At 60.1% G+C, this 115343-nt stretch carries 96 protein-coding genes (1 of these 96 cut by a window edge); 55 read left to right on the forward strand and 41 right to left on the reverse strand.

Annotated features, from left to right (window positions below):
• Positions 1-127: 127 nt before the first annotated feature.
• The 6 genes from DKK66_RS17110 (at position 128) to DKK66_RS17135 (ending at position 9496) form a co-directional block, all read left to right on the forward strand.
• The gene (locus DKK66_RS17110; RefSeq protein ID WP_045846969.1) at positions 128-1291 is read left to right on the forward strand and encodes an efflux RND transporter periplasmic adaptor subunit; all 1164 of its coding nucleotides are present in this window, start codon (positions 128-130) and stop codon (positions 1289-1291) included.
• A gap of 15 nt (positions 1292-1306) precedes the next feature.
• On the forward strand, positions 1307-4450 hold the full coding sequence (locus tag DKK66_RS17115) for an efflux RND transporter permease subunit (protein ID WP_131360019.1): 3144 nt from the start codon (positions 1307-1309) through the stop codon (positions 4448-4450).
• The gene (locus tag DKK66_RS17120; protein ID WP_131360021.1) at positions 4450-5898 is read left to right on the forward strand and encodes an efflux transporter outer membrane subunit; all 1449 of its coding nucleotides are present in this window, start codon (positions 4450-4452) and stop codon (positions 5896-5898) included. The genes DKK66_RS17115 and DKK66_RS17120 overlap by 1 nt, the downstream gene beginning before the upstream one ends.
• Before the next feature lie 103 nt (positions 5899-6001).
• Positions 6002-6658 carry a TetR family transcriptional regulator gene (locus tag DKK66_RS17125; RefSeq protein WP_131360023.1) on the forward strand — a complete coding sequence of 219 codons (657 nt, stop codon included), beginning with the start codon at positions 6002-6004 and terminating at the stop codon, positions 6656-6658.
• Positions 6659-6776: 118 nt separating this feature from the next.
• Entirely contained in the window at positions 6777-8177 is a 1401-nt protein-coding gene (locus tag DKK66_RS17130; protein WP_131360025.1) for an EAL and HDOD domain-containing protein, read from the forward strand.
• 266 nt (positions 8178-8443) lie between these two features.
• Positions 8444-9496, forward strand: coding sequence for an NADP(H)-dependent aldo-keto reductase (locus tag DKK66_RS17135; RefSeq protein WP_131360027.1), 1053 nt, complete (start codon positions 8444-8446; stop codon positions 9494-9496).
• 69 nt (positions 9497-9565) lie between these two features.
• On the opposite strand, the gene DKK66_RS17140 is transcribed toward DKK66_RS17135, so the two are convergent.
• Both DKK66_RS17140 and rmuC read right to left on the reverse strand, forming a co-directional pair.
• Entirely contained in the window at positions 9566-9820 is a 255-nt protein-coding gene (locus DKK66_RS17140; protein ID WP_045846938.1) for a hypothetical protein, read from the reverse strand.
• Positions 9821-9933: 113 nt separating this feature from the next.
• Positions 9934-11415: a DNA recombination protein RmuC gene (gene rmuC / locus DKK66_RS17145; protein ID WP_131360029.1), complete on the reverse strand. Its 1482-nt coding sequence runs from the start codon at positions 11413-11415 to the stop codon at positions 9934-9936.
• Between the two features lie 223 nt (positions 11416-11638).
• Between rmuC and gdhA the strand changes: the two genes are divergently transcribed.
• The gene (gdhA, locus tag DKK66_RS17150; RefSeq protein ID WP_131360031.1) at positions 11639-12976 is read left to right on the forward strand and encodes an NADP-specific glutamate dehydrogenase; all 1338 of its coding nucleotides are present in this window, start codon (positions 11639-11641) and stop codon (positions 12974-12976) included.
• A gap of 76 nt (positions 12977-13052) precedes the next feature.
• On the forward strand, positions 13053-13760 hold the full coding sequence (locus DKK66_RS17155; protein WP_131360033.1) for a hypothetical protein: 708 nt from the start codon (positions 13053-13055) through the stop codon (positions 13758-13760).
• A gap of 19 nt (positions 13761-13779) precedes the next feature.
• On the opposite strand, the gene recJ is transcribed toward DKK66_RS17155, so the two are convergent.
• Both recJ and DKK66_RS17165 read right to left on the reverse strand, forming a co-directional pair.
• The gene (gene recJ, locus DKK66_RS17160) at positions 13780-15471 is read right to left on the reverse strand and encodes a single-stranded-DNA-specific exonuclease RecJ (protein WP_131360035.1); all 1692 of its coding nucleotides are present in this window, start codon (positions 15469-15471) and stop codon (positions 13780-13782) included.
• Between the two features lie 7 nt (positions 15472-15478).
• Entirely contained in the window at positions 15479-16492 is a 1014-nt protein-coding gene (locus tag DKK66_RS17165; protein WP_131360037.1) for a hypothetical protein, read from the reverse strand.
• 227 nt (positions 16493-16719) lie between these two features.
• Here DKK66_RS17165 and DKK66_RS17170 point away from each other — a divergent pair, with 227 nt between their 5' ends.
• The 5 genes from DKK66_RS17170 (at position 16720) to DKK66_RS17190 (ending at position 24282) form a co-directional block, all read left to right on the forward strand.
• Positions 16720-17838, forward strand: a complete 1119-nt coding sequence (locus tag DKK66_RS17170; protein ID WP_242673513.1) for an anhydro-N-acetylmuramic acid kinase — start codon at positions 16720-16722, stop codon at positions 17836-17838.
• A gap of 96 nt (positions 17839-17934) precedes the next feature.
• Positions 17935-20235, forward strand: coding sequence for a DNA translocase FtsK (locus DKK66_RS17175; protein ID WP_062786845.1), 2301 nt, complete (start codon positions 17935-17937; stop codon positions 20233-20235).
• Positions 20236-20305: 70 nt separating this feature from the next.
• Positions 20306-21394: a ferrochelatase gene (hemH, locus tag DKK66_RS17180; protein WP_131360039.1), complete on the forward strand. Its 1089-nt coding sequence runs from the start codon at positions 20306-20308 to the stop codon at positions 21392-21394.
• Positions 21395-21587: 193 nt separating this feature from the next.
• Positions 21588-22802 (forward strand): branched-chain amino acid ABC transporter substrate-binding protein, encoded by a 1215-nt coding sequence (locus DKK66_RS17185; RefSeq protein ID WP_131360041.1) that lies wholly within the window; start codon positions 21588-21590, stop codon positions 22800-22802.
• Between the two features lie 277 nt (positions 22803-23079).
• On the forward strand, positions 23080-24282 hold the full coding sequence (locus DKK66_RS17190) for a branched-chain amino acid ABC transporter substrate-binding protein (RefSeq protein ID WP_131360043.1): 1203 nt from the start codon (positions 23080-23082) through the stop codon (positions 24280-24282).
• 65 nt (positions 24283-24347) lie between these two features.
• Here DKK66_RS17190 and DKK66_RS17195 read toward each other — a convergent pair whose 3' ends face one another.
• Genes DKK66_RS17195 through DKK66_RS17205 form a run of 3 tightly spaced genes read right to left on the reverse strand, consistent with a single transcriptional unit; the run spans position 24348 to position 26286 of the window.
• Positions 24348-25160 carry a crotonase/enoyl-CoA hydratase family protein gene (locus DKK66_RS17195; protein WP_131360045.1) on the reverse strand — a complete coding sequence of 271 codons (813 nt, stop codon included), beginning with the start codon at positions 25158-25160 and terminating at the stop codon, positions 24348-24350.
• A gap of 11 nt (positions 25161-25171) precedes the next feature.
• Positions 25172-25651 carry a DUF4442 domain-containing protein gene (locus DKK66_RS17200; protein WP_242673514.1) on the reverse strand — a complete coding sequence of 160 codons (480 nt, stop codon included), beginning with the start codon at positions 25649-25651 and terminating at the stop codon, positions 25172-25174.
• 44 nt (positions 25652-25695) lie between these two features.
• Entirely contained in the window at positions 25696-26286 is a 591-nt protein-coding gene (locus DKK66_RS17205) for a TetR/AcrR family transcriptional regulator (RefSeq protein ID WP_045846926.1), read from the reverse strand.
• Positions 26287-26404: 118 nt separating this feature from the next.
• Between DKK66_RS17205 and dapF the strand changes: the two genes are divergently transcribed.
• From dapF to DKK66_RS17220, 3 genes are read left to right on the forward strand one after another with little or no spacing between them, the layout of a single operon-like run.
• The gene (gene dapF, locus DKK66_RS17210) at positions 26405-27235 is read left to right on the forward strand and encodes a diaminopimelate epimerase (protein ID WP_045846925.1); all 831 of its coding nucleotides are present in this window, start codon (positions 26405-26407) and stop codon (positions 27233-27235) included.
• A gap of 37 nt (positions 27236-27272) precedes the next feature.
• On the forward strand, positions 27273-27920 hold the full coding sequence (locus DKK66_RS17215; protein ID WP_045846924.1) for a DUF484 family protein: 648 nt from the start codon (positions 27273-27275) through the stop codon (positions 27918-27920).
• Positions 27917-28486 (forward strand): hypothetical protein, encoded by a 570-nt coding sequence (locus DKK66_RS17220; RefSeq protein ID WP_131360048.1) that lies wholly within the window; start codon positions 27917-27919, stop codon positions 28484-28486. The genes DKK66_RS17215 and DKK66_RS17220 overlap by 4 nt, the downstream gene beginning before the upstream one ends.
• Before the next feature lie 69 nt (positions 28487-28555).
• Here DKK66_RS17220 and aroF read toward each other — a convergent pair whose 3' ends face one another.
• From aroF to wecB, 17 genes are all read right to left on the reverse strand, one after another.
• On the reverse strand, positions 28556-29575 hold the full coding sequence (aroF, locus tag DKK66_RS17225) for a 3-deoxy-7-phosphoheptulonate synthase (RefSeq protein WP_131360050.1): 1020 nt from the start codon (positions 29573-29575) through the stop codon (positions 28556-28558).
• A 78-nt stretch (positions 29576-29653) separates the two neighbouring features.
• The gene (locus tag DKK66_RS17230) at positions 29654-30232 is read right to left on the reverse strand and encodes a hypothetical protein (RefSeq protein WP_131360052.1); all 579 of its coding nucleotides are present in this window, start codon (positions 30230-30232) and stop codon (positions 29654-29656) included.
• 36 nt (positions 30233-30268) lie between these two features.
• Positions 30269-30850 (reverse strand): TIGR00730 family Rossman fold protein, encoded by a 582-nt coding sequence (locus tag DKK66_RS17235; protein ID WP_165494215.1) that lies wholly within the window; start codon positions 30848-30850, stop codon positions 30269-30271.
• Between the two features lie 68 nt (positions 30851-30918).
• Positions 30919-31992 (reverse strand): prephenate dehydratase, encoded by a 1074-nt coding sequence (gene pheA, locus DKK66_RS17240; protein ID WP_045846919.1) that lies wholly within the window; start codon positions 31990-31992, stop codon positions 30919-30921.
• Between the two features lie 4 nt (positions 31993-31996).
• Complete coding sequence (locus DKK66_RS17245; protein ID WP_131360056.1) at positions 31997-32584, reverse strand: O-methyltransferase; 588 nt, start codon at positions 32582-32584, stop codon at positions 31997-31999.
• Positions 32585-32710: 126 nt separating this feature from the next.
• A complete protein-coding gene (locus DKK66_RS17250) occupies positions 32711-33934 on the reverse strand; it encodes an MFS transporter (protein WP_045846917.1) in 1224 nt (407 codons plus the stop codon).
• Between the two features lie 128 nt (positions 33935-34062).
• Positions 34063-35148 carry a 3-phosphoserine/phosphohydroxythreonine transaminase gene (serC, locus tag DKK66_RS17255; RefSeq protein ID WP_045846916.1) on the reverse strand — a complete coding sequence of 362 codons (1086 nt, stop codon included), beginning with the start codon at positions 35146-35148 and terminating at the stop codon, positions 34063-34065.
• 62 nt (positions 35149-35210) lie between these two features.
• Positions 35211-35651, reverse strand: coding sequence for a PaaI family thioesterase (locus DKK66_RS17260; RefSeq protein WP_045846915.1), 441 nt, complete (start codon positions 35649-35651; stop codon positions 35211-35213).
• Positions 35648-36115, reverse strand: a complete 468-nt coding sequence (locus tag DKK66_RS17265) for a PaaI family thioesterase (RefSeq protein ID WP_131360058.1) — start codon at positions 36113-36115, stop codon at positions 35648-35650. Before DKK66_RS17265 ends, DKK66_RS17260 begins: the two co-directional genes overlap by 4 nt.
• A complete protein-coding gene (gyrA, locus tag DKK66_RS17270) occupies positions 36112-38793 on the reverse strand; it encodes a DNA gyrase subunit A (protein ID WP_131360060.1) in 2682 nt (893 codons plus the stop codon). The genes DKK66_RS17265 and gyrA overlap by 4 nt, the downstream gene beginning before the upstream one ends.
• 275 nt (positions 38794-39068) lie before the next feature.
• Positions 39069-39881 carry a hypothetical protein gene (locus DKK66_RS17275; RefSeq protein ID WP_131360062.1) on the reverse strand — a complete coding sequence of 271 codons (813 nt, stop codon included), beginning with the start codon at positions 39879-39881 and terminating at the stop codon, positions 39069-39071.
• Positions 39878-40792: a YaiO family outer membrane beta-barrel protein gene (locus tag DKK66_RS17280; protein ID WP_131360064.1), complete on the reverse strand. Its 915-nt coding sequence runs from the start codon at positions 40790-40792 to the stop codon at positions 39878-39880. Before DKK66_RS17280 ends, DKK66_RS17275 begins: the two co-directional genes overlap by 4 nt.
• A gap of 5 nt (positions 40793-40797) precedes the next feature.
• Positions 40798-42660, reverse strand: coding sequence for a hypothetical protein (locus DKK66_RS17285; protein WP_131360066.1), 1863 nt, complete (start codon positions 42658-42660; stop codon positions 40798-40800).
• A 6-nt stretch (positions 42661-42666) separates the two neighbouring features.
• Positions 42667-43575: a hypothetical protein gene (locus DKK66_RS17290; RefSeq protein WP_131360068.1), complete on the reverse strand. Its 909-nt coding sequence runs from the start codon at positions 43573-43575 to the stop codon at positions 42667-42669.
• A 49-nt stretch (positions 43576-43624) separates the two neighbouring features.
• Entirely contained in the window at positions 43625-44656 is a 1032-nt protein-coding gene (locus tag DKK66_RS17295) for a hypothetical protein (RefSeq protein ID WP_062786889.1), read from the reverse strand.
• Complete coding sequence (locus DKK66_RS17300) at positions 44653-46281, reverse strand: glycosyltransferase family 2 protein (RefSeq protein WP_207389802.1); 1629 nt, start codon at positions 46279-46281, stop codon at positions 44653-44655. Before DKK66_RS17300 ends, DKK66_RS17295 begins: the two co-directional genes overlap by 4 nt.
• Positions 46265-47437, reverse strand: a complete 1173-nt coding sequence (gene wecB / locus DKK66_RS17305; protein ID WP_131360070.1) for a non-hydrolyzing UDP-N-acetylglucosamine 2-epimerase — start codon at positions 47435-47437, stop codon at positions 46265-46267. Before wecB ends, DKK66_RS17300 begins: the two co-directional genes overlap by 17 nt.
• A 710-nt stretch (positions 47438-48147) precedes the next feature.
• Here wecB and DKK66_RS17310 point away from each other — a divergent pair.
• On the forward strand, positions 48148-49776 hold the full coding sequence (locus DKK66_RS17310; protein WP_131360072.1) for a methyl-accepting chemotaxis protein: 1629 nt from the start codon (positions 48148-48150) through the stop codon (positions 49774-49776).
• A gap of 57 nt (positions 49777-49833) precedes the next feature.
• Here DKK66_RS17310 and alaC read toward each other — a convergent pair whose 3' ends face one another.
• Positions 49834-51027 (reverse strand): alanine transaminase, encoded by a 1194-nt coding sequence (gene alaC, locus DKK66_RS17315; protein WP_062786898.1) that lies wholly within the window; start codon positions 51025-51027, stop codon positions 49834-49836.
• Between the two features lie 185 nt (positions 51028-51212).
• Between alaC and DKK66_RS17320 the strand changes: the two genes are divergently transcribed.
• Positions 51213-51683 carry an Lrp/AsnC family transcriptional regulator gene (locus DKK66_RS17320; protein WP_131360074.1) on the forward strand — a complete coding sequence of 157 codons (471 nt, stop codon included), beginning with the start codon at positions 51213-51215 and terminating at the stop codon, positions 51681-51683.
• A gap of 8 nt (positions 51684-51691) precedes the next feature.
• Here the strand turns inward: DKK66_RS17320 and DKK66_RS17325 are convergent, their stop codons facing one another.
• Entirely contained in the window at positions 51692-52453 is a 762-nt protein-coding gene (locus tag DKK66_RS17325) for a dimethylarginine dimethylaminohydrolase family protein (RefSeq protein WP_131360076.1), read from the reverse strand.
• Between the two features lie 132 nt (positions 52454-52585).
• Positions 52586-53548 carry a sugar-binding transcriptional regulator gene (locus DKK66_RS17330; protein ID WP_131360078.1) on the reverse strand — a complete coding sequence of 321 codons (963 nt, stop codon included), beginning with the start codon at positions 53546-53548 and terminating at the stop codon, positions 52586-52588.
• Between the two features lie 354 nt (positions 53549-53902).
• Between DKK66_RS17330 and DKK66_RS17335 the strand changes: the two genes are divergently transcribed.
• From DKK66_RS17335 to DKK66_RS17405, 15 genes are all read left to right on the forward strand, one after another.
• Positions 53903-54676 carry an L-iditol 2-dehydrogenase gene (locus DKK66_RS17335; RefSeq protein WP_131360080.1) on the forward strand — a complete coding sequence of 258 codons (774 nt, stop codon included), beginning with the start codon at positions 53903-53905 and terminating at the stop codon, positions 54674-54676.
• Between the two features lie 101 nt (positions 54677-54777).
• On the forward strand, positions 54778-56109 hold the full coding sequence (locus DKK66_RS17340) for a sugar ABC transporter substrate-binding protein (protein WP_131360082.1): 1332 nt from the start codon (positions 54778-54780) through the stop codon (positions 56107-56109).
• Positions 56110-56196: 87 nt separating this feature from the next.
• Complete coding sequence (locus DKK66_RS17345; protein ID WP_131360084.1) at positions 56197-57150, forward strand: carbohydrate ABC transporter permease; 954 nt, start codon at positions 56197-56199, stop codon at positions 57148-57150.
• Entirely contained in the window at positions 57147-57968 is an 822-nt protein-coding gene (locus DKK66_RS17350; RefSeq protein WP_045844785.1) for a carbohydrate ABC transporter permease, read from the forward strand. Before DKK66_RS17345 ends, DKK66_RS17350 begins: the two co-directional genes overlap by 4 nt.
• Positions 57965-58648, forward strand: coding sequence for an HAD family phosphatase (locus DKK66_RS17355; protein ID WP_131360086.1), 684 nt, complete (start codon positions 57965-57967; stop codon positions 58646-58648). The genes DKK66_RS17350 and DKK66_RS17355 overlap by 4 nt, the downstream gene beginning before the upstream one ends.
• A 37-nt stretch (positions 58649-58685) precedes the next feature.
• Entirely contained in the window at positions 58686-59795 is a 1110-nt protein-coding gene (locus DKK66_RS17360; RefSeq protein WP_131360088.1) for an ABC transporter ATP-binding protein, read from the forward strand.
• 96 nt (positions 59796-59891) lie between these two features.
• Positions 59892-61283: a D-arabinitol 4-dehydrogenase gene (gene dalD, locus DKK66_RS17365; RefSeq protein ID WP_131360090.1), complete on the forward strand. Its 1392-nt coding sequence runs from the start codon at positions 59892-59894 to the stop codon at positions 61281-61283.
• Positions 61284-61308: 25 nt separating this feature from the next.
• Positions 61309-62775, forward strand: a complete 1467-nt coding sequence (gene xylB / locus DKK66_RS17370) for a xylulokinase (protein WP_131360092.1) — start codon at positions 61309-61311, stop codon at positions 62773-62775.
• Positions 62776-62777: 2 nt separating this feature from the next.
• On the forward strand, positions 62778-63749 hold the full coding sequence (tal, locus tag DKK66_RS17375) for a transaldolase (RefSeq protein WP_131360094.1): 972 nt from the start codon (positions 62778-62780) through the stop codon (positions 63747-63749).
• A 15-nt stretch (positions 63750-63764) separates the two neighbouring features.
• Positions 63765-64712: a carbohydrate kinase gene (locus tag DKK66_RS17380; RefSeq protein ID WP_131360096.1), complete on the forward strand. Its 948-nt coding sequence runs from the start codon at positions 63765-63767 to the stop codon at positions 64710-64712.
• 179 nt (positions 64713-64891) lie between these two features.
• Positions 64892-65641, forward strand: a complete 750-nt coding sequence (gene modA / locus DKK66_RS17385; protein WP_131360098.1) for a molybdate ABC transporter substrate-binding protein — start codon at positions 64892-64894, stop codon at positions 65639-65641.
• 2 nt (positions 65642-65643) lie between these two features.
• Positions 65644-66330: a molybdate ABC transporter permease subunit gene (gene modB, locus DKK66_RS17390; protein ID WP_197077083.1), complete on the forward strand. Its 687-nt coding sequence runs from the start codon at positions 65644-65646 to the stop codon at positions 66328-66330.
• Between the two features lies 1 nt (position 66331).
• On the forward strand, positions 66332-67039 hold the full coding sequence (locus tag DKK66_RS17395; protein ID WP_131360100.1) for an ATP-binding cassette domain-containing protein: 708 nt from the start codon (positions 66332-66334) through the stop codon (positions 67037-67039).
• Entirely contained in the window at positions 67032-67592 is a 561-nt protein-coding gene (locus DKK66_RS17400) for a nitrogen fixation protein NifQ (RefSeq protein ID WP_131360102.1), read from the forward strand. The genes DKK66_RS17395 and DKK66_RS17400 overlap by 8 nt, the downstream gene beginning before the upstream one ends.
• Positions 67589-68395, forward strand: a complete 807-nt coding sequence (locus DKK66_RS17405; RefSeq protein WP_131360104.1) for a TOBE domain-containing protein — start codon at positions 67589-67591, stop codon at positions 68393-68395. Before DKK66_RS17400 ends, DKK66_RS17405 begins: the two co-directional genes overlap by 4 nt.
• A 67-nt stretch (positions 68396-68462) precedes the next feature.
• On the opposite strand, the gene hflX is transcribed toward DKK66_RS17405, so the two are convergent.
• The gene (hflX, locus tag DKK66_RS17410) at positions 68463-69845 is read right to left on the reverse strand and encodes a GTPase HflX (RefSeq protein WP_131360106.1); all 1383 of its coding nucleotides are present in this window, start codon (positions 69843-69845) and stop codon (positions 68463-68465) included.
• 174 nt (positions 69846-70019) lie between these two features.
• Between hflX and DKK66_RS17415 the strand changes: the two genes are divergently transcribed.
• The 3 genes from DKK66_RS17415 (at position 70020) to DKK66_RS17425 (ending at position 76444) form a co-directional block, all read left to right on the forward strand.
• Positions 70020-71261: a DEAD/DEAH box helicase gene (locus DKK66_RS17415; protein WP_207389803.1), complete on the forward strand. Its 1242-nt coding sequence runs from the start codon at positions 70020-70022 to the stop codon at positions 71259-71261.
• Positions 71262-71458: 197 nt separating this feature from the next.
• A complete protein-coding gene (locus DKK66_RS17420; RefSeq protein ID WP_131360108.1) occupies positions 71459-75367 on the forward strand; it encodes a response regulator in 3909 nt (1302 codons plus the stop codon).
• Between the two features lie 30 nt (positions 75368-75397).
• A complete protein-coding gene (locus DKK66_RS17425; RefSeq protein WP_131360110.1) occupies positions 75398-76444 on the forward strand; it encodes a two-component system response regulator in 1047 nt (348 codons plus the stop codon).
• Positions 76445-76525: 81 nt separating this feature from the next.
• On the opposite strand, the gene DKK66_RS17430 is transcribed toward DKK66_RS17425, so the two are convergent.
• Positions 76526-78397: a methyl-accepting chemotaxis protein gene (locus tag DKK66_RS17430; protein ID WP_131360112.1), complete on the reverse strand. Its 1872-nt coding sequence runs from the start codon at positions 78395-78397 to the stop codon at positions 76526-76528.
• A gap of 376 nt (positions 78398-78773) precedes the next feature.
• On the reverse strand, positions 78774-79049 hold the full coding sequence (locus tag DKK66_RS17435) for an HU family DNA-binding protein (protein WP_045844798.1): 276 nt from the start codon (positions 79047-79049) through the stop codon (positions 78774-78776).
• Between the two features lie 209 nt (positions 79050-79258).
• On the opposite strand from DKK66_RS17435, the gene DKK66_RS17440 reads away from it, so the two are divergent.
• Positions 79259-79567: a LexA family transcriptional regulator gene (locus DKK66_RS17440; RefSeq protein ID WP_131360114.1), complete on the forward strand. Its 309-nt coding sequence runs from the start codon at positions 79259-79261 to the stop codon at positions 79565-79567.
• A gap of 135 nt (positions 79568-79702) precedes the next feature.
• Positions 79703-81322 carry a methyl-accepting chemotaxis protein gene (locus DKK66_RS17445; RefSeq protein WP_165494217.1) on the forward strand — a complete coding sequence of 540 codons (1620 nt, stop codon included), beginning with the start codon at positions 79703-79705 and terminating at the stop codon, positions 81320-81322.
• A 32-nt stretch (positions 81323-81354) separates the two neighbouring features.
• On the opposite strand, the gene cadR is transcribed toward DKK66_RS17445, so the two are convergent.
• Positions 81355-81783, reverse strand: coding sequence for a Cd(II)/Pb(II)-responsive transcriptional regulator (gene cadR / locus DKK66_RS17450; protein ID WP_062787683.1), 429 nt, complete (start codon positions 81781-81783; stop codon positions 81355-81357).
• Between the two features lie 77 nt (positions 81784-81860).
• On the opposite strand from cadR, the gene DKK66_RS17455 reads away from it, so the two are divergent.
• The 5 genes from DKK66_RS17455 (at position 81861) to DKK66_RS17475 (ending at position 89167) form a co-directional block, all read left to right on the forward strand.
• The gene (locus tag DKK66_RS17455) at positions 81861-84125 is read left to right on the forward strand and encodes a heavy metal translocating P-type ATPase (protein WP_131360118.1); all 2265 of its coding nucleotides are present in this window, start codon (positions 81861-81863) and stop codon (positions 84123-84125) included.
• 111 nt (positions 84126-84236) lie between these two features.
• Positions 84237-84794: an antibiotic biosynthesis monooxygenase gene (locus tag DKK66_RS17460; RefSeq protein ID WP_131360120.1), complete on the forward strand. Its 558-nt coding sequence runs from the start codon at positions 84237-84239 to the stop codon at positions 84792-84794.
• A 163-nt stretch (positions 84795-84957) separates the two neighbouring features.
• Positions 84958-86112: an FIST signal transduction protein gene (locus tag DKK66_RS17465; RefSeq protein ID WP_131360122.1), complete on the forward strand. Its 1155-nt coding sequence runs from the start codon at positions 84958-84960 to the stop codon at positions 86110-86112.
• Positions 86109-87596 carry an HD domain-containing phosphohydrolase gene (locus DKK66_RS17470; RefSeq protein ID WP_131360124.1) on the forward strand — a complete coding sequence of 496 codons (1488 nt, stop codon included), beginning with the start codon at positions 86109-86111 and terminating at the stop codon, positions 87594-87596. The genes DKK66_RS17465 and DKK66_RS17470 overlap by 4 nt, the downstream gene beginning before the upstream one ends.
• A gap of 2 nt (positions 87597-87598) precedes the next feature.
• A complete protein-coding gene (locus tag DKK66_RS17475; protein WP_045844804.1) occupies positions 87599-89167 on the forward strand; it encodes an HD domain-containing phosphohydrolase in 1569 nt (522 codons plus the stop codon).
• Between the two features lie 74 nt (positions 89168-89241).
• Here the strand turns inward: DKK66_RS17475 and DKK66_RS17480 are convergent, their stop codons facing one another.
• From DKK66_RS17480 to DKK66_RS17490, 3 genes are all read right to left on the reverse strand, one after another.
• Positions 89242-90339, reverse strand: a complete 1098-nt coding sequence (locus tag DKK66_RS17480) for a linear amide C-N hydrolase (RefSeq protein ID WP_131360126.1) — start codon at positions 90337-90339, stop codon at positions 89242-89244.
• A 211-nt stretch (positions 90340-90550) separates the two neighbouring features.
• Complete coding sequence (locus DKK66_RS17485) at positions 90551-91168, reverse strand: PolC-type DNA polymerase III (RefSeq protein ID WP_045844806.1); 618 nt, start codon at positions 91166-91168, stop codon at positions 90551-90553.
• A complete protein-coding gene (locus tag DKK66_RS17490) occupies positions 91165-91368 on the reverse strand; it encodes a hypothetical protein (RefSeq protein ID WP_045844807.1) in 204 nt (67 codons plus the stop codon). The genes DKK66_RS17485 and DKK66_RS17490 overlap by 4 nt, the downstream gene beginning before the upstream one ends.
• A 118-nt stretch (positions 91369-91486) precedes the next feature.
• Between DKK66_RS17490 and DKK66_RS17495 the strand changes: the two genes are divergently transcribed.
• Positions 91487-92065 (forward strand): flavin reductase family protein, encoded by a 579-nt coding sequence (locus DKK66_RS17495; RefSeq protein WP_131360128.1) that lies wholly within the window; start codon positions 91487-91489, stop codon positions 92063-92065.
• Positions 92066-92095: 30 nt separating this feature from the next.
• Here the strand turns inward: DKK66_RS17495 and DKK66_RS17500 are convergent, their stop codons facing one another.
• The gene (locus tag DKK66_RS17500) at positions 92096-93457 is read right to left on the reverse strand and encodes an aspartate aminotransferase family protein (protein WP_131360130.1); all 1362 of its coding nucleotides are present in this window, start codon (positions 93455-93457) and stop codon (positions 92096-92098) included.
• Positions 93458-93505: 48 nt separating this feature from the next.
• The gene (locus DKK66_RS17505) at positions 93506-94843 is read right to left on the reverse strand and encodes a glutamine synthetase family protein (RefSeq protein WP_045844810.1); all 1338 of its coding nucleotides are present in this window, start codon (positions 94841-94843) and stop codon (positions 93506-93508) included.
• A 226-nt stretch (positions 94844-95069) separates the two neighbouring features.
• On the opposite strand from DKK66_RS17505, the gene DKK66_RS17510 reads away from it, so the two are divergent.
• A complete protein-coding gene (locus DKK66_RS17510) occupies positions 95070-95717 on the forward strand; it encodes a GntR family transcriptional regulator (RefSeq protein WP_045844885.1) in 648 nt (215 codons plus the stop codon).
• A gap of 69 nt (positions 95718-95786) precedes the next feature.
• Here DKK66_RS17510 and DKK66_RS17515 read toward each other — a convergent pair whose 3' ends face one another.
• Positions 95787-96389, reverse strand: a complete 603-nt coding sequence (locus DKK66_RS17515; protein ID WP_045844811.1) for a TetR/AcrR family transcriptional regulator — start codon at positions 96387-96389, stop codon at positions 95787-95789.
• Between the two features lie 120 nt (positions 96390-96509).
• Here DKK66_RS17515 and DKK66_RS17520 point away from each other — a divergent pair, with 120 nt between their 5' ends.
• The 3 genes from DKK66_RS17520 to DKK66_RS17530 are packed head-to-tail and all read left to right on the forward strand — an operon-like array spanning position 96510 to position 100657.
• A complete protein-coding gene (locus tag DKK66_RS17520; protein ID WP_207389804.1) occupies positions 96510-97928 on the forward strand; it encodes an efflux transporter outer membrane subunit in 1419 nt (472 codons plus the stop codon).
• Between the two features lie 35 nt (positions 97929-97963).
• The gene (locus DKK66_RS17525; protein WP_045844813.1) at positions 97964-99112 is read left to right on the forward strand and encodes an HlyD family efflux transporter periplasmic adaptor subunit; all 1149 of its coding nucleotides are present in this window, start codon (positions 97964-97966) and stop codon (positions 99110-99112) included.
• A 6-nt stretch (positions 99113-99118) separates the two neighbouring features.
• Positions 99119-100657: a DHA2 family efflux MFS transporter permease subunit gene (locus tag DKK66_RS17530; RefSeq protein ID WP_131360134.1), complete on the forward strand. Its 1539-nt coding sequence runs from the start codon at positions 99119-99121 to the stop codon at positions 100655-100657.
• A gap of 100 nt (positions 100658-100757) precedes the next feature.
• Here DKK66_RS17530 and DKK66_RS17535 read toward each other — a convergent pair whose 3' ends face one another.
• Genes DKK66_RS17535 through DKK66_RS17545 form a run of 3 tightly spaced genes read right to left on the reverse strand, consistent with a single transcriptional unit; the run spans position 100758 to position 105334 of the window.
• Positions 100758-102131 carry an efflux transporter outer membrane subunit gene (locus tag DKK66_RS17535; RefSeq protein WP_131360136.1) on the reverse strand — a complete coding sequence of 458 codons (1374 nt, stop codon included), beginning with the start codon at positions 102129-102131 and terminating at the stop codon, positions 100758-100760.
• 26 nt (positions 102132-102157) lie between these two features.
• Positions 102158-104107, reverse strand: a complete 1950-nt coding sequence (locus tag DKK66_RS17540; protein ID WP_131360138.1) for a MacB family efflux pump subunit — start codon at positions 104105-104107, stop codon at positions 102158-102160.
• Between the two features lie 3 nt (positions 104108-104110).
• On the reverse strand, positions 104111-105334 hold the full coding sequence (locus DKK66_RS17545) for an efflux RND transporter periplasmic adaptor subunit (protein ID WP_131360140.1): 1224 nt from the start codon (positions 105332-105334) through the stop codon (positions 104111-104113).
• 277 nt (positions 105335-105611) lie between these two features.
• Between DKK66_RS17545 and DKK66_RS17550 the strand changes: the two genes are divergently transcribed.
• The 7 genes from DKK66_RS17550 to DKK66_RS17580 all read left to right on the forward strand — a co-directional run bounded on the left by DKK66_RS17550 (position 105612) and on the right by DKK66_RS17580 (position 114262).
• Entirely contained in the window at positions 105612-107981 is a 2370-nt protein-coding gene (locus tag DKK66_RS17550; RefSeq protein WP_207389805.1) for a PAS domain S-box protein, read from the forward strand.
• Entirely contained in the window at positions 107978-108607 is a 630-nt protein-coding gene (locus DKK66_RS17555) for a response regulator transcription factor (protein WP_045844818.1), read from the forward strand. The genes DKK66_RS17550 and DKK66_RS17555 overlap by 4 nt, the downstream gene beginning before the upstream one ends.
• Positions 108608-108715: 108 nt before the next feature.
• On the forward strand, positions 108716-109765 hold the full coding sequence (locus DKK66_RS17560; RefSeq protein ID WP_131360142.1) for an RNA methyltransferase: 1050 nt from the start codon (positions 108716-108718) through the stop codon (positions 109763-109765).
• Positions 109766-109862: 97 nt separating this feature from the next.
• Positions 109863-110945, forward strand: a complete 1083-nt coding sequence (locus DKK66_RS17565; RefSeq protein WP_207389806.1) for an HD domain-containing phosphohydrolase — start codon at positions 109863-109865, stop codon at positions 110943-110945.
• 262 nt (positions 110946-111207) lie between these two features.
• Entirely contained in the window at positions 111208-112734 is a 1527-nt protein-coding gene (locus DKK66_RS17570; RefSeq protein WP_131360144.1) for a catalase, read from the forward strand.
• Between the two features lie 55 nt (positions 112735-112789).
• Positions 112790-113545, forward strand: coding sequence for an AraC family transcriptional regulator (locus tag DKK66_RS17575; protein WP_131360147.1), 756 nt, complete (start codon positions 112790-112792; stop codon positions 113543-113545).
• Positions 113546-113611: 66 nt separating this feature from the next.
• The gene (locus DKK66_RS17580) at positions 113612-114262 is read left to right on the forward strand and encodes a LysE family translocator (RefSeq protein WP_131360149.1); all 651 of its coding nucleotides are present in this window, start codon (positions 113612-113614) and stop codon (positions 114260-114262) included.
• 6 nt (positions 114263-114268) lie between these two features.
• On the opposite strand, the gene DKK66_RS17585 is transcribed toward DKK66_RS17580, so the two are convergent.
• On the reverse strand, positions 114269-115343 hold the 3' end of the coding sequence (locus DKK66_RS17585) for an AAA family ATPase (RefSeq protein WP_131360151.1). 2336 nt of this gene lie beyond the right edge of the window; only the last 1075 of its 3411 coding nucleotides appear in the window; the start codon falls outside the window, past its right edge — the gene reads right to left on this strand; its stop codon occupies positions 114269-114271.

Below are 115343 nucleotides of genomic sequence, written 5' to 3' on the forward strand. Positions count from 1 at the left end.
ATTTTTTCTCCGCAAAAATTAATGCATACAAACGCGTATGTATTTAAAATGCCTGCACTGCATCATGAACTGGGCAGCCATGCACTGGCTCAGCGCAGCTTTCATAAAATCAAGAACTGGAATGTCTATGCACATCAAGCAAGCCACACCCGCACTCAAGGCTGTTGCCGCTTTGCTCCTGACAGCAGCCCTGAGCAGCTGCGGTCAGTCGCAAAATGCCGCCATGCCTGCAGCCGGCCCGGCCAGCGTCGGCGTAATTACGCTGCAGCCGCAGGATACCGTGATCACCCGCGAACTGCCGGCACGCATTTCAGCGTTTACCGTTGCCGAAATCCGCCCCCAGGTTGGCGGCATCATCCAGAAGCGCCTGTTTGCTGAAGGCAGCAACGTCAAGGCAGGCCAGGTTTTGTACCAGATCAACCCCGATACCTATCAGGCCGCATACCAGACCGCACAGGCCAGCCTGGCCAAGGCCGAGGCGACTCTGACATCGGCCGAGCTCAAGGCCAAGCGCTATGCGCAGCTGGTGGAAATCAAGGCAATCAGCAGCCAGGACAATGACGATGCACATGCCGCCTTGCTGCAGGCGCGTGCCGATGTGGCTACTGCCAAGGCCTCGCTGGAAACTGCGCGCATCAACCTGGCTTATACCCGCATTACCGCTCCGGTCAGCGGTCGTATCGGCAAATCCAGCGTGACCGCCGGTGCACTGGTAACTGCCAATCAGACCACGGCGCTGGCTACCGTGCAGCAACTGTCCACCGCCTATGTCGACATGACCCAGTCCAGTACCGAGTTGCTGCGCCTGCGTCGTGATTTTGCCAAGGGCGCTTTGCAGAACCAGGCCGGCAAGGCCAAGGTGAAGCTGATCCTGGAAGACGGCAGCGAATATGCGCACAGCGGTGAACTGGAGTTCTCTGACATCACCGTGGATTCCGGCACCGGCATGGTGACCTTGCGCGCCACCTTTGATAACCCGAATGGCGAACTGCTGCCGGGCATGTTTGTACGTGCCCGCCTGGAGCAGGGCGTGCGTCATAACGCCTTGCTGGTTCCGCAACCAGCTGTCAGCCGCAACCAGAAAGGCGAGGCCGTGGTCATGGTGGTGGGTCAGGATAACAAGGCGCATGCCCGCATCATCAAGACCAGTCAGACCATCGGCGACAAATGGCTGGTGGATGGCGGCTTGCAAGGTGGTGAGCGCATCGTGGTGGAAGGCTTGATGAAGGTGCAGGATGGCGCCGCTGTCAAAGCCGAGCCGCTGAAAACCAATGCCTCTGCCGCCAAGTAAATCAGGGAAAGATTCATGTCCAAATTTTTTATCGACCGGCCAATCTTTGCCTGGGTGATTGCCATCGTGATCATGCTGGCGGGTTTGTTGTCGATCCGCAGCCTGCCGATATCGCAATATCCGGCCATTGCACCGCCGCAGATCGCCATCAATGCCACCTATCCGGGTGCATCGGCCAAAACCGTTGAAGACAGTGTCACTCAGGTGATCGAGCAAAAAATGCAGGGTATCGACCACCTGCGTTACATGAACTCCACCAGTGATGACACCGGTGCTGTCACCATCACCATGACCTTTGATGCTGGTACCAATCCGGATACCGCGCAGGTACAGGTGCAGAACAAGTTGCAATCGGCCATGGCCACCTTGCCCACCGTGGTGCAGCAGCAGGGCATTACTGTCACCAAATCGGCACGTAACTTCCTGATGGTGGTGGGTTTTGTGTCCGAAGACGGCAGCATGACCGGCACCGACCTGGGCGATTACGTTGCCAGTAACCTGCAGGACTCACTCAGCCGGGTAAATGGTGTGGGTGAAGTATCGCTGTTCGGTTCGCAATACGCGATGCGTATCTGGCTGGACCCGAACAAGCTCAACAGCTACCAGTTGACCACGGCCGATGTCACCAGTGCCATTACCGCACAGAATGCCCAGGTTTCTGCTGGTCAACTGGGTGGTCTGCCTGCCAAGCCGGGTCAGCAACTCAATGCAACCATCGTCGCGCAAACCCGTTTGTCCAGCGCCGAGCAGTTTGGCAAGATCCTGCTGAAGGTAAATGCCGATGGCTCGCGCGTGCTGCTGAAAAACGTGGCCCGTATCGAACTGGGTGCCGAAACCTATCGCACCAAGGCCTTGTTCAACGGCAAACCGGCAACCGGTGTGGCCATCAAACTGGCCAGTGGTGCCAATGCGCTGGATACCGCCCAGGCAGTGCGCAACAAGGTTGCCGAACTGTCGGCCTATTTTCCCAAGGGCGTGAAGGCGGTTTACCCATACGACACCACCCCCTTCGTGAAGATTTCCATCGAAGAAGTGGTCAAGACGCTGGTGGAAGCCATTGGCCTGGTGTTTGTGGTGATGTATGTATTCCTGCAAAACTTCCGCGCCACGCTGATTCCGACCATCGCCGTACCAGTAGTGCTGCTGGGTACCTTTGGCGTGATGGCGGCCACCGGCTTTTCCATCAACACGCTGACCATGTTCGGCCTGGTGCTGGCCATCGGCCTGCTGGTGGACGATGCCATCGTGGTGGTGGAAAACGTGGAACGGGTGATGAGCGAGGAGGGCTTGCCGCCGCGTGAAGCCACGCGCAAATCCATGGGCCAGATTACCGGCGCACTGATCGGCATTGCGCTGGTGCTGGCTGCGGTATTCGTGCCGATGGCCTTCTTTGGCGGCTCTACTGGTGTCATCTACCGTCAGTTCTCCATTACCGTGGTGTCGTCGATGGCGCTGTCGGTCCTGGTGGCACTGGTGCTGACCCCGGCCTTGTGCGCCACCTTGCTCAAGCCGGTTGAAAAAGGCCATGGCGTCGGCCATGAATACACCGGCGTGTTTGGCTGGTTCAACCGCACCTTCGACCGCAACAACGAGCGCTACCAGAGCATCGTGTCGCGCATGCTGAACAAGACTTTCCGCTACATGGTGATCTACACCGGCATCATCATTGCCATGACGGTGCTGTTCATGCGGCTGCCCACCTCCTTCCTGCCGGAAGAAGACCAGGGCATCCTGTTTACCCAGGTGCAATTGCCGCCGGGAGCCACCCGGGAACGTACCGATGCGGCATTGCTGCAAGTGCAAAAGCATTTCCTGAACGATCCGGCTGTCAGCTCGCTGTTTACCGTATCGGGCTTCAGTTTTGCCGGTAGCGGCCAGAACATGGGCCTGGGTTTTGTCCAGCTCAAACCGTGGGATGAGCGCAATCGCCCCGACCTGAGCGTCAAGGCTGTGGCTGGTCGCGCCATGGGTGCATTCAGCCAGATTCGCGACGCGATGATCTTCGCCTTTGCGCCTCCGGCCGTGATGGAACTGGGTAATGCCTCCGGCTTCGACCTGCAATTGCAAGACCGTGCCGGTCTTGGGCATGACAAGCTGATGGCGGCGCGTAACCAGTTGCTGGGCATGGCAGCGAAAAATCCCAAGCTGATGGCCGTGCGCCCCAACGGCCTGAGTGACAACCCGCAATACCTGCTGGATGTGGACCACGAAAAAGCCAATGCGCTGGGTGTTTCCGTCTCCGACATCAATACCACCCTGAGTACCGCCATTGGTTCCAGCTACGTCAACGACTTCATTGATCGTGGCCGCATCAAGAAGGTATATCTGCAAGGTGATGCGCCATACCGTATGTCGCCGGAAGACCTGACCAACTGGTATGTACGTAACAGCAGCGGTGCCATGGTGCCTTTCTCGGCCTTTGCCAGTTCGCACTGGGGCTTCGGTTCGCCGCGGCTGGAGCGCTATAACGGCCAGTCGTCGGTGGAAATCCAGGGCTCCCCGGCTGCTGGAGTGAGTACCGGTACCGCCATGGCGGAAATGGAAAACATGATCAAGCAGCTGCCTGCCGGCATCGGTTTTGAATGGACCGGCCTGTCGTACGAAGAGCGCCTGTCCGGCTCGCAGGCACCTGCGCTGTACGCCATTTCGCTGCTGATCGTGTTCCTGTGCCTGGCTGCCCTGTATGAAAGCTGGTCGATTCCGTTCTCGGTGATGATGGTGGTGCCGCTGGGTGTGATTGGTGCCTTGCTGGCAGCCAGCTTGCGCGGCCTTACCAATGACGTGTATTTCCAGGTGGGTTTGCTTACCACCATTGGTCTGGCGGCGAAAAACGCCATCCTGATCGTGGAGTTTGCCAAAGAGCAGCAAGAACACGGCAAGGAGTTGATTGCCGCCACCATGGAAGCAGTCCGCATGCGTCTGCGCCCCATCCTGATGACCTCGCTGGCCTTCATTCTGGGTATCTTGCCGTTGGTGATCAGCCATGGCGCGGGTTCCGGCAGTCAGAACGCCATTGGTACCGGCGTGATGGGCGGCATGATCTCCGCCACCGTACTGGCGATTTTCCTGGTTCCGGTATTTTTCGTGGTCGTCCGCCGTCGCTTCCCGCCCAAGAAACTGGCGGATGACATGCACGGCATCAGCAAGGAGGGCCTGTAATGTCCCGCTTCATCAAGGTTTTCAGCCTGGGCATGCTTGCCAGTGCGCTGGCAGGCTGCTCGCTGATTCCGGTGTATCAGCAGCCGGCCAATGTATTGCCCGCCCAGTGGCCCACCGGTCCGGCGTATCAGGGTGTTCCGGCCGACAAGGCCGGCAGTGCCGATGCCGCACAACTGGCATGGCAGCAATTTTTTACCGACCCTGTCATGCAGCGGCTGATACGCCTGGCGCTGGAAAACAACCGCGACCTGCGCGTGGCTGCCCTGAATATCGAAACGGCGCGCGCAAGTTACCAGATCCAGAAGGCAAACCTGTTCCCGGCCATCAGTGCCAGTGGCAGTGGTACCAATCAGCGGATTTCCGCCAATAGCAGCAGCACCGGCAGCGCGTATATCAGCCACAGCTACAGTGCCGGAATCGGTTTCAGTTCTTACGAACTGGATGTGTTTGGCCGCTTGTCCAGCCTGAAGCAGCAAGCGCTGGAAAATTTCTTCTCGCTGGAAGAAACCCGGCGCAGTACGCAGATTTCGCTGGTTGCCGAAGTGGCCAATGCCTACCTGACCCTGCTGGCGGACCGCCAGCATCTGAAAGTGGCAGAAAACACACTGCAGTCACAGCTTGCTTCGCTTGAGCTGACACGCCGCAAGCTGGAGCTGGGTGCCGCTACCGATCTGGACCTCAGCAGTGCGGAAACCACGGTGCAATCCGCCCAGTCGGCCCAGGCCAGTTACCAGAGCCAGGTAGCGCAGGACGAAAACGCGCTGACGTTGCTACTTGGCACGGCGCTGCCGGAAGATCTGCGCAGCAGCAATGCCCAGCTGCAGCCGGGTCAGTTGGCAGATCTGCCCGCCGGGCTGCCATCATCGCTATTGCAGCGTCGCCCGGATATTCTGGCGGCCGAGCACGACCTGAAAGCCGCGGATGCCAATATCGGTGCGGCACGGGCCAAGTTCTTCCCCAGTATCAGCCTGACGGCAAGTGCCGGAGCCAGCTCCAGCAATTTGTCCGATCTGTTCAAGGCCGGTAGCGGGGCCTGGTCGTTCAGCCCGTCCATCAACCTGCCCATTTTCAATGCCGGCAGCCTGAGCGCCAATCTTGAATCGGCAAAAGTGGCACGGGAAATCGCGGTCGCCAAGTACGACAAGGCTGTGCAGACTGCATTCCGTGAAGTGTCCGACGCGCTGGCAATCCGTGGCACGGTGGGCACTCAGCTGAAGGCACAGCAGGCACTGGTGCAGTCCAGTCAGCGCAGCATGCAGTTGTCCGAGGCGCGCTTCAAGGCGGGTATCGACAGCTATCTGACCTTGCTGGTGGCACAGCGCACGCTCTACACCGCGCAGCAGGACCTGATTAGCACGCAACTGTCGCAAGCTTCCAATCTGGTGACGCTGTACAAGGTGCTGGGTGGCGGCTGGCAGCCAGTGGAGCAGGGCAGCAAAGGCGGGTAGAATTCCGGCCTTTCTGCTGGCAGGGGAGTGCCTGGTGGTGCTCCCCGACAATACAGAATGACCGGGCAATGTACCCGGTCATCTTTTCCGGATTGATGACGCAATGGCACGCAAGACTAAAGAAGAAGCTGACAAGACAAGGCATCTGTTGCTGGATGCAGCAGAACATCTGTTCTGGGAACAGGGCGTCAGCAAAACCACGCTGGCCAGCATTGCCGAGCACGCAGGCCTGACGCGTGGTGCCATTTACTGGCATTTCGACAACAAGGCCGACTTGTTCAACGCCATGTGTGATCGCGCATTTCCGCCATTTGCCGAGATGATGGATGTCTTGTTGCAGGCCGGACATTGCCCGGAGCTCAACCCTGCACAGCGCTTGTGGCTGCACAGCTGCGGGGTGCTGCGGCTGGTAACCACCACGCCACGCATTGCACGGGTCATCGGCATCATCAACCTGCGCTGTGAATACGTGGGTGAAATGCAAAATTCGCATTTGATGGACCGCAACTGGCTGATGGAAAAAATAGGCAATCTGCATACCATCCTCAGCCAGGCTGCCGAGGCCGGATTGGTGCGCCCGGGAATAGACTTGCGCTGCGCTGCGGGCTGCCTGCACTCCACCATCTGTGGCCTGATCGACAGCTGGTTGCTCAATCAGGTGGTTGACCTGGTGCAGGATACCGACAAACTGCTGACTCCGTTTTTTGCCGGAGTGTTTCAGAATGAGTGCTGGCTGCGCAAGTCTCCTGCGCACAACTGATTGTTCACAACAGACTGTCCATGCATGCCAATTCTGACTACACTGTCATGCGCGGCCATGGCCTGTAGTTCAGGCTGGCTGGCCCGCATGGCTAACTGTTGATGTCAGCGAGTAAACAATGTTTAAAAAGATATTCGGCGGCCTGCTCAATCGGGGAGAGCAGGTCACACCGGAAGCCCCCTCTGTAGCCCAGCCGCCGGCCCCGGCGGAAGAAGCTACCAGCCACAGTGCACCGCTCAATCTGCCACAGACCCTGGGCTTTGTTTCCCATCAGCCTATCCAGGACAAGTCCCAGCGCATTGTTGCCTATGAGTTTTCCGTCAAGGACGGGCTGAGTGGCAGCCGCACTCCCGCAGGCCGGCGCACGTTTGACCGGGTGTTGTTCAGCACACTGAAGAACATGAACATCTTCCGCCTGCTGACTTTTCGCCGCGCCTTCATTCATGTCTCGCTCGCCTCACTAGATGATTTGCCGTCGCTGGAACTGCCATCCGACAGCACCATTTACATGCTCGACTTACTGGAAGGCGAGCAGCTCACCGAAGACCTGATTACCCAGCTTGATGGCTTGCGTGGAGCAGGGCTGCGCTTTGCCGTTGAACCGGCACGTTACGGCAGCAGCCCCACCGCATTGGCGCTGTACCAGCGACTGGATTACCTGGTGCTGGATTTTGCCGCGCCCAATACCCGTGCCTTGTTTCCCTTGCTGGAACAACTGCCGCAGCGCTACCCGCAACTGCGCTGGCTGGCACGCAACATCAACACCGCCGAAGAGCTGGCCTTGTGCCGCCATGCCAAGAATAATGACCGCTTTGCCCTGTTTCATGGCTCCTATCTGTCAGTTGCGCAGCAGAAGGTAAGCCAGAAAGAGGGCGCAAATCAGGGCAGGGTGCTGGAAATCATGCGCCTGCTGCGTGCCAATGCACCCACCGCAGAAGTGGAAGCCCAGTTCAAGCTGGATTCGGTATTGCTGTTCAAGCTGCTGCGCTTTGTCAATTCGCCGGTCAACGGCCTGTCTCGCAAGATCCAGACCATTGAAGAAGGGTTGATGCTGCTGGGGCGCAATGCCTTGTTCAAATGGCTGTCCCTGCTACTGTTCACCTCGGAAAGTGATAGCGGTGCAACCCTGTCCTTGCTGGAAAAATCGCTGATCCGAGCCCATTTCATGGAAGAACTCGGCATCGTACGCGGCAACAAGCTGGAAGCCGAACACCTGTTCCTGACCGGCATGTTCTCCTTGCTAGGCGACCTGCTTAACATGCCTTTGAGAGAGGCGTTGGAGCCGCTTGACCTGCCATTCATGATTTCTGATGCCCTGTTGCACGACAAAGGCCTGTTTGTAGCGCCATTGCAGCTGGCGAAAGCCTGTGAACAGGATGACAGCGACAGCATCACCTGGCTGGCTGCCAGCATGGAAGTCGACATTGGCCAGGTGAATAGTGTCTATATGGAAGCCGTGGTCTGGGCGCAAGAAGTACTGAGCGAAAGCGAAGTACAAAGTAATGTCGATAGCGTCTGACCCGTCAGCTGCAGTAGTGAAAAGGCCCCACGGGGCCTTTTTTGATATGCAAAGCCAGCAGCTGAAGTGCGGGCTGAGAAACGTTGACTGTTTGTTGTCATGCATGGAGTTGCATGGATGGGATATATATTATTTGACATAATATATATTATACGAACTAACGTATCTCCACTCAGAGAATTACTTATGGAAGCAAATGACTTCTCAGTTATCGTTCGCATCAGTACCATGTACTTCCCCATCCACCTGACGGAAAGATACGAATCATGCAATATCGCAAGCTGGGCGACACTGATGTTTCGGTGAGCGTGATTGCCCTGGGTACCATGACCTGGGGAGAACAGAATACGGAAGCCGAAGCCCATAGCCAGATTGACCTGGCGCTGGAGCATGGTGTGAACCTGCTGGATGCGGCTGAAATGTATCCGGTGCCGCCTCGTCCTGAAACACAAGGTCTGACAGAGTCCTATATCGGCAGCTGGCTGAAGAAAACCGGTCAGCGTGATCGTATCGTATTGGCCAGCAAGGCGGCGGGTCCTGCGACGGACCCCAAGCGACCCAGCCATTTTCGCGATGGCAACCCCCACTTTGATCGCAAGAATTTGACTCAGGCGCTGAACGACAGCCTGCGTCGTCTCCAGACCGATTACCTCGATCTGTACCAGCTGCATTGGCCGGACCGTAACGCCAATACCTTTGGTACTCTGGGTTTTCCCTGGCAGGATGATCCGGCAGGCAGTACGCCGATTGAAGAAACGCTGTCCGTCCTGCAGGAGTTCATTCGCGATGGAAAAATCCGCGCCATCGGTCTGTCCAATGAAACGCCGTGGGGCGTGGCGCAGTTTCTGAAAGCATCCGAAAACCTTGGCCTGCCGCGTGTGGTGAGTATTCAGAACCCGTACAGCCTGCTGAACCGGCTGTATGAAATTGGCTTGTCAGAGTTCAGCCGACGGGAAAATGTCGGTTTGCTGGCCTATTCGCCGTTGGCCTTTGGTGTGCTGACGGGCAAATACCTGAATGGTGCACGTCCGGCAGGCGGCCGTCTGACCTTGTTTGATCGCTTTACCCGTTACAGCAGCCCGACAGCTGCCGAGGCAAGCAAGGCCTATGTTGAGCTGGCGCTGCAGCATGGGATCAGCCCGGCACAACTGGCACTCGCCTTTGTCAACAGTCGTCCGTTTGTCACCAGTAATATCATTGGTGCGACCACGCTGGCGCAGTTGCAGGAAAATCTGGATAGCATCCATGTCACGCTGAGTGATGAAATCCTGCAGCAGCTGGAAGCCATTCATGCACGGATTCCCAACCCCTGCCCTTGATCTGGTCACTCATGCATGAAAAAAGCCCTGCTTTGCAGGGCTTTTTATTGAAATGCTCAAGCAAGACGCTCAGGCGATTTCTTTTTCACGCTGATACATGGCATAGCTGAAAATCGGCCAGCCGGAAGCCAGAGCCTGTTCCAGGGTCAGTTGCTGCGGCTGCCAGTGTTCCGGCTGCTCGTCGTCAAATTCACCGAAAACATCATACAGCGTAGCCGACAGTACATCGTCCAGCTCATCAGCCGACTTCATCTCAACAATAATGAAGTCATACATTTTTTCCCATTCGCTGGAATTGCGCATCGGAACCTTGAAGAACACCATACTGATACTCCTGTTTGTCATGCTGACCGCAAGAAGGCTGCGGTCATGCTTGCTGATTTAACGGCGCTATCTTAACCATTTGGCGCAAATAGTTCACCTCCAAATGCGCGCATTCATTCATCACTTCCCTCTTCTGCCGCATCACTCAGCAGGTGTCCGGGGAGTTGCTTGTGATGCTTGATCCCCATCTTGCGCAGCCGTTCGGCACTGGACAGCAGGTTGCCGCGTCCGGACGACAGCTGACGCATGGCATCGCCAAATACCTCACGGGAGTTGTCCAGTTGTTTGCCCAGTTTTTCCATATTGCCGACAAAGCCGGCGAATTTGTCGTACATGGCGCCACTTTGGCGGGCAATTTCCTGAGCGTTCTGGTTCTGGTACTCATAGCGCCAGATGCTGGCCACGGTGCGTAGCGTTGCCAGCAAGGTGCTGGGACCGACAATCATGATGCGGCGTTCAAAAGCCTCATTGAACAAGCTCATGTCATGCTGCACGGCCAGCAGGTACGCGGGCTCCACCGGAATGAACATGAAGACAAAATCGACAGTGTTGAGCCGGTACAGGTCTTGATAACGCTTTTCCGACAGGCTGCGGATATGCTGGCGAATGGCCGCCACGTGTGCTTTCAGGGCCTGTTCGCGCGCATCTTCATCACTGGCTGCCACATAGCGTACATAGGCGTTGAGGCTGACTTTGGAGTCGACAACCAGTTGCTTGCCTTCCGGCAGGTCGATAACCACATCGGGCTGGTAGCGTTTGAGGCCATCTTCCGTTTCCAGAACATCAGATACCTGAACCCGGTATTCACGATCCCGGCTCAGGCCCGACGTTTCCAGCACCTTCTCCAGCACCATCTCTCCCCAGTTGCCCTGGGCCTTGTTATTGCTGCCGGTCAGTGCCTGGGTCAGTGCGATGGCGTCCTGATTCAGGCGGGTGTTCATTTCTTGCAGGCGGCGCAATTCCTGCTCCAGGCTCAGGCGTTCCTTGGAGTCCTTGTCGTAGGTGTCCTGCACCAGTTTGCCAAAACCCTGGATGCGTTCGTGCAACGGGCCCAGCATGGCACCAAGGCTTTGCTGATTCTGTTCGGCAAAGCGTTTGGACTTTTCTTCCAGGATGTCATTGGCCAGTGCCTTGAACTGATTGCTCAGCGTTTCTTTGGCCTCGGTCAGCAAGGCCAGTTTTTCCGCCGCTTGCTGCCTTTCCATTTGCAGCATGGTTTGCAGTTCCTGCTCCCGGTTGCTCAACCGGACCAGCTCCTGCGCCTGCTGTTGAAGTTGCTGGCCTTGCCGCTGCCAGTCATTGCGGGTTTGCTCCAGCTGACGGGCCTGCTCCTGCTTGCTGGCCCAATGCGCGGCTGTTTGTTGCTGCGCTTCGGCCAATTGTGTCCGCAAGTCGTTCAGCTCCCGGGATTGGGCATCAGATTGCCGGCCTAACTGCTGCAATGATTCCTGCAGGGATTCCAGCCTGGCTTGCATGCCTGCCTCTTGCTGCAACCATTGCTGACGCTCAGTTGCGCTGCGCTGCTGCACCCGGAAACAGGCCAGCAAGCTGGCTACCGAGCCTAGCAACAACAGGCCCATTATCAGTTCTGTCATGATTTTCTTTGCTGCAGGATGACAATCAGCCCAGCATAGCGAACAAGATTGATTTTGTACATATTCATGTTGCGGCGCTGCGATCCGAATGGCAGCTTCCTGGAAAATTCTCCGGGCATGTCTCGTTTATTCCGATTTTGTGCTGTTGAACAGCTTGGCAGCCTTACCCTGCCCCTTTGCTGGCTAAACTCGTGCTTTCGAAAACTCGCCATTCTCATACGCCATGTTCGATAGCACGCTTTTCCTTGAGCACCTGCGCCAGCGCAATCCCCATCAGCCGGAATACCTGCAAGCTGTCCACGAAGTATTTGACAGTTTGCAACCCTTCTTGCGGCAGTATCCGCACTACACCGATCAGGCTTTGCTGGAACGTCTGGCGGAGCCTGAACGCATCATCATGTTCCGCGTGTGCTGGACCGATGATCAAGGCAGGGTCCAGGTCAATCGCGGATACCGGGTGCAACACAGCATGGCCATTGGTCCGTACAAGGGCGGGATACGTTTTCATCCTTCGGTCAATCTGTCCGTTCTCAAGTTTCTGGCCTTTGAACAGACACTGAAAAATGCACTGACCACCCTGCCCATGGGCGGTGCCAAAGGCGGGTCGGACTTCGACCCCAAGGGCAAGAGCCAGGGCGAAGTGATGCGCTTTTGCCAGGCCTTTGCCTGCGAGCTTTACCGTCATATCGGTGCCGATACCGATGTCCCGGCGGGTGATATCGGCGTTGGCGGGCGAGAGGTCGCTTACATGGCCGGCATGGTGAAAAAGCTGGGCAACCGCGCTGACTGTGTATTTACCGGCAAAGGCCTGAGTTTTGGCGGCTCGCTGATGCGGCCGGAAGCCACCGGATTCGGCACCGTTTATTTTGCGCAGGAAATGCTGAAGACACGCGGCTTGTCACTGGAAGGCATGCGGGTGAGTGTTTCGGGCTCCGGCAATGTGGCGCAATACGCCATTGCCAAGGCCATGGAGCTGGGTGCCAAGGTCGTGTCCGCTTCCGACTCCAGTGGCACGGTGCTGGATGAGCAGGGCTTCACCCCGGCAAAGCTGACCGAGCTGATGGATGTGAAGAACCGTCACTACGGTCGTATCAGCGACTATGCAGCGCGGCTCGGCCTGCCCTTCTTGCTGGGCAAACGGCCTTGGCAAGTACCAGTGGATGTTGCGCTCCCCTGCGCCACGCAGAACGAGCTGGATGAAGAAGATGCACGTTGCCTGATTGAAAACGGGGTGTGTTGCGTGGCCGAAGGCGCCAATATGCCGTCCACCTGGCAAGCCGTTCAGCGCTTCGAGCAGGCTGGCATCCTGTATGCGCCCGGCAAGGCCAGCAATGCCGGTGGTGTGGCTACGTCAGGACTGGAAATGAGCCAGAATGCGGCGCGACTGAGCTGGACACATGGCGAAGTGGATGCGCGTCTGCATGCCATCATGCAAGGTATTCATCAGGCCTGTGTCAACCACGGGCGTGGAGAGGATGGCCGTGTCAGCTATGTCCGCGGCGCGAATATTGCCGGGTTCGCCAAAGTGGCGGATGCCATGCTGGCGCAAGGGCTGATCTGATAAGACACTGGTTTGCTGGCTAACAAAAACCGGATTCCGGCGCGATAATCCGGTTTTCCCTCAGGCAGGCACCTTGATGCGCCCTTTCTTGATATTCCTGCTGCTGACCAGTCCTGCCTGGGCAGATTCCCCTCCTCTGCCTGCCCATTTGCAGCTGGCCCGGCAACTGCTTGCAGAGGTCAGCCCCGAGCACAACAGCTATCAGCACCATGGCTGGGTACGTTGGCAAGGCGATGCGGGCTTGCTGGGCCGCGCCGAATACAGCACGGTACAAACGGATTGCAGTGGTTTGCTTGATGCCATTTTCCAGCGTACCGACAGTCTGGTGCTGGATGGGGTACGCAGGACTTACTGGAAGGAATACCCCAAGGCCGAGAATTACTACGCGGCAATTGCCGCTGGTCAGGGCTTTGTCCGGCGCGAGCACATGCAGGATGTTGAAGCAGGCGATGTTTTTGCAGCGCGTTATCTGCATGCCAAGGACACCGGCCATGTGATGATCGTCAACAGCAAGCCGCAAGTGCTCAATCCTCCACAACCACCTTTGCAGCCGGGAACCACACAGTGGCTGGTGGAGGTCATCGATTCGGCTGGTGCGCACTGGAAGGGCGATACGCGCTACCGGGAGGATGGCAGCAAGCAAACCGGTATCGGGCGCGGTTTGGTACGCATTTACACCCGAGAGGACGGCAGTCTGGCTGGCTGGGCCTGGTCTGCCGGCCCGGCCAGCAAGTTTCGTGACGACGACCAGCTGGCCATTGGTCAGCCACTTTATCCGCAGTAATCGTCACGCACGGACAGCATCACTCCACTGCCGTCCAGTGTTGCAGATAGATCTGCAATTCCTTGCGCCCTTGCCATTCATTGGCCACCAGCTGATACACCGCATTGATATTGTCAGGCAGCCAGTCCACCTGATTGAACAGCATGGCGTCGAACTCCTGCCCTTGCTTGGCAATCCGTAATTTAAGATGTTTGTCTCCCACCACGCGCTGGCTCATCACGGCAAAGCGGTCGTGGAAATACGGCACCGGAAAGCCCTGCCCCCACACTTCTGCGGCCAGTTCTTCGGCAAACGGCAGATGCAGCTCACGCGCATCCAGGCTGCCGTCGGTTTCGATGGTGCGGGTGAGCTGGTTTTCGTCCAGCAACTCGCGTGCCACCTGCTCGAATGCCTGCTGGAATTCGGCAAATCGTGCTTCTGCCAGCGTCATGCCGGCTGCCATGGCATGGCCGCCAAACTTGAGGATCAAGCCCGGGTGGCGCTTGAACACCAGATCCAGCGCATCGCGCAGGTGGAAACCGGGAATCGAACGGCCAGAGCCCTTGATCTCGCCTTCATCGCCCGGCGCAAACACGATGGCCGGACGATGGAAACGTTCTTTCAGGCGCGAGGCAACAATGCCGACAACACCCTGGTGCCAGTCATCCCGGTACAGGGTAAGGGTGTAGCGGTCTGACGGGTCGATGCTGGACAGTACCGCCAGCGCTTCGTCCTGCATGCCATGCTCGATGACCCGGCGCTCGCGGTTCAGCCGGTCCAGCTCTTGCGCCAGTGTCATGGCCTGGCTTTCCGTGCCGGATAGCAGGCAGGCGATGCCCAGGCTCATGTCATCCAGCCGCCCGGCCGCATTTAGCCGGGGACCAAGAGTAAATCCCAAATCAAAGGTGTTGGCTTTGTAATGTGCACGTCCGGCAATGCGGAACAGTGCGGCAATGCCAGGCACCATGCGGCCGCTACGCATGCGGCGCAGGCCGTTTTCCACCAGGATACGGTTGTTCTGATCCAGCCGTACCACGTCAGCCACCGTTCCCAGTGCCACGTAGTCCAGCAATTCGCCCAGATTGGGTTCTGTCCGCCCGGCGTAGATGCCGCGCTGGCGTTGCTCGGCGCGCAATGCCAGCAACACATAAAACATCACTCCTACCCCGGCCAGGTGCTTGGAGGGGAATTCGCAGCCCGGCTGGTTGGGGTTGACGATCAAGGCCTGCGGCAGGGTGTCGCCAGGCAGATGATGGTCGGTAATCAGCACTTCGATGCCCAATGCACGTGCTCGCTCCACCCCTGCCACGCTGGCAATACCGTTATCGACGGTGACGATGATGTCGGGCTTGCTTTGCGCGGCCAGGTCGACAATTTCCGGCGTCAGGCCGTAACCGTATTCAAAGCGGTTGGGTACGATGAAATCCACCTTGCCGCCCAGCATGGACAGGCCTTTCACCGCCACCGAGCAAGCTGTTGCGCCATCAGCGTCATAGTCCGCCACCACCAGCATGCGCTGCCCGGAGGCAATGGCGTCGGCCAGACGGCTGGCCATGGCGGTGATGTTCTTCATGCTGTGATAAGGCAGCAGGGCCTTGAGGCTGTAGTCCAGCTCATCCGACCCGGCAATGCCGCGGGCGGCATACAGCCTGGCCATCAAGGGACTCAGGCCCTGGGCAACCAGGGTGGCATGATGTTGATCTGGAATATTGCGGGTGACGATGCGTGACATGAAGCTCTCAATACAGGGTGGCGGGCGATTGCGGGCGTTGCCAGAGTTTCCACAAATCACGGCGGCAAATGCGCAGCTTGAAGCCGGCAGCCCCATGGCATTGCAGCTGCAATTCGCTGATTTTGCCTTGCTTCAGTGCTTGCAGCAGCGGCTGGAACCAGTCGGTTTCCATGCGCTGCAATTGCTCGCGCCAGCCCCAGGCATCACGGTATTGCGCTGCCGACAGCAAAGCATCCTGCACCACCACAACATGACTATTGGCTTGCAGTGTTGCGCAGCGCGCCATCAGGCCGGAAAAATCATAGGGCATGGCATCCGTCGGGCAGTCGGCCTGCTGCTGCAAGATGGGGTCATCGCTTAGCAGCAGATCTGCCCGCGGCTGATCGGCAAGCTGGCTTGCTGCTGCACCATCCCCCCACAGCCAGACGCTGTTGACCGCCAGCTCGCCCTGCATTTCGCGGGCGTCATTCACCGGATGGGTATAAAGCAGCATCTGCATCTCGTTGAGCAAACGGCTCCAGTGCAAACCACGCGCGCCTGCGGGCAGGTGTTCATTCACGTTTTCGCCTACTGCATCCTGCAGCGGGGTGAACTGCGCCTGACTGGGCCCGGGTAGTTGCAGCAACCAGCGCCCCGGTTCGATGGCATGGAATGTCAGGCCATCTTCGGCAAAGTGCCGGTTCAGGCTTTGTACCATGGCATCGGCCTCATCCTGCGATAGCCGCATCACCCCGACATCGGCCAGCAAGGCGCGGTCGCGATCAATGCGCACGTGTACCGGGTCTGCCATCAGCCAGTCATCGCCTGACAGGTCGGCATGCTTTGCCAGTTCGCGCGCCAGTCCATGCAAAGGGAAACCGCCAGCCCGGCCATACAGCTCGGTCAGCGACAAGGCCTGGCCATGCCTGTGGCCACGGCCCAGCAGGCAAGACAAAGCGGGCAGCGACAGCCCGCGGCAAACTTCGGCGCCATCATGGACGTCCGGCCAGGCAAGTCCTGGCATCAGCAGGGTGAGCTTCATGAGTCCGTTATTTCAGATCGGCAAAGCAGCTGGCAATCGCCCGGCTGCTAGCAGTGACAAGTAGGCTGACCAGGCAAGGCACTCCGGTTTGCGACTGGAAATGTCTGCAATGCATGGCAAACCCTGTATATTGCAGTGCAACTGCAAGGCAGGCAGCAAAGTGCGGGATTATCGCAAACTGCCGGGATTACCGCAAAACCGCCTGTGCCTCGCTATACGATGCCCTGATGAAAAGCCGACACGACATGATTGAACGCTATATCGGACTGATGTCCGGCACCAGCCTGGATGGCGTGGATGCCGTCCTGCTGGAAATGGATGCCCAAGGCAAGCCGCAAGTAGTGGAAGACAGTTTCCTGCCCTTCCCCGCTGGCGTGCGTGAGCAGGTCTTGCAGCTGCAAGCCATTGGGCACAACGAACTGGACCTTGCCGCGCGCCTGGCGAATGCGCTGGCACGAATTTATGCGGATGTTGTAGCGCAACTGCTGGGCAAGGCCACCCTGCCCGCTGCAGCAATTCGCGCCATCGGCTGCCACGGCCAGACCATTCGCCATGCCCCGCAGGCCGGCTATACCTTGCAGATTGGCAACCTTGCATTGCTGGCAGAACTGACCGGCATTGACGTGATTGGTGATTTCCGCAGCCGCGATGTGGCTGCCGGGGGGCATGGCGCCCCACTGGTGCCGGCCTTTCATCAGGATGTGTTTGCCAGTGATACGGAAAACCGCGTCATCCTGAATATCGGCGGCATCAGCAATCTGACACGCCTGCACCGCAGCCTGCCGGTGATCGGCTTTGACTGCGGGCCAGGTAATATGCTGCTGGATGCCTGGTGCCAGAGTCACACCGGCAAGGCCTATGATGCCAATGGCGACTGGGCCGCCAGTGGTCGCTTGCACCTGCCCTTGCTGCAACAGATGCTGGCCGATGACTATTTCCAACTCCCGCCGCCCAAAAGCACCGGCCGTGACCTGTTTGACCTCGACTGGCTGGAGCAGCAACTTGCCGCCTGGCCAGCCCTGGATGCAGCAGATGTCCAGCACACACTGCTGCAGCTGACCGCACACAGCATCGCCGGCGAAGTTCGCCGACACTGCCCGCAAACGCAGAGCATGCATGTCTGCGGTGGCGGTGCACACAATGCGGCATTGATGCAGGCACTGCAACAGCAACTGCCGGATATCCGTATCTGCAGAACGGCCGAACTGGGCTTGCCGGTACATCAGGTAGAAGCGGCTGCGTTTGCCTGGCTGGCCTGGCGCTTTTGTCATCGCCTGCCTGCCAACCTGCCCGAGGTGACCGGCGCTGCCGGTTTGCGCGTGCTGGGTGCACTCTATCCAGCCTGAAAGCCTTGTCTCCACAGCAAAGCCTGACAACAGCAAGCGCGCCAAACGGCCTTGTCAGGCTATAATCACCCCCTGTCCTAGCCTTAAACGAGAAAAATGCGACTTTTCAAAAGAAAGGCCGTCGTCAAGAACAGCCAGACACCACTGCCCCCCAAGCTTGCCAGCCTGCTGCGTGAAGCATGGTGGTTGCTGATGGCGGTGGCTGCGGTCTACCTGGTACTGGTATTGGCCAGCTATTCACCGCAAGACCCTTCCTGGTCGCACAGTTCATCCGACCCCACGGTACGTAACTACGGCGGTGCCTTTGGTGCCTGGCTGTCCGACATGCTGCTGTATATCTTCGGCTTGTCAGCCTGGTGGCTGGTGGTGTTCTGCCTGGTTGCCATTGCCTGGGGCTACCGTCGCATGGAAACCCTGGGGTTTCGCCTGAATCCGATGACGCTGGCGGCCATGGGTGGCTTTTTCCTGTTGCTGCTGTCCAGCGCCAGTGTTGAAGGCATCGTGCTGGCGGGCAAGCAGCTCAATCTGCCGTTGTCCCCTGGCGGCATGCTGGGCCACTGGCTGGGCAAGGCGCTGGCGCATGGCCTGGGACAATCCGGCGCTTACCTGTTGCTGTCGGTAACGGCAGCCATCGGGTTTTCACTGTTTACCGGCCTGTCCTGGCTGGACATCATGGAAAAAATCGGCGGCACGCTGGAAGATGGCGTGCTCAAGGTGTGGCATGCCTGGCAGGCCCGCAAGGACCGGGAAATCGGCCGCGAAACTGCGCAGCAGCGTGAAGTTAAGGTCAGCAGCGAAAAGAAAAAGCAGGAAGACAAACCTCCAGTGCGCATTGAAGCCACTACGGCAGAGATTCCTGTTTCGCCCAAAGCACAAAAACCGGTACAGCAGTCGCTGTTTGCCGACCCCAATAGCGGCGAGCTACCCGGCCTGAGTCTGCTGGAAGCCCCCAAAGACCAGCACGAGCCGGTTTCTGCCGAGACCGTCGAGTACACATCCCGTCTGATCGAGCGCAAGCTGGCCGACTTTGGCGTGGACGTCAAAGTGATTGCCGCCTACCCCGGCCCGGTGATTACCCGTTACGAAATCGAACCTGCCGTGGGCGTCAAGGGCGCGCAAATCGTCAACCTGATGAAAGACCTGGCCCGCGCGCTGTCACTGGTCTCGGTGCGGGTGGTGGAAACCATTCCGGGCAAGACATACATGGGCCTGGAGCTACCCAACCCCAAACGGCAGATCGTCCGCCTGTCGGAAATCATCGGCTCGGATGGTTACCAGAACATGAGTTCCCGTCTGGCTATCGCCGTCGGCAAGGATATTGCCGGTCAGCCGGTGTCGGTGGATCTGGCCAAGATGCCGCATGTACTGGTGGCCGGTACCACGGGCTCAGGTAAATCGGTCGCCATCAATGCGATGATCCTGTCCTTGCTGTACAAATCCACCGCACGGGAAGTCCGCCTGATCATGGTCGACCCCAAGATGCTGGAGCTGTCGGTCTACGAAGGCATTCCGCACCTGCTGGCACCAGTGGTGACCGACATGAAGCAGGCCGCCAATGCGCTTAACTGGTGCGTCGGTGAAATGGAACGGCGCTATCGCCTGATGTCCAAGCTGGGCGTGCGCAATCTGGCCGGTTACAACCAGAAGATCAAGGACGCGGAAAAGACCGGCGAGAAGATTCCCAATCCTTTCAGTCTTACGCCTGAAACACCAGAGCCGCTGGATACCCTGCCCCTGATCGTGGTGGTGATTGACGAGCTGGCCGACCTGATGATGGTGGCGGGCAAGAAAATCGAAGAGCTGATTGCCCGGCTGGCACAAAAAGCCCGTGCTGCAGGCATTCACCTGATTCTGGCCACCCAGCGCCCGTCGGTTGATGTGATTACTGGCCTGATCAAGGCCAACATCCCCACCCGAATCGCGTTTCAGGTTTCCAGCAAGATCGACAGCCGTACCATTCTGGACCAGATGGGCGCAGAAACCCTGCTCGGCCAGGGCGACATGCTCTACCTGCCGCCTGGCTCCGGCTACCCGAACCGGGTACATGGTGCGTTTGTGGCCGATGAAGAAGTCCATCATGTGGTGGAATTCCTGAAAACCACCGGCGAGCCGGATTACATCGAAGGCATACTTAGCGGTCAGGCCGAAGCCGATGAAGCAGGCGTACCCGCTGGCGGCGATGTGGATGGCAGCGGTGAAGCCGACCCACTGTATGACGAAGCCGTGGCCATCGTGGTCAAAACCCGCAAGGCGTCCATTTCTTCGGTACAACGCCATTTGCGCATCGGTTACAACCGCGCTGCCCGCCTCATCGAGCAAATGGAAATGGCAGGCCTGGTTTCTGCAATGGAAACCAATGGCAACCGCACGGTGCTGGCACCAGCACGCGACGACTGAGCTGTAATCAACTTTTCAGACTGCCGGCCCGGTGCCGGCAGTCACAACCTGTACAGGTAGCGAGAACCCCATGTCCGGATACCTTCCAGAACCACCTTTCAGCCACGACCAACAAGCCCGCATCGGCATTCTGCTGATCAATCTGGGCACACCCGAAGCACCCACCGCGCAGGCGGTACGCCCTTATCTGAAGCAGTTCCTGTCCGACACGCGTGTCATTGAAATCCCCAAGGCCATCTGGTGGCTGATTCTGAACGGCATCATCCTCAATACCCGTCCGAAACAGTCGGCAGAAAAATATGCCAGCATCTGGCGAGCAGATGGTTCGCCCTTGTTCACTTACACCCGCAAACAAACCAGCCTGCTCAAAGGCCTGCTAGGTGAGCGGGGGCTGCGCAATGTGGTGGTGGATTTCGCCATGCGTTACGGCCAGCCTTCGGTCGAGTCCGCCATCATGAAAATGCGCGCCCAGGGTGTGGACCGGCTGCTGGTGATTCCGCTCTACCCGCAATACGCCGGCTCATCCAGTGCAACGGCGCTGGATGATGTCTACCGGGTACTGATGAAGCTGCGCAACATGCCGGAATTGCGCACCGTGCGTCACTTCCACGATGACGCGGCGTATATCGACGCACTTGCACACAAGGTGCAAACGCATTGGCAAGTGCATGGCCGGCCGGAAAAGCTGTTGATGAGCTTTCACGGCGTGCCACGTTTTACTCTGGACAAGGGGGACCCCTACCACTGCGAATGCCTGAAAACCGGACGCCTACTGGCAGAAAAGCTGGGATTGAGCCGGGAACAATATGTGGTGAGTTTCCAAAGCCGTTTTGGCCGGGCGGAATGGATCCAGCCTTATACCAGTGCAACGCTGGAAAAACTGGGTAAAGAAGGCTGTAAACGGCTGGACGTGATTTGTCCGGGATTTGTCGCAGACTGCCTGGAAACGCTGGAAGAAATAGCCATGGAAGGCAAGCACACCTTCCAGCAAGCCGGTGGAGGGGATTTCCGCTACATCGATTGCCTCAATGACGACCCGCAGTGGATTGCAGCGTTGGCAGGCATTGTGGAGAAAAATCTCCAAGGCTGGCAGGAAGTTATAGAACAAGATGCCACAATGCGCCAGCAGCGTGCGCAAGCGCTTGGTGCAGCCCGTTGAAGGGATAAAAAATAATTTGTCCGCCAATGAATAAACCCCGTTGACACCCGCGCAAACTGCTCCCCATAATCAGCGCAGCTGGTGGCCATTCCATAAGAATGGCCTGAATCAGTAAAGGGTAAAGTCTGAATTTTAATCAGGCTGCCCGCAGAGATCGCCAAGTCTACATAGATAAGATCAGGGGAAATAAAATATGAATAAGTATGCTCGTCTGAGCCTCATCGCTGCCGCTGCCATGACCCTGGCTGCTTGTGGCAAACAAGAGCAACCGGCTGCCGGTGCAGCTTCTGATCCTGCTGCTGCCGCAACCGGCGGTGACGTTACCGTCAAGATCGGTCAAGTATCCCCCATGTCCGGCCCGATTTCGCATCTGGGCAAAGACAATGAATTTGGCGCCAAGCTGGCCATTGAAGACCTGAACGCAGAAGGCGTTGAGATCGGTGGCAAGAAAGTCAAATTCGAACTGGTTTCCGAGGATGACCAGGGCGATCCGAAAATCGGTACCCAGGTTGCCCAGCGCCTGGTAGATGCTGGTGTTGTTGGCGTGGTAGGTCACCTGAACTCCGGTACCACCATCCCGGCTTCCAAGATCTACTCCGACGCCGGCCTGCCGCAGATCTCCCCGTCCGCTACCAACCCGGACTACACCAAGCAAGGTTTCAAGACCACCTTCCGCGTGATTGCCAACGACGTACAACAAGGTACTGCGCTGGGTCAATTTGCTGCTGATGGCCTGAAAGCCAAGAAGGTTGCCATTATTGACGACCGCACTGCTTATGGTCAGGGTCTGGCTGACGAGTTTGAAAAAGCCGTCAAGGCCAAGGGCCTGGAAGTGGTCAAGCGTGAATTCACCACCAACACCGCTACCGACTTCAACGCCATTCTGACCTCCATCAAGGCCACCAAGCCGGACGTCATCTTCTACGGCGGCATGGATGCACAAGCAGGCCCGCTGGCCAAGCAGATGGAACGTCTGGGCATCAAGGCCAAGCTGATGGGCGGCGATGGCTGGCAGACCCCGGAATTCATCAAGCTGGCGGGTTCCGCTTCTGAAGGACAATACTCCTCCAGCTGCGGCGTACCGCGCGACAAGATGCCGGGCTTTGCTGCTTTTAACGACAAGTTCAAGGCCAAGTTCAACACCGAAGTACAAATCTACGCACCGTATGAATACGATGCCGTACGTGTACTGGTTGATGCCATGAAGCGTGCCAAGTCCACCGATCCGAAGGTATACCTGCCCGAAGTCGGCAAGACTGACTACACCGGCGTGACCGGCCACATCGCCTTTGACGACAAGGGCGACATCAAGAATGGTGCAGTTACCGTTTACCAGGTCAAGAACGGCAAGTGGGAAGTGGTTTCCACCGTTGGCGGTGCACCGGCAGCAGCCAGCGCAGCCCAGTAATCCCTGCCTCATCCCCGAAAAAGCGCAGCCCCGGCTGCGCTTTTTTCGTTTAGATCAGGCTTTGGCATGGCCAAACTGGCAGCCATATGATGTGGATCAGCCACAAAGGTTGACGAAATGCTGCAGAACAACAAAAATGGGCGGGTCAGTGGCGTCGATTGTATCCAGTCAGCGCCATCAACAGACCCCACCACCCCCGGGGTGTGCTGACATGAAATGCCAAAAGCTTTCGTGGCGAATGACCCTTATCCAATTCTAATTAGACCAGGGCATTTCCATGTATCTCCCACGTATTACCCTTATCACCGCCGCCGTACTGGCGCTGACTGCCTGTAACAAGCAAGACGCTGCCGCCCCGCAACAAAACGCATCTGCCGCTGCCGGTGCAAGCGATGCTGTCGTCGTGAAGATTGGCTCTGCCAATCCGTTGACCGGCCCATTTGCACACTGGGGCCGTGATGCCGACAACGGCGTCAAGCTGGCTGCCGAAGAAGCCACTGCCGAGAACCTGAAACTGGACGGCAAGCCGGTCAAGTTTGAAGTAGTTTCGGAAGATGACCAGGCCGACCCGAAAACCGCCACCCAGGTAGCGCAACGCTTTGTCGACAACAAGGTTGCCGGTGTAATCGGCCACCTGACTTCCGGCGCAGCCATTCCGGCATCCAAAATCTATTCGGACGCAGGTATTCCGATGATTGCCGGTTCGGTGACCAGCCCCAAGTTCACCGAGCAAGGTTTCAAGAACACCTTCCGCATCATTGCCAATGACCAGCAGCAGGGACAGGCGCTGGCCAAATTTGCCGTGAGCGACCTGAAGCGCAGTCGCATTGCCATCATTGATGACCGCACCACCTATGGCCAGGGCCTGGCGGATGACTTTGCCAAATCGGTAGAAGCTGCCGGCGGCAAGGTGATCAAGCGCGAATTCACTACCAACAGTGCTACCGACTTCATGTCCATCCTCACCGCCATCAAGGGTGAAAAGCCGGATCTGGTGTTCTACGGCGGCATGGACGCGCAAGCCGGTCCGATGGTCAAGCAGATGCGCAAGCTGGGCATCACCGCCGACTACATGGGTGCTGACGGTGTGAATACCGCCGAATTCGCCAAACTGGGTGGCAAGGATGCCGAAGGCAGCTATGCCTCCAGCGCCGGCGCTCCCAAGGAAAGCATGCCCGGCTTTGCGGCATTCAACGACAAGTTCAAAAAGCGCTTCAATGCCGACATCCAGGCCTACGCACCGTACACCTACGATGCTACCCGCGTGATGATCGAAGCGATGAAGCGCGCAGGCTCGGCCGACCCGGCCAAGTATCTGCCGGAAATTGCCAAGACCAAGCTGCAAGGCGTTACCGGCGATATCGCTTTTGATCCCAAGGGCAATATCGTCAACGGCACTGTTTCCCTGTACCAGCTGAAAAACGGCAAGTGGGAATCGGTGGCCAAGCCTGCCGCAGCGGCAGCCAGCGCAGCACAATAAGCGCGATCCTGATCCAAACAAAAACGGCAGCCACAAGCTGCCGTTTTTGTTTATGGCCTACCGGCTCAGTCGCGGAAGCTTGCCGTCTGCCGCGTCATCGACGCCATGGCTGCCTTCTGGATGTCTTCCGACAGCAGCATGGCCGCATTCCAGGTGGCGACCTGATTCAGGCTGTCCGCCACGCTATGATCGCGCGAGTAGTTCAGCATTTCCTTGCTGCCACGCACAGCCAGCGGCGATTTGCTTGCCATCAGCGCCGCCGTTTCCAGCGCAGCTGCCAGCACGCTATTGGCATCAGGCAATACACGATTGACCAGGCCAAAGCGCAATGCCTCTTCTGCCGTGACATCCCGGCCGGTCAGCGCCATTTCCCTGGCAATCCCCTGCCCAACCACCCCTGGCAAGCGCTGCAAGGTACCAACGTCGGCCACCATGCCGATATCCACTTCGCGCACGGCAAATACCGCATCTGCTGCAGCAAAGCGGAAGTCAGCCGCCAGTGCAATATCCAGCCCGCCGCCAAGGCAGGCACCATGAATGGCGGCCACTACCGGTTTGCGACAGCGCTCCAGGCTGGATACATTGTCCTGTAATTGCAAAATCAGTCGACGCAGTTTCTCGCGCTGACGTCCTTCGCATTCGTCGGCAATGGCACCCTGGATGCCCAACAGCATGGAAAGGTCGATCCCGGAACAGAAATGCCTGCCCTGCCCAGCCAGCACCACCGCGCGCACCGCAGGCTCGGCATCAGCCCACTCCATGACCGATTGCAGCTCCTGCCACATGGTCTGGTTCAATGCATTGGCCTTGTCCGCGCGATTAAAGCGCACCAGTGCCACCTTGCCCTGCAACTCAACGTCAAAAGTCTGCCATTGCATGCCGGGCTCCTTTATTGGGGGCGTTTTTTGGGCACCCAGGCCCACACCATTTCGCAGACCACCGGCGATTCGCCCGATTCGTCCGTCACCGTGACATCCACCAGCACATCACCCTTGTCGGTGGTATACATGCTGCGGATCTGCTCATCCGTCAGCGTGGCCACCGCCCGCATGTCGCCCTGCGCGCGCTTGACGTAATTCACCTTCATCGACTTGAGCAGCATCAGCTTGTCATCCGGCACGTTCATGCCCACCACAAAGCCGCTAGCCGTTTCGGCCAGCAGCGCCATGGCGGCGGCATGCACGCCCTTGATATGGTTTTGCACCTTGCGCCGGTTGCGGATGGAAACAGTCAGGCGGGTATGCCCTGTCTGTTCAAAGCGAATGCCGGACGTGGCCAGAAACGGCACAAAGCGACCGAATAACAAGGAAAGCACCGTGCTGCGCAGGCCGACTGGCAGTCTGCCCACTTTGTCGGCAATGCGACTCATGCTGTTTTTCTGATAATCCATGCGTGTTAGCCCTCTGTTTTATGTCATGGAAGTGGAACATCCAGGCCCAGCAAGGCCCGAATCTGGATTTTCAATACATCGATCACCGCCTGGTCGGTACGTGCCAGTTGCAAGCCTCCCTGCAAGGCTGCCAGCATCAGCAGGCCCATGGCTTCCGGCGTACCGGCATAACGCATGCTGCCATCGGCACGACCGCGAGCGGCAATGCTGACCGCCCAGTCACGCATTTCATCGACAAAGGCATTGGCTTCCTGCTGCATTTCTTCCGGCAGGGTCTGGTATTCGGTCGTCAGGATGCCACTGGGGCAGATTTGCTGATCACGCTCGAAATAGGCATCGGTCAGGCTGTAGTACTGCTCCAGCTGCTGGGCAGGAGTCAGGGCCAGTTGCGCTTCGACAAAACGCTGAAAGCGGCGACGGTAACGCTGGATCAGCGCTACGCCAAGATCGGTTTTTTTGGGATAGTGATAATGGATGGCGGCGTTGCGCACACCCAGTGCCGAGCTGATGTGCTGGTAGCTGAAGGCGTTATAGCCACGCGTCAGCAACAGCTCCTCGGCAATGTCGAGAATACGTTTGCTGGTATCGGTTTTGGCATCGGCGGCAGTTTTCATCAGCAAACTTTACTTACTGGTTAGTAAGGTGTCAATCGGATGGCTCCAGCGCTGGACAGGCATGGCATATCGGTTATGATGGACGGTATTTGGCCAACCCTGAGACCGGACTTTTCCGATGCGACTCAAATTCAGCAAGATGCATGGCCTGGGCAATGACTTCATGGTAATTGACGGTGTCAGACAAACCGTCTCCCTCGATACCGACAGAATCCGCCAGCTTGGCAACCGCCACTTCGGCATTGGCTTTGACCAGCTGCTGCTGGTGGAATCCCCCCAGGAAGAAAACAACGATTTCCGCTATCGCATTTTCAATAATGACGGCAGCGAAGTGGAACAATGCGGTAACGGCGCACGCTGTTTTGCCAAGTTTGTTTGCGACCAGAAACTGACCAACAAGAAAGCCATCCGGGTTGAAACGGCCAAAGGCGTGATCATTCCGGAATACCTGGGCCAGAACCAGGCTGTGGTTGACATGGGTGTGCCGCGCTTCCGTCCGCTGGAGATTCCTTTTGTGGCAGAAGGCGAAGCCATCACCTATCCGCTGGATACCGGCGGTTACAGCTGCGACATCAGCGTGGTTTCCATGGGGAACCCGCACGCAGTGCAGGTGGTCGATAGTGTCGATACTGCACCGGTGAAAGAGTTGGGCGCACTGATCGAAACCCACCACCGCTTCCCGGAAAAGGTGAATGCCGGGTTTATGCAGATTGTTTCGCGCCATGAAATCCGCCTGCGTGTGTTTGAACGTGGTGCGGGAGAAACCCTGGCCTGCGGCACCGGAGCGTGTGCCGCGGTGGTGTCTGGCATCCGTCGCGGCTTGCTGGATAGCAAGGTGCTGGTGCATACCCGTGGCGGCGATCTGCAAATCGAATGGCATGGCGAAGGCCAGCCAGTGCGCATGACCGGCCCGGCCATGACGGTATTCCAGGGTGAAATCGAAGTCTGACTGATCGGTACACAGGCACACTACAAGGAGAATGTTGATGCAAAGCGATGAGGTTCTGGCCTTTCTGGATACCCACCCGGACTTCCTGCAGCACCATGCCGACCGCTTTGGCCTGCGCAGCCCGGCCACACAGGACCGGGTGGTGGTTTCACTGGCTGACAGACAGATGCTGGAACTGAAGGACCGTAACCGTCAGCTGGAAGCGCGCCTGCATCAACTCATCCTCCATGGCGAAGCCAATGACCAGATCATTCACAGTGCCCACCGCCTGTCTCTGGTACTGCAACGCTGCCTGAACCTGCAGCAGGTGGTGGATGGGCTGGCCAGCTGCTTCAAGCAGGACTTCTCTTTGGACCGTATGGCCTTGCGCCTGTGGCATCCGGCGGCCGAATCCTCTCCGCTCTACAATGCACGTCACGAAGTGCAGGCCCTGGCCCGCAACCTGTCTGCGCCCTACTGCGGCCCCTATGTCAATGACGAAGTCTTGGGCTGGTTCCCGGCCACACCGGTACTGCAATCATTCAGCCAGATTCCGCTGACTGATGTCAGTGGTGCGCGCTTTGGTCTGCTGGTCTTGGCCAGTGACGATGCACAGCGCTTCACCTTCGACATGCACACCCACTATCTGGCCCAAATGGGCGAAATCATTTCCGCCGCCCTGCTGCGCGTATTGGGACAAGCATGACGGCAACCCTTGGAGGCTGGCTGCTGATCCTGTTGCTGCTGGCATACCTCCTGCACATACTCTGGCGTCAGATTGCAGCACGCAGCCCGGTCGCCATTGCCAGTTTCATCGCCGCATATTTCGTGCTGGCTGCATTTTTCCGCCTGAGCGAACCCTACACGCCGCTGCGCCCGGTCTGGCTGCCTTTTGTCTATAGCTACAGCTGGCTTGCCATTGCAGCAGCGCTCTGGTTACCTGCCAGCGCCTGCCCGACCCGTCGCGGCTTATTGCTGCCTGCAGAGTCGCCACGTATCGCCGCCCTGCTGGTTTCACAACTGTGCTTTACCCTTGGCAGCCTGCTCACCGCTCCGGCACTGGAATGGCGCCCAATGGCAGCTTACGTGATGCTGCCACCACTGATGGCCGTGCTCAGTTATCTGCTATACCGGGTGTTTCTGTTTTCCCTGCAGCGGAGCAAGGATGGCATATTGAGCTGGCGCTTGTTGCTCATCGGGACAATCGCCGCACCGATAGCCAGCATGTGGCTGGGGGGGTGGATTGCGCCCATCCTGCTGGGCTGGACCTGATAGCGCTCAAATAAAAAAACCGGCTTCTGCCGGTTTTTTTATTATCTTGCTGATGAGTAATGGTGCTGCTCAGGCGAGACTGCGGCCGAGCGCCCCGGCCAGTACTGACAACTGTTGCATCAGCTGGCTGAATTCAAGCGGATTGAGCGCCTGCTCGCCATCACACCATGCATTGGCCGGGTCCGGGTGGATATCCAGCATCAGGCCATCCGCCCCGGCTGCCAGTGCCGCCCTGGCCAGTGAAGCTACCATCCATGCCTTGCCTGCAGCGTGACTGGGGTCGACCATCACCGGCAGGTGGGTTTCCCGCTTCATCACGCTAATTGCCGACAGGTCCAGCATGTTCCGGTAAGAAGTTTCAAAGCTGCGCACGCCGCGCTCACAGAAAATGATGTTGTGGTTGCCACCGGCTGCAATGTATTCGGCAGCCATCAGCCATTCACTCAGACTTGAAGACGGCCCGCGTTTCAGGATCACCGGCTTGTTGATACGCCCCACTTCCTTGAGCAGGCCGACATTCTGCATATTGCGTGCGCCGATTTCGATGACATCGACGTCATGCTCAAGAAAGGTGTCCAGCAGGCGCACATCCAGCAATTCGCTCACCATGGGCAGGCCCTGACGGCGCGCCTCCTGCTGCAGGATATCCAGTCCCTCCACGCCAACGCCCTGGAACGCATAGGGACTGGTGCGCGGCTTGAACGCACCGCCGCGCAGCAGTTTGCCGCCATGCTGACGCACCATTTGCGCGGACAGCGCCATCTGCTCCGGCGTTTCCACGGCAGCCGGGCCGGCAATCACATGAATGGCCAGACCGCCGATGGACAGCCCGCGCACCTGCACCACACTGTCGGCAGGGTGCACTTCGCGCGAGACAATGCGGTACTCCTTGACCACCCGCATCGCCCGCTCCACACCCGGCAACAAGGCAAAGGCATCCGGGCTGAATACCCGCTCATCTCCGACCGCGCCGATGATGGTGCGCTCGGTCCCGCGCGAGACGTGCTCGCTCAAGCCGGCAGCGCGAATCTTGTCCACCACCGCCTGAATGTGTTCATCCTGTGCGAAACGGTTCATCACGATAATCATGTTTATTTCCTGGCGATGGGATTGGTCTGGCTGTTATGGAGCCAGATTTTAGCAGAAGCAAGTCATGGGTACGGGCAGCTATTTACGCAAATGCTGCCATTGGCGGGACATGCGCCGCCCAAGGCGGGACCAGACCGAAGAGCGCCGCAGCCTGGTGCGCACGGCATCCAGCAAGCGATGGGCAGCCTGCCAGGCAGGTGATGCGACAAGGCGATCGTGTATGTAGTTTTTGAAGCGCATGAACAGCTGATAGGCACGGGCAAACCACTGTACGCGCATCAGCTGATTGCGGGTAAGGCTGAACAGCCGTGCAGCCACCGCAGTTCCCAGCAGCTTGGCCAGCAGAATAACCAGCAGGCCAAGTACGGCATGGCCGCGGCTGATCAGCAAGACTGCGGCCAGCTTGACCGGCAACAGCCCCAGCACCGGTAACAAAAACAGGCTCAGCGCCACCGGAGGTGAGGCACGTGCCACAGCAGCCTCCAGCTGACGCAGTACCGGCCAGCGGCCCAGCCGGGCCAGCAAGTCGGACAATTCGTCCCAGGCGAATTCTTCAAAAGCAATCAGCAAGGCTGCCAGCAGCACCAGCGGCCCTGTCAGCAAGCGACGCAAGCGCCAAAGCAAGGTTTTACGCGTTGTCGCACGGTCATCATTCATGTCGAAACCCCTGGGACGATGTCATGCCAGATGGGGTCAGGTCTTCGCCAGATCAAGCCATTTGGCAGTCTGTTTTGGCTGGTAAGCACGCATGGCTTGCAATAACTGGCTGATATCAGCCGAATGACTGAACAAGTCCATATTGCCCTGCGGTACAAAGCCTTCAGTCACGGCGTGCCGGCTGAGTGCCAGCAAAGGCTGGAAGAAGCCGGCAATATCCAGCAGGCCTACCGGTTTGTCGTGTACCGACAGCTGTGCCCAGGTCAGGATTTCAAACAGCTCGTCAAAGGTGCCAAAGCCGCCGGGCAAGGCAACAAAGCCGTCAGACAGTTCCGCCATCATGGCCTTGCGCTGGTGCATGGTTTGCGTGACATGCAATTCCGTGAGCCCAAGATGGGCAACTTCCTTGGCCTTGAGGAATTCCGGAATCACTCCGATCACCTTGCCGCCAGCAGCCAGTGCGGCATCGGCAGCCACACCCATCAAGCCCACCTTGCCGGCACCATACACCAGGGTGATGCCCTCTTCTGCCAGCGTGCGGCCAAATGCGGCGGCAGCGGCTTGGTATTCAGGACGTGTTCCTTTATTCGAACCACAAAACAGACACAGGGACTTCATCAACACTCTCCAAAAAGAATAAAGCCGGGTGGATGTCTCCAGCCCGGCTGTACTGATTACAGCAATTTTTACAGCACTGCTTGCGGATAGGAGCCAAGCACTTTGACAAAGGAAGTCCGCTCGGACAGGCCGGCCAGCGCAGTCGCGACATTGGCATCGTCGTGATGCCCTTCCATGTCGATAAAGAAGACGTAATCCCACAAACCGGCACGCGACGGGCGCGATTCAAACTTGGTCATCGATACGCCGTTGTCTGCCACCGGTGCCAGCAACTGATGTACCGCACCCGGTCGGTTGGGTGCAGCCACCACGATGGAGGTCTTGTCCTGGCCAGTCACGCCAACTTGCTGATTGCCCAGCACCAGGAAACGGGTGGTGTTGTTCGGTTCGTCTTCGATGTTTTCCGCCAGCTTGACCAGGCCATAGCGCTCCGCCGCAGCCTGACCAGCAATGGCAGCGGCATTGGCATCTTCACCTGCCAGGCGGGCAGCCTCGGCATTACTGGCCACAGACACCCGTTCAACGTGCGCCGGCAGGTTCTTGTTCAGCCATTCATGACATTGCGCCAGCGCCTGGGCATGGGCATACACCCGGGTGATGCCGTTCATGCCTTCCTGTTTGCGCAGCAGGTGATGATGAATACGCAGCACCACCTCACCGCAAATGCGCAGCGGGCTGCTGACCATCAAGTCCAGCGTGCGGCCAACCGCACCTTCGGTGCTGTTTTCTACCGGAGCCACCACATAATCCAGCGTACGGGATTCCACCAGGCGGAAAGCCTCATCCACCGAGGCGCAGGCTACCGTACGCGCAGCATGGCCAAAGTGCTTGATGGCAGCCAGTTGGGTGAAGGTGCCTTCCGGTCCCAGATAGGCAATGGACAAGGGCTTTTCCAGCGCCAGGCATTCGGACATCACCTCGCGGAACAGGCGGGCCACGCTTTCATTTGGCAAGGGGCCCGGATTGAGCTGCTGGATACGGCGCAGCACCTGCGCCTCACGCTCCGGGCGGTAGATGATGCCACCACCCTTGATTTCACCGATTTCACGGGCATGACTGGCGCGGCTGTTCAGCAGGTGGAGGATCTGGGCATCGATGGAATCGATGGCATCGCGATGTTGCTTCAGCAGTTCTTCTGACACGTAATCAATCTTTCACTATGACAAACTGGCCTTTTCCAATCTGGTAAGTTTCCGCGAGATAGCCTTCCGTCGCAAGCACCAGTCGAATGAAATCTGCACATTCAGCCGCATGCGACAGGACATTATCCACCACGATCAGGCCGCCACGCCGCAGAATCCTGCACAAATCAGGCCAATAATCCATGTATCGGCTGCGATCCGCGTCCAGAAACACCACATCCACGCTGCCGTCAGCAGCTTCACGCAAGTAGGCAGAGGCGTCCTGGCAAAGCAGTTCCACCTTGTGTTGCAAGGCAAATTCCTGCAAATGCTGGGCAGCTTGCTCTTGTTTCGCCGGCAAAATGTCCAGACTGGTGACCCGGCCATCCCGGTCGCGCAAGGCCAGCGCCAGCCACAGGGTGGAATAACCGTTGGAGGTACCAATTTCCAGCACATGCTGTGGATTGGCATGCCGCAACAGCTGGTAGAGGAAGCGCCCGGTATCCGGCGTGATGAACAGGTTTTTCAGTGCGCGTTCGGTGGTGACGGCATCGTGATGCTCGCCCTCTTCCCAGATGGCATTCAAGCGGGCAAACAGTTCGGTACTCAGCATGCAAACTCCTGACGCTTCAAAAACAGGCGGTTATCAAGTCGGAAAATGCCATGACAAAGCGTGGCTGCTGATACATCAACAGCAGTATCACCAGCAACAGGCCCAGCACGGCATACAAAACGGTTTTCATGCAGCAGCCTTGTCGGCAAACGCAGCAGATGCCTGCTCGCGGATCGGCAGATTGGCCAGCGCGGCCAGCACGCCCAGCACAATGGCAATGCCCCATACGATGTTGTAATTGCCATTCAGGTCGTACAGCTTGCCTCCCAGCCACACTCCAAGAAAACTGCCCACCTGGTGCGAGAAAAACACGGCTCCTGACAGCATGCCAAGGTGTTGTACGCCAAACTGGCTGGCAATCACGCCGTTGGTCAGCGGTACGGTGGACAGCCATAAAAAGCCCATGACCGAGGCGAATACCAGCACTGACGGCACAGACAACGGCAGAACCAGGAACAGGCCGATGGCAATGCTGCGCGCCAGATAAATGCCGGCCAGCAAGGGCGGCTTGGCAAAGCGGCTACCGGCTTCACCGAAGATGAAGGTGCCAAAGATGTTGAACAGACCGATCAGCGCCAGCGCCAGGCTGGCGATATTGCCGCCCATGCCATGATCACGCAGATAGGCAGGCAGATGCACGCCAATGAACACCACCTGAAAGCCACAGACAAAATAACCCGCCATCAGCAGGCGGAAGCCTTTTTCGGTCCAGGCGCGGGCAAAGGTATGCAGCATACCTTGCAGCAGGTGCGCATGAGCCTGTGGTGTGCCGGTTTGCGGCATGGCCTCTGCCTGTCTGGTCAAGGCACGGCCCAGCGGCAGCATCAGCAGCGCACAGCCACCCAGTACCAGCAGGGAGGGCAGCCAGCCCATGCCGTCAATCAGCGAGCGCTCGATCGGCACCATGGCAAACTGGCCGAATGAGCCGGCAGCGGCTGTCAGACCCATGGCGCGGGAGCGATAAGCAGCGGGTACGGTACGGCCCAGCACACCAAAAATCACGCTATAAGTGGTGCCGGACAATGCCAGCCCCAGCAGGACACCGGCTGACAGGGAAAACAGGACGGGCGTGGCCGATACCGTCATCAGCAGCAGGCCCAGGGCATACAGCAAGCCACCACCCAGCAGTACCTTGCCCGGTCCGTGCCGGTCGGCCAGGGCTCCGGCAAAGGGCTGCGCCAGGCCCCAGATCAGGTTCTGCATGCCCAGTGCAAATGCGAAGCTTTCGCGGGTCCAGCCAAAGGCGCTGGTCATGGGCGGCATGAAAAAGCCGAATCCATGGCGGATGCCCATGGCCAGTGAAACGATGAGGCCGCCCGCAAGCAGCAAGCGTTGAATGGAGCGGTCCATGGAATGATTTCCGATATTGTTATGGTCATCCATCATAAAACCGCAACGCACAAGAAAAAACCCGTGTTGGTCACGGGTTTTTGCACACAGTGTAATACTGGCAGAACAATCAAGCTGCTAGCTCCACCTTAACCGTTCTGGCGGGCGAAGTCCTGCATGAAACTGGCCAGTGCCTTCACGCCTTCAATCGGCATGGCGTTGTAAATGGAGGCACGCATGCCTCCAACCACGCGGTGGCCCTTGAGCTGGATCAGTCCGTTCTTGCGTGCTTCCATCATGAAGCTCTCTTCCAGTGCCTCGTCCTTCAGGCGGAACACCACATTCATGCGCGAACGGAAGGGCTCATCGATATGGGTGGTATAGAAGCCTTCGCTGGCCTGGATGGTGTGATACAGCAGGCCTGCTTTTTCCGCATTGCGGCTTTCCATGCCCTTCACCCCGCCCTGCTGCTTCAGCCACTTAAACACCAGACCGGCGATATAGATGGGGTAAGTGGCCGGGGTGTTGTACATGGAGTCGGCGTCAGCATGTACCTGGTAGTTGAGCATGGTGGGCAGGTCGGCACGGGCGCGGCCCAGCAGGTCTTCACGCACCAGTAGCACCACCAGACCGGACGGGCCGATATTCTTTTGCGCGCCAGCATAGATCAGGCCGAACTTGCTGACATCCACTTCGCGCGACAGGAAGTCGGACGACATGTCACATACCAGTGGCACGCCCAGATCAGACGGGACAAAGGGGAATTGCAAGCCGCCGATGGTTTCGTTCGAGGTGTAGTGCAGATAGGCGGCGTTGGGGTCGCGCTGCCAGGTTTCCTCTGCCGGCACATAGGCAAAGTTGCGGTCTTCGCTGCTGGCTACCACGTTGACATTGCAATAACGACGCGCTTCCTTGATGGCCAGCTTGGACCAGTGCCCGGTATTGACGATGTCGACCGACTGTTTGTCGCCCAGCAAATTGAGCGGCACCATGGAAAACTGCATGGAGGCGCCGCCTTGCAGGAACAGCACCTTGTAACCGGCTGGCACGTGCATCAGCTCGCGCAGATCCTGTTCGGCATCATGGATGATTTCCATGAATTCCTTGCCGCGATGGCTCATTTCCATCACGCACATGCCGGAGCCGTGCCAGTCCAGCATTTCACTTTGGGCTTGTGCCAGAACGTCGTGGGGCAAAACTGCCGGTCCGGCGGAAAAGTTATACACCTTGGCCATGTCTGTCCTCAGTCATTGCTTCAAACTTGCGGCATGACCAGATCAGGCCATGCCTGTGTGTGTCACTGCGTCAGCAGGAAATGGGCCCGTGCCACGGCCACCGGCTTGCGGCGGTCTTCTTGCCAGGCCTCTATCAATACATGCGCCACGCGCTTGCCCTGTTTGGTGATTTCGCAGCGGGCAAACAGGGTTTGCGGTCGGCCGGAGCGCAGGTAGTCCAGCGAAAAATCGACAATTTTGGGTGCTTCCAGCGATTCGCGATGCCAGATCAGGTGCAGCAGCGCGGCATTCTCCAGAAAACCGCCAATCAGGCCGCCATGCAGTGCCGGCAGGACGGTGTTGCCGACATTGCGCTCGGCAAACGGTAGCTGGAACAGCAGCTCGCCTGCTTCATCTTCCAGCATTTCCACGCCCATCAGCCGGGCATAGGGAATGGCGTCAATCAGGGCGGTGAAGTCCTTGGCGTCGCGCAGTGCGGCCAGCTTTTCCATGAAATCGCTCATGGTTTTGCTTCCTGCAACATCGAGGCGCGACTGGATTCCCGCATGAAAGTGGCTACACCATGGGCAATCGGATCAGCAGGATCGTCGTGATAGCACACTGCGCGGGTGAAGGCGATCTGGCTGGCCAGGCGGTAACACTCCGCACGGCAGTGAATGGCCTTGCCCGGTGTGGCCGCCTTCAGGTAGTCGATGCGCAGGTCCAGCGTGGCAATGGTTTCAAAATCCGGCAGGCAGGCGGTGACCGAAACGGCACTGGTGGTATCCACCAGCGAGGTGATCACCCCGCCGTGGATGGTGCCGCTGGCGGGGTTGCCCACCAGGTCTTCCCGCCACTCCACCTTGAGCACCGGGCGTCGACCCTCGGTGCCCAGATACTGGAAACCAAGGGTGGCGCAGTGCGGGAGGGAGACGAAGAGCTTGCTCATCGTCTCCAGCACCTGCGGATTGGCAGGCGTTGCCATCATGCTTCGGCATCCCCTGCGCTGGCGGCGATATCGTCACCGTCAACCACATCGCCATCGACAACTTCGGCTTCCTCGTCAGATTCGCCCTCTGCCACCTTTTCCAGGCCGATCAGCTTCTCGCCTTCGTCCAGGTTGATCAGGCGCACGCCCTGTGCCGAACGGCCGGTTTCACGCACTTCGGATACCTTGGTGCGGATCAGTACGCCACCGGTAGTGATCAGCATCACATCGTCGCTGTCTTCCACCAGGCTGGCTGCCACCAGCTTGAGGCCGGTCTTGTCGGTCAGGTCCATCGCAATCACGCCCTGGGTGCCACGGCTGGTATGACGGAATTCGCCGGTGCGGGTGCGCTTGCCATAGCCGCCATCGCTGGCGGTCAGCACTTGCTGCTCTTCCGAATTGGTGACCAGTAGCGAAATCACCTGCTGGCCTTCGCCCAGCATCATGCCGCGCACGCCACCGGCGGTACGGCCCATGGCACGCACGTCGGTTTCGCTGAAGCGCACGGCCTTGCCGGCGTCGGAGAACAGCATGATCTGGTCGTTGCCGGAAGTCAGGGCGACGCCGATCAGGTTGTCACCTTCGTCCAGACGCACGGCGATGATGCCGGCGGTACGCGGACGGGAGAAGGCTTCCAGCGGGGTTTTCTTCACGGTGCCATTGGCGGTGCACATGAAGATGAACGGGCCCTTGGCCTTGAGGGTGGCGGCTTCGTCATCTTCGTTTTCGTCGCACACGGCTTCGGCATCGGTGAAGGCCTTGATCGGCAGCAGTGCGTTGATTTTCTCGCCATCGGCCAGCGGCAGCACATTCACCATCGGCTTGCCGCGGCTGTTGCGACCGCCTTGCGGCAGATCGTAAACCTTGATCCAGTAGCAGCGGCCCTTGCTGGAGAAGCACAGCACGTAGTCGTGGGTATTGGCCACAAACAGGGTGTCGATGAAATCGTCATCCTTGGTGGCGGCAGCCTGCTTGCCGCGACCGCCACGGCGTTGCGAGCGGTAGTCGTCAATCGGCTGAGTCTTGATATAGCCGGTATGGGAGATGGTCACCACCATGTCTTGCGGGGTGATCAGGTCCTCGATATTGATGTCGCCACCGAACGGTTCGATTTCCGAACGACGTTCGTCACCGAACTGGGTCTTGATGGCAGAGAGTTCGTCACCAATGATCTGGTTGATGCGTTCCGGACGTTCAAGAATGTCGATCAGATCCAGAATGATGGCCATGATGTCGCGGTATTCGCCGACGATCTTGTCCTGTTCCAGGCCGGTCAGGCGTTGCAGACGCATTTCCAGGATGGCCTGGGCTTGCGCGTCGGACAGGCGGTAGCCATCCGGGTGCAGGCCAAACTCGGCGTCCAGCCCGTCCGGGCGCGCCTTGCTCTGGTCCACGCGGGAAAGCATCTCTTCCACCAGCTCCGAGCGCCATGCGCGCGCCATCAGCGCTACCTTGGCAGCCGGCGGGGTTTCCGAGGCTTTGATCAGCGCGATGATGTCGTCGACATTGGACAGCGCAACGGCCAGGCCTTCCAGGATGTGGCCACGCTCGCGCGCCTTGCGCAGTTCGTAGATGGTGCGGCGGGTGACGACTTCGCGGCGGTGACGCAGGAATTCGTCGATGATCTGCTTCAGGTTCAACAGGCGCGGCTGGCCGTCGACCAGTGCCACCATGTTGATGCCGAAGCTGTCTTGCAGCTGGGTGAGCTTGAACAGGTGGTTGAGTACCACCTCCGGCATTTCGCCGCGCTTGAGCTCGATCACCACGCGCATGCCGGACTTGTCCGACTCGTCGCGCAGGTCGGAAATGCCTTCGATCTGCTTGTCACGCACCAGTTCGGCAATGCGCTCCAGCAGACGGGACTTGTTCACCTGATACGGAATCTCGTCGACGATGATGGCCTGACGGTCACCCTTGCCGATGTCTTCAAAGTGGGTACGGGCGCGCATGATGACGCGACCGCGACCGGTACGGTAGCCCTCTTTCACCCCGGCGGTGCCGTAGATGATGCCTGCCGTCGGGAAGTCCGGTGCCGGAATGATGTCGATCAGCTCGTCGATGGTCATTTCCGGGTTGGCCAGCAGCGCCAGACAGCCGTCCACCACTTCGGTGAGGTTGTGCGGCGGGATGTTGGTGGCCATGCCTACGGCAATGCCGGAGGAGCCATTGATCAGCAGGTTGGGAATCTTGGCCGGCAGGATCAGCGGTTCGTGTTCGGAGCCGTCGTAGTTCGGCCCGAAGTCCACGGTTTCCTTGTCGATATCCGCCAGCAGTTCGTGCGCGATGCGCGCCATGCGGATTTCGGTGTAACGCATGGCGGCGGCGCTGTCGCCATCCACCGAACCGAAGTTGCCCTGGCCATCCACCAGCGGGTAGCGCAGGCTGAAGTCCTGCGCCATGCGCACGATGGTGTCGTAAACCGCCGAGTCACCGTGCGGGTGGTATTTACCAATGACATCGCCCACGATACGCGCGGATTTCTTGTATGCACGGTTCCAGTCGTTGGAAAGTTCGTGCATGGCAAACAGCACGCGACGATGTACCGGTTTGAGGCCATCACGCACATCGGGAAGTGCACGACCCACGATCACGCTCATGGCGTAGTCGAGGTAGGAGCGGCGCATTTCCTCTTCGAGGCTGATTGGGATCGTTTCCTTGGCGAAAAGCTGATCTGTCATGGGTAAATGGCTATCTTTTCAGGAATCAAAAATAAGCTTTGATTCTACCACGTCCACCCCGTCAGCGCATGTCTTGTCGTGCGCCCCGCCCCGTGCCACACCAGCCATTCAAGGCCTTGCCGGGAACTGCATGACCATCCCCTTGCTGCTCAGTGACTTAGCGCGGCGGGCAGATGGAAATTCACCGTGCCGACCGCGCCTGCAATGTAAAAACGGGCCGCCATGCAAACATGGCGACCCGTCGGACAATGGAAGGCTGACCGGTATTCAGCGGCTCAGCTGGATTGATGTCCGCTGCCAAACTCCCAGCTCATGGCCCAGGCGTAGAAGGCAATCAGCATCATCACATTCAGCATCAGGCTGAACAGGATGAACAGCATGGGCATGAACATCAGCGAGCCGTAGTGCATGACGATTGCCGCCAGAAAATAATGCAGCGGCGCTGCCACCAGCAAATAGGCCATGGAAATCGCCGTCAGCAGGATTTTCTCCACGATGGGCTTGTTCAGGATGTTGAAGGTGATGCTGTGTATCCACGGCACCAGGAAAGTAAGGATCAACACCGTTTCCAGACAGGTGTGGTGGTATTCCGGCAGCGAATGCGTAAAACCTGCCGGATACAGCGCAAAGAACAGGCAGGCGCTGCCATGCACGATGACAATCAGGCGCAGCACATAGCGCATGGGCGTGTTTTCCTTGTTGATCAGGAAAGACAGCACCAGCAATACCACGCATGCCACGCAATTGAGCCACCACTGCCAGTAGCTGGGCACCGAGGCGGACAGCTCCAGCCAGGGCAAGGAAACCATCGGGTGCAGCGGCCAGCCGTCAATAGCCTGACTGGACAGATCAGCCGGCACGCCGGTAAAGGCCACCGCCCAGGCGGTCAGCGCCTGCCAGAACTGCATCACCTGCGGCAGGAAAGCCAGCAGGATCAGGTCAAACAGCAATGGCAGGCCGATGATCTCCACCCAGCGTACCCGGGTGAAGCGCTCGGTGCGCATGGCGCGATGGCTCTGGATGACACCACCGGCATAGCCGGTGCTGCGCATCGCATTGAGCAAGTCCGCGCGCTGTTTGAGACTCATGGCAGGTCCCAGAACACGGAGGCGGAACCACCAGAGCGCTGGTAATACGTGCCGTGGTAGTAATCCACCGTGGCATGCACACCCCAGTGCGGGCCGATCCATTCTTTCCAGCCCAGGCTGTAATACTGGCTGTCAAACACCTGTTGCGAGGCGCTGTTGCCAACCGGCATGTAACCTTCACTGCCGGAGTTGACCGACAGTACGATCTGACGCCAGCGGTCGCGACCATAGGTGACGGCACCATAGCCCTGGGTGGAAATGACACTGCCAGGATTGCTCAGGTTGCGGTGAATGCCGCCTTCGATGACCCACGGGCCGTCAAAGTAATAGATCAGGCCAGCGGTATAAACGCGGTCACTGTAGCCCTGGCGGTTGTCGTTGTAGGCAAAGCCGAAGGTGGATACCAGATTGCGATCGGCCAGCCATTTGCGGTTGATGGCTGCGCCGTAGTGCTTGTCAGCCCAGAAAGTACCGGCACTGCTCTTGCCGAATTCCAGACGACCGAACCAGTCCTGGTTGATGTCATGGTTCCAGCCGCCATTGAACGACGTGCCGCTTTCCCCGAAGCGGTGGTCATTCTGCACGATCCAGTCGAATACATTGGCGGTATCCGTCTGCCACACACCGGAAACAAAGGCGCTGTTCCAGTCGCCATTGCCACCGCTGACATGGTGACCGCCGCCGCCTACTTCAATGCTGCGGCTCATGGAGTACGGACCAGCCACTTCCGGTGCCGCAGCGGCCTCGGGAGCTTCTGGTGCGGCAGCGGCTTCAGCCGCCGGTGCCGCAGCAGCTTCCGCTGCAGCCGGGGCAGCTTCGGCGGCCGGCATGGCGTCTTCCGCCATCGCCAGCGGCGTGCTCAATACGCTGGCAAGCAGCAAGGCATAGTGTTGTTGTTTGAGTTTCATCATTCCCCTCACTGAGAAATACCTGTTGTCGGTAGATAGTCGATTTGCAAATCCTTGCCGGACTGCGCGGTAATGCGCCAGTCGGTGGCGGTTTCCTCGATGCGCGCGGCACCTGCCGTCACTTGCGGCTTGCCGCTGACGCCTGCCTTGGGCAGCAGCCAGCTCTGATCAGCCAGTGATTGCGGATTGTTCGCCTGAATGCGCAGGCGTCCATCCGCGGCACCAGCCAGCGGACGGGTTTTCCATGTGGTCAGTTCGCGTTGCGACAGGAAGCGCGCCAGGCCGGACATGGTGTACCAGCGGAACTTGCCACTGCTGCGCAACGCAGCGGTTTGCGCCAGCCATTGGGCGGCAGCATCCTGGAAGAAATACACACCGGGCGGATGGAAATACACCAGGCGTGCCTCACCCTGATCCACCACGAACCGGGTCATGGCCTGCAGCCATGCCTGCATGCGCGGCTGACCGTAATTGTTGCGCACGCCTTCTTCAAACGAGGCTACCGCACCATCTGCCGAAACCGGGAAGGACCACGGGCGGCCATGCATGTCGGACGGATCAATAAAGGAACGGGTCGGGCCCATCGACAGATTGGCCACCTGGTAATAGGCAATCACGCCATGCTTGCGCAGCCAGTCGGTCACCCAGCCCGGCTGGTTGCCGTTGGGGGCGGAGTACTCGGTCAGCGGCTGATGGATGACGTTTTCCAGATCTTGCTTGTTATGCTCCAGATACGGCGTCCACTCTGCTCCGTTGTGCTCGTTGATGTTGAAGGCAAAGTAGTTGTGCGCCCAGCCACCATGCGCTCCGATTTCGTTACCCATGCCCTTGAGGCGGCTGACCAGCGCCTGTGCCTTCGGGTTGTTGGCCAGATCCATGCCCATGTGATCGCCGGGGCGGTTGGTGTCCGGGCCGGTGGTGAAGTGGATGGAATACGGCCCCTGCTTGAGGAAGCCGATTTTCTCCAGCATGTCGATATACGGCAGCGCATTGGCTGCATCAACGTGCCAGTTCATCACCAGTCCGCCAATGCCGTCCGGCACGGCGGACAAGCGCGGCAGATGCAATACCTGGCCATTGAAAAAGGCCATGAAGGAATGCAGCCACAGGCCGTCAGTACGCACTGCCAGATAACCCACCGGCAGATTGACGAACAAGACCTTGCCCTTGCCGTAATCACGCAGGCCAGCCAGCACCGAGCCGTCACGTCCTTCGGCCATCAGCTTGCCGGGGAACTGTCCACGCGTTTCAAAATAGCTGAACGCCGCATTGTCATAGCCATAGGTTGTGGCCTGCAGCCAGCCATTGCCACTGGCGGTATAGGGCTGGAAGCGGCCGGGCGCAATGGCCAAGTCTGTGATGGTGGAAGGCGGCACCAGCAGCATGTCGTTGTGGATCATGCCCTTGCCACGCTCGCGGAACAGCAGGTAGTCCACCCCCACCAGACGGGTCAGCTCGGCACGGTCCAGGAAGCGGCCATCGGCATTTTCGGTGGCTGCGTCATAGTTCAGCCACAGCGCCCCACCCTGGCGGACATATTCCTCCAGCACGCCACCCAGGGCGGATGTGACATGACGATGAATGCTGTCCGGCAACACCACGCCACGAATTTGCGCACGCTGCGCAGCATCCAGCGCCACAAAGTCGGCGGCGCGCATGGGAGTCATCAGCACACCGCTTTCTGCGGCGGCGTCCTGCCAGGTCAGCACGTATTTCCGCGAGGCTTCCGTATCCGGCAGCAACAAGACAATTCCGGCATCCGGAGCTGTCGCATTGCGGCTGCGCTGCCAATGCCACGCCAGACTGGCCAACAACACCAGAACCAGCAGCAGCACAAACCAGACCCACTTGGGCCATTGCTGTACTTTCATCAAACCTTACTTCCCCTCTTCTTGCTCAGCCGGATTGAAACGCTGTTCCAATCCCTGAAAAATAGCCTCTTCCAGCACATTCCAGCGCCGTCCGAGTCGCGATGGCGCTGCACGCTCCCACCATTGGCGCGCCACATCTTCCCGCTGGCTTTTAAGTGCAGCCAGGGTCAGCAGACCCCAGGCAAAATCCAGCTTCTTTTCATCCTGCATCAGCCATGGCCGCCCTTCGCCATTCAGCCAGTCATCCAGACCGGGCTGCCCTGGCGGCAAGCGCATGCCCGCCATCAGCGGAAACAGCTGTGCGGCACTGCGCGGGTAGAACGCCGCCGCCGGTTCGCCGTGCGTGGCAGTACGCCAGACATGACGGCGCGGGTTCCAGAACACCCGCACCATGGCGCGTTCCAGCTGGTCCGCCTGCTGGCAACCGAGGCCGGCATGGTGGCAGTCGTCACGCAAGGCTTCCAGCACTTCCGCGTTATCCATCAGGTAACCCAGATCGGCACCGCGGGCGTAATGAAACACGCCACTGGCAACACGCAGCCGCAGCAGGGCTTTTCTGGCCTTGCGCAGCGATTGCTGCAAGTCAGGGCTCATGTTGTCCGCTGTGCCATACACCCGGTACAGCAAGGACAGCCACAGGGCCATGGTGGAGTCATCGGCGTCAGCATTGGCAAATCGACGCCACTCGCCGTTCTTTCCCCGGATGAAGCGGGGAAAGCTGCCATTGGCTTCCTGGCGCGGCTGCAGCCAGGCTATCCATACGGTGGCAGCGGGCTTGGCATCCAGCCCCAGCTCGTCCGCCGCCAGCAAGGCCTTCATGGCAAAGTACGGATCAACCACGCCACCCTCGTGTTGCAGCAGGATGGCGCCGTCTTCCGTCTGGTACTGTTGCAAATCCAGGCTGTCATTGGCCATGGCGCTTCCTGTCCACAGCAAGCAGGACAAACCCAGCCATGCGAGTTCTTTACGCCAGCTGCGCACGTTCATGCCGGATCGCACCACGTGTCCGTGCCCATACGGTGCCATGCACCAGCATGGGCAGCTTCAGCCGGATGGAGCTGGAGGAGACGCTGATCGGGCTGTGCAGACTGCCCAGCACGCAACGACTGCCGACATAGACAAAGCGCTCGGCCACAATCGGGCCCAGCAGCAGGCAGTCATTCAGGCAGGAAACCGACATGTCGGACACCATGGCCCCTTCGACAGCCACTGCATTGCCGATATGGATATTGCCACTGGCCTTGATGCTGCCCTGGATGTAACAACCATGGCCGATTTTCAGCGTGCCATGCACCACCAGGTGGCCGCGGATGACCGTGTCGTCCGGAATGGTGAGATTGCCTTCCACCACCACCCGCTGGATGTCGTCATTGAAAAACACCGTATGTTCCAGTGCCGTAATGTCGAACTCGCGGTACGGACCCATCGGCATCACTGGCCGCCAGGATAGACCCATGCGAATGACAGGTGCCTGGATGCGCTGGAAGCTGGCCGGGCCGGCAAAGGTCATTTCCTGCGCCGCCACCATGCGGCCGAACAGCGTGGCATTGCGACCAATCAGCATGTGACGGGCACTGGCCCAGCGCACCACCGAATTGTGATCACCCAGAATCAGGTCGCCTTCGGCCAGCAAGCTGCGCAGGATAACCCCGCCATGGGTTTCCACATCCCCCGCGCAATACACTTCCTTGAGAAAGCTGAAATCAGACGGAATTACCAGCCCTGCCGTGGACAGTACTTCTTCCTCGACTGTTTTTTCCAGCAGCACACTCCAGGATGCCAGCCGGGAATTCCAGTAATTCTGCAGCTGATCCAGCAGGCCATGGCTTTCCAGGTATTTGCGATAGTTTTCGGCAAATACATTGGACGAACCGGTATGCAGACGATTGATACCCAGCGAAGTGACGTCGGTCTTGCGGATCAACTCCAGCAAGGCGGGCAACAAGGGCAGCAACATCAACAGCAATACGATTACAGCAAACAGCAATACCATCATTTGGCCTGCCCCCGATAACGCTTGGTCTTGTCCCAGTGCAGGTTTTGCGTCTTGCGGAAGGGCTCGATGATGAATTGCAGGATGGTGGCGTGCGAAATGGTCACCAGACTGACAATGAAACCAAAGATGGAGAACGGCAGAATGCGCAAGCGGTTGCCGCTGCCATCCAGATAGCAGGCCGTGCCGATTTCAAAAAACGCGGCAAAATTGCCCATGGCGCTGTAACACACCAGACCCAGGATCAGGAAGAAACCGGGTGAGGGCAAGACGCTGTCGAAGTAGAACAGGATCAGGGTGATCAACCAGCCCAAGAGCAAAAACGGCGACATGGCATAAGTGCCAAGCAACAGCAAGCCATCCGATTTTTCACGGAAGGGCACGCCCTTGGTGCGCAGCAAACGGCCCACGTGACGCGCCAGTGCCTGATTGTGGCCGCGCGTCCAGCGCATCAGCTGGCGAATGCGCACCGGCCAGCTTTCCGGGACTTCCTCATAGCATTCGGAACGGTTGGTATAGGCTGTCAGCCAGCCGCCAATCAGCAGGCGGTAGGTCAGGTCGGTGTCTTCGGCCAGCACGTCATCATGCCAGCCACCCACGCTTTCCAGCGCGGCCACGCGGATGCCACCCACGGTGCCACCATATTGCGGCACCAGCTTCATGTTCATCCGTGCCTGCTGGTCTACCTGGTAGCCCCCTGCCCGCTCCATGTCCAGCAGGCGGGTCAGCATGTTGGTGCCGGCATTGAGCGGTACCACGCGCCCCATCACCGCCCCTACTTCCGGGTCGAAAAACGGTGCCACCAGCTGTTTGAGCAAGCCGCGCCCCGGTACGTAGTCGGCATCGAACACGATGAAAATGTCGGTGTCGATCATGGCCGTGGCATCTTTCAGTGCAGCGGCCTTGCCCGGCTTGCCCGAGGTGCGGTGAAACGGGCGGATGATGTCCGGACGACGTGCGGCAATCTGGTCGATGATTTCACGCGTGCCATCGGAGGAGCGGTCATTCACCGGCATGATGATCATGCGGCCATCCGGATAGTCGGACTCCAGCAAGGCCTCCATCGCATCGGCAATCACCGCCTCTTCGTTGTGCGCGGCAATGAATACCGTCACCCGCGGCCATTCGGCAGTTTCGATATCCAGATACGGATGGCGCTGCTTGCCGAACAGGCGGTTGAGCGTGAAGGCCATGTGACGCACGGCATACACCATGATGAAGGCCACAATCACGTACAGGATGATGGCCAGAATGCGCAGGAACCACAACGCAGGCGCCGAGCGCTGGCCGTGGTGCGGCGGGTCTTCCTCCGCAGTGGCGCTGTTCTTGTCATCCTTGATCTGCTGTTCGATCACCGCCTGGGTACGGCTCAGCGCAGCCTCACTGGCCGCGCCCTTCACCTCGACTGCCGGGCTGTGACGTTGCGCCGCAGGCACGCTGGCGTCTGGCGGCAAATCCACCGCCTCTTCAATAGGCAGTGCCGCCAGGGCGGCGGCGGATTGACTGTTGGCTGCCGATGCAGGCTTGGCAGGCTTTGCAGCCTGCACTGTCATGCTCGCCCCCAGTAGCAGCAACATCAGCAAGGCGCGCACGCTGCGTCCCCGCTTGTGTTCAGCTTGCTGTGGCAAGGGTCGCCTCCGCAGCCATTTCATGCCGCAACTGCGGCAGGGATGCCAGAATGCTGGCAATGCGCCGTCCGGCAGAACCATCGCCATACGGGCTGTGCGCCTGCGACATATTGGCGTACACCATGGCGTCATCCAGCAGTTCGCTGGCGCAGCGCACGATGTTTTCCGCCTCCGTACCCACCAGACGCGCCACGCCGGCGGCCAGTGCTTCGGGGCGCTCGGTGGTGTCGCGGGTTACCAGTACCGGCTTGCCCAGCGCCGGGGCTTCTTCCTGGATACCACCAGAGTCGGTGATGATCAGGTGGCAGCGGTTCATCAGATAGACAAAGGGCAGATATTCCTGCGGTTCGATCAGATGAATGTTGGATACGCGGGACAGTAGTTCGAACACCGGTTTGCGCACATTGGGGTTCAGATGCACCGGGTAGACAATGTCCACATCCGGGTAGCGCTGAGCCAGTTTGAGCAGGCCGTTGCAGAAGCTGGCAAATTTGTCGCCAAAGTTCTCGCGGCGATGTCCGGTAACCAGAATCATGCGGGCATCGGTACGGATAAAGGAGAAGCTCTCCTCCATGCTGGCGCGCAGGTCGGCATTTTTTTGCAGTTTTTCCACTGCCAGCTTCAGGGTATCAACCACGCTGTTGCCGGTAATGAAAATGCGCGACGGGTCGATTTTTTCCGCGTACAGGTTGCGGCAGGACTCTTCTGTCGGGGCAAAGTAGAAACTGGTCAGCGTATCGGTAACGCGGCGGTTCATTTCTTCAGGCCACGGCGAATACAGATCACCGGTACGCAAACCGGCTTCCACGTGGCCGATAGGCACCTTGCGGTAAAACGCAGCCAGGCTGGCACCCAGGGTGGTGGCGGTATCGCCATGCACCAGCACCACGTCGGGGCGCTCCTGCTCCAGCACCTTGTCGATGCCCTCAATCAGCCTTGCTGTCAGCGACGCCAGGCTTTGCCCCTGCTGCATCAGTTGCAGGTCGAAGTCAGGCTTGACCTCAAAAAAGTCCAGTACCTGATCCAGCATTTCCCGATGCTGACCCGTCACACAAACCCGCGACTCGATATTGGGAAAAGACTCCAGTGCCTGGATGACCGGCACCATTTTCACGGCTTCCGGCCGTGTACCGAATACTGTCAAAACCTTGATCACGCGACTACCCCGTTTGCATAATTCTTCATCTGCCCACATTGCGCACCTAACCTTTGCAATTGCTTGTGTCGTGCACTGAAACTGCCTGCCATCCCGACCTTGAAGGTCCATGATTGCTGCCACTCCGTTCTGCGTCCGTATTTTTATTGAGCAAACATCGTGCCCATTCTTGGCGGATTTCAGCCGGAGTGGCTTTTGTTTTTCTGTATTTTATTCGCAGACTGACGAAATTATCTAAATAAAAATTAATACCAACACATTATTTAAAATAAACAAGTTTATTTAAATAAGGGCTGAATTTGGATGATTTTTCTTGCGGAAAGTAATGTAACGCATGACAGCAGGATTTACAACACAAAATGAATGCATTTTAAACATATATGTGACAATGCTGATGCCAATCATGCAGCAACTGCATTCTGACCCTGGCGTTGAGCATCAACTCCCGCGTGGCTGGCAGCATAGGGCGTGGACATTGTGGGCTGATGACAGCCTGCATGCTTGTTGCCAGCAGACGAAGGTCAGCAAGGCGATGGCTGACCATAACAGGCATTAGCTGACGCTTTTTGTCAGCTACGTGCCGTACCTGCATACGGCATGAACTTGTCAGTTGTCAGCGAAACTACAGCTTGTGCTGGCATAGACCATCGGGATGTTCTTTACTGAAGGTAAACAATAGGCACAAACAATCAGAACAGGTGGAGCATGCCATGCAATTTCTCGACAATATCAGTCTGACACGCAAGTTTCTGGTCAACTTCCTGCTCAGTGGTGGCGTATTGATTGCCGCCATTGTGTTTTGCATCTTGCAAATCCGGGCGGTAGGCAATGAAACGCATGAAATCGCACAGGACTGGCTACCTTCGGTGCAGTCTGTCGGAGAAATCAGCCAGTTGCGCCTGCGCTACCGGGTACGCAGCCTGGAATACATGCTGCCCAACAGCCCGGAAGAGCGCGCCAAGATGGAAAAATCCATGTCCGAGCTGGATCAGCAACTGCAAGCAGCCTTCAAGCACTACGAAACAATGATCAGTTCAGACACGGAAAAGGCTGCCTATCAACAGGCGGTGTCTGCCGCTGCTGCGTATCGTGAGGTGGTGAATCAGGCTGTCCAGTTGATGAAGGACGGCCATGAAGACCAGGCTCAAGCCCTGCGCAAGGGCGAGTGGGTGAAAAAGGCCAACACGCTGCGCGACCTGACCGACTCCCTGATCAAGCTGAATGCGGATGGCGCGGCCGTGGCTGCGACGCGAGCGGATGCGGATGTCAAATCCGGCATAGCCGGTGGCATATTGGCACTGATTGTCGGCGTCATCCTGTCACTGGCCTTGTCGCTGCTGGTTGCACGGCGCATTGCCGGCAGGCTGGACAATACGGTAGCCGCTGCACGGCGCATTGCCGATGGCGATTTGCGTGGCAGCCTGCCGCCCGCCAGTAGTGATGAGGTTGGCAAGCTGATTGTGGCAATGGGCAATATGCAAACCGCGCTGCGCGACGCGATGCAGGACTCGCGCCGCAACGCCGAGGTATTGCTGGAGTCATCTCGCCAGCTCAACCGCTCGGTACAGCAAATGGAACAATCGGCCAGCCTGCAAAGCGAAGCTGCCTCCACCATTGCCGCCAATACCGAACAACTGACCGTTTCCATCAACCACGTGGCCAATGGCACGACTGAAGCCGCCAGCCTGAGCAGCGCGTCCGACCAGCAGGCAGCCAACGGCCTGAATGCATTGCGCGCCCTTGGCAGCCAGATCAACGATATTTCAGTGGTGGTTGGCAATGCCGCCGAACGGATTGCCCTGCTCCAGACCGAATCCGCCAAGATTTCATCCATTGTCGCCGTCATCAAGGACATTGCCGACCAGACCAATCTGCTGGCACTGAATGCCGCAATCGAAGCCGCCCGTGCCGGCGAGCAAGGGCGCGGCTTTGCCGTGGTGGCCGATGAAGTACGCAAGCTGTCCGAGCGCACTGCGCAATCCAGCAATGAAATCATCGTGATGGTGAATGCCATCCAGCAATCCACTCGCGATGTGGTGCATGGCGTGGATCAAGGGGTGGAGCTGATTGGCACCAGTGTCAGCAATGCCCATGCGGCAGGCGATACGGTATCCACATTGCGTGACAGTGCGCGGCAGGTGGCCGGCATTGTCAACGAACTGAATACCGCGCTGCACGAACAGGCCGCTGCCGCTACCGAGGTGGCGCAAAAAGTGGAAACCATTGTCCAGCATGCAGAAGAAGCCAGCGCGACTGCTCACAGCACGGCGCAGTCGGCCGATGCGGTTGAAAAAATCGCCACCGACATGGAAAAGCTGGTGGCGCGCTTCCAGGTATGAACGCACACAAAAAAGGCCACGCTTCTTGGCGTGGCCTTTTGATATGCAAACTGGAGTTTACTGCTCCTTGAACATGGCCTTGATACCACGCAGGGCCTGCCGGATGCGCGCTTCGTTTTCGATCAGTGCAAAGCGGACATATTCGTCACCCTGGTCACCAAAACCGATACCGGGCGATACACATACCTTGGCCTTTTCCAGCATCAGGCGGGCGAATTCCAGTGAACCCAGTTCGCGCCACTGCTCCGGAATGCGCGCCCAGATATACATGGAAGCCTTGGGGCATTCCACTTCCCAGCCAATCTCGTTCAATCCCTTTACCAGCACGTCGCGGCGCTGCTGGTATTTGGCGGCGATGTCGCGTACGCATTGCTGATCTCCTTCCAGCGCGGCAATGGCGGCCACTTGCAGCGGGGTGAAGGTGCCGTAGTCGTGGTAGCTCTTCATCCGTGCCAGCGCGGCCACCAGGTCCGGGTTGCCCACCATGAAGCCGATGCGCCAGCCCGCCATGTTGTAGCTCTTGCTGAGGGTGAAGAACTCGACGGCGATGTCCTTGGCGCCCGGCACCTGCATGATGGACGGCGCTTTCCAGCCATCAAACACGATGTCGGCATAGGCCAGGTCATGTACCACGAAGATGTCGTGCTTCTTGGCCAGGGCAATCACTTTTTCGAAGAAATCCAGCTCCACGCACTGCGCAGTGGGATTCGACGGAAAGCCCAGCACCATCATCTTGGGCTTGGGGTAGCTGCCACGGATGGCCTTTTCCAGCTCGGCAAAAAAGTCGATGCCCGGCACCAGCGGTACCGAACGGATTTGCGCCCCGGCAATCACCGCGCCGTAGATATGAATCGGGTAGCTGGGGTCCGGCACCAGCACGGTATCGCCGCCATCCAGCGTGGCCAGCATGAGGTGGGCCAGGCCTTCCTTGGAGCCGATGGTGACAATCGCCTCGCTATTGGGGTCGATGTCCACCTCGTAGCGGTCCTTGTACCAGCGCGAAATGGCGCGGCGAAGGCGCGGTATGCCCTTGGAGGCGGAATAGCCATGGGTATCCGGGCGTTGCGACACTTCGTTGAGCTTGGCCACGATATGCGGCGGGGTGGCACCGTCAGGGTTGCCCATGCTCAGGTCGATGATGTCCTCGCCGCGCTGTCTGGCAGCCAGTTTCAGTTCGGCGGTGATATTGAATACGTAGGGAGGGAGACGATCGATGCGCGCAAAGCGGCGCTTGCCTGCAGAGGAAGCCATGTGAACCTTTCACGTAAGCGCCCGGAACCGTCCGAGCGACGTTGCCCATGAGGGGCAGAGACGATCCTATCCCCGCCTGCTGCGATGCACAAGGATTTTTTGCCGTCGGCATTATTCTTGACAAGCCAGCGCTGGCAGCGCTGAAATGCGTTCTTGTGTCTCCGCCCCATGAAGCCTTGCTCCCCATGACAGACAAGAACGGCCTGGATCGCATCGATCTGAAAATCCTCGACATCCTGCAACGCGATGGCCGCATGCCCTTCCAGCGCCTGTCCGAGCAGGTAAACCTGACTCCACGCCCTTGTCTGGAGCGGGTGCGCCGTCTGGAGAAGGCCGGCATCATCAAGGGCTACAGCGCCATTGTCGACCTGCCGCGCAGTGCACCGCCACTGGTGATTCTGGCGCAGGTGACCCTGGCCGACCATCTGGTTTCCCAGCAAGCCTTCATTGCCGAAATCCAGCGCACCCCGCAAGTGCAGGATGGCTGGATGGTGAGCGGAACGGTGGATTTTTTACTGCGCATTGCCTGTCAGCACATTGATGAATACCGCCAGCTGGCCGATGCCTGGCTGGCCAGCACGGCGTTTCGCATCGAGAAAATCCTCACGACCACCGAGCTGCAAACCATCAAGCGCGATGGCCGCAGCCCGGATTAGCGTCACTGTCAGAAGCGCAAGGACAGGCAGGTAAGCCCGCCGTCCATCTTGCGGATTTCACTGGTATCGGTCTGGATGATGGGCAGGTCCAGCTGCTGTAGCTGACGCAAGGTATGCGGATACCCGCTGGGTGTGATCAGGGTGTTGTTGATCCACATGGTGTTGCCGGCGTATTCCTCGGCCGGGTCCAGCACGATATGGCGAAAATCGCGGAAGGCCGGTTCGTCCGCCGCGCTTGCTGACAGCAGCACGGTATTGCGCCCCACATAATTCACCACCGATTTCAAATGCAGGCCAGAGGCCACCGGTACTGCCTGCACGCTGTAGCCGAATTTTTCCACCTCGCGGGCAAAGCGGCTGATGCCAGCTTCATTGGTGCGGCTGGACAGGCCGATGAAGAAACGCTTGTCCACCATCAGCACATCGCCGCCATCCATGTGCTCGCCCTCACCCAGCCACACCGCATGGCGAAAACGCGATACCAGCGGAGCAATGCTGTGCACCTCGCCCCGCCGCGACGCCGCGCCCGGATGGGTGATGATGGCCAGCTCCGGCATCATCACCGCCACGTCTTCCACGAAGTGGGCATCGGGAAAATCCGGCAAGGCTGGCAGCGTGGTTACGGTCAGGCCAAGTTGCAGCAGGATGTCGATGTATTCACGAAACTGCTGCCGGGTGAGCGCGGCATCCGGCACACCAAGGCTGGCCGTGGTCAGCCCGGCGGCAACGGTGTCGGCAGGCAGGCGGGTGATGGCATGGGTAAAGTACATGGCGATTGCTCCGGTAATGGGCTGATACGACAGGTGTTGCCTGTCTTGCTGCCCACCATTCTAGGGAGGTCTTCCTGCCAGAACGGTTGATATGCGGCCATGCCGCAGCCAATCTGCGCTGTGCTACCGCCCTTACGCAACCTGGTCGGTCCAGGCCAGAATCTGCCGGGCGCAACCCTCATCGGTCACCAGCCCGGACAGCCACTGACCGCGCAGCACCGCCAGAATGGCGGCAGCCTTGCTTTCCCCGCCGGCAAAGGCAATCACCGGGCGTTGCGGGGCATGCTGCAATGGCAGGCTGGTAACGCGCTGCTGGATGTCGGCAGCGGCCAGCTGGCCCTGCTTGTCGATGGGGCGGCCAATGATTTCAGCCACGGCATTCTGTGCCATCAGGGCCTGCACCTCTGCCTCGGTCAGAAAGCCGTCCTCCTGCAAGGCGCAGTGTTCGCCAATGGTGCCAATGCCGATGAATGCCACATCAGCCTGCGCCGCCAGCCCCTCCACCACATGGTAAAGCCGGTGGTTGCACCACAAGGCACGGTCAGTTGTGCTATCGGCATACAGGGGGGCGGGCAGCAGGAAATACTTGCTTTGGGTTTTTTGCGAGGCAGGCAAGGCCACGTCGTAGCGGTTGGATGAACCATCATGCGCAATGGTGCCAATCAGCGACACCAGACGGTGTTGCGGGCAATCCAGCGGCGGCAGTTCGTCGATGATGGCCTTGAGGGTACGGCCCGAACCCAGCGCCACCACCATCGGTTTGTCCTGGGTGAGATAGCGCTGGAAGATTTGCGCACCGGCCACGGCCAGCTTTTGTTGCAACTCGGCGGGCGAGTCCATGTCCTTGGGCACCACTTCACACAGCGTCAGGCCGAATCTGGCCTGCAAGGCCGCGGCCAGTTCCAGACAATCCGCCACCGGGTGCTGTACCGACACCTTGACCAGACCGCCCTCCACTGCCGATGCCAGCAGTCGTTGCGCTACCTGGCGCGACACATTCAGCTGCTCGGCCACTTCGTTCTGGTTCTTGCCCGCCACGTAATACAACCAGGCTGCGCGCGCCGCCTGATCCAGCTTGTCCTGTTGTTTGGCCATCTCCCCTCCTGCCGGTTTTCCTGTCGGGCCCAGCCCTTGTTGTCTGGCGTTGTACCACCGCTCCTGCCCCCGGCGTCAAGCACTGTGTGAATGTGCAGCTTCTGTCCTGCCGTGCCGTACTGGATACAACAGCGTGCGACATATCGCCCATTGCTGGCGCAAGGCAAGCCTGATCAGCCTGCCAGCCCTTATGTGCGGCGCAGCAAAATTTCACGGAAAATCATGGTGCTATGCAACATCAGCCCGTCATCACAAAAAGCGCTTGACAGTAAATTTCAAATTAATGAATATTTGCCCACAACAAGGGCATTTGCTCTAAAAGCAAAACATCAAGCCTGCAACGGAGACAACACAGTGAAACTCGCCAACAAAACGGCCATCCTCACCGGGGCCGCCAGCGGCATCGGCATTGCCGTCGCCCGCCGCTATCTGCAAGAAGGTGCCAGCTGCCTGCTGGTGGACCTGAAACTCAACGACGAACTACAGGCATTGCAACATACACATCCACAGCATGTGGCCTTGCTACAAGCCGACGTCACCCGGCGCGAGGACATCGCCGCCATTGTCAGCACCGCCGTACAGCACTTTGGCGGCATCGACATCCTGTACAACAACGCCGCCATCTTCGACATGCACCCGCTGCTGGACGAATCCTGGGACAGCTTCGACCGGCTGTTCGCGGTAAACGTCAAGGGCATGTTCTTCCTGCTGCAGGCCGTGGCACGCCGGATGGTGGAGCAAGGTCGTGGCGGCAAGATCATCAACCTGTCCTCCCAGGCCGGTCGCCGTGGCGAGGCGCTGGTGGCCCATTACTGCGCCACCAAGGCCGCCGTGATCAGCTATACCCAGTCTGCCGCCCTGGCACTGGCGCCGCATGGCATCAATGTGAACGGCATTGCCCCGGGCGTGGTGGATACCCCAATGTGGAAGGATGTCGACGCGCTGTTTGCCCGCTATGAAGGCCGCCAGCCCGGCGAGAAAAAACGCCTGGTCGGCGAAGCCGTGCCGCTGGGCCGCATGGGCCTGCCGGAAGACCTGACCGGTGCTGCGCTGTTCCTGGCTTCGGCCGACTCTGACTACATCACCGCCCAGACGCTGAACGTGGACGGTGGCAACTGGATGAGCTGAGCCTTTGCGCCCGGTCATGCTGAATTTCCGTCCGCTTGCGGACTTTCCCCCGCTGTAGTGCAACCTTGCTGTACTGAAAAAATAAAGAGGAGACAGACATCATGCATCAGCAATACCAACGCCCGTCCCGTTTGCGCCAGATTGTCCTTGCCGGCAGCCTGGCCCTGGCTTCCCTGTCCGCCGGTGCAGCCACCACGCTCACCATTGCCGCGCTCAACAACCCGGACATGATCGAGCTGAAAAAACTGGCACCGGCGTTCGAGCAGCAAAACCCGGATATCAAGCTCAACTGGGTGGTGCTGGAAGAAAACGTGCTGCGCCAGCGCGTCACCACCGACATTGCCACCAATAGCGGCAAGTTCGACGTGATGATGATTGGCACTTACGAAGCGCCGATCTGGGCCAAGAAGGGCTGGCTCTACCCGATGGACAAGCTGTCCGCCGACTACGACCTGAACGACGTGGTGAAAACTGCGCGTGACGGCCTGTCCTACGGTGGCAAGCTGTATGCACTGCCGTTCTACGTGGAAAGCTCGATGACTTTCTACCGCAAGGACCTGTTCAGCAAGCTGGGCCTCACCATGCCGGAAAAGCCGACTTACACCCAGATTGCCGACTACGCCAAGGCGCTGAAGGAAAAAGGTGGCGTGTATGGCATCTGTCTGCGCGGCAAGGCCGGCTGGGGCGAGAACATGGCCTTCCTGTCCACCCTGATCAACACCAATGGCGGGCGCTGGTTTGATGAAAAATGGCATCCCACCATCGACAGCCCGGAATGGAAAAAGTCGGTCGGCTTCTATGTGGATCTGCTGCAAAAGTACGGCCCGCCCGGTGCCAGCACCAACGGCTTCAATGAAAACCTGACCCTGTTTGCCAGCGGCAAGTGCGGCATGTGGATTGATGCCACCGTGGCAGCCGGCATGCTGTTCAACCCCAAGGAATCGCAAGTGGCCGACAAGGTGGGCTTTGCCATGGCACCCACCGGTGTCACGCCCAAGGGCAGCAGCTGGTTGTGGTCGTGGTCGCTGGCCATTCCCAAGTCCTCCAAGCAGGAAGCCGCCGCCAAGCAGTTTGTGCAATGGGCCACCTCCAAGGACTACATCAAGCTGGTGGCCAAGGACCTGGGCTGGACTTCGGTTCCGCCGGGCACCCGCATTTCCACCTACAAGCAGCCGGAATACCAGAAGGCCGCGCCGTTTGCCAGCTTTGTGCTGAATGCCATCCAGTCGGCCAATCCCACCGATGCCACTTTGAAGAAAGTGCCGTATAGCGGCATCCAGTTTGTCGGCATTCCGGAATTCCAGTCCTTCGGCACCGTGGTGGGTCAGTCCATCTCCGGCGCGCTGGCTGGCAACACCACCGTGGATGCAGCACTGAAGGCCGGTCAGGCCGCTGCCAACCGCGCCGTGGTGCAAGGTGGTTACCAGAAGTAAGCGCAGTCATGGCCAGGCCGGGCGCAGCCCTGTCGCCTGTGTCTGGCCAACCCTGCCTGTGATTCCCGTTTTGCTGGAGCAGTATTGATGAACTCCCCCACCCGCGAGGCAGTGCCCGCAGTTGAAAGCGGCCAGCCCCATGTCGCTGACGCTGCCGGCAACGCACGCAAATCCGTCTGGGCACAGCGTTGGCTGCTGTCCCCTGCTGTCCTCAGCCTGTTGCTGTGGTCGGTGGTGCCGCTGTTGATGACCATCTATTTTTCGGTCACCCGTTACAACCTGCTCAGCCCGGACGAGTCCGGTTTTGTCGGGCTGGATAATTACCGCTTCCTGTGGAGCGACCCGTCCTTCCTGCCGTCCATCTTCAATACCCTGCTGCTGACCGGCGCGGTACTGCTGATTTCGGTGGTGGGCGGTGTTTTGCTGGCGGTGTTGTTCGACCAGGAGTTCTTTGGTCGTGGCATTGCGCGCCTGCTGGTGATTGCACCCTTCTTTGTCATGCCCACCGTCAGTGCGCTGATCTGGAAGAACATGCTGCTGCACCCGGTATACGGCCTCCTGGCCGCGGCCATGCATGCACTGGGCCTGCAGCCCATCGACTGGCTGGGCCAGTACCCGATGTTTTCCATCATCATGATTGTCAGCTGGCAATGGCTGCCGTTTGCCTTCCTGATTCTGCTGACCGCCATCCAGTCGCTGGACCCGGAGCAAAAGGAAGCTGCGCAGATTGACGGTGCCGGCCCGTTTTCCATGTTCTTTTACATCGTGCTGCCGCACCTCAAGCGTGCCATCGGCGTGGTGGTGATGATTGAAACCATCTTCCTGCTGTCGATTTTTGCCGAAATCTACACCACCACGGCGGGCGGTCCGGGTACGGCCACCACCACCCTGTCCTTCCTTATTTACTCTATGGGCCTGCAACAGTTTGACGTGGGCATGGCGTCCACCGGCGGCATCCTGGCCGTGGTACTGGCCAATATCGTGTCGGTATTCCTGGTGCGCATGCTGGCCAGCAACCTCAAAGGGGAGAACGAGCAATGAGCGTCGCCCACAGCCGCCTGCGTTATGGCATCACCACGGCCGTGGCCTGGAGCCTGGCCATCCTGGTGTTCTTCCCCATCTTCTGGATGATGATCACCGCCTTCAAGACTGAGGAGCAGGCCTACCAGCTGAGCGTGATTTTCCAGCCCACGCTGCAAAGCTTCCGCGAGGTGTTTGCCCGCAGCGACTACCTGTCCTTTGCCGGCAACTCCATCGCCATCTCGCTGGGCGTTACCGTGCTCAGCCTGCTATTGGCCATTCCGGCGGCCTACAGCATGGCCTTCTTCCCCGGCCCGCGTACCCAGAAAATCCTGCTGTGGATGATGTCCACCAAGATGATGCCCTCGGTCGGCGTGCTGCTGCCGGTCTACCTGCTGTGGAAGAACAGCGGGCTCTTGGACACCGTCAGCGGGCTGATCATCATCTATACGCTGATCAACCTGCCCATCGCGGTGTGGATGGCCTTTACCTACTTCTGCGAAGTACCGAAGGAAATCCTGGAAGCCGCGCGCATTGACGGTGCCAATACCTGGCAGGAAATCATCCACCTGCTGTTGCCGATGTCCTTGCCGGGCCTGGCCTCCACCGGCCTGCTGCTGTTGATCCTGTCCTGGAACGAGGCCTTCTGGAGTATCAACCTGTCCAGCTCGCATGCCGCGCCGCTGACGGTGTTCATCGCCTCCTACTCCAGCCCGGAAGGCTTGTTCTGGGCCAAGCTGTCCGCCGCCTCCCTGCTGGCTGTCGCGCCCATCATGGTGCTGGGCTGGCTGGCACAAAAGCAGCTGGTACGCGGCCTTACCTTTGGAGCGGTCAAGTGAGCCAGACCTTCACCCATCTGATCAGCGACTGCGACGGCGTACTGCTGGACACCGAAGCCATCGCCTTTGAAGTGTTGCAGCGCGAACTGGCCGCCAGCCTGCCCGGCATCGATGTGGCTGCCGCCATCCTGCCACGGCTTGGCCTGACGCTGGATGCACTGCTGGCCGACATCGCCCGTCACCACCCCCTGTCCTTGTCGGCGTCAGACATCGAACAACTGCGTGACACGGTGGAAGGCGAAGTGGCCGAGCGCCTGCAATTGATACCCGGCGTGGCTGCTGCCATGGCTGCCGTACCGCTGCCGCGGGCGGTGGTCAGCAACAGTGCTGGCCACCGGGTACGTGCCGCACTGGACAAGACCGGTCTGGCCCCGCTGTTTGAGGGGCGGGTGTTCTGCGCTGACGAAGTGGGCGCGGCCAAGCCGGACCCGGCGCTGTATCTGGCCGCCAGCCAGGCTTTTGGCGTAGCACCGCAGCACTGCCTGGTGGTGGAAGACAGCGTGACCGGCGTACGCGCTGCGGTGGCCGCCGGCATGACGGTGCTGGGCTTTACCGGTGCCGGGCATGTGGCCGACGGCCAGTCCGACAAGCTGCTGGCCTGCGGGGCCTGCACCACCTTTGATGACATGCAGCGCCTGCCCGAGCTGGTGGCCCTGCTGTGCCAACACAATAAGCAATGACAAAAGCGGCGACTCAAGCCGCCGGAGGAGACAAGACATGGCAAGCGTCAACCTGCGTAATGTAAGCAAGCGCTATGGCGACAACCCGGAAGTGATGCGCGACATCAATCTGGACATTCAGGATGGAGAATTCGTGGTGTTTGTCGGCCCCAGCGGCTGCGGCAAATCCACCCTGCTGCGCATGATTGCCGGTCTGGAAGACATCAGCGGCGGTGATTTGCTGATTGGCGAGGACCGCATGAATACCGTGCCGCCCGCCAAGCGCGGCATCGCCATGGTGTTCCAGTCCTATGCGCTCTACCCGCATATGTCGCTATACGACAATATGGCCTTCGGCCTGAAGCTGGCGGGCAAATCCAAAAGCGAGATAGACGCCGCCGTGCGCAAGGCTGCCAGCATCCTGCATATCGACCACCTGTTGGACCGCAAGCCCAAGGCGCTGTCCGGCGGCCAGCGCCAGCGTGTGGCCATTGGCCGCGCCATCACCCGCGAGCCCAAGGTTTTCCTGTTTGACGAGCCGCTGTCCAATCTGGACGCCGCGCTGCGGGTGAAAATGCGGCTGGAGTTCTCCCGTCTGCATCAGGACCTGAAAACCACCATGATCTACGTCACCCACGACCAGGTGGAAGCCATGACGCTGGCCGACAAGATCGTGGTGCTGTCTGCCGGGCGCATCGAACAGGTGGGCAGCCCGAAAACCCTGTACCACCACCCGGCCAACCGTTTTGTCGCGGGCTTTATCGGTTCGCCCAAGATGAATTTCATCGACGGCACCGTCAGCGCCATCGATGCCGAAACCGTCACCGTGCAGATCAACAACGGCGGCCTGCAGCAGGTGTGTGTGGCGGCGCGCGGCATCAAACCGGGCGATGCGGTCAGCATTGGCGTACGGCCGGAATACCTGCAACTGGACAGCGACCAGCCGGTGATCAAGGCCACGGTCAGCACCGTGGAAGGGCTGGGAGACTTCTCTTATATCTACGCCGCCTCCGCCAGCGCCGAAGAGCCGTTGATCAGCCGTATCCCGGACGCGCTGGAAGTAGCTAACGGCAGTGCAGTGGGTTTCTCCATCAAGCCGCACCACTGCCATCTGTTCGACAGCCAGGGTGAAGCCATGCCACGCACCACCCCGCCCACCCAGCACTGATACCAAGCATTGCAGCGCCTGCACCGCCCTTGCCCATACGGCAGGGGCGCGGGGACGGCTGCGCCCTGAACAAGCCAAACACAGGAAGCACAGATCATGACTTCATCCCGACAACAGCCCGGCTGGCTGCACATTGGTGCCGGTTCCTTCCATCGCGCCCATCAGGCCTGGTATCTGGATCAGCTGGCCAAGCAGGGCCAGCCCGCCTGGAAACTTTTGCTGGGCAATATCCGCGCCGACATGTCGCCACTGCTGGAGCAACTGGCCGCACAAAACGGCGTGTACACGCTGGAAACCATCTCCCCGGCAGGTGAGCACCGCTATGAGGAAATCAACGCCATTCAGGCCGTCATTCCATGGGATGACCAGTTATCCGCGCTGATTGCGGCTGGCGCGGACAGCAATACGCGGGTGATTTCCTTCACGGTGACCGAGGGCGGCTACTACCTGGACCAGCATCTGCAACTGGACACCGCCAATGCCGACCTGGCGGCCGACCTGCAAGGCGGCCTCAACACCATCTACGGTGCGATTGCCGCCATCCTGCGCACCCGCATGGCAGACAGCGGCACGCCGGTCACCCTGCTCAACTGTGACAACCTGCGCCATAACGGCGAGCGCTTTCACAGCGGGCTGAAGCAGTTCTTGCAATTGCGCGGCGAAACCGGTTTGCTCGACTGGGTGGACAGCCATACCAGCAGCCCCAACTGCATGGTGGACCGCATCACCCCGCGCCCCACGCCAGAAGTTGTCGCGCGGGTACAGGCGGCCACCGGCAAGCACGACCCCTGCGCCATCATGGGCGAGTCCTTCATCCAGTGGGTGGTGGAAGACAACTTCATTGCCGGTCGCCCGGCGCTGGAGGCGGTAGGCGTGGAAATGGTGGAATCGGTACTGCCGTATGAGGAAGCCAAAATCCGCATCCTCAACGCCAGTCACAGCTGCATTGCCTGGGCCGGCACCTTGATCGGCCTGTCCAGCATAGACGAGAGCACCGCCGTGCCGTCCATCCGCCAGATGGCTTTCGATTACGTCACCCAGGACGTTATCCCCTGCCTGAGCCCCAGCCCGCTGGATCTGGCGGCCTACCGAGACACCGTGCTGGAGCGCTTTGGCAACCCGCACATCCGCGACAGCAACCAGCGCGTGGCTGCTGACGGTTTCTCCAAGGTGCCGGGTTTCATTGCTCCCACCTTGCAGCAATGCGTGGCGCGCGGCGCGGTGCCGGAGGCCACCTGCATGCTGCCGGCACTGTTCTTCCGCTTCCTGCAACGCTGGCAAGCCAATAAACTGCCATACACCTATCAGGACGGTATCATGGACGCCGCTGCCTGCCGCCAGATGCTGACCGCCGCCGACCCGGTGGCCGCCTTCTGCGCCGACCCCATGCTATGGGGCAGCCTGGCTGGCACAGCTCAACTGGAAGCGCCGCTGCGTGCGGCGCTGCAAAAAGTCGACCAGTGGCTGGATGGCATGCAGGCAGGCTGATTCGGGCAATCCGCTGGAGAGAGCGATGTATCTTGGAATTGATCTGGGCACCTCGGAAGTCAAGGTTGTCCTGCTGGATGAGGCTGGCAGCCTGCTGGCCGTCGCCGGGGAAAGCCTGAGCGTATCCCGGCCACGGCCCGGCTGGTCCGAGCAGCAGCCGGAAGACTGGTGGCAGGCCACCGGCAAGGCCATTGCCAAACTGCGTGACAAGGCCGGCGCGGCCTTTGCCGGCGTGCTCGCCATCGGCCTGTCCGGCCAGATGCATGGCGCAGTGCTGCTGGACGAGCACGACCGGGTATTGCGCCCGGCCATTTTGTGGAACGACTTGCGCAGTGTGGCCGAATGCCAGGCACTGACGGCTGCTGCGCCGCGTCTGCACCAGCTGGCAGGGAACCTGGCCATGCCAGGCTTTACCGCGCCCAAGCTGTTGTGGGTGGCACGTCATGAGCCAGAACTGTTTGCCGCCACCGCTACCGTACTGCTACCCAAGGACTACCTGCGCCTGCGCATGACCGGGGCCAAGGTGTGCGATACCTCGGATGCATCCGGCACCTTGTGGCTGGATGTAGCCGAACGCGACTGGTCGGACGAATTGCTGGCCGCCTCCGGCATGCGCCGTGATCAGATGCCGCAACTGGTGGAAGGCCTGCAAGCTGCGGGCAGCCTGCTGCCGGAAGTCGCCGCCGCCTGGGGCCTGGGTGATGGCGTCATCGTGGCCGGTGGTGCTGGTGACGGTGCGGCCAGTGCAGTCGGCATCGGTGCAGTGGAGCCGGGGGATGGTTTCCTCTCGCTTGGCACCTCCGGCGTGATGTTTGTGGTGGACGACAGTTTCCGCCCCAATCCGGCCTCCGCCCTGCATACCTTCTGTCATGCCCTGCCCGGCCGCTGGAACCAGATGAGCGTGATGCTGGCCGCCGCCAGCTGTCTGCGCTGGTTCTGCAAGCTCACCAGCGTGGACGAAGCCAGCCTGCTGCAGGAAATCGAAGCCATGCCGGACGAGGTGCGCGCCAGTGCGCCGGTATTCCTGCCTTATCTGTCCGGCGAACGCACTCCGCACAACGACCCATTCGCCCCCGGCGTGTTCTGGGGCCTGACCCAGGCGCACGACCGCGCCGCGCTGGGCTATGCGGTGCTGGAAGGCGTCAGCTTCGGCATGGTGGATGGGCTGGATGCGCTGCGTGCCGCCGGCAGTCAGGTCAGCCAGCTGTCGCTGGTGGGCGGTGGCGCGCGCAGCCCGTTCTGGGCACAACTGCTGGCCGATGCGCTGCAACTGGACATTGTCACCCACGTGGGCAGTGAAGCCGGTGGTGCACTGGGCGCCGCCCGGCTGGGCTGGCTGGCTGCGGGCGGTGATATCGCCACCGTATGCACCCGCCCGCCGGTGCAGGCCGTGTATCAGCCGGATGCCCTGCGCCATCAGGCGCTGCAAGGCCGTCTGCAACTTTTCCGTGACATCTACCGGAACCGACCGGTTCCGCATCAAGAGGCCTGAGCATGAACTTGCTGGCACAACTCAAGCAATACACCACCGTGGTGGCCGACACCGGCGACTTCCAGCTGATCCGCCAGTACGCACCGCAGGACGCCACCACCAATCCCTCCCTGATTCTCAAGGCGGCCCAGCAGCCGGCCTACCGCCAGCTGGTACTGGATACGCTGGCAGACAAGCGCCAACTGCCTGTCGAGCAGCAGATCGACGCACTGCTGATTGCCTTTGGCCTGCGCATTCTGGACAGCGTACCGGGCCGGGTCTCCACCGAAGTGGACGCCCGCCTGTCTTTCGATCGCGCCGCCACCGAGGCCAAGGCACGCCAGCTGATCGCCCTGTATCAGGCTGCCGGGGCGGATACTTCGCGGGTGCTGATCAAGATAGCCGCCACCTGGGAAGGCATTCAGGCCGCCGCGGCGCTGGAGCGCGACGGCATTCACTGCAATCTCACCCTGCTGTTTGCCCCGGTACAGGCCGCCGCCTGTGCCCGCGCTGGCGTGCGCCTGATTTCGCCTTTTGTCGGCCGCATTTACGACTGGTACAAGAAAACCGCCGGGGCCAGCTGGGACGAAGCCGCCCACACCGGCGTCAACGACCCCGGCGTGCGTTCGGTACGACGCATTTACGCCCTGTTGCGCCAGCAGGGCTTTGCTACCGAAGTGATGGGGGCGAGCTTCCGCTCCACCGGGCAGATCCTGGCACTGGCCGGTTGCGACCTGCTCACCATCAGCCCGGATTTGCTGCAACAGCTGCAACAGGCGGATGGCGAGTTGCAGCCGCAACTGCATGCGGGCATGGAGCTGGGGGAAGACACCCTGCCCGCCAGCCTGCTGGACGATGCCGTCAATGAAAGCCGCTTCCGCTTTGCGCTGAATGAAGACGCGATGGCTACCGAAAAGCTGGCCGAGGGCATCCGTCTGTTTGCCGCCGATACCGAAAAACTGGCGCAGTGGCTGCAAGCACTGCCAAACGATTGAGTGCAGGAGAACTTCATGTTTCTGGTTTGTGGAGAAGCGCTGTTCGACTTTTTTGTCGATCAGCCCGCCAGTGCCGACTGCTGGCCACAACTGCGTTATCAGGCGGTGCCGGGCGGCTCGCCTTTCAATGTCGCCATCGGGCTGGCGCGGCTGGGCCAGCGCGCTACCCTGTTCAGCGGCGTTTCAGAGGATTTCCTTGGCCGGCAGTTGCTTGCCGTGCTGGAACAGGAAGGCGTGGATTGCCGCCACCTGCAACACCGCCAGCTGCCCACCACACTGGCGCTGGTGGGGCTGGATGCCGCTGGCAAGCCGCAATACAGCTTTTATGGTGACAAGGCGCCGGAAGCCAGCCTTAGCCTTGCCGACCTGCCGCAGCTGGACGATGCGGTACAGGGGATTCATGTCGGATCGTATGCGCTGGTGAGCCACCCCACCGGTGACAGCCTGCAACAGCTGGTGGCGCGCGAAAGCAAGCAGCGGCTGATCAGCCTGGACCCTAACATCCGCCTGAACGTGGAGCCGGACCTGAACCGCTGGCGCAGCGTGCTGGACTTCCATGCCAACCATGCCCATCTGATCAAGGTGAGCGACGAAGACCTGCAACTGCTCTACCCGGACCTGCCGGTGGAAGAAGCCGCCCGCCGCTGGCTGGGCGGGCAATGCAGTCTGGTTATACTGACCCGTGGCGGCGATGGCGTCACCGTGTTCAGCCCGCACCACGGCGAATGGTCGCTGCCGGCCCTGCCGGTGGACGTGGTGGACAGCGTGGGCGCTGGCGACACCTTCCAGGCCGCCTTGCTGTGCCATCTGGCCGAGCAGGGTCTGGCCAGTCCGGCCGCGCTGGACAGCCTGGATAAAGTGCAAATCAATACCCTGCTGCAATTTGCCATCCGCGCCGCTGCCATCACCTGCTCGCGCCGTGGGCCGGACTTGCCACGGCGCGCAGAATTACCAGCCGCCTGAGCTTCTATCACAAAGCCCGGTCAGCCACTTGGCTGCCCGGGCTTTTTGCGTGCGATACCCCAAACCCCCACCATTCACCGCTAACAACTCCGGCCGATTGCCCATTCCCCGGAAGGATTATTTCTTGGCGTTATATATCCGGGTATATTACGCACTCGTCCCTCATACCGGAGTGCCCGATGAAAGCAAGGCGGATTGCCCTTTCCCTGTGCAGCATGTTGCTGGCAGGACATACCCTGGCCGGGGAAATCACTGTTTCTGCCGCCGCCAGCCTGACCAATGCCTTCAAGGATATTGCCCAGGGTTTTGAAGCGAAAAATCCGGGCAGCAAGGTCAACTTCAACTTTGCCGCTTCCGGCGCGCTATTGCAGCAAATGGCCAAGGGAGCACCGGTGGATGTGTTTGCCTCGGCCGATCAGGAAACCATGGACAGCGCGGTAAAGCAGAAACTGGTGAACAGTGCCGACCGCAAGGACTTTGCCCGCAATACGCTGGTGCTGATTGTGCCTGCCGACAGCAAGCTGAAGCTGCAACAACTGTCCGACCTGCAACAGGCTGCCATCAAACATGTGGCACTGGGCGTTCCGGCCAGCGTGCCGGTAGGCCGCTACGCCAAGCGGGCGCTGGAAAATGCCCGCCTGTGGCCAGTGGTGGAGGCCAAGGCCATCAACACCCAGAACGTACGCCAGTCGCTGGATTACGTAGCCCGTGGCGAGGTGGAAGCCGGTTTTGTCTACCAGACCGACGCCGCCATCATGCCGGACAAGGTGAAAGTGGCGTTTGCCGTGCCGCTGGATGAAACCATCAGCTACCCGGTGGCACGCACCACCAGCGCGGCCAACGCCGCCGAGGCGCAACGCTTTGTCAGCTATCTGTTGTCGCCTGCTGCCCAGGCCATTCTGGCCCGCTACGGATTCAGCAAACCCTGACCATGACTGACTGGATGAATGACCCGGCCTGGACTGCACTAGGCCTGTCGCTGCGGGTGGCGGGCTGCGCCACCCTGCTCAACCTGTTGCTGGGGGTGGGGGTAGGCTTGTTGCTGGCACGTGGCCGCTTTCCCGGCCGCAATCTGCTGGACACCTTGCTGACCCTGCCCATGGTGATGCCGCCCACCGTGCTGGGTTATTACCTGCTCACCCTTTTGGGCCGGCGCGGCCCGCTGGGTGGCTGGCTGCAGGAGCAGTTCGGCATCAACCTGATCTTCACCTGGCAAGGCGCGGTGATTGCAGCCGCGCTGGTGGCCTTTCCCCTGGTGTACAAACCGGCAAGAGCAGCATTTGAAGCGGTGGATGGCCAGCTGGAACAGGCCGGCCGCGTGCTGGGTATCTCGGAAATCGGCATTTTCTTTCGCATCACCCTGCCCTTAGCCTGGCGTGGAATACTGGCTGGCTTGCTGCTGGCCTTTGCCCGCGCACTGGGTGAATTCGGTGCCACGCTGATGGTGGCGGGCAGCATTCCCGGCAAGACCCAGACCCTGTCGGTGGCCATTTATGAGGCTGTACAAGCAGGACAGGACGACAGTGCCAACCGGCTGGTGCTGGTGACATCGCTGGTTTGTGTGCTGGTTTTGCTGCTGGCCGGCAAGCTGGCTCCGGGCCGGGTGGCGGAGCGCTGACATGACAACACCCCGTTTTGATCTTTCCATCTGCCACACCCTGCACAGCGGTCAGCGCAGCTTCTCGCTGGACATTGCATTGCAAAGCAGTTGCCAGCAACTGGTGGTTTTCGGCCCGTCCGGGGCGGGCAAAAGCCTGCTGCTCAAGGCCATTGCCGGCCTGCATCGTCCGGATGCCGGCCATATCCGGCTGGACGGCCGCTGTCTATTCGACAGTGCAGAGGGCATTTGCCTGAGTCCACAGCAAAGGCAGCTGGGCTATCTGTTTCAGGACTACGCGCTGTTTCCACACCTGAGCGTGCGGCAGAACATCGGCTTTGGCCTGCAGCGCGGCTGGCTCAACCCCGGACGCCGCCGCCAGCTGGAGGCTGTTGATTACTGGCTGGAAGCTTTCGGCCTGCAATCGCTGGCCGATCAACTGCCGGCCACCTTGTCCGGCGGCCAGCGCCAGCGCACCGCACTGGCCCGCGCGCTGGTGGCCCAGCCGCGTGCATTGCTGCTGGACGAACCGTTCTCCGCACTGGACCCGGCGCTACGTCAGCAATTACGCGGCGAGCTGGCCGAACTGCTGCAACGGCTGTCCATTCCCATGTTGCTGATTACCCACGATGCGGCAGACGTGCGCGCCTTCGGCCAGCAAACCCTATACCTGCAGGAAGGCAGGCTTGGTCAGCCACCTGCGGACCTGACGGAGACGCCCCATGGATGATTTCCGGCAACAACAGACCTTCCGTCTGCTCAGCCGTGCGGTGCTGGGTGTGCTGCGCAATGCGCAGGATGGCGAGCTGCCACTGTTTGCCTGGACACTGGGCCTGTCGCAAGCAGACTTGCTGGAAATGCTGTCCGCCTGTGCGCCAGAACTTGGCACCATGGAAGCCTTGCCCGATGCCCAGTACCAGCAACTGCTGGCCCAGCGCCCACCCTTGCATAATGATTTGCTGTTCATGCTGCTGGCCAACCGCTCGGCGGCGGAAAATCCGCAACATGGGCGCTGGCTGGCACATGCAGTGGCCGTAGCCAGCCTGGGCAGCCGCCACCTGTGGCAGGACATGGGCCTGTCGTCCCGGCAGGAGCTGAACCAGCTGTTGCAGTGCTATCTCTACCCCTTGCATGTGCGCAATCGGAGCGATGCCAAATGGAAGCATTTCCTCTATGCAGAGCTGGCAGAGCAGTTGGGTCGACCGGGCCTCAAGCCGCCGGAATGCCACAGCAATCAGAAGCGCACCGTTTGCCACCCATCCGGGACAGGAAATCTGACATGAAGCAACAGGACATCACCCTGCAAGGCGCATTGTGGCTGAACCTGGCCGGGGAAAAATTCGGCAGCCCGCAGCATCTGGCCTTGCTGGCGCAAATCGATGTCTGCGGCTCCATCAGTCAGGCAGCGCGCGATATCAGACTGAGCTACAAAGCAGCATGGGATGCCATCGACCACATGAACAATCTGGCTGGTGAGCCGCTGGTGGAGCGGCTGTCCGGTGGCAAGGGCGGTGGCGGTACCCGGCTGACCGCACGTGGCCGCCAACTGGTGGCCAATTACCAGATCATCGAGCGGGAACATCAGCAGTTCCTGCGCAATCTGCAGCGTCAGGCCAGCGGCATGGCCGACGACTTGCTGCTTTTGGGAGGCATGAGCATGAAAACCAGCGCGCGCAACCAGTTTCTGGGCAAGGTGGTGGCTGTCAAAAGCGGTGCGGTGAATGACGAAGTGGAACTGGAAATCACCGATGGTCTGCGCCTGGTGGCCGTGGTCACCCACGATAGCGTCGCCAGCCTGGGGCTGGAACCGGGGGTGACGGCCTATGCGCTGATCAAGGCTTCATCGGTGATTGTCGGCACCGAGGATGACGACATCCGCCTGTCAGCGCGCAACCAGTTGCGCGGCACGGTGAGCAGGCTGATTCCCGGCGCAGTCAATAGCGAAGTGGTGATCGAAATTGCCGCCGGGGTCAGCATCGCCGCCATCATCACCAATGGCAGTGCCGAAGACATGGGCTTGCAGACCGGCTGCAGCGCCACCGCCATCTTCAAGGCCTCCAGCGTGATTCTGGGCGTGCCGGGCTGACGCGACAGCACAACAAAAAGCCCATGTTGCGACAACATGGGCTTTTGCATGTTCAGAATGCCGGGTTTCAGACTTCCCAGTATTCCTTTTCCCGCCCGCCAGAACCGGGGTTGAGTTTTTCGTGCAGACGGCGCAATTGTTCCGGCTCGCCACGCACGCGGAACCAGCTGCCCTCTTCATCCGCCCGTTCCTCCAGCACCTGGCAGTGGCTGTAGATTTCCCCGCGCAGCTGCTGGGCCGACCACGGCAGCAGGATTTCATCCTCGGTCAGGTCTTGCTGGAAGAAAGCCACGATGCGGGCGCGCAAGGCGGACACATCTTCCGGACGGCGCGCACTCATCACCACGCAGCCGGGGTAACGCTGTTCCAGCTCGGCACGCCAGCCACTTTCGTCTGCCACATGGTCGATCTTGTTGAACACGCGGATACGCGGCACCTCATCAGCCCCGATTTCATGCAGTACGGTATCGGTCACTTCCAGCTGGCGTTCAAAGCCCGGGTCACTGGCGTCGATCACATGCAGCAGCAGGCCGGCATCCAGCGCCTCTTCCAGCGTGGATTTGAACGATGCCACCAGGCCGTGCGGCAGGTTCTTGATGAAGCCCACGGTATCGCTCACCAGCACGCGCGGCACGCTTTCCGGGTAGATGGCGCGCACCGTGGTATCCAGCGTGGCAAACAGCTTGTTGGCCACCAGCACTTCGCTACCGGTCAGTGCCCGCATCAGGGTGGATTTGCCGGCATTGGTATAGCCCACCAGCGACACCCCGGCCAAGCCCTGGCCCTGCCGTTCCAGACGGCGGGCACGCTGGGTCTTGCGTTCCAGCTCCATCGCCAGGATTTCACGTTGCAGTTCGGCAATGCGGTCGCGCACCTTGCGGCGGTCCAGTTCGGTATGTGATTCACCCGAACCACGGCCACCCATACCGCTACGCTGACGGCCTTGCGGACCGGCCAGCTTGGCCGCCTCGCGCAGACGCGGTGCCATATAACCCAGCCGGGCAATTTCCACCTGTGCCTTGGCCGCGCGTGAGCGGGCATTGCGGTGGAAAATCTCCAGAATCACCATGGTGCGGTCCATCACTTCGCAACCGACAGCCAGCTCCAGATTGCGCGCCTGGGACGGGGAGATTTCGTGATCCACCAGCAGTACATCAATGTCGATGGCGGACGGGTCCAGCCGTTGCTGCGCATCGTCCAGCTCGTCAGCGCGCAAGCCGCGATTGACATACATGTGGATTTCTTCCAGCTTGCCCACCCCCAGATAGGCGGTACGGTCAAAGCCGTTACGCTTCTGGACAAAGGTATGCACCACCTGAAAACCCAGGGTCTTGGCCAGTTCGCTCAACTCGGCCAGCGAGGAGGCAAACTCGACATCGCTGACTTCCGGCAACTGGACTGATGCGATGATGGCGTATCTGGGCTGTTCTTTGACTTCTGTTTCTTGCATGGGCAGATTGCTTTAACTTTGGCTGGCGAGCCGCGATTCTACCCGTAAATGCCCGCGCCCGCTGCCAAGATCGCAGCAGGCTTGACCCTGCCAGTCAGCCAGCCGATACTGCTGCGCCTCTGCCGGCTTTACCGCCGCTTCCATCATTCATTCTTCTTTACGTCTGTCCCGCTCATGCCATTCACCTCTCTGGGCCTGCAGCCCGCGCTGGCCGATGCCGCCACCGCCCAAGGCTATGCCACCCCCAGCGCCATCCAGCACGCTGCCATTCCCGCCATCCTGCAAGGGGGCGATGTGCTGGCTACCGCCCAGACCGGCTCGGGCAAGACCGCAGCCTACTGCCTGCCGCTGCTGCAACAATGGTTGAGCGACCACACAAGCAAGCGCCGTCAGCTGCGCGGGCTGATCCTGCTGCCCACGCGTGAACTGGCCATCCAGGTGGGTGCCACCCTGCACGAACTGGGCGACAGCCTGCCGCGCCATCCCAGGGTGGTGGTGGCCTATGGTGGGGTTTCCATCAATCCGCAGATGATGGCCCTGCGCGGTGGTGCCGACATCGTGGTGGCTACGCCGGGCCGCTTGCTGGATTTGCTGCAACACAATGCGCTGAGTCTGTCTGCCGTCAGCACCCTGGTGCTGGACGAGGCCGACCGCTTGCTGGACCTGGGCTTTGCCGCCGAAATCAACCAGTTGCTGGACTTGCTGCCGCCCTACCGGCAGAACCTGCTGTTTTCCGCCACTTTCCCGCCAGCGTTGCGCACACTGGCCACCCAATTGCTGCGACAGCCGCAAACCATCGACATTCCGGCCACGGCTGAAAATGGCCCAGCCATCCGCCAACGGGCCATCGAAGTGGATGCAGCGCGCCGTACCATGCTGCTGCGTCATCTGCTGCAAAGTGAAAGCCCGGAACGGGTGCTGGTATTTGTTGCCAGCCGCCACAGCGCCGAGTGCGTCAGCGGCAAGTTGCAACAGGCAGGCATCCGTGCCGCCGCCCTGCACGGCGACTGTAGCCAGGGCCAGCGCGGCCAGGTACTGGCCGACTTCAAGGCTGCCCGGCTGCAAGTGCTGGTAGCCACCGATGTGGCGGCCCGCGGCATCGACATTGCCCGGCTGGAGATGGTGGTCAACTACGACCTGCCGCGCTCACCTGCGGATTACACCCACCGCATTGGCCGTACCGGCCGTGCCGGTGCCAGCGGCGTAGCCATCAGCTTTGTCTGTGCCGACAACGCCGCCCACTTCCGCCTGATCGAGAAGCGCCAACAGCTCCAGCTTGAGCGGGAACGCATTACCGGTTTCGAACCGCAGGATGCGCCGGTGAGCACTCCGCTTGTCGACGGCAATGGCGGCATCAAGGGCAAGCGCATGAGCAAGAAGGACAAGCTGCGCGCGGCCCAGGCGGCCCAATCCTGAAACAGCCCTGAAGCCAGCCCCGGCGGGGGCTGCAATCAATCTGCAATGACAATTGAGTTTGCGATTTCCGCCATGTTAATATCATGAAGCCGCTACGGAAATCGCCAGCTCCACCCCTCTGAATCAGGCGCAACCGGGCCGGCAAACAATTCCCCCTCATCGCAGCACAGCACAGTACGCCGGTATTGGAGCGCTGATTGAAAAAGACTTTCGCCAGCAGTCTGGTCCTGCGCATGTGCGGATTGATCCTGCTGTCCATCCTGGTATTCGCCTTTGGCTGCTATCACCTGATCGTGCAGCGCACTGTCGACAGCCTGGCCCAGTCGGAAATGCAGATTTCCGCCCAGCAATTGCAGTCCCGCACCCAGCATTTGCTGTCCAGCGTGCAGGACACCTTGCGTGCCAGCCAGTCCTGGGGCCGCAACAGCACCTGGAACAGCCAGACCGAATGGCTGGCGGCCAATCGTCACGAATTGCAGCGCTTTAACGACTTCTTTTTTCCCATCATCGAAAATCACGCCGAGATAGCCTCGGTCAACATGGCACATCAGTCCGGGCGCGAAATCCTGCTGCTGCATGATGCCAACGGCGGCTGGACCAATCGCATCAGCGACCCGGCACACTGGGGCCGCACCACCTACTGGTTTTTCTGGGACCGACAACGCAGGCTGATCCGCAGCGAGACACGGCAGCAGGATTACGACGCCCGCCAGCGCCCCTGGTTTCGCAATGCCATGGCCAGCAACGATGACGGGGCCATTGTCTGGACCAGGCCCTATACCTTCTACACCACGCACCAGATCGGCCTGACTGTCTCCACCCGCTGGACCGCCAGTGACGGCAGCCGCTTCGTGATTGGCCATGACGTCAACCTGAGCAGCCTGTCCCGTCTGGCCGGCACCTTGCCTTCGGAACGCGCCAAAACCCTGGCCTTGCTGGATGAGCAGGGCCGCCTGCTGGCCCTGCCCTATGCTGATGGCCAATTGCAGCCGGGCGAGCAACTGCACCCGCTGGCCACGGTGAACAACGGCCCCCTGTCGCATGCCTATCCGCACTGGCTGCTGCGCAGCCAGCTGGCAGGGCAAGCCAGCCGCTTCACCGCAGGCGGGCAGGAGTGGTTCAGCCTGTTCCAGCCGATGACGCTTGGCGACCAAACCTGGTGGATTGCGGTGATTGCCCCCGAATCCTCCTTTCTGCCCGGCACCGCCAGCGACCTGATCCTGCTGGTACTGATCAGCATTGCCGCCCTGATTTGTGCCGGCATGGTGGCACTGCGCATGGCACAGCGCTTTGCCCGGCCACTGGAATTGCTGGCACAGGGCAGCGTTCGTTTCGGCCAGCTGGAGCTGCAACAGGCGGTCAGTCAGGATGCCCTGCAAGCCCCCTGGCTGGAAGTGCGCCAGCTGGCAGCCGCCCAGGAGCAAATGCGTCAGCAATTGCTGGTCAAAACTTCCGAACTGCAACAGGCCCGCGCCGAGCTGGAGCAAAAAGTGGTCGAGCGCACCAGCGACCTGCAACATCAGGTAGCCCTGGTGGAAGCACTGCTGGACACCATTCCCAATCCCATTTTCTACAAGGGTGCCGACACCCGCTTCATCGGTTGCAACCAGGCATACGAGCAGGCCTTCGGCATAGACAGAAGCAACTTCATCGGCAAACGGGTGCTGGAGCTGGAATACCTGCCGGCCAGCGCCCGCCAGATCTTCCAGCAGGAGGACGAAGCAGTCATTGCCAACTGCAGCCGCATTTCACGTGAAGAACAGCTGCGCTTTGCCGATGGGCAGTTGCATCACGTGCTGTATTCGGTAACCGGCTTCCGCCACGAGGACAGCACCCCGGGCGGGCTGATTGGCGTGATTGTCGATGTCAGCGCCATCAAGATTGCCGAGCAGGAAGCTCGTGCCGCCCGCCATCAGGCCGAAGCCGCCACCCGTGCCAAAGCCGAATTCCTGGCCAATATGAGCCATGAAATCCGCACGCCGATGAATGCCGTCATCGGCATGACCCAGCTGGCACTGCAAACCCAGCTTAGCCCGCAGCAACGCAATTATCTGGAGAAGGTCAATACCGCAGCCAATGGCCTGCTTGGCCTGATCAACGACATCCTGGATTTCTCCAAGATCGAAGCCGGCAAACTCAGTTGCGAGCAAACCGAATTCGCGCTGGAAGAAGTCATTGCCCGGGTGGCCGACCTGATGGCGCTGCGGGTGCGGGACAAAGGCCTGGAACTGCTGTTCGACATTGACAGCGCGGTTCCCGCCCGGCTGATTGGCGACCCGCTGCGCCTGGGTCAGGTGCTGAACAACCTGGTGGGCAATGCCGTCAAGTTCACCGATTCCGGCGAGGTAACGCTGAGCGTGCGGCTGGAGCGGGAAGAACAGGACAAGCTGACACTGCACTTTGCCGTCAGCGACACCGGCATCGGCATGAGCGCGGCCCAGCAGGACTGTATTTTCCAGGCTTTCTCGCAAGCTGACAGTTCCACCACCCGCCGTTACGGTGGCACCGGCCTTGGCTTGAGCATCAGCAAGCACATCGTGCAACTGATGGATGGCGATATCACCGTCAGCAGCCAGCCAGGACAGGGCAGCTGCTTCAGCTTTACCTGCCAGTTCGGCAAGGCGGATGCCAACGAGCCGGTACTGAGCACGCTGCCGGACATCCGTGGCATGCGTGCGCTGGTGGTGGATGACAATGCCGCAGCCCGCGAAGTATTCGTCCACATGCTGCAAGCACTGCAACTGGAGGCATGGTCGGTGGACAGTGGCGCGGCTGCCTTGCAGGCCCTGCAGCAGGCACAGGATGCCGGACTGCCCTATCAGCTGGTGCTGATCGACTGGAAAATGCCCGGCATGGACGGGGTGGAAACCCTGCGCCGCATCCAGGCCAATACACAACTGGACACCCCGGTATGCCTGCTGGCCACCGCGCACGATTGCGACAGCCTGAGCCAGGCTCTGGGCAACACCACGGTTGACGGCATTTTCAACAAGCCGGCCACCTTCTCCACCTTGCTGGACGCCATTCATACCGCCTGCCGTCATCAGCCGGCGCTGCAAGTCGGCAGCAATGCGCCGCGGCTGGATCTGGCACAGCTGCGCCAGTTGCTGCAAGGCGCACAGGTCCTGCTGGTGGAAGACAACCAGACCAATCAGGAAGTGGCGCTGGAACTGTTGCGTCAGGTCGGCATACAGGCTGATCTGGCCGAAAACGGCGCCCAGGCCGTGGCGATGGCTGCCGCCAGGAACTATGCCCTGATACTGATGGACTGCCAGATGCCGGTGATGGACGGGCTGGAAGCCACGCGCCAGTTACGCCTGGGCACACGTCACAACGCGAGCAAGATCGTCGCCATGACCGCCAATGTCATGGAAGGGGAAGAACAGCGCTGCCTGGATGCCGGCATGGACGACTACATCGCCAAGCCCATCGACATCCAGGTGTTTTACGCCTGCCTGCTGCGCCACTTGCGCCCCGGCATGCCGCAAAGCCTGCCCGGCAAGCTGCCGCTGCCCGGCAGCAGCCGCAGCAGCGATGTCGTCCTGAACCGCGATGCCGCCCTGCTGCGCATGGGCGGAGACACCACCTTGTACCAGCGCTTGCTGCATCGCTTCCGCGAGCGGGAAAGCGATGCCTGCCAGCGGCTGCAACAAGCCTTGCAGCAGGCAGACACCGAAACCGCCCGCCGCATCGTGCACAACCTCAAGGGCCTGGCCGGCAATCTGGGTGCGGACGCGCTGGCCGCCGCCTGCCGCCACGCGGAATACCATCTGGACAGCGACATCGACAGCCGCGATCAGGCCATCAGCAGGCTGGAGCAGCAATTGCAAGCCCTGCTGGCGCAGCTGGAGCAGGAGCAGACGCCAGCAGCTGCCATTCCGCTGGCCGGTGAAGACAGCATCCGTGTATTGCTGGATACGCTGGAACAACAACTGCGTGACGATGACATCCGCGCCAGCAAGACCGCGGTGGAATTGTTCCGCAACCTGGCTGATCACGAAGCCGCCGACGCCGCCGAACAGCTGTCACGTCAGGCGGGACAATATGAATACGAAGCCGCCTTGCAGCAGCTGGCACAGCTGCGCGCCCGGCTGCAAGCAAGCTGACCATGCATGCCAACCGAAAGCCCATTATCCATGGCTGATCTCAGACAACGTCAAAGCATCCTGATTGCCGACGATGTGCCGGACAATATCGAATTGCTGGCCGCCATCCTGGAAGACGAATACACCATCAAGGTGGCACCCAATGGTGAGAAGGCGCTCAAGATCGCCTATTCCGACACCCCGCCGGACCTGATACTGCTGGACGTGATGATGCCCGGCCTGAGCGGGCATGAAGTGTGCCGCCGGCTGAAGTCCAACCCGGACCGTCAGCACATTCCGGTCATCTTCGTCACCGCCATGTGTTCGGTGGAGGATGAAAAACTGGGGCTGGAAATCGGTGCGGTGGATTACATCACCAAACCCATCAGCCCGCCGGTAGTCAAGGCACGGGTGCGCACCCATCTGGCCTTGTACGACCAGACGCGCGAACTGGAGCGCATGGTGGTACAGCGCACCAACGAGTTGCTTAGCTCCCGCCAGCAAATCATCCAGCGCCTGGGGCGTGCCGCCGAGTTCAAGGACAACGAAACCGGCAACCATGTCATCCGCATGGCGCATGCCACCCGGCTGATCGCCGAAGTGGCCGGCCTTGGCAGCAAGGCGCAGGAAATCCTGCAACTGGCCGCGCCCATGCACGATATCGGCAAGATCGGCATTCCGGACCATATCCTGCTCAAGCCGGGCAAACTGGATGCCGAAGAATGGGAGCTGATGAAACAGCACCCGCAAATGGGGGCCGACATCATTGGCAGCCACGATGACGAGCTGCTGCAAACCGCCGGCATCATTGCGCTGAGCCATCACGAGCGCTGGGATGGCAGTGGCTATCCCTTCGGCTTGCGTGGCGAGGCCATTCCACTGGCCGGGCGCATCGTAGCCATTGCCGATGTGTTTGATGCGCTGCTGTCGGCCCGTCCCTATAAAAAGGCCCTGCCGCTTGAAGAAGCGCTGGACTATATGTACGGCCAGTCCGGCGCGCACTTCGACCCGCAACTGATTGCCGCCTTTCGCAAGGCCTTGCCGGAAATCCTGCGGATTCGTGCCAACTATGCCGACGACGAGGGTCAGGAAAACTGAGTGTGACCGGTTTTCGTGCAGGCAGAAAAAACAAAACCCCCGGCTAGCGGGGGTTTTTCTTTGGGATTACTGCGTCCGGGTTTACAGCTTGAACTGCGATACCAGGTTGCGCAAATCACCACCACGGCGCGACAGGTCCTGAATGATGGTGAGAATGCGTTGCACGTTCTCATCACTTTCCAGTGCCTTGGTGTTGATGCGCTCTGCACTTTGCGCCATCACCGTGGTCGCCGTGCTCTGCTCCTTGGTGGAGCTGGTGATTTCCGACATGCGGCTGGCAATGTCCTGCGTGCTGGCCTTGATGCGGCCCACCTTCTCGGCCGCTTCACGCGACATCGCCACCCCGGTGGCAACACGCTCGTTGGTCTTGCTGGTATGGCCGATCGCCACTTCGGTCTGGCTCATCACGCTGTTGATCATCTGCGCGATTTCCACCGTGGCCGATGCTGTCCGCTCGGCCAGCTTGCGCACTTCATCTGCCACCACGGCAAAGCCACGACCTTGCTCACCGGCACGTGCCGCTTCAATGGCTGCATTCAGTGCCAGCAGGTTGGTCTGGTCCGCAATGTCACGAATCACCGCCACAATGCCGCGAATCTGTTCGGAATGCGAAGACAGGTCACCCATGGCACTTTGCAGGGCATCCACCGTCTGCACGATGGACTGCACTTCGCGCGCCACTTGCTCCATGGCCTGGTAGGAGTCTTCCGAGTTTTCACGGGTGGAAGCGACCAGTACTTCGGTTTCCCCGGCATTGTCGGCAATGTGGTTGATGCTGACAGTGATTTCTTCAATCGTTGCCGCCGTGGCCGACAGTTCATTGGACTGCACGCGGGAATCCGAGGCAATGCTCTCGGCGGCCTGATGCAGGGCTGCGGTATCGCGCGCCAGCGCTTCGGCATCGTTGCGCACCGACACAAACATGCCATGCAGCTTGTGGACGAAGGCATTGAAGGCCTCGGCAATCTGGCCTACTTCATCTTGCGAACGTACCGGCAAGTGCAGGGTCAGGTCGCCATCGCCGCTGGCTACGTTACGCATTGCATCGCGCAGTTCGGTCAGGCCGGACAGCATGCGGGCCACCCCGATGGTTGCCAGCAAGGCCACCACCACCACACCGCCAATCAGCACGGCGATCATCAGCTCGATCAGGTGAGTCACCGACACGGTAGCCGCCGCCACCGGCACCACCACGCCCAGCAGCCAGCCGGTCTTGCCCACCGGATACAGCGCAGTCATGCTGGCTTCGCCATTCAGGTTGATGGTTTGCAGTGTGCCGTCCTTGCTGACGCTGTTCAGATCAAAGCCGGGCATCACTTCGTTGATTTTCTTCATGCCCGAATCCTTGACCGGATGGGCAATCACCGAACCGTCACCGGTAATCAGGAAGGCAAAGCCGTCACCCGGCAACTTGGAGGACACCACTTCGTCCGCCACCCGCGCCAGGGAGACATCGCCACCGGCTACGGCCACCAGCTGGCCATCTTTGCGCAGGGCCTTGGCAAAGGTGATGATGGGCTTCTTGGTAGCGGCGTCAATGTAAGGCGCAGTGGCAATGGCTTCCTGCGAATTGCTGGCAGCCAGGTACCACGGCCGGCCTGTCGGGTCATAACCCGGAGGCACTGGCGTGGAGCCGGTGAATTGCGTCATTTTCTTGCTGGGTTCACCGACATACATGTCATCCAGCTTGCCGGCCACCTGCGACTGGTCAAGGATGGGTTTCATGTCCCCTTCGGTAAAATGCAGCAAGGCAGAGCCGACGATATTCTGACGCGTGGAAACCCACTCGGTAATGAAGCTGACCTTGTTATTGGCCGTCTGGACAATCTGGTCACTGATGGAAGAGAGCAGCGCTTCTTTCATTTTCCAGTAGGCCACACCGCAGAACAGCAGCGAAATGGCTACCAGAATCATCAGTACAAATGCAAGCATTCTGGAACGGAGAGTACGCATGGAGGATCCTGTTTTTATAATTACTTAAAACCACACATTGCTAGCTGACACGACCGCCTGAGGTGGTCACCGGCGTGCTGCAATGTTCCCGGCTTCAATCCGACACGTCAATACCAATTTCAAATGCATCCGGCATTTTCAACAGACTGATGCACAATATTGGCATTGATGAAGCAATTAACGCTTTGTTTCATGCATATCCCTCCCCGAAACATCAAATAAAATACTGACTGAATAGATTTATCACTACTCTCTCTAGTTATTGATCAGTTTCAGGCAACAATCCAGCACTACACACAAAATAGACCGAAGGCATGAAAAAAGGACGCCGCTGCGTCCTTTTCATGACAATTACCGGTCACCCCGGTATGGCCGATCAGCCGGCTACGGCTTCCTTCAGCAGCTTGATGGGGGTGAACACCACCTTGCGCTTTGCCGGGATCAGCACGGTTTCGCCGGTTTTCGGATTGCGGCCATTGCGCTCCGCCGTATTTTTCACCTTGAACTTGCCGGTACTGGCCAGCGTGACCTCACCACCGCTGACCAGCTCATCACGAATGGTCTGTTCCAGCGCATCCATGAAGCGCAGGACATCGACTTTGCTGCAGCCGGTTTTTTCGGAAAGGATGGCAATGAGTTGTTGTTTGGTCATGCAAGGCTCCTGCGCCGCAAAAGGTGAATAGTCTCAAGCTGGAAGGTTAACCAGCCAGAGCCTGCTCCAGCAAGGAAAATTTGTCATATCTGCCACAAGTGGCCGTGCCTGCCCTACCTGCTCCTGACTTTTTGTACATGGATGTTGCCTGCTTGCCCTGTCAGTTTTGATTTTGTACAATTTCATAATCAACCGTGCGGAGCTTCATCATGACAGACACCATGAACGCGGATCAGAGCCAGGCATTCTATCTGACCATGCCCGACCACTCGCTGAGCGGCGCCGGTATTGCTGCCGGGCATATCCTTACCATCGATGCGCAGCGCAGCCCGGTACAAGGCAATCTGGTGCTGGCCGCCGTGGATGGCGAATTCATGGTGCGTCGCCTGCAGCGCAACGGGCAGCGGCTGTGCCTGCTGGCTGCTCATCCGGACTACCCGCCGATAGAGGCGGATTACGGCCAGGACTTTGCCATCTGGGGTGTCATCAACCAGCCGGACTGCCACCTTACGGCATAGCAACAGGCCGTAGCCTGCGGAGCGCAACTTGCCTGTCATTCGGCAAGATACTGATTTTTGGTGACTTGTCGCCAGCACCTTCCTGTCTATAACGACAGTATGTCATCCGACACAATTCAGGACAGGGAGCGCTTCGTGAACATTTCGCAACGACTGGCACTGACACTGGGCATTGCCTTGCTGGCATTGATAGGTATCGGCGGCTTCGGCCTGTATCAGCAACAGCAGGCCAATGCCCGCTTCGAATACCTGACAGCCAATACCTTCCCCAGCATCATTGCGCTGGATGAAATGCTGGATGCACTGACCCAGATGCGCACCGGCACCTACCGCCATGTCATTGCGCAAAACGACAGTCAGAAAGAAAAAGACCAGCAGGCCATCAACACCCAGGACAAACGCTTTGACGATGCCGCCGCCCATTACGAAAAAGACCTGATCGTCAACGCCGAGGACCGCCAGTTGCTGGAGCAGGACCGCAAGCTGGTGGCCAGCTATCGCAGCGCCCGTGATGCCTTGTTACAGCTGTCACGGCAGCACAAGACCCAGGAAGCCGAGCAGGCCATCACCGGCGGCAATATGCGCGCTGCGACTGCGGCCTTGAGCAAGAACCTGCAGGAACACATGCAATTCAACTACCGGTTGGCGGGCAAGCTGGCCGATGACAACCGGCAGGCCTATCAGCAGGCCATCACCATGTCGATTGCGGTCATTGCTGCCTGCCTGCTGGGCTGTGCACTGCTGGGTGGCAGCCTGTTCCGGCACATTCGCAGCAGCCTGCTGGGCATGCGCGACGTGATGTTCAATGTGCGAGAGGCGCTGGATTTCCGCCTGCGGGTGAAAGTGATGCGCCAGGATGAAGTGGGCGAAACCGCCATGGCATTCAATGCCCTGCTGCAACAATTGCAGGACAGTTTCCAGGACATCCGCCGCAGCGTGGAATCCGTCGACCAGGCCATTGAGGGCATGGCCAGCAACACCACGCAGATTGCCCGCAGTTCCGAGTTGCAAAGCGAAGCTGCAGCCGCCATGGCAGCGGCCATCGAGGAAATGACGGTCAGCATCAACCATGTGTCCGACCGCGCGCTGGAGGCCAACCAGCAAACCAGTGCCGCAGGCGATACCGCCAGCCAGGGCGGACAGGTGATTCTGGCCACGGTAAGCGGCATCACGGCGGTTTCCGAATCCATCCGCCAGGCCGCGAACCAGGTGGCCAGTTTGCGTCAGGACAGCCAGACGGTGGCCACGGTGATGAACATCATCAAGGAAATTGCCGAACAAACCAATTTGCTGGCGCTCAATGCTGCCATCGAAGCGGCACGGGCCGGTGAAATGGGCCGGGGCTTTGCCGTGGTGGCCGATGAGGTGCGGAAGCTGGCAGAACGCACGGCCAAGTCCACCACGGAAATTTCCACGGTCATCAGCCAGATGCAACAAGGTACGCAGGATGCTGTTGGCAGCATGGAACGCGTGGTGGAACGCGCCAATCAGGAAGCCGATGCCGCACGCGGTGCAAACAGCGCCATCGAACGCATCCAGGACAATACCCAGCAGGCCAGGGAACTGGTGCATGACATTTCCCACAGCATTTCCGAACAAACCAGCACCAGCACCACCATTGCCCAGCGGGTGGAGCAGATTGCCCAGATGGCAGAGGAAAACTCGTCTGCCGCCAGCAGCTCGGCCGATGCCGCACGTGAACTGCACAAGCAGGCCAGAGCCATACTCAACACCGTGGCGCAGTATCAGGTGTAACGCCACCGGCTTTGCCCTGCAGCCATACCCGTCTACAGATGGGTATGGCGCTCCGGACGGGCGGCGGTTTCCATTTCGGCCAGACCCTGCAAGATGCCGCAGGCATCCAGCGCCTGTGTCTGCTGGCAGCGCTGGCGCAGTTCATCCAGCTGCGCTTTCAGCTGCACCAGTTCGGCAATGCGCGCATCCACATGACTGATATGCGCATCCAGCACCTGGTTCACCCCGCCACAATCGGACTGCGGGTCCGCCATCAGTGACAGCAACTGGTGGATTTCCTCATGCGTCATATCCAGCGCCCGGCAGTTACGGATAAAGCGCAGCCGTTCCAGATGGCGCTCGCCATAGCTGCGATAGTTGTTGGCCTCGCGTTGTGGCGGTGGTAACAGCCCGGTCTTTTCATAAAAGCGCACGGTTTCGCTGGTACAGTCCGCCAGTCTGGCCAATTCACCAATTTTCATTGCACTCTCCTTTAGCTGTTGACCTTGAAGTTGCTACAGGGTGTTAACTGTATGCCAATGCAACACAGGAGACCAGCATGCAAGCCAGATACAAGCGTGTACCCGCCCCGCACGACAAAGCAGCCCACAGCCATCATGGCCACGGGCAGGATGGACACAAGCATGCTGACCACCACCACGACTACTGCTGCGGCAGCACCAGCGCGCCGCTGGAAACGCTGGCCGGAGCGCGCAGTGAAGGCGAGCTGACGGTTACGCCCATCCGCATCCTGCAAATGGATTGCCCCACCGAAGAAGCGCTGATCCGCAAACAGCTGGACGCCATGAGCGAAGTTGTCGCGCTGGAATTCCGCCTGATGCAGCGCGTGCTCACAGTCACGCACCAGAAGGCAGCACTGCCTGCCATTCTGAGCGCCTTGCGTGAGCTGGGCTTCAACCCGGAAACCGCAGCCGAGGCAGGCACCCTGCCCCCGGCCGATTCCGCTGCCGCCCCTGCCCCCTGGTGGCCGCTGGCCTCGGCCGGTTTGCTGGCACTGGCCGCCGAGCTGTGTGACTGGCTGAAAGCTCCTGGCTGGCTGGCAGCCTTGCTGGCATTGGCAGCGATTGCCATCTGCGGCATCAGCACCTACCGCAAGGGCTGGATAGCACTGCGTCACCTCACCCTCAACATCAATGCCCTGATGAGCATTGCCGTTACCGGCGCGCTGCTGCTGCAGCAATGGCCGGAAGCCGCCATGGTGATGGTGCTGTTCACCCTGGCCGAGCGCATCGAGGCCAGGTCGCTGGAGCGGGCTCGCCATGCCATTGACAGCCTGCTGCAACTCACGCCGCCCAGCGCCACTGTGCAAGCTGGCGATGGCAGCTGGCAAAACATGCTGGTGGGCGACATTCCGCTGGACGCAGTAGTGCGGGTGGCACCGGGCGAACGCATTGCACTGGATGGCGTCATCATCAGCGGTCATTCCACGGTCAACCAGTCCGCCATGACCGGCGAAAGCATGCCGCTGGAAAAACAGGCTGGCGATAGCGTCTACGCCGGCACGCTGAACGAAAATGGCGCTTTCGATTACCGCGTCACCGCCGCCGCCAGCGATACCATGCTGGCGCGCATCCGCCATGCGGTGGAGCAGGCACAGGATGCCAAGGCCCCTACCCAGCGCTTTGTCGATCGCTTTGCCCGCATCTACACCCCGACCGTCTTTGCGCTGGCCACCTTGCTGGCCATCCTGCCGCCACTATTCACCGGTGGCGACTGGCTGGCATGGATCTACAAAGCGCTGGTGCTGTTGGTGATTGCCTGCCCGTGCGCGCTGGTCATCTCCACCCCGGTTACCGTGGTAAGCGGCCTGGCCGCTGCAGCCCGTCAGGGAATACTGATCAAGGGCGGCGTCTGGCTGGAACAAGGCCGCAAGCTGCGTACGCTGGCACTGGACAAGACCGGCACCATTACCCATGGCAAGCCGGAACAGACAGCCTGGCAGGCACTGGATACTGAACACGCCAGCAGCTGCCGCAGCCTGGCAGCCAGCCTTGCCAGCCGCTCCGACCATCCGGTGTCCCGCGCCTTGCTGCGCGCGGCAGAGCAAGACGGCATCGCCCTGCAGGAAGTCAGCCAGTTTGCGGCAATCACCGGCCGTGGCATTCACGGGGTGATAGCCGGACGTCAGCTGTGGCTGGGCAACCTGGCGCTGGCCGGTCAGCTTGGCCGGAATACACCCGAAGTTGAGGCTTGGGTGGCTGCCCGTGAGCAAGATGGCAATAGCGTGGTGATGCTGATGGATGAAGAGCGGGTGCTGGCCCTGTTTGCCGTGGCTGACACCATCCGCCCCGCCAGCCGGGACGCCATCGCCCAGTTGCACAAGTTGGGCATCCGTACCGTCATGCTCAGTGGGGACAACCAGCAAACTGCCAGCGCCATTGCCGCTGCTGTCGGCATTGACCAAGCCCATGGCGGGCTGCTGCCACAGGACAAGGCCGACATCATTGCCCATTTGGGCCGGGACGGACTGGTGGGCATGGTGGGAGATGGCATCAATGACGCACCGGCACTGGCACGCGCCGACATCGGCTTTGCCATGGGTGCGATGGGGTCGGATACCGCCATCGAAACCGCCGATGTGGCACTGATGGATGACGACCCCGCCCGCCTGCCCGCATTTGTGCGCCTGTCCCGCGCCACGCACACCATTCTGGTGCAAAACATCGTGCTGGCGCTGGGCATCAAGGCGGTTTTCCTGCTGCTGACCCTGCTGGGCATGGGCAGCATGTGGATGGCGGTATTCGCCGATGTCGGTGCCAGCCTGCTGGTGGTGGGCAACGGCTTGCGACTGCTGCGCAAGTAGGAGTGCAGGCACGCCGCTTGCTTGCTGCATGAGCGAAACGCCTCCAACACCCCGGAGGCGTGCCGACCACCCACACCCCGGGTGGCAGGACTTGCCCGCAGGAGCCACATCATGACACCGAGCACACCGCTTACCTTGTTGATCACCCGCCGCATCAAGCCGGCACGCCACGCCGATTTTCACGCCTGGATCCGCCAGGGCGAGAGCCTCGCCACAGCCGCGCCCGGCTATCTGGGCTCCGGCCTGCTGCAACCGCCGCCGGGTGACGACCACTGGCAAATCCTGTTTCGTTTCAGCGATCAGGCCAGTCTGGATGCCTGGGCAGCCAGCCCGGCACGTCAGGCATGGCTGGCTGCAGGGGAAGAGCTGATCCAGCACAGCAGCGTGCATTGTGCCGAAGGCCTGGAGCAATGGTTTGGCCTGAAAACACCGCCACGCTGGAAACAGGCGGTGATGATCTGGCTGGTGTTCTTTCCGGTTTCGCTCTGTTTCACCCTGCTCTTGGGCGACAAACTGGCCAGCCTGCCAGTGGTGCTGCGGGTGCTGTGCAGCACCCTGATGCTGACGCCTGTCATGGTGTTCCTGTTCATTCCGCTCAGCAGCCGCCTGCTGCACAAATGGCTGCAAAGCGATGGCAGTCGTCCGACCGGACTGTCTGCCAAGCCCTGAATCAGCAACAGCCATACCTCCTGACCAGCCAACATGCTGGTCAGGATCAAACTTTGCTGCATTTTTCCCGCCCGACAGCCGGATTGCCGTCGGCAATGGCACTTCCCTCGTTTATGATTAGCTTACTGAGTATTTTCCATGCTTATCATCAGAGAGTTCCGCCATGCCCTCACCCTGGCACAGTTCGCTGGATCCCGCTCAACTGGCAAGCAGCTTGCACGCCTGGCATGCCGACCACCCCGACCAGCGCCTGCTGGCCTTGCTGGCCGAAGCCGACCGTGAGCAACTGCCAAACCTGCAAACGGCCTGCCTGCACCAGGGCATCGAACTGGCGGGTGGGGTATTTCCCCGCCTGATCAGCGATCAGGGTTTTGTTGACCATGGCGTCATGCTGCTGCCCTGCCCTGGCGGCAGCCAAAGCGCTCTGTTGCGCATTCATACCGGGCAAGACCCGGCACAAACCGCGCAACACATGAGCGAGCGGATAACGCAAATGCTGGCTGCGTGGCCGGCAGATCAGGGCAAACCAACCTTGTTCATGATTTTCGATGGCATGCTGCCGGATATCGCGTCCATTCTGGATGCCCTGTACCTGCAACTGGCCGACCAGGTGTTCTACGGCGGGGTGAATGCCGGCAGCGCACAGTTTCAGCCCATTCCCTGCCTGTTCGACCAATACCAGAGCATGATGCACGGCGTGCTCTGCCTGTTGCTGCCCGCCACGGCCAATCCGGTTATCAACCATGGCTACCCGGCACCGGAGCACACCCTCACCGCCACAGCCACTGCCGGTAACCGCATTTTCCAGATTGACTGGCGACCGGCCTTCGACGCCTACCAGCAAATCGTCAAGCAACAGTTTGGTGCCGAACTGAATCGTGACAACTTCTACACCTTCGGCGTGCATTTCCCGCTTGGCATCATGCTGGCCAACCAGCAATTGCTGATTCGTGTCCCGGTAGCGCTGGAGGATGACGGTTCGGTATTTTGCGTGGGTGAGGTGCCGGAAAACGCCGTGCTGATGATGGTGCAAGCTCCGCCAGTGCCGGGCGATGACTGCGTACAGCAGGTGCTTGGCACCTTGCAGCAGCGTCATGGCTCGCTGCAAGGTAAAAACCTGCTGAGCTTTTACTGTGCGGGACGCAGCCAGCACTTTGGCCCGGCCGCACTGGAGGAAATCCATGGCCTGATCCGGCATAGCCAGGCCGCCAGCGTGACCGGAGCGCTGACGCTGGGTGAAATCGGCAGCCCGCATGAATGGGGCTACCCGCTGTTTCACAATGCCTGCATCACGGCCAGCGTCTGGATGGATGCATGAACAAGGATCAATTGCTTGCCGTACTGTACGACCTGTCGCTCACCATCGGGCGCGAGGTCACGGTTGATGCGCTGCTCACCAAGGTGGTGCAACGCCTGCTGTTTCACACCGGCTGCCCGGTGGGCCTGGTCATTCACCACCCGGATGGACTGGACGCCAACAGCGGCAGCCTGCTGAAAGTGATTGGCGACCATCAACTACAACAGCAAGCCAGCATTGGCATCGCCCTGCCGCCGGGGCTGCTGGGCCGCAGCATTCAGGCCGACACCGACGCGAGGCTGCTACAACGCTTTACCGGTCAGGATCGCTACCGTTACAGCCTGCGCCTGCCGCTGGATCAAACCCACACCATCATGCTGCTGGCGCCGGAAACCATGTTGCAGCAGATGCCGCTGGAGCATGTATTCCCGCCTATCCTCGCCAACCTGTCCCGCGCCATCAAGCTATGTAACGACAGCGAACAACTGGCCATCAGCCTGCAGGCAGAACGCAACCAGGTGATGGTGCAGCTGGACCGGGCGCAACGCTTCAACCAGGCCTTGCTCAATGCCATGCCGATTGCCGTGTTCTACAAGGATGCCAGCGGGCGCTATCTGGGTTGCAACCCGGCATTTTCCCGCACGGTGGGCATGCAGCCCGAGCACATCATCGGCAAGATGCCGCAAGAAGTCTGGCCGGCCGAGCTGGCCAGCATGTTCACCCAGAATGATGCCGAGCTGATTGCCAGCCGCCAGCCACAGATGTTCGAATACGTCATCCGCACCCAGCAAGGCCAGTTGATGGATGTGGTTTACGCCAAGGACCTGTTCTACGACGAGGACAACAATATTGCCGGCATCATTGGTGCCTTCATCGACATCAGCGGGCGCAAGAAGGCGGAGGAATCGCTCCGCCAGTCGCTGATCCAGGCCATCAGCGCCCTGTCATCGGCCATGGTGCACCGTGACATGAGCACGGCGGGCCACGAAGTACGTGTCAGCGACCTTGCCGTTGCCATCGGCCGCCAGCTGGGGCTGGATGAACACCAGCTGGAAGGGCTGGGCCTGGCTGCCATGGTGCATGACATCGGCCAGATTCAGATTCCATCGGAAATCCTCACCCGGCCACGCCGCCTGAATCACGAGGAATTCGAGCTGGTCAAGCTGCATGCCGAGGCCAGCCATGAAATCCTCAAGGACATCCAGTTTCCCTGGCCCATTGCCGAGATTTCCTGGCAGCACCACGAAAACATGGACGGCAGCGGTTATCCGCGCGGTTTGCGTGGTGATGAAATCCTGCTGGAAGCACGCATCATCCACGTTGCCGACAGCATGGAGGCCATGTTGTCGCATCGCCCCTTCCGTCGCCAGCTGGGTCAAGCCCAGGCGCTGGCACAGCTGCAACAATACAAGGGCAGCGTGTACGATCCTGCCGTGGTTGATGCCTGTCTGACACTATTTGACGAACATGGCTATCAACTGCCGGACCATAAAAGAAAAAGCTGAACATGGACGCCCGTAGCACAAGAATGCCATTTGCCGACTACACCCTGCAGGCTGCCATCCGGCAACTGCCGGACCGGGTGATCATCAAGGACACCCACTCCCGCTTCATCACCTGCAACCAGCGTTTTGCCGATGACCTGGGTATCCGCATCGAAGACATTGCCGGCAAGACCGATCACGATTTTTTCCCGCCGGCACTGGCAGCCAGTTATCAGGCAGACGACCAGAAGGTGATTGCCAGCGGCGTTGCCGTGGTGCTGCAAGAGCCTTACATGCTGGATGGCAAGCACTGCTGGCTGGAAACCAGTAAATCACCCATTTTCGACGACGCTGGGCTGTGCATAGGCCTGACTGTCATTTTCAAGGACATCACCCAGCAAAAGCAGGACCATGATGAAATGCAGCGCCGGGCCTGGGCGCTGCAAGCCAATAGCCGTACCAATCAGGCCCTGGTACAGGCCAGTGACGAACAGGCCTTGTTGCAGGCCGTGTGTGATGCCATCGTCGCCGACCAGCGCTACCCGCTGGCCCTGATTGCCGGCATGCAGGACCTGCAACAACAGCGTTTGCAAGTACTGGCCGCTGCCGGTACTGCCCATGCATACAGCGAACAGCTGGACATTTGCTGGACCAAGGACTCCGCCAGCAATGACGGCCCGATTGCCAGCTGCATCCGCCAGGGCAACACCATCAATATCCACGCATTGCAACAGCACCCCAGCTTCCAGCCATGGAAGGCGCTGGCCAGCCAGCACGGGCTGCACGCCATTGTCGCCATCCCGCTGGTGGCAGGACCGGACCTGATCTGCGCGCTGGCAGTCTATGGTGGCGCCGAGCAGTCATTCAGCCCGGTGGAGGTGCAGGTTTTTGAAGAACTGACACGCAATGTGCAGTTCGGCATCCAGTCGCGCCGCACCCGGGTGGCGTATCAGCAGTCCTTGCAGGAGCAGGCAGCCCATGCCCAGGTACTGGAAAATGCGCTGGAAAAGGCATTGGCTGCCATTGCCTCGGTACTGGAACAGCGCGACCCTTACACCGCTGGCCATCAGAAACACGTGGCCGAACTTGCAGTGCTGATTGGCCAGGAGTTACGTCTGGATGCACACCGGCTGCGTGGCTTGTACCTGAGCGGCGTGGTGCATGATCTGGGCAAGATTGAAGTGCCGGCCGAGATTCTCAGCAAACCCAGCCGGCTGCATCCGGTGGAATTTGCGCTGGTGAAGCGCCATCCGGAAGTGGGTTACCACATCCTGAAAAACATTGATTTCCCCTGGCCTATTGCCGACATCATTCGCCAGCACCACGAATATCTGGATGGTTCCGGCTATCCGCTCGGCCTGTCGGGCAAAAGCATACTGCTGGAGTCACGCATCCTCACCGTAGCCGACATTGTCGAATCCATGTCGTCGGACCGCCCTTACCGGGCCGCACTGGGTATTGGCCAGGCCATCGCCCAGATTCGCCTGATGCGTGGCACCCAGCTGGACCCGGATGTGGTGGATGCCTGCATCCGGGTGCTGGAGCGCGGTGACTTCACCCCGCACTTGCTGACACTGGAAGCCGGAGACTGATACTGGCAGACAGTCGCGGCTAGCGGCATCAGTCACACGGTCTGCCAGGCTGACAGCGTCAGGAACGCACATGGTCAGTGATAAGCCGCCACATCCTGCAAGTGCTGGCGTGCATTGCCAGCCCAGTTCTTGCTGCCATACAGGTTCAGGCGCGAAATGGCCTTGGTTTGCTTGAGCCGGGCAAAATCGAAGTCACGCAAATCCAGCCAGACCGGGCTGATGGACGAAGCAGACTGAAACGCATAGCGCATGTTTTTCATGTCGGCCGTGGTGGTCCAGTAGGTGCCCACACCCCGGTTTTCTGCCGGATAGCGTGAATACGGCTCGTAGGATTTTTCCACCGACAAATCCAGCGGATCTGCCATCAGGCCGATGGGCATGGCAACACTATGCATGATGGATGCCAGAAAGCCGCGTGCTTCTTCGACATTGTCCGGGCGCGGCAGCGTCTTGAGCAGCCAGTTGGCCCGCACCAGCCGGGCGTCCGCCTGCCATCCGGTGGGAATGGTTTCGGAGGTGGAGGCGGCAAACTTCTTTTCCTGCTTCAGCATGGTGTCGTAGTCAGGCGGATTGGTCAGCACGGTGAACTGCCTGCCATGATGGATGACGGTTTCACCCTTGACGATTTCGATGATGGCCGAATCGCCGCTGGCGTCCTCAATGGCAATGTGTTTGGTATCCGACGCATAGTCGATGGGCAGGCGTTTGGGCAGCAGTCGCACACTGCGGATGGCAGCAACGGCTTCGGCTACCGTGGCATGGTTATCCAGAATGAAGCTCAGCCAGTGACTGCTTTCCAGTACCGGCTTTTCCGGCTTGCCCGGCTGCGGCTGTTCGGCACCGCCGGTAAAGTACAGGGTATGCGCCACCAGGCCCTTCTCGTTCATGCCATCCATCGGGAAAACATTGTCAGCATAAACAGCCACGCTGCCATAGCGCGCCTTCCAGCGTACGGTATGGGCTGCATTTTCTTCGGTGGCACCCACGCGACTGACACCGCGTGGACTCAGCACCAGCGAAGGGCTGACCGGGCCAAAGAAATCAAGATTGCGCGCACTGAGCAGATAACCGGGCTGTGTATTCCACAGTACGCGGGTGCAGGCTTCGGCAGCTGGCAACAAGACAGTTGCAAGGGATGCGGCAAGTGCGAGAGGTGCAATACCTTTGGACATGAAAACCCCCGAGTAAAGTCGGTATCGCTCCGGAAAACTGCACGGCGATACCAGCCATTAGTCTAGGGATGCTGTTTACGGCAGCGGAATGTCATGATGTCCGGTTTGGCGTCTGGAAATTTCGCTTTGCTGGCAGGCCGATTCATCATCAACCACCAATGGCGATCAGGCCGGGATGGCGAACGCCACCCCGGACCAGCCTGCAAGCGCGCTAGGCATGCTGCATGAAGAAATCCGCCACCTTGGCGGCACTCACCTTCTGCAACTGGCACAGCTGGCGGTGGTCGAGTTGTGCTGTACCATGCTTGCGCTGCGCAGTCTCCAGCAGGTATTGCAGCAGCTGTGCCGCCATGCGGGCATCTGCCAGTGCACGGTGAGCGCGTCCGGCATCCGGCAGCCCCGCCCAGCGGGTGAGCGTGCCCAGTTTGTGATCTGGTGCCTGCGGCAACAAGCGCCGCGCCAGCAGCAAGGTGCAGGCGAAGTCCTGTCGCCGCTGCCGGCCGAGCAAGCCCAGCTCGTGATCCCAGAACTTGCGGTCGAATGCCGCATTGTGCGCGACAAGCGGCAGGTCGCCGACAAAATCAGCCACTTCGCGCATGACGGTAGCCACCGGCGGAGCGCTGCGCAGCATGGCATTGCTGATGCCGGTAAGCTGTTCGATTTGCGCCGGAATCCGCACGCCGGCATTCATCAGACTCTGGTAGTGATCCACCTCACGACCGTCCTGCCACAGCACCACGGCAATTTCAGTGGCACGACTGCCAACGGCTGGCGACAAGCCGCTGGTTTCAAAGTCGAGCACCGCATAACAAGGTGATGTGCTGCTCAATTCAATGCCGCCTTGGCTGCCTCTTCCGGGCTCAGGCCGTCAAAAAACATATCGGTAAACCACTCGGCGTTTTCTTCGATTTGTTGCTGCGCCTCATCCGGCTTGGCACCGGCGGCAACAAACAGGGCTTCCACTTCGGCACACCATTGCAACAGGGCGATGGTATCCGGATCGAGCTCGTCTTCCTTGCGCTTGGACATGGGTTTCTTTCCGCTAAATGTTGAACTGGCGGCATTGTACACGGCAATTGCCGGATACAAGGCAGCGGTGCATGGATATTGCTAGAATCAGCAGCTGAACATGAACCGGGAAAAACCGATGTCCAAGCTTGTTGCTGTTGATCTGGCTAAAAGCTATCGCCTGCTGAACCACGGCCCGACCGTGCTGGTTTCCTCAGCCCACGCGGGCGAACAAAACGTGATGGCCGCCGCCTGGGCCATGCCGCTGGACTTTGACCCGCCCAAGGTGCTGGTGGTGGTGGACAAGGCCACCCACACCCGTGAACTGATGGAAGCTTCCGGCGAATTTGTGCTGAACATTCCCTGCCGCGCCCAGGCTGAACAGGTATTGACCGCAGGCAGTTGCAGCGGGAAGGAGGTGGACAAGTTTGCCGTCAGCGGCATCATCGCCCTGCCCGGCGAAACCGTTGCGGCACCGCATGTGGACGGCTGCATCGCGTATCTGGAATGCCGCATCATCAGCGAGCCGCACAACCAGCAGCGCTACGACCTGTTCATTGGCGAAGTACTGGCCGCCAGGGCAGACCCGGATGTCTGGCACGACGGCCATTGGAACTTTGATGGTCATGATGCCAAACGCAGCCTGCACTACATTGCCGGTGGCAATTTCTTCAGCATCGGCGAGCAGTTTGCCGTTGCCGCCAGACAGGCTGAGTAAAAAAGCCGCCCGCAGGCGGCCCGGTCGGTCTTAGCGAACAGCGCTGACGAATTCGTCAAACGCCGTCACCAGTCGTGCCACATCCTCTACCGTGGTTTGCGGGCAAACCAGCAGCATATTGTGGAAAGGCGTGATCAACAGCCCGCGGTTGAGCAGGAACAGGTGGATGATGTGCTCCATGTCGCTGTCCAGAATCGCATCTGCCTCGCTACCATTGCGCGGCGGGGTGGCGGTGAACTGGAACTCGGTGCGGGCACCCACCTGTGTCACACACCATGGCAGCGCATGACGGGCAATCACCGCACGCAAGCCGGCGGCCAATTGCTCGGCCAGCGCAAACATGTGGGCATAGGCTTGTTCGGTCATTACCTCGGCCAGATTGGCACGCATCGCCGCCATGGCCAGCATGTTGGCGGTCAGCGTGGTGCCGATGCCGCTGTGGCCCGGTACCGCTTCGCGCTTCGCCTGCTGGGCGCGTTTGGCCATTTCCTCGGAAAAACCGTACACCGCACACGGCACGCCACCGCCCATGGGCTTGCCCAGCACCATCATGTCCGGCTTCAGGCCGTGAGCGCGGGTATAACCGCCCATGCCGGTGCTGATGGTATGGGTTTCATCCATGATCAGCAGCGTGCCATAGCGGCGGCATAGCGCCTGTGCCGCTTCCCAGAAGCCAGGCTCCGGCAGCACCATACCGATATTGGTCATCGCTGGTTCGGCCAGCAGGCAGGCTACCTGACCATCCTTCAGTGCGTTTTCCAGCGCGGCCAGATCGTTGAACTCCACCACGCGGGTGTATTGGGTCAGGTCGTACACCTGGCCCAGCAGGCTGGCACGCTGCACCGGCTTGCCATCCACCAGATCGACAAACACATCGTCAATGGTGCCGTGATAGCAGCCATTGAACACCAGCAACTGCTGACGACCGGTAGCGGCCCGCGCCCAGCGCAGGGCGAAACGGTTGGCATCGGTGGCGGTCATGGCAAACTGCCAGAATGGCAGGCCAAAACGTCGCGCCAGCTCCGTCGCCACCCAGACGGCATCCTCCGACGGCAGCATGGTGGTCAGCCCGCGCGCAGCCTGCTCGGCCAGCGCCCTGGCCACCGGGGCCGGGCCGTGGCCGAACATGGCACCGGTGTCGCCCAGGCAGAAATCGACATAGCGATTGCCATCCACATCTTCAAAACTGGCACCCTGCGCCTGCTTCACGTACAGGGTGAAGGGGGTGGACCAGTCATCCATCCAGTGCAGCGGCACACCAAACAGCAAATGCTGATCTGCCTGCGCCGACAGCCGCTGCGATTGCGGGCGCGCCGCGATAAAGCGCTCGCGCTCGGCAGCGTGCAGTTGCAAGGCCCTGTCCCAGTTGATGCCATGTCGTGTTGTTGTCATTGCTTTCTCCTTGATCTTGTTCTGTGCGGACAGCAGCCCGCCATCATGTCATACGTGCAGTTGCAGGTGTTCGCGTTCCCAGGCGGTGATGCCACGATTGAAGGTTTCGAATTCTTTTTCCTTCACCGCGCAAAAAGCCTGCACAAACTGTTCGCCCAGAATGTCGGCAAGCTCCGGACAGTCCTGCATCAGCGCCACGGCATCTTCCAGGCTGCGCGGCAGCTCGAAATCCAGGTCGTAGGCGCTGTCGCTCATCGGCTCACTGGGAATCAGGCCCTGCACCATGCCGAGGTAACCGCAGGCCAGCGTGGCCGCCATGGCCAGATAGGGGTTCACATCCACGCCCGGCACCCGGTTTTCCAGCCGCCGCGCACTGGGGCCAGATGGCGGAATGCGGATGCCGCAAGTCCGGTTGTCATAACCCCAGCGCACATTGATGGGTGCGGCGGCATGGCGGCTGAGCCGACGATAGGAATTGACGTAGGGCGCCAGCATGGGCATCACCATGGGCAGGTACTTCTGCATGCCGGCAATATGATGGAAGAACAAGGGGGTGGCGCTGCCATCCGCTGCGGAAAAGATGTTCTGCCCGTCTGCAGTACTGACAATGCTTTGATGGATATGCATGGCACTGCCGGGTTCATCTTCCATCGGCTTGGCCATGAAGGTGGCAAAGATATTGTGACGGTAAGCGGTTTCACGCACTGCACGCTTGAACAGGAAAACCTGGTCGGCCAGTTCCAGCGCATTGCCATGGGTGAAATTGATTTCCATCTGGCAGGCACCCACTTCATGAATCAGCGTTTCCACATTGAGCTGGGCTTGCTGGCAGAAAGTGGACAGCTCCTGGAAGAAAGGGTCGAAGTCGTTGACGGCATCGATGGAGAAGGATTGGCGCCCTACTTCGGAGCGTCCGGCACGGCCGGTGGGGGGGCGCAAAGGCTCGTGCGGGTTATTGTTCTGCCGGATCAGGTAAAACTCCATTTCCGGAGCCACCACCGGCTGCCAGCCGCGATCGGCATACAATTGCAACACCTTGCGCAATACGGCACGCGGTGAAATTCCCACCGGCTTGCCGTCGAAGTCTTCACAATCGTGAATCACCACCGCCACCGGCTCCATGGCCCAGGGCACCAGCCGGATGGAGGCGGCATCCGGCACGCACACCATGTCCGGGTCATTGGCACCGACAAAACGTTCGAATTCGGCAAACTCGCCATTCACGGTGATGGTGAGTACTGCCTTGGACATCTTCATGCTCTCTTCGGCCAGGAACAAATCCTTGGGGACAATCTTGCCACGCGCCACCCCGGTCATGTCCGGAATGACGCATTCCACTTCATGGATGTTGTGCGTTCGGATGAAGCTGTGTAAATGCTCATGCATGTTTTATCCTTTATGATCAAATCTGCAAAAAGCCCTTTTCCCAACACCGCACCAACCCATGTGAATTCAAATGCAAATACCGGAATAAAAGCTGGAATTGATCATAGTAAGACAAAACGCACATGTCAATTTATGATCAAATAAAACTTGAAAAGTGAAGCATCACAGCACCATGATTGCTATGGTATCCTTTGTGACAAATTCCAATACCAACGACTCGCCGACAATGAAGACTACCGCCTCCTCTACACTACAGGACGAAACCTACACCACCTTGCGCCAGTGGCTGTCACTGGGTCGCTGGCTGCCCGGCGAACGGCTGAAGATCAAGCAACTGGCACAAGACATGCAGGTTGGCGAAATGCCGGTGCGCACTGCACTGCAACGCCTGGTGGCAGAGAAGGCGCTGGCCAACATTCCCAACTGCGGCGTCACCGTGCCGCAATTGAGCCGCACCCAGTTTGACGACATCCTGCAAACCCGCATGTTGCTGGAAGGCGAAGCAGCTGAAAAAGGTGCACGCAACCTGAGCAGTGCCGACCTCAAGCTGCTGGAAGAACTGACCGCCACCATGGACGAGGCCATCCGCAATCACGATGTCAAAGGCTATCTGACGGCAAACGAAGACTTCCACGTCACGCTGTACCGCGCCTCCGGCTCTGCCATGCTGCTGTCCCTGATTGAAAGCGTATGGCTGCACGTTGGCCCCATTTCCAATCAGCTGCATCAGGACCCGCACGTGTGGAGCATCATGAACGACTGCCATGAGGACATGATGCGCGCCCTGCACCGCAAGGACCCGTCCGCCGTGCGTCGCGCCATCGAACGCGACCTGTTCAATGCCGGGCAGTACCTGAAAACACTGTGCAACTGAGATACACACGGGTAGCATGAAAAAACCGGGTCAAAGCCCGGTTTTTTATTTGCCAACAGCAGCAAGACCTCACTGCACCCCATACCAGGCCATGAATATCTCCACACCTCTGGCCACACGCTGTTGCAACAGCTTCAGGTCGTCCTCGCTCACCACGCCAACCAGGAATGTCTCCTGATATTCCGCCTGTATCAGCGACAACAAATGCATGGCAGCAATCCAGCCATCTGCGCGGCGCAGGCGGCCGGCCTGCATTTCCTCTTCCAGATAAGCCGCCACCTTGTTCCAGCCCTGGCGCGGGCCTGCCTCATAAAACTGCTGGGCGGCACCGGCACGCACCAGTTCACCCGCAATGATGCCGCGCATGGCCATCAGGTCCGGGCCCAGAATCACCTGCAGGTAGTTTTCCCCGAATGCCTGCAAAGCCGCCGCAATATCCCCGCCCGGGACCAGCCGTGCATAGGCATGTGACATGCGCTCTTCGGCCAGCATTTTCATCACACTGAGGAACAGCTCCTCCTTGGACTTGAAATAACCGTACAAAGTGGCTTTGGAACCCCCTACCCGGCTGCAGATTTCTGCCATGGAAGTCGCCTCATAACCACGCTGCAGGAACAACTCTGCTGCCGTTGCCACCATTGCCTGACGGCGCTCTTCACTTTTTGTTCGCATTTTTGCTCCAAACTGTACCGAACTGTACGGTTTTACTTGACGACGCCAACGCCGCACATTATAACTGTACCGTACAGTACAGTTAAAGGCCCTGTCAAAAAAATGGATACCCAATCAAGCATGCACCCACGGCGCACCCTGCTACAACTGACCATGCTAGGCAGCCTGCTGCTGGCCGGTTGTGCCAGCGTGCCGGACCTGGGCCCCGCGCCCCGTAACAAGACCATGCAGGACATGGCCAGTCAGCAAACCCTGCAAGCCAGCACGGCTGACTGGATGAACAGCAACTGGTGGCAAAGCTATCAGGACGGCCAGCTCGACGACATCATGCAAGAAGCCTTGAGCCAGTCGCCGGACCTGGCAGCCGCCCAGGCTCGTCTGGCCAAAGCTGCCGGTCAGGCGGAACAGACTGGCGCCAGCAATCTGCCCAGCCTCGACCTGAATACCTCTGTCACCAAGATGAAGCAAAGCTATAACAACGGCTTTCCCGCTGCCTTTGTTCCGCATGGTTACAACAACTCTGCCAAGGTCGAACTGGATTTCAGCTATGAAATCGACTTCTGGGGCAAGAACCGCTCCGCCATTGCTGCCGCCAGCTCGGAACTGGCCGCAGCCCAGGCCGAGGCAGCACAAAGCCGCCTGACACTGACCAGCGCGATTGCCGCAGCCTATGCCGAACTGGCCCGCCTGTATGCCGAGCAGGATGCCGCCGAACAGGCTCTGAGCGTGCGCCAGCATAGCGCCCAGCTGCTGCAGCAGCGCTTTGACAATGGTCTGGAAACCATGGGCAGCCTGCGTCAGGCCCAGTCCCGCGAAGCCACCGCCAATGCCGACCTCAGCGCCGCACGCCAGGCCATCGCCCAGCAAAAACTGAGCATTGCCGCCCTGATGGGTGCCGGGCCGGATCGCGGCATGAGCCTGCGTCGCCCGGCTGCCAGCCTGCTGCATCCGCAAGGCTTGCCTGCCACCTTGCAGGCGGACTTGCTGGGTCGCCGTCCGGACCTGGCCGCCGCCAGACTGCGCGCAGAAGCCGCCGCCAGCCGTATCAACGTTGCCCGCGCTGCGTTTTACCCCAACGTGAATCTGTCTGCCTATCTGGGCGTGCAGTCGCTGGGGCTGAGCTATCTGACCAAGAACGGTTCCGACATCGGCGGGGTCGGCCCGGCCATTTCGCTGCCGATTTTCCGTGGTGGTGCCCTGCAAGGCAACTACCGCGTGGCCCGCGCCGAGTACGACGCCGCCGTGGCCAGCTACAACCAGACCCTCACCCAGGCCCTGCATGAGGTGGCTGATGTCATGGCCCAGCAACAGGAACTGGGCCCGCAGCTGGAGCAGCGCCGCCTGGCCCTGAAAACTGCCGAAGAGTCCTACCAGGTGATGCAGAACCGCTATCAGGGTGGTCTGGCCAGCTATCTGGACGTACTGAATGCCGAAGACAACGTGATTGCCAGTCGTCGCAGCAGCACCAGCCTGGAAACCCGGCTGTTCCTGCTGGACGTCAACCTGATCAAAGCCCTGGGTGGCGGTTATCAAGCCTGAGCCCCAACCGAATACAACAATTGCAGAGAACCATCATGAGCGAAAATATCCAAGCCCTCCCCGCCTCCGATGCCCCGCACAGCGACAGCCTGCGTCTGGCCAAGCGCAAGAAGCTGTTTGCCCTGCTTGGCGCAGTCGTCGGCGTTGCCGCCATTGGTGCCGGCACTTACTGGACCCTGGTGGCCTCCCACCATGTCAGCACTGACAATGCCTATGTGGCCGTTGAAATGGCGCAAATCACCCCGGAAGTCAGCGGCACCGTGCGCGAAGTACTGGCCGTGGACACCCAGCAGGTAAAGCGTGGAGACATTCTGGTAAAACTGGACGACAAGGATGCCACCCTCAATCTGGCACAGGCTGAAGCCGAACTGGCGCGCGCCGAGCGTCGCGTGCAGGGTTATCTGGCCAGTGACGAAGGTTTGCAAGCCCAGGTACAGGCCCGTATTGCTGACCAGGCACGCAGCAATGCCCAGCTGGTTTCTGCCCGCGCCGACCTGCAGCGCGCCGAGCTGGACCTCAAGCGCCGTCAGGCGCTGGCCAAGAGCGGTTCGGTGTCCGGTGAAGAACTGAGCAATGCACAGAACGTATTCAGCACCGCCAGCGCCAACCTGACCGCCGCCGAAGCCGCCGCCAAACAGGCCGAAGCCAATGCCCGCGCCGCGCAAGGCTCGCTCAAGGCCAACCAGACCCTCACTGTCAACACTACGGTGGACACCAACCCGGAAGTGGCCCTGGCCCGCGCCAAGCGTGACCAGGCCCGTCTGGACCTGGCCCGCACCATCATCCGCGCGCCGGTGGACGGCGTGGTGGCCAAGCGTCAGGCACAGGTCGGCCAGCGCGTGCAGGCCGGCAGCCAGCTGCTGTCGGTGGTGCCACTGCAGCAGGCACACGTGGATGCCAACTTCAAGGAAGTGCAGCTGGACAAGGTACGCATCGGCCAACCCGCCACCCTGACCGCTGACCTCTACGGCAGCCGCATCACCTACCACGGCAAGGTGGCCGGCCTGGCTGGCGGCTCTGGCGCAGCCTTTGCCACCATTCCGGCGCAAAACGCCACCGGCAACTGGATCAAGGTGGTGCAGCGCCTGCCGGTACGCATTGCACTGGACCCGGCCGAACTGCGCGCCCATCCGCTGCAGGTAGGCCTGTCGATGGAAGTCACCATCGATACCGCCAGCGAGTAAGCCATCATGACTGACAGCTCCGTTACTGCTTCACCCAAGCCACTGGAAGGCGGCACCCTGTGGCTGGCCGCCCTGGTGCTGGCCGCCGCCAACTTTGTCGCCGTGCTGGACACCACCATTGCCAATGTGTCGGTGCCCAATATCGCCGGCGGCCTGGCGGTATCTTCCAGTCAGGGGACTTACGTCATTACGTCTTATGCCGTGGCCGAGGCCATTACCGTGCCACTCACCGGCTGGCTGGCTGCGCGGCTGGGCACGGTGCGGCTGTTCATCGGCTCCATGGTGCTGTTCGGCCTGTTTTCCTTGCTGTGCGGCATGGCCGGCTCGCTGGAAACACTGGTGCTGTTCCGCGTGCTGCAAGGCCTGGCCGGCGGCCCGCTGATGCCGATGTCGCAAACCCTGCTGCTGCGGATTTTCCCCAAGGAAAAAACCGGCGCGGCCATTGGCTTGTGGAGCATGACCACGCTGATCGCCCCCATCATGGGGCCGATTCTGGGCGGCGTATTGTGTGACCAGGTGAGCTGGCCGTGGATTTTCTGGATCAACGTCCCCATCACCATGCTGTGTGGCTATGCCGGCTGGCAATTGCTGAAAAGCCAGGAAAGCCTGCGCGAGAACATCCGTGTGGATGCCGTTGGCCTTGGCCTGCTGGTGGTGTGGGTGGCGGCACTGCAAATCATGCTGGATGAAGGCAAGAACCTGGACTGGTTCAATTCCGCCGAGATCGTGGCCTTGGCGGTGACCGCTGCCATCGGCTTTGCCGCCTTCCTGATCTGGGAGCTGACCGAGAAAAACCCGGTGGTGAACCTGCGGGTTTTCCGGCACCGTGGCTACTGGGCCAGTGTGCTCACCATCTCGCTGGCTTTCGGCTCTTTCTTTGGCGCAACGGTGCTGACCCCGCAATGGCTGCAAAGCTATATGGGCTACACCGCCACCGAAGCAGGCCATGCCACGGCGATGAGCGGCATTCTGGCGGTGCTGGTGGCTCCGCTGGTGGCGCAGCTGTCCACCCGGGTAGACCCCCGCCCGCTGGTATTCATGGGAGTGATGTGGCTGGGCGGCGTTACCCTGTACCGCAGCTTTTCCACCACTGACATGGGCTTTTGGCAAGTTGCCCTGCCTCTGCTGTTCCAGGGCGTGGGCATGCCTTTCTTCTTTGTGCCGCTCACGGGCCTCGCCATGGCCAGCGTGGAGCCGGAGGAAATGGCCTCGGCCGCAGGACTGATGAGCTTCATGCGGACATTATCCGGTGCCTTTGCCACTTCGCTGGTGACTACCGCCTGGGAAGACAAGGCCAGCTACAACCATGCCGACCTGGTAGGCAGCATCGACCCCGGTGGCGACACCCTGCGCATCCTGCAGGGTAGCGGCATGAGCCTGGATGCAGCCAGCAACCAGCTCAACCAGCTGTTGCAGTCGCAAAGCATCATGCTGTCCACCAACCAGATTTTCTGGCTGACCGGCCTGTCGTTCGTGGTGGCCGCCTGCGCCATCTGGCTGGCACCCCGCCCCACCCGTGTGGCGGATACCAGTCAGGCGCACTGATCAGTTCTACACGCAGCAAAAAGCCCGGTGCATGCACCGGGCTTTGTCATTCCATATTTTGCCAAGAGTGGATCACCACATGGCTGCTGCAAGGTCGCCCTTACTGTGCGCTGGCCTCACCACCCAGCGCCTGATACAGCGTTACCTGATTCACCAGCCGGTTATAACGGTTTTCCAGCAGGCTTACCTCGGCGGTACGGCGAGTTTCTTGCGCATCCAGCCAGTCCTTCAGCGGAGCCGCACCCGCCTGATAACGCAGCTGGTACAGCTTTTCCGCCCGCGCGGCCAGCACAGCAGCCTGGGTCAGCCGTTCGCCCTGCTGCCGGTACTGCTGGCGGGCGGACAAGGCATTGTCCACGTCAGCCAATGCCGAATACAAAGTCTGGCGGAAGTTCACCACCGCCAGCTGGTAGTCAGCCTCGCTGATGCTGTTGTTCAGCTTCATCTGCCGCCATTGCAAAAATGGCAAGGTAACGCCTGCACCCAGCGTGGACAGCGGGTTGCTCAGCACCTGCGCCAAGCGGGTACTGCTGCTGCCCAGACTGCCGGTCAGGGAAAAATCGGGATAGTACGAGGCACGGGTAGCGTCGCCTGTTGCCAGTGTTTCGCGCAGGCGCAATTCGGCAGCCCGCAGGTCGGGACGGCGCGCCAGCAGCGCCACCGGCAAACCGGCAGGCACGTCTGGCAGATCCGCCATTGGCAGGCTGGCGCGCAAGGCGATGTCACCCTTGGGTGGGCCATCCAGCAATATTGCCAGGGCGTTTTGCGTCTCGGCCAGTTGCTGCTGGTAGTCGTGCAGGCTGGCTTGCTGGCTGGCCAGACTTTGCCGCACGGTCAGCACATCCAGCTCGGCTGCGGCACCGGCCTGCTGCTTGGCCAGCACCAGTCGCAATGCTTGCTGCTGGTAGTCGATGCTGGCCTGCCCCAGTGCCAGCCGCTGACGTAGCCAGGCCTGTTTCCAGTACAGCTTGATGGTGCTGCCAATCAGGCTCAGGCGGCTGCTGGCCATGTCCTGCACCGTGGCACGCGCCTCCCAGGCCTTGGCATCGCTCTGGTGTGCCAGCTTGCCCCACAAGTCCAGTTCATAGCTGACCGACAAGCTGGCCGAATGGCTCTGGCTGCTGACGGCATCGCCACCTAGGCGCCGGCTGGCCGTGCTGGACAGGCTGAAGGATGGCGTGGGTGCCAGCTCGGTATCTGCCAGGTCTGCCTGCAGCATGGCCTGACGCACCTTGATGGCGGCAGCGGCCAGGTCGTTATTGCGTGCCAGCACCTGTTTGATCAGCGCGTCCAGCTCGGCATCGCCAAACTGTTGCCACCACTCTCCTGCTGTCGCAGGACTGGTCGTTCCTTGCGTGCTGGTTTGCCATTGTGCGGGCAGCGCAAGCGCCGGTGTCTGATACGGCGTAGCGGTGATGCTGGCACAGCCGGCAAGCAGCAGGCAGGCCAGCAAGATGGGGTTTGATGCTTTCATTCTGTCATTCTGTTCTGAAGCGATGCTCATTCACGGGACAGCGCCACCACCGGGTCCAGCCGTGCGGCATTGCGGGCCGGCAGATAGCCGAACAGCACGCCCACCAGGGTGGAGCAGGCAAAGGCCGCCACAATGGACGACAGCGAGTAAACCATATTGAAGCTGGCGAGGCGGGCCACCAGCACACCAAGGCCCAGCGACAGGGCCACGCCCAGTGCTCCGCCCAGCAGGCATACCAGCACGGCCTCGATCAAAAACTGCTGCATGATGTCGCGCTGGCGCGCACCCACGGCCATGCACACGCCGATTTCACGGGTCCGCTCGCTCACCGAGACCAGCATGATGTTCATCACGCCAATGCCGCCAACTACCAGCGAAATCACCGCGATCATCGAAACCAGCAATGTCATGGTGGCGGTGGTACTGGCAATGGTCTGGCGGATGCTGTCAGTATTCATCACGAAAAAGTCCTGCGTGCCGTGCCGACGGGTCATCAGCGCCACCAGGCTTTGCTCGGCGGCAGCGGTGGACACATTGTCACTTACCCGCACCGTGAGGGCTTTCAGGTAATCCTGACCCAGCATGCGGTACATCACCGTGCTGTAGGGCAGCCACAGATTGAGGTTTTCGTCGGTGCCGAAGGCGCTTTTCTGGGTTTGCGTCACGGCCACCACCCGGCAGGGCAGCTTGCCCAGCAGGATGACTTTGCCGATAGGGTCGTCGCCATCGGCAAACAGGGCCTTGCGGCTGTTCTCGTCTATCACTACCTGCTGCGCCTGCTGGCTGACCGCCACCGCGTCGAATGGCCGGCCTTGCGCCATGGACACGCCGCGCACGCGGAAATACTGCTCGCCCACGCCCTTCACCTGGGCGGTAACCGCCACATTGCGATAGCGCAGCGTCACGCTGTCGCTGACTTCCGGGGTGACACTGTCGACAAAGGGCTGCTCGGCCAGCACCGTGGCATCACGCGGGGTCAGCGTGTGGATGGCATCGGCCTTGCGGTCGCCAAAATGCTTGCCGGGATAGATATTGATGGTATTGGTACCCAGCGAGCTGATATCGCTGAGAATGCGCTGGCTGGAACCGGTACCCAGCGCCACCACCGACACCACCGAGGCAATGCCGATGATGATGCCCAGCATGGTCAGCGCCGAGCGCAGCCGGTGTGCCATCAGCGCGCGCCAGGCCATGCCGAAGGCCTCGGCAAATTGCTCGCGCAGCAGCCGCCAGCCACTGGCCTGCGGCCGGGAATCGTCTGCTTGTGACGCCATGGGCGCGGCGCTGTCCGCACGGCGCGTGTCGGCCACCAGCTTGCCATCCCCGATCTCGATGATGCGGTCGGCATGCTGCGCCACCTTGCTGTCGTGCGTCACCAGAATGATGGTGTGGCCTTCGGCATGCAGTTCGCGCAGGATGGCCATCACCTGCTGGCCGCTGGCACTGTCCAGTGCGCCGGTGGGTTCGTCGGCCAGAATCACCTTGCCGCCATTCATCAGCGCACGGGCAATGCTCACCCGCTGCTGCTGGCCGCCGGACAACTGTCCCGGCTTGTGCCCGGCACGGTCAGCCAGGCCAAGGCGCGCCAGCAGGCTGGCAGCACGTGCACTGCGCTCGGCTGCCGGGCTGCCCGCATAAACGGCGGGCAATTCGACATTCTGCAGGGCATCCAGCTCGCCCAGCAGATGGTAGCGCTGGAAAATGAAGCCGAAATGTTCACGCCGCAGTGCCGCCAGCTGGTCCGGGGCCATGTCCGCCACGGGCTGACCGGCCACGCGGTAGCTGCCGCGCGAGGGGGCATCCAGACAGCCCAGAATATTCATCAGCGTGGATTTGCCGGAGCCGGAGGCGCCGATGATGGCCACCATCTCACCGGCCTGGATCTGCAGATTGATATTGTCCAGCACGGTGACCGTGTCTTCGCCCGAGACAAAGTCACGACTGACGCCGGACAGTTCCAGCAAGGGGGTGTGCATGATTTACATCCCCATCGGCGGCGGGCCGTTGTGGCCGCTGCTACTGCTGCTGGCGGTGGTGCTGGCCTCACCCACAATCACCTGCTCGCCGGCACGCAGTCCGGACAACACCTGAGCATGCACATTATTGTTCAGGCCAATCTTGACCACTCTCGACTGCACACTGCCATCCGGCTGCAATACCCGCACCGCATAGCGGCCGTCCTTGCCACGTACACCCAGCGCATTGGCCGGAATCGCCAGCACGGCATGCGCCTGGCTGAGTACCACGCTGACCTGCGCTGTCATGTTGATGCGCAGCTTGTGGCCCGGATTGGGCACATCAAACAGGCCGTAATAATAAATGGCGGTCGAGGACGAACTGCTGGAACTGCTGCTGGTGGAGGTGCTGCTGGTACTGGTGCTGTCACTGGAATCGCTATACGACTGCGGTGCCGGGTCAATCGAACGCAAGCGCGCCTGATAGCGCCGGTCCGGCTCGCCCAGAATGGTGAAGTACACCGGCAGGCCGGGTTTCACCCGCACCACATCCCCTTCCGAGATTTCCGCCTTTACTGTCACCGTATCCAGCTGCGCCAGCTTGACCATCGTCGGCGTGGACTGACTGGCATTCACCGTCTGCCCTTCCTCCACCGGCAAGGCCACCACCACGCCGTCTATCGGGGCAAGAATGCGGGTGTAACCCAGATTCAGCTGGGCGGTTTTCAGGCTGATGCGCGCCTGCTGCAATTGCGCCTGCAACTGCTCTGCATCCGCGCTTGCACCATCCAGCGTGGCTTTGGCGCTGTCATAGCTTTCCTGTGAGGTAGCCTGCTGGCCCAGCATCTGCTGCTGGCGGGCAAAGTCCTGACGCGCTTTCAGCAAGGCGGCCAGCTTGGATTTGAGCTGGGACTGATAGCTGCTGACCGAGGCCTGGGCATCTTCCAGCGAGTTTTCCTGGGTACGCGGGTCGATTTCCGCCAGCAAATCACCTTTTTTCACACTCTGGCCCAAGGCCACCTTGAGTGATTTCACCTGGCCAGACACCTGGGCACCGACACTGACTTCACGCAGCGCCTTGATGGTGCCCGTGGCCAGTACGGTATCTTCCAGATCCATATTGCTGACCGTGGCGGTCAGATAGTGATTCACAGGCGGGCGGGGATACAGCAGATAAGCGGCAACAGCCAGCAGCAAACCGGTGACAATCAGCAGGCTGCGTCGATGCAATGCAATGAAACGGGGCATGAAGGGACAAGAATGCTTTCTGTTTTGATACCGAAGTATCCGGCTTTGCCCCCTGCCTCGCGGTTAATGCACTGTAAATTGATGTTAATTCCGGTAAAGCCGGTTCCGGCCAATAAATAGCCGGTTTCCGCCAGCATTTTTGGCAAAACCCGTACTACAGGGTAAAGTATGCCGCACTCATGCCAGCCGCTACCTGTTGCGCAACAGGCATGGCCCCCCTTACCCCATTGCATACAGGCTTCACATGCAACCGGCTCCTCGCCTTCGACATTTGCTTTTGGCCCTGACCGCCCTCTGGATCAGCCTGTTCTGTTCACTGGTCATGGCCGCCCAGCCTGCCGCCCACAACTGGCTGGCTGCTCACCGCAACTGGCGGGTGGGCGTGGTGCTGCAAGCGCCTTATGCCCAGCTCAACCCGCGCAGCCATTTACTGGAAGGGGCCGATGTCGAAGTGATGGTGCTGCTGGCCGGCAAGATGGATGTCAGCCTGAGCTGGCGTACCTTCAGCAACCAGCAGGCACTGGACCGTGCGGTGGAAAATGGCGAAGTCGATATCTCCCCTGGCATGTTGCAAACGCCAGCCAGCCTGCATCACTGGCTGTTCTCCCAACCCTACCTGCGGGTGCCGCACAAGATTGTCGGCTTCCCGGACGGCAGCGGCAATGCGGTAGACCTGGACCGGCTGTCGCTCAGCGAGCGGCTGGCGCTGGACGCCAATAGCGATGCACTGCGCTTTGTGCGACGCAATTACCCGGAGCTGCCGCGGGTAGAGGTAGCCAGTGACCGTGCTGCGCTGCAAACCGTACAGCAGCAATATGCCGAATATGCCATCGTGGATGAGGCACAGCTGGCCACCTTGCTGAAGGAACCTGAATTCTCGCGCCTGGCCGTGGTGGGCGACCTGGGCTACACCCACTTGCTGCGCATTGCGGTGCGGCGCGACTGGCCCGAGCTGCCGCCGGTGCTGGACCGCCAGCTGCAGGACATCCCCGGCATCCGCATGGAGCAGCTGTATGCGCGCTGGATGCTGCCCAGCTACCCGCGCCTGATCGACTCGCTGAGCTTCTGGCACCGCACCAGCCTCGCCTTGTTGCTGGCCGCCCTGCTGCTGGCCGGCCTGTTCGGCCACCAGCGGCGACAACGGCGCTGGGCGGAAAAACGCCTGCTGGCGGCAAGAATGGAACTGGAAGCGCGGGATCTGGCCGAGGAATCGCTGCGCCTCACCCAGTTTTCCATCGACAACAGTACGGTGGGCATTCTGTGGGTGAACTGGGACGGGCGCATCCAGTACGCCAACCGCGCGGTGGAGAGCATGCTGGGCTATCCGACCGAGCAGCTGCTCAGCCTGTCCCTGCCGGAATTGCAACCCTCGCTGGACAATAGTAGCTGGCTGGACTTGTGGAACCAGCTGCGCGGCAGCAAGGCCTTGAGCAGTTTTGAAACCACCAGCCTGAAAGCCGACGGTCAGGTACTGCCGGTGGGCGTCACCCTGAGCTTCCTCAAGTTTGGCCGCACCGAATATCTGGTAGTGTATCTGAATGACATTACCGAGCGCCAGAAAGCCCGCGCCGCGCTGGAAGAAAGCGAAGCCCGCTTCAAGGGCATGGCCAGCAATGTGCCGGGCATGGTGTTCCGGCTGGAGCGCCCGGCTGCCGAGCACCCGGTGCGGCTGGCTTTTGTCAGCGATGCCAGCCAGGCCATGCTGGGTTACAGCCCGCTGGACCTGGTATGCATGCCGGAAGGCTGGCAGGACGTGGTGGCCAGCGAGGACCGCAGCAGCTACCAGCAAGCCTGGCAGGATGCCGCCGCACACAACCGCAACCTGGCCTGGCAGGGCCGCATGCAGCATCAGAACGGGCAATTGCGCTGGGTGGACATCAAGGCCACCGTGCGCTGCTTTGATGATGGCCACGTGGTGTGGGACGGCATTGTCTGGGATATCTCGGCCAACAAGCACAACGAACTGCAACTGGCGGAATCGCGTGGCTTGCTGCGCAGCCTGTCTGCCCATCTGGAGTCGGTGCGTGAAGAAGAAAAAGCCCGCATCGCCCGCGAAGTACACGACGAGCTGGGCCAGATTCTTACCGTATTGCGGCTGGAAACCTCGATGTGCGAACTGAGCTTCGGCCAGCAGGACAGCAAGCTGGCCGAACGCCTGCAGGCGATGAAAAAGCTGATCGAGCAGACTTTCCAGATCGTGCGTGACGTGGCAACTGCACTGCGCCCACCGGTGCTGGATGCCGGCATCGGCTCGGCCATCGAATGGCAGGCGCGGCGTTTTGAAAAACGCAGCGGCATTCCCTGCCTGGTATCGGTGCCGGACAGCCCCATCGCCCTGAGCGATGCGCGCGCCATCGGCGTGTTCCGCATCCTGCAAGAAGCACTCACCAATGTATTGCGTCACGCCGAGGCCAGCACAGTCAGCGTGGGGCTGACCTGCCAGCAGGACATCATCACCTTGAGCATTGCCGACGACGGCAAGGGTTTCGACCCGCAAGCCCATCGCCAGCTGCGCTCCTTTGGCCTGGTAGGCATCCGCGAGCGGGTGCTGCTGCTGGGCGGCAAACTGGATATCGACAGTCAACCGGAACAGGGCTGTACCCTGACCATCCGCCTGCCGGTTGAAGAAGGAAGGGAAATCGCATGATTCGCGTCATCATTGCCGAAGATCATAAAATCGTCCGCGAAGGCATCAAGCAACTGATTTCGCTGGCCGAAGACATCAGCGTGGTGGGCGAAGCCACCAATGGCACCCAGTTGCTGGAACAACTGCGCCAAACCAGTGCCGATGTGTTGCTGCTGGACATCTCCATGCCCGGCACCAACGGGCTGGAAACCATTCCGCGCATCCGCGCACTGGACAATCCACCCGCCATCCTGATGCTGTCCATGCACGACGAAGTGCAGATTGCCGCCCGCGCCCTGAAGGCCGGAGCCGCCGGCTACAGCACCAAGGACAGCGACCCGGCCCTGCTGCTGACCGCCATTCGCAAGGTGGCCAGCGGCGGCCGCTACATCGACCCGCAGCTGGCCGACCGCATGGTGTTTGAAGTCGGCCTGACCGACTCACGCCCGGCGCACACCCAGTTGTCCGAACGCGAATACCAGGTGTTCGAGCGCCTGGTGCACGGCACCAACGTCAACGAAATTGCCCAGCAGCTGAACATCAGCGCCAAGACTGTCAGCACCCACAAGGTGCGGCTGATGCAAAAGCTGCAAGCCCATTCGGTGGCCGACATGGTGCGCTACGCCATCGACCACAAGCTGATCTGAGGCTGATTGGTGCAAGGCCGTGCCAGCGACAGCCAAAACCCTGTCCCGCGGCGCGCCATTGCGCTACCCTAGCCGGCTTTGTTCAACCACATACTGCCCTGCCGTTTCATGCGCATTCAGCAACTCCAGCAAACCCTGAGCGATCTTGGTGCTCGCCCCTGTCACATCGGCCGTATCAACCGCGCCTGGCTGCAAGGCCTGGCGCTGGATCACGGCACCCGTCACCAGCAAAGCGAGCATTATTTTCCGCTGGCGGTGCGGCAGGGCCTGCCCGCCATCAGTGCGCAGCTGGAAGCGCTGGCACGCATCCACACCCGTCATGAGGCGGCGGATGCCTCACAACGGCTGCTGGTGGAGCTGGCCGATGGCCAGATGGTGGAAAGCGTGCTGCTGCCACGTGACGGGCTGTGTGTTTCCAGCCAGGTTGGCTGTGCCGTGGGTTGCACCTTCTGCATGACGGGCAAATCCGGCTTGCTGCGCCAGCTGGGCAGCGCGGAAATTGTCGCCCAGGTGGTGCTGGCACGGCGCATCCGCCCGGTAAAAAAAGTGGTGTTCATGGGCATGGGCGAACCGGCCCACAATCTGGACAACGTGCTGGAAGCCATCGACTTTCTGGGGCGTGAAGGCAATATCGCGCACAAAAACCTGGTGTTCTCCACGGTGGGCGACCCACGGGTATTCGAGCGCCTGCCCGCCATGCAGGTTAAGCCGGCGCTGGCACTGTCCTTGCACACCACGCGGGGCGACTTGCGCGCCAGCCTGCTGCCGCGCGCACCGCGCATCAGTCCGGCGGAACTGGTGGACATGGGCGAGCGCTATGCCCGCCAGGTGGGCTACCCCATCCAGTATCAGTGGACGCTGCTCAAGGGCATCAACGACAGCCAGCAGGAGATGGACGCTTCCATCGCCCTGCTCAAGGGCAAATATGGCGTGCTGAACCTGATTCCGTACAACAGCATGGAAGGCGACAGCTTCCAGCGTCCGGATGACGCACATATCCGCCACATGAAGCACTATCTGCACGCCCATGGTGTGCTGACCAAGATTCGCGATTCTGCCGGGCAGGATATCGACGGCGGCTGTGGCCAGTTGCGCGCCCGCGCAGCGGATGTCATCGATACCAGCCGCTTGCGCCGGCGTCAGGGCCAAACCGGCTGAGAGATTTCATTGGCACGATAATTATCCTTCTTGTTAGAATGGTTATTTGCCGGACAATATCCCGTCCGGTTAAACAGAACAGCAAGAAAGAACCAGCGTGCGGCTCCGTTTCGAACAATGGCGTGATTTTCTCGATATAGATGCAGACAGCGTCAATACGCTGCGTGAGTTTTCGGGCTTGATCCGCCCGCATATGGACGTGCTGATGGATGCGGTCTATGCCTACATCCGGGCCAATGCCGCAGCCAGTGCCACCTTCAGCGACGAAGCCGCCCTGCAACGTGCCCGCGCGCACCAGCAGCATCACTGGCTGGAGCATGTGTTTGCCGGCAATTTCAATCAGGACTACCTGGAAGCCACGCTGGCCATCGGCCACACCCACCAGCGACTGGGCGTGGACCTGCGGTTTTATTCCGGTGCCTACGTGGTGGTGCTCAACCAGCTGGTGCAACTGCTGGACAGGCTGGTGCAGGATGCCGCCACCCGCAGCCGTTACCTGACTGCCATCAATCGCGCAATTTTCCTCGACATGGGTCTGGCTACCTATGCCTATTACGACACCCTGCTCAATGCGCTGGAAGACATGGCACAGGAAGTCACCCTCAGCCTGGCCCGCGCCGGCGAATACCGTGACAACGAAACCGGCAAGCACATCACCCGCATGAGCAAGATGTGCGAGCAGATGGCACTGGCACTGGGCAAGGACGCCACCTGGGCGCATGCACTGCGCATGGCCAGCCCGCTGCATGATGTGGGCAAGATCGGCGTGCCGGACCGCATCCTGCTCAAGCCCGGCCGCCTGGACGAGGAAGAATTCCAGATCATGCGCGAACACCCGCGCATTGGTGGCACCATCATTCCAGAGCATCCGGCACTGGTAATCCGCATGGCACGGCGCATTGCCCTCACCCATCACGAAAAATGGGATGGCAGCGGCTACCCCGCCGGCCTGTGTGGCGAGGAAATTCCGCTGGAAGGCCGCATTGCCGCCATTTGCGACGTTTACGACGCCCTGGTATCCTCCCGCCCCTACAAACCGGCCTGGACCCAACAGGCTGCGCTGGACTACCTGCGACAGGAAAGCGGCTATCACTTCGACCCGCAACTGGTAGAAACCTTCTTGCGCATCGTGCCGGAGGTCGATGCCATCCAGCGGCGCTACGCCGAGGAAACCGCCTGAGCACGGCTGGCCGCGAACTCATCCGGCCAGCCCAGTTCCTTGGTACGGCCCTCGTCTCTTGCCAGCATGGACAAACTGGAATCCATTCAAAACCCACCATGCAAAACATCAGCAAGTCATTGTATTAAAACAATTAAATACAAAAACAAAGGCCATGCACGGACGATAGCCTGTCGCCATCCACCCCATAGCATTTTCAAAATTCTGATCAGCAGCCCCCATCCCTAGACTGAGTGTCCCTACAACTCTCAGGACTTTCGTGATGAAGCCAACAACACATTGCCTGCTGCTTGGTGTCAGCCTGGGCCTGCTGCTGGGCCTGCCTGCCACAGCCAGCACACTGACCCGTGACAATGGCGCGCCGGTAGGCGACAACCAGAACTCGCAAACTGCCGGCCCCAACGGCCCGGTGCTGCTGCAAGACGTGCAACTGGTGCAGAAGCTGCAACGTTTCGACCGCGAACGCATTCCGGAGCGCGTAGTGCATGCACGTGGCGCAGCTGCTTATGGGGTGTTTGAAGCCAGCGCTGACATCAGTGCATTGTCTCGTGCCAAGGTGTTTGCCAAGGGCAGCAAGACCCCGGTATTTGTCCGTTTCTCCACCGTGATTCACGGTCTGCACTCGCCGGAAACCCTGCGCGACCCGCGCGGCTTTGCCACCAAGTTCTATACCAGCGAGGGTAACTGGGATCTGGTGGGCAATAACCTGCCGGTGTTCTTCATCCGTGATGCAATCAAGTTTCCCGACATGGTGCACTCGCTGAAACCGGCTCCGGACACCAATCTGCAAGACCCGAACCGCTTTTTCGACTTCTTCTCGCACCAGCCGGAAGCCACCCACATGTTGACCCGGCTGTACTCGGACTACGGCATCCCCAAGGGCTATCAGTTCATGGATGGCAATAGCGTGCACGCCTGGAAGCTGGTGAACAATGCAGGCAAATACGTCTACGTCAAATTCCACTGGGCCAGCCGTCAGGGCCAGCACAACCTCACCATGCAGGAAGCTGCTGCCATCCAGGCGCATGACTTCAACCATGCCAGCCGCAGCCTGCTGGAGGCGATCAAGCGCAAGCAATACCCGCAGTGGGACTTGTTCATCCAGGTGATGCAGCCGGAGGACATGGCAAAGCTGGACTTCAACCCGCTGGATGCCACCAAGATCTGGCCGGGCATTCCGGAACAGAAAATCGGCACCATGACGCTGAACCGCCTGCCGGAAAACGTGTTCCAGGAAACCGAGCAAAGTGCCTTTGCCCCGTCCAACCTGGTGCCCGGCATCGAGCCATCAGAAGACCGCCTGCTGCAAGGCCGCATCTTTGCCTATGCCGACACCCAGCTGCACCGGGTGGGAACCAACGGCCTGCAACTGCCGGTCAACCGTCCGCAAGTGAAGGTAGAAAACAATAATCAGGACGGCGCCATGAACGAGGTTCAGCGCAGTGGTAATGTCAATTACGAACCCAGCCGTTTCAGCCCGCTGAAGCAGGACCCGGCAGCACGCAGCAGCCAGTTGCCGCTTGGCGGCAGCACCCAGCAGGCGGGTATTGGCAAAACGCAGAACTTCCGCCAGGCCGGTGAGTTCTATCGCAGCCTGAGCAAGCAGGACCAGGCCCGGCTGATTGCCAATCTGGCTGCGGACCTGGGCCAGGTGCGTAACGAGACTACCCGCAACACCATGCTGTCCTATTTCTACAAGGCCGACAGCGGCTATGGCCAGGCCATCAGCAAGGCGCTGAATGCCAATGTGGCCGAAGTGGCCCGGCTTGCCAAAACCTTGCAGGACTGAAGCGCGCAAGCACAAGCAACTGGCGGCAGTGTCATGACATCGCTATAGTCCTTGCATGATTCTGCTGCGTACCCCGCTGCTGGAGCTGGCCCGCATCACAGCCAGCGCCAGCGGCTTTCCCCGCCACACCCATGACGAATACGTCATCAGCGCCAATCTCGGAGGGCAGGAGCAGGTATGGCTGGAAGGCGAAAGCTTTGTCGTCAGCCCGGACATGCTCACCATCTACCCGCCGCAAGCGGTGCAATCCAGCCACAGCCTGAGCGATGCCGGCTGGGACTGCCTGTCGTTGTATGTCGACCCGGCAGCCTTCGGCCAACTGTTCGACTGCCCGCCTCCCGATTTGCCCAGCCATCTGCAACAACCGGTGTTTGCCAGGCAGCTCAAGCATATTGCCCGGCTGGAAGCCAGCTTGCGCGAGGAGGCCATCGTGCAGTTGCTGCAAGGTTTGCTCGATCTGCGCGCCACTTCTCTCCCCCGTCCCGACAGCAGCACCAGCCAGCTGGTACAGCACGTACGCCAGCGCTTGCTGGATGACCTGTCGGTGGGGACGCACCTGCAACAGCTGGCCGATGCAGCCGGGGTGACATCGGCTCATCTGGTACGCCGCTTCCAGCAGGCCACCGGCCTGCCACCGCTCGCCTGGCAGATGCAACAGCGCATGGCACTGGCGCGACGCCTGCTGCGTGCCGGAAGGCCCATCATCGACGTGGCGCTGGCCACCGGTTTTGCCGATCAGGCCCATTTCAGCAAGGCGTTCAGCCGTTTTTGCGGCATATCGCCCGGCCGCTACCGCCAGATCAATTTTTGACAAGACGCCACGCAAACGGCCCCGTATCATCGGGGCTGTTTTTTTATTTCGTACGGATTTGTCGTCATGCTGGCCATTGCCACCAAGGGTTTTTTGCTTTCCATCTCGCTGTGTCTGGACATTGGCATCGTCAATGCCGCGCTGATCAACACCGGCCTGCGCAAGGGGCTGCGCCCGGCCTTGCTGATGGGGCTGGGTTCCTGTTTTGGTGACTTGTTCTATGCCCTGCTGTCCTTGCTGGGCATGTCGCTGCTGTTCAGCTTCACCCCGGTGCGCTGGGTGATGTGGCTGGGAGGCGGCGCAGTATTACTGTGGCTGGCCTGGAAAATGACGCGTGCCGCCTGGCGGGAATTCCACCAGCCCAGCAGCCATGCTGCAAGCCAGGCCGAAGACGGTGCACCGCGCAGCAGTCAGGCCGAGTTCTGGCGCGGCCTGTTGATGGCACTGGCCTCACCCTCCTCCTTGCTGTGGTTTGCCGCCGTTGGCGGCAGCATCATCGCCCAGTCCACCGACGGCAGCTCGCTGTCGGCCAGCGTGTTTCTCAGTGGCTTTTTCCTGGGCGGCGTGGTGTGGTCGTCTTTTCTCGCCTGGCTGGCCAGTCACGGCCAGAAGCTGGTTGGCCACCGCCTGCTGCTGTACTGCAATGCCGCTTCTGCCGCGCTGTTTGCCTATCTGGCACTGGGCGTCATCGTCAACGGCTACCAGACCTTGCTATAGGCTGTATCAGCCAGCGGTGACCGACAGCGCGGACAGCCCGACACCACCGGCACGCGCCACGCGGATTTGCACCGCAATCCGCTCCTTCATGCCTTCCACGTGGCTGATCACACCTATCATCTTGCCGCTGGCATTGAGGCTGTCGAGCGCATCCAGCGCAATTTCCAGCGTTTCGGCATCCAGCGTGCCAAAGCCCTCATCCAGAAACAGCGAGTCGATGGAGGTTTTGTGGCTGACCAGGTCGGAAAGCGCCAGTGCCAGTGCCAGACTGACCAGAAAACTCTCGCCGCCTGACAGGGTGCGGGTGTCGCGGCTGACATCGGCCTGCCAGCTGTCGACGATTTCCAGTTCCAGTTCACCCTCAGCCTTGCGCCGCAGCTGATAGCGCCCATGCAGGCGTGCCAGCTGGCGATTGGCCAGATACACCAGGTGGTCCAGCGTCAGGCCCTGGGCAAAGCGGCGGAACTTGTCACCCTTGGCTGAGCCGATCAGCCCATCCAGCCGCTGCCACAACTCGCAGTCCTGCTGCTGCCGGTCGATTTGTGCCAGCAAGTGCTGCAGACCGGCCCGGCGGGCTGCGTCTCCATCCAGCAAGGCCTGCCAGGCCCCGGCTTGTCCGCTCAGTTGCTGGCGCTCGGCATCCAGCGCAGCCAGTTGTGCTTCCAGCTCAGCCGCCGTCAGCGGGCTGAGCGGCGTGGCCGCCAATACCTGCAACTGCGACTGCGCCGCTTGCAGCAAGGCCTCGGCCTGCTGCACCGCCTTGTCCAGTTGTTGTTGCAGGCTTTGCAGCACAGTGCGTTGTTCTGCGCTCAGGCAGGCTGCAACAAAATCCGCCTCGCTGGCAAAGCGGCTATGTTGCAAAGCCTGCTGCCACTGGCTGGCATCCTGTTGCAGCTGAAGCTGCTGCTCGGCCATATCCTGCTGCAATTGCTGGCACTGCCCCTGGCGCTGCGCCAGTGCGGCGGCCAGCGCAGTACGCTGTTGCAGGCAGTGTTCCAGCGCCGCTGCCGGGTCGGCTTGCTGTGCAGGCAAGGTCATGTCGGGCAATGCCAGCTGCTGCCACCACTGTTGCCAGTGCTGC

The sequence above is a fragment of the Aquitalea sp. USM4 genome, from assembly GCF_004328945.1.
Classification (GTDB): domain Bacteria; phylum Pseudomonadota; class Gammaproteobacteria; order Burkholderiales; family Chromobacteriaceae; genus Aquitalea; species Aquitalea pelogenes.

Coding starts and splice junctions, on each gene's coding strand:
- DKK66_RS17110 (WP_045846969.1), top strand. CDS start 128: ATGCACATCAAGCAAGCCACACCCGCACTCAAGGCTGTTGCCGCTTTG.
- DKK66_RS17115 (WP_131360019.1), top strand. CDS start 1,307: ATGTCCAAATTTTTTATCGACCGGCCAATCTTTGCCTGGGTGATTGCC.
- DKK66_RS17120 (WP_131360021.1), top strand. CDS start 4,450: ATGTCCCGCTTCATCAAGGTTTTCAGCCTGGGCATGCTTGCCAGTGCG.
- DKK66_RS17125 (WP_131360023.1), top strand. CDS start 6,002: ATGGCACGCAAGACTAAAGAAGAAGCTGACAAGACAAGGCATCTGTTG.
- DKK66_RS17130 (WP_131360025.1), top strand. CDS start 6,777: ATGTTTAAAAAGATATTCGGCGGCCTGCTCAATCGGGGAGAGCAGGTC.
- DKK66_RS17135 (WP_131360027.1), top strand. CDS start 8,444: ATGCAATATCGCAAGCTGGGCGACACTGATGTTTCGGTGAGCGTGATT.
- DKK66_RS17140 (WP_045846938.1), bottom strand. CDS start 9,820: ATGGTGTTCTTCAAGGTTCCGATGCGCAATTCCAGCGAATGGGAAAAA.
- rmuC (WP_131360029.1), bottom strand. CDS start 11,415: ATGACAGAACTGATAATGGGCCTGTTGTTGCTAGGCTCGGTAGCCAGC.
- gdhA (WP_131360031.1), top strand. CDS start 11,639: ATGTTCGATAGCACGCTTTTCCTTGAGCACCTGCGCCAGCGCAATCCC.
- DKK66_RS17155 (WP_131360033.1), top strand. CDS start 13,053: ATGCGCCCTTTCTTGATATTCCTGCTGCTGACCAGTCCTGCCTGGGCA.
- recJ (WP_131360035.1), bottom strand. CDS start 15,471: ATGTCACGCATCGTCACCCGCAATATTCCAGATCAACATCATGCCACC.
- DKK66_RS17165 (WP_131360037.1), bottom strand. CDS start 16,492: ATGAAGCTCACCCTGCTGATGCCAGGACTTGCCTGGCCGGACGTCCAT.
- DKK66_RS17170 (WP_242673513.1), top strand. CDS start 16,720: ATGAAAAGCCGACACGACATGATTGAACGCTATATCGGACTGATGTCC.
- DKK66_RS17175 (WP_062786845.1), top strand. CDS start 17,935: ATGCGACTTTTCAAAAGAAAGGCCGTCGTCAAGAACAGCCAGACACCA.
- hemH (WP_131360039.1), top strand. CDS start 20,306: ATGTCCGGATACCTTCCAGAACCACCTTTCAGCCACGACCAACAAGCC.
- DKK66_RS17185 (WP_131360041.1), top strand. CDS start 21,588: ATGAATAAGTATGCTCGTCTGAGCCTCATCGCTGCCGCTGCCATGACC.
- DKK66_RS17190 (WP_131360043.1), top strand. CDS start 23,080: ATGTATCTCCCACGTATTACCCTTATCACCGCCGCCGTACTGGCGCTG.
- DKK66_RS17195 (WP_131360045.1), bottom strand. CDS start 25,160: ATGCAATGGCAGACTTTTGACGTTGAGTTGCAGGGCAAGGTGGCACTG.
- DKK66_RS17200 (WP_242673514.1), bottom strand. CDS start 25,651: ATGAGTCGCATTGCCGACAAAGTGGGCAGACTGCCAGTCGGCCTGCGC.
- DKK66_RS17205 (WP_045846926.1), bottom strand. CDS start 26,286: ATGAAAACTGCCGCCGATGCCAAAACCGATACCAGCAAACGTATTCTC.
- dapF (WP_045846925.1), top strand. CDS start 26,405: ATGCGACTCAAATTCAGCAAGATGCATGGCCTGGGCAATGACTTCATG.
- DKK66_RS17215 (WP_045846924.1), top strand. CDS start 27,273: ATGCAAAGCGATGAGGTTCTGGCCTTTCTGGATACCCACCCGGACTTC.
- DKK66_RS17220 (WP_131360048.1), top strand. CDS start 27,917: ATGACGGCAACCCTTGGAGGCTGGCTGCTGATCCTGTTGCTGCTGGCA.
- aroF (WP_131360050.1), bottom strand. CDS start 29,575: ATGATTATCGTGATGAACCGTTTCGCACAGGATGAACACATTCAGGCG.
- DKK66_RS17230 (WP_131360052.1), bottom strand. CDS start 30,232: ATGAATGATGACCGTGCGACAACGCGTAAAACCTTGCTTTGGCGCTTG.
- DKK66_RS17235 (WP_165494215.1), bottom strand. CDS start 30,850: ATGAAGTCCCTGTGTCTGTTTTGTGGTTCGAATAAAGGAACACGTCCT.
- DKK66_RS17245 (WP_131360056.1), bottom strand. CDS start 32,584: ATGCTGAGTACCGAACTGTTTGCCCGCTTGAATGCCATCTGGGAAGAG.
- DKK66_RS17250 (WP_045846917.1), bottom strand. CDS start 33,934: ATGGACCGCTCCATTCAACGCTTGCTGCTTGCGGGCGGCCTCATCGTT.
- serC (WP_045846916.1), bottom strand. CDS start 35,148: ATGGCCAAGGTGTATAACTTTTCCGCCGGACCGGCAGTTTTGCCCCAC.
- DKK66_RS17260 (WP_045846915.1), bottom strand. CDS start 35,651: ATGAGCGATTTCATGGAAAAGCTGGCCGCACTGCGCGACGCCAAGGAC.
- DKK66_RS17265 (WP_131360058.1), bottom strand. CDS start 36,115: ATGATGGCAACGCCTGCCAATCCGCAGGTGCTGGAGACGATGAGCAAG.
- gyrA (WP_131360060.1), bottom strand. CDS start 38,793: ATGACAGATCAGCTTTTCGCCAAGGAAACGATCCCAATCAGCCTCGAA.
- DKK66_RS17275 (WP_131360062.1), bottom strand. CDS start 39,881: ATGAGTCTCAAACAGCGCGCGGACTTGCTCAATGCGATGCGCAGCACC.
- DKK66_RS17280 (WP_131360064.1), bottom strand. CDS start 40,792: ATGATGAAACTCAAACAACAACACTATGCCTTGCTGCTTGCCAGCGTA.
- DKK66_RS17285 (WP_131360066.1), bottom strand. CDS start 42,660: ATGAAAGTACAGCAATGGCCCAAGTGGGTCTGGTTTGTGCTGCTGCTG.
- DKK66_RS17290 (WP_131360068.1), bottom strand. CDS start 43,575: ATGGCCAATGACAGCCTGGATTTGCAACAGTACCAGACGGAAGACGGC.
- DKK66_RS17295 (WP_062786889.1), bottom strand. CDS start 44,656: ATGATGGTATTGCTGTTTGCTGTAATCGTATTGCTGTTGATGTTGCTG.
- DKK66_RS17310 (WP_131360072.1), top strand. CDS start 48,148: ATGCAATTTCTCGACAATATCAGTCTGACACGCAAGTTTCTGGTCAAC.
- alaC (WP_062786898.1), bottom strand. CDS start 51,027: ATGGCTTCCTCTGCAGGCAAGCGCCGCTTTGCGCGCATCGATCGTCTC.
- DKK66_RS17320 (WP_131360074.1), top strand. CDS start 51,213: ATGACAGACAAGAACGGCCTGGATCGCATCGATCTGAAAATCCTCGAC.
- DKK66_RS17325 (WP_131360076.1), bottom strand. CDS start 52,453: ATGTACTTTACCCATGCCATCACCCGCCTGCCTGCCGACACCGTTGCC.
- DKK66_RS17330 (WP_131360078.1), bottom strand. CDS start 53,548: ATGGCCAAACAACAGGACAAGCTGGATCAGGCGGCGCGCGCAGCCTGG.
- DKK66_RS17340 (WP_131360082.1), top strand. CDS start 54,778: ATGCATCAGCAATACCAACGCCCGTCCCGTTTGCGCCAGATTGTCCTT.
- DKK66_RS17345 (WP_131360084.1), top strand. CDS start 56,197: ATGAACTCCCCCACCCGCGAGGCAGTGCCCGCAGTTGAAAGCGGCCAG.
- DKK66_RS17350 (WP_045844785.1), top strand. CDS start 57,147: ATGAGCGTCGCCCACAGCCGCCTGCGTTATGGCATCACCACGGCCGTG.
- DKK66_RS17360 (WP_131360088.1), top strand. CDS start 58,686: ATGGCAAGCGTCAACCTGCGTAATGTAAGCAAGCGCTATGGCGACAAC.
- dalD (WP_131360090.1), top strand. CDS start 59,892: ATGACTTCATCCCGACAACAGCCCGGCTGGCTGCACATTGGTGCCGGT.
- xylB (WP_131360092.1), top strand. CDS start 61,309: ATGTATCTTGGAATTGATCTGGGCACCTCGGAAGTCAAGGTTGTCCTG.
- tal (WP_131360094.1), top strand. CDS start 62,778: ATGAACTTGCTGGCACAACTCAAGCAATACACCACCGTGGTGGCCGAC.
- DKK66_RS17380 (WP_131360096.1), top strand. CDS start 63,765: ATGTTTCTGGTTTGTGGAGAAGCGCTGTTCGACTTTTTTGTCGATCAG.
- modA (WP_131360098.1), top strand. CDS start 64,892: ATGAAAGCAAGGCGGATTGCCCTTTCCCTGTGCAGCATGTTGCTGGCA.
- modB (WP_197077083.1), top strand. CDS start 65,644: ATGACTGACTGGATGAATGACCCGGCCTGGACTGCACTAGGCCTGTCG.
- DKK66_RS17395 (WP_131360100.1), top strand. CDS start 66,332: ATGACAACACCCCGTTTTGATCTTTCCATCTGCCACACCCTGCACAGC.
- DKK66_RS17400 (WP_131360102.1), top strand. CDS start 67,032: ATGGATGATTTCCGGCAACAACAGACCTTCCGTCTGCTCAGCCGTGCG.
- DKK66_RS17405 (WP_131360104.1), top strand. CDS start 67,589: ATGAAGCAACAGGACATCACCCTGCAAGGCGCATTGTGGCTGAACCTG.
- hflX (WP_131360106.1), bottom strand. CDS start 69,845: ATGCAAGAAACAGAAGTCAAAGAACAGCCCAGATACGCCATCATCGCA.
- DKK66_RS17415 (WP_207389803.1), top strand. CDS start 70,020: ATGCCATTCACCTCTCTGGGCCTGCAGCCCGCGCTGGCCGATGCCGCC.
- DKK66_RS17425 (WP_131360110.1), top strand. CDS start 75,398: ATGGCTGATCTCAGACAACGTCAAAGCATCCTGATTGCCGACGATGTG.
- DKK66_RS17430 (WP_131360112.1), bottom strand. CDS start 78,397: ATGCGTACTCTCCGTTCCAGAATGCTTGCATTTGTACTGATGATTCTG.
- DKK66_RS17435 (WP_045844798.1), bottom strand. CDS start 79,049: ATGACCAAACAACAACTCATTGCCATCCTTTCCGAAAAAACCGGCTGC.
- DKK66_RS17440 (WP_131360114.1), top strand. CDS start 79,259: ATGACAGACACCATGAACGCGGATCAGAGCCAGGCATTCTATCTGACC.
- cadR (WP_062787683.1), bottom strand. CDS start 81,783: ATGAAAATTGGTGAATTGGCCAGACTGGCGGACTGTACCAGCGAAACC.
- DKK66_RS17455 (WP_131360118.1), top strand. CDS start 81,861: ATGCAAGCCAGATACAAGCGTGTACCCGCCCCGCACGACAAAGCAGCC.
- DKK66_RS17460 (WP_131360120.1), top strand. CDS start 84,237: ATGACACCGAGCACACCGCTTACCTTGTTGATCACCCGCCGCATCAAG.
- DKK66_RS17465 (WP_131360122.1), top strand. CDS start 84,958: ATGCCCTCACCCTGGCACAGTTCGCTGGATCCCGCTCAACTGGCAAGC.
- DKK66_RS17470 (WP_131360124.1), top strand. CDS start 86,109: ATGAACAAGGATCAATTGCTTGCCGTACTGTACGACCTGTCGCTCACC.
- DKK66_RS17475 (WP_045844804.1), top strand. CDS start 87,599: ATGGACGCCCGTAGCACAAGAATGCCATTTGCCGACTACACCCTGCAG.
- DKK66_RS17480 (WP_131360126.1), bottom strand. CDS start 90,339: ATGTCCAAAGGTATTGCACCTCTCGCACTTGCCGCATCCCTTGCAACT.
- DKK66_RS17490 (WP_045844807.1), bottom strand. CDS start 91,368: ATGTCCAAGCGCAAGGAAGACGAGCTCGATCCGGATACCATCGCCCTG.
- DKK66_RS17495 (WP_131360128.1), top strand. CDS start 91,487: ATGTCCAAGCTTGTTGCTGTTGATCTGGCTAAAAGCTATCGCCTGCTG.
- DKK66_RS17500 (WP_131360130.1), bottom strand. CDS start 93,457: ATGACAACAACACGACATGGCATCAACTGGGACAGGGCCTTGCAACTG.
- DKK66_RS17505 (WP_045844810.1), bottom strand. CDS start 94,843: ATGCATGAGCATTTACACAGCTTCATCCGAACGCACAACATCCATGAA.
- DKK66_RS17510 (WP_045844885.1), top strand. CDS start 95,070: ATGAAGACTACCGCCTCCTCTACACTACAGGACGAAACCTACACCACC.
- DKK66_RS17515 (WP_045844811.1), bottom strand. CDS start 96,389: ATGCGAACAAAAAGTGAAGAGCGCCGTCAGGCAATGGTGGCAACGGCA.
- DKK66_RS17520 (WP_207389804.1), top strand. CDS start 96,510: ATGCACCCACGGCGCACCCTGCTACAACTGACCATGCTAGGCAGCCTG.
- DKK66_RS17525 (WP_045844813.1), top strand. CDS start 97,964: ATGAGCGAAAATATCCAAGCCCTCCCCGCCTCCGATGCCCCGCACAGC.
- DKK66_RS17530 (WP_131360134.1), top strand. CDS start 99,119: ATGACTGACAGCTCCGTTACTGCTTCACCCAAGCCACTGGAAGGCGGC.
- DKK66_RS17535 (WP_131360136.1), bottom strand. CDS start 102,131: ATGAAAGCATCAAACCCCATCTTGCTGGCCTGCCTGCTGCTTGCCGGC.
- DKK66_RS17540 (WP_131360138.1), bottom strand. CDS start 104,107: ATGCACACCCCCTTGCTGGAACTGTCCGGCGTCAGTCGTGACTTTGTC.
- DKK66_RS17545 (WP_131360140.1), bottom strand. CDS start 105,334: ATGCCCCGTTTCATTGCATTGCATCGACGCAGCCTGCTGATTGTCACC.
- DKK66_RS17555 (WP_045844818.1), top strand. CDS start 107,978: ATGATTCGCGTCATCATTGCCGAAGATCATAAAATCGTCCGCGAAGGC.
- DKK66_RS17560 (WP_131360142.1), top strand. CDS start 108,716: ATGCGCATTCAGCAACTCCAGCAAACCCTGAGCGATCTTGGTGCTCGC.
- DKK66_RS17570 (WP_131360144.1), top strand. CDS start 111,208: ATGAAGCCAACAACACATTGCCTGCTGCTTGGTGTCAGCCTGGGCCTG.
- DKK66_RS17575 (WP_131360147.1), top strand. CDS start 112,790: ATGATTCTGCTGCGTACCCCGCTGCTGGAGCTGGCCCGCATCACAGCC.
- DKK66_RS17580 (WP_131360149.1), top strand. CDS start 113,612: ATGCTGGCCATTGCCACCAAGGGTTTTTTGCTTTCCATCTCGCTGTGT.